The organism is Streptomyces ziwulingensis (genome assembly GCF_039542605.1).
GTDB classification, from domain to species: domain Bacteria; phylum Actinomycetota; class Actinomycetes; order Streptomycetales; family Streptomycetaceae; genus Streptomyces; species Streptomyces ziwulingensis.
Genome location: NZ_BAABIG010000080.1, coordinates 57,672 through 155,763, shown reverse-complemented (window position 1 = coordinate 155,763; position 98,092 = coordinate 57,672). Strand labels below are relative to the sequence as shown.

General features: G+C 72.1%; 77 protein-coding genes and 1 tRNA gene (1 of these 78 running past the window's edge). 56 read left to right on the top strand and 22 right to left on the bottom strand.

The window, feature by feature from the left end; all coding sequences use genetic code 11:
- The first annotated feature begins 149 nt into the window (after positions 1-149).
- Positions 150-812 (top strand): DegT/DnrJ/EryC1/StrS family aminotransferase, encoded by a 663-nt coding sequence (locus ABEB00_RS31110; protein ID WP_345624002.1) that lies wholly within the window; start codon positions 150-152, stop codon positions 810-812.
- Positions 813-887: 75 nt separating this feature from the next.
- A tRNA-Thr gene (locus ABEB00_RS31105) sits at positions 888-960 on the top strand.
- A 62-nt stretch (positions 961-1,022) separates the two neighbouring features.
- Here the strand turns inward: ABEB00_RS31105 and ABEB00_RS31100 are convergent.
- Positions 1,023-3,776, bottom strand: coding sequence for a SpoIIE family protein phosphatase (locus tag ABEB00_RS31100; protein ID WP_345623995.1), 2,754 nt, complete (start codon positions 3,774-3,776; stop codon positions 1,023-1,025).
- 404 nt (positions 3,777-4,180) lie between these two features.
- Between ABEB00_RS31100 and ABEB00_RS31095 the strand changes: the two genes are divergently transcribed.
- The 10 genes from ABEB00_RS31095 (at position 4,181) to ABEB00_RS31050 (ending at position 19,441) form a co-directional block, all read left to right on the top strand.
- On the top strand, positions 4,181-9,667 hold the full coding sequence (locus ABEB00_RS31095) for a HAMP domain-containing protein (protein ID WP_345623994.1): 5,487 nt from the start codon (positions 4,181-4,183) through the stop codon (positions 9,665-9,667).
- Between the two features lie 322 nt (positions 9,668-9,989).
- Positions 9,990-10,664 carry a response regulator gene (locus ABEB00_RS31090; RefSeq protein ID WP_345623992.1) on the top strand — a complete coding sequence of 225 codons (675 nt, stop codon included), beginning with the start codon at positions 9,990-9,992 and terminating at the stop codon, positions 10,662-10,664.
- 240 nt (positions 10,665-10,904) lie between these two features.
- Positions 10,905-13,637, top strand: a complete 2,733-nt coding sequence (locus ABEB00_RS31085; protein WP_345623990.1) for a DNA translocase FtsK — start codon at positions 10,905-10,907, stop codon at positions 13,635-13,637.
- A gap of 266 nt (positions 13,638-13,903) precedes the next feature.
- Entirely contained in the window at positions 13,904-14,749 is an 846-nt protein-coding gene (locus tag ABEB00_RS31080) for a helix-turn-helix domain-containing protein (RefSeq protein ID WP_345623988.1), read from the top strand.
- Between the two features lie 169 nt (positions 14,750-14,918).
- Positions 14,919-16,391: a 30S ribosomal protein S12 methylthiotransferase RimO gene (gene rimO / locus ABEB00_RS31075; protein WP_345623987.1), complete on the top strand. Its 1,473-nt coding sequence runs from the start codon at positions 14,919-14,921 to the stop codon at positions 16,389-16,391.
- Complete coding sequence (pgsA, locus tag ABEB00_RS31070) at positions 16,388-17,326, top strand: CDP-diacylglycerol--glycerol-3-phosphate 3-phosphatidyltransferase (protein WP_345623985.1); 939 nt, start codon at positions 16,388-16,390, stop codon at positions 17,324-17,326. Before rimO ends, pgsA begins: the two co-directional genes overlap by 4 nt.
- Positions 17,323-17,868 carry a CinA family protein gene (locus tag ABEB00_RS31065; protein WP_345623983.1) on the top strand — a complete coding sequence of 182 codons (546 nt, stop codon included), beginning with the start codon at positions 17,323-17,325 and terminating at the stop codon, positions 17,866-17,868. The genes pgsA and ABEB00_RS31065 overlap by 4 nt, the downstream gene beginning before the upstream one ends.
- Positions 17,869-17,977: 109 nt before the next feature.
- The gene (locus ABEB00_RS31060; protein WP_345623981.1) at positions 17,978-18,358 is read left to right on the top strand and encodes a helix-turn-helix domain-containing protein; all 381 of its coding nucleotides are present in this window, start codon (positions 17,978-17,980) and stop codon (positions 18,356-18,358) included.
- 278 nt (positions 18,359-18,636) lie between these two features.
- The gene (locus ABEB00_RS31055) at positions 18,637-19,107 is read left to right on the top strand and encodes a Dps family protein (RefSeq protein WP_345623980.1); all 471 of its coding nucleotides are present in this window, start codon (positions 18,637-18,639) and stop codon (positions 19,105-19,107) included.
- A 46-nt stretch (positions 19,108-19,153) separates the two neighbouring features.
- A complete protein-coding gene (locus ABEB00_RS31050; RefSeq protein ID WP_345623979.1) occupies positions 19,154-19,441 on the top strand; it encodes a hypothetical protein in 288 nt (95 codons plus the stop codon).
- Here ABEB00_RS31050 and ABEB00_RS31045 read toward each other — a convergent pair.
- Together ABEB00_RS31045 and ABEB00_RS31040 are read right to left on the bottom strand one after the other, a co-directional pair.
- On the bottom strand, positions 19,438-20,340 hold the full coding sequence (locus ABEB00_RS31045) for an Fpg/Nei family DNA glycosylase (RefSeq protein ID WP_345623978.1): 903 nt from the start codon (positions 20,338-20,340) through the stop codon (positions 19,438-19,440). The two genes, ABEB00_RS31050 and ABEB00_RS31045, sit on opposite strands and share 4 nt — an antisense overlap.
- Before the next feature lie 43 nt (positions 20,341-20,383).
- Complete coding sequence (locus ABEB00_RS31040; RefSeq protein ID WP_345623977.1) at positions 20,384-25,381, bottom strand: ATP-dependent helicase; 4,998 nt, start codon at positions 25,379-25,381, stop codon at positions 20,384-20,386.
- Positions 25,382-25,625: 244 nt separating this feature from the next.
- Here ABEB00_RS31040 and ABEB00_RS31035 point away from each other — a divergent pair, with 244 nt between their 5' ends.
- From ABEB00_RS31035 to ABEB00_RS31015, 5 genes are all read left to right on the top strand, one after another.
- Positions 25,626-25,820, top strand: a complete 195-nt coding sequence (locus ABEB00_RS31035; protein WP_345623975.1) for a DUF3046 domain-containing protein — start codon at positions 25,626-25,628, stop codon at positions 25,818-25,820.
- A 185-nt stretch (positions 25,821-26,005) separates the two neighbouring features.
- Positions 26,006-27,238 carry an AI-2E family transporter gene (locus ABEB00_RS31030; protein ID WP_345623974.1) on the top strand — a complete coding sequence of 411 codons (1,233 nt, stop codon included), beginning with the start codon at positions 26,006-26,008 and terminating at the stop codon, positions 27,236-27,238.
- A 310-nt stretch (positions 27,239-27,548) separates the two neighbouring features.
- Entirely contained in the window at positions 27,549-28,673 is a 1,125-nt protein-coding gene (gene recA, locus ABEB00_RS31025) for a recombinase RecA (RefSeq protein WP_345623973.1), read from the top strand.
- A 3-nt stretch (positions 28,674-28,676) separates the two neighbouring features.
- Positions 28,677-29,633, top strand: coding sequence for a recombination regulator RecX (recX, locus tag ABEB00_RS31020; protein ID WP_345623971.1), 957 nt, complete (start codon positions 28,677-28,679; stop codon positions 29,631-29,633).
- Positions 29,634-30,051: 418 nt separating this feature from the next.
- On the top strand, positions 30,052-30,954 hold the full coding sequence (locus tag ABEB00_RS31015) for a sugar ABC transporter substrate-binding protein (RefSeq protein ID WP_425586597.1): 903 nt from the start codon (positions 30,052-30,054) through the stop codon (positions 30,952-30,954).
- A gap of 62 nt (positions 30,955-31,016) precedes the next feature.
- Here the strand turns inward: ABEB00_RS31015 and ABEB00_RS31010 are convergent, their stop codons facing one another.
- From ABEB00_RS31010 to ABEB00_RS30975, 8 genes are all read right to left on the bottom strand, one after another.
- Positions 31,017-31,436, bottom strand: a complete 420-nt coding sequence (locus ABEB00_RS31010; protein WP_425586596.1) for a rhodanese-like domain-containing protein — start codon at positions 31,434-31,436, stop codon at positions 31,017-31,019.
- On the bottom strand, positions 31,433-32,053 hold the full coding sequence (locus ABEB00_RS31005; protein WP_345623970.1) for a cupin domain-containing protein: 621 nt from the start codon (positions 32,051-32,053) through the stop codon (positions 31,433-31,435). Before ABEB00_RS31005 ends, ABEB00_RS31010 begins: the two co-directional genes overlap by 4 nt.
- Positions 32,054-32,130: 77 nt before the next feature.
- Positions 32,131-32,178 (bottom strand): hypothetical protein, encoded by a 48-nt coding sequence (locus ABEB00_RS36150; protein ID WP_311314449.1) that lies wholly within the window; start codon positions 32,176-32,178, stop codon positions 32,131-32,133.
- Between the two features lie 174 nt (positions 32,179-32,352).
- The gene (locus ABEB00_RS30995) at positions 32,353-33,981 is read right to left on the bottom strand and encodes an FAD-dependent monooxygenase (protein ID WP_345623969.1); all 1,629 of its coding nucleotides are present in this window, start codon (positions 33,979-33,981) and stop codon (positions 32,353-32,355) included.
- Between the two features lie 222 nt (positions 33,982-34,203).
- Positions 34,204-35,097 (bottom strand): amino acid ABC transporter permease, encoded by an 894-nt coding sequence (locus ABEB00_RS30990; protein ID WP_345623967.1) that lies wholly within the window; start codon positions 35,095-35,097, stop codon positions 34,204-34,206.
- Positions 35,094-35,762, bottom strand: coding sequence for an amino acid ABC transporter permease (locus ABEB00_RS30985; protein WP_345623965.1), 669 nt, complete (start codon positions 35,760-35,762; stop codon positions 35,094-35,096). The genes ABEB00_RS30990 and ABEB00_RS30985 overlap by 4 nt, the downstream gene beginning before the upstream one ends.
- Positions 35,763-35,846: 84 nt before the next feature.
- The gene (locus ABEB00_RS30980) at positions 35,847-36,683 is read right to left on the bottom strand and encodes a glutamate ABC transporter substrate-binding protein (RefSeq protein WP_345623964.1); all 837 of its coding nucleotides are present in this window, start codon (positions 36,681-36,683) and stop codon (positions 35,847-35,849) included.
- A gap of 88 nt (positions 36,684-36,771) precedes the next feature.
- A complete protein-coding gene (locus tag ABEB00_RS30975; RefSeq protein ID WP_345623962.1) occupies positions 36,772-37,548 on the bottom strand; it encodes an amino acid ABC transporter ATP-binding protein in 777 nt (258 codons plus the stop codon).
- A gap of 284 nt (positions 37,549-37,832) precedes the next feature.
- Between ABEB00_RS30975 and ABEB00_RS30970 the strand changes: the two genes are divergently transcribed.
- A complete protein-coding gene (locus tag ABEB00_RS30970; RefSeq protein ID WP_345623961.1) occupies positions 37,833-38,519 on the top strand; it encodes a response regulator transcription factor in 687 nt (228 codons plus the stop codon).
- Between the two features lie 9 nt (positions 38,520-38,528).
- Entirely contained in the window at positions 38,529-39,950 is a 1,422-nt protein-coding gene (locus tag ABEB00_RS30965) for a HAMP domain-containing sensor histidine kinase (RefSeq protein ID WP_345623960.1), read from the top strand.
- On the opposite strand, the gene ABEB00_RS30960 is transcribed toward ABEB00_RS30965, so the two are convergent.
- The 3 genes from ABEB00_RS30960 to ABEB00_RS30950 form a co-directional block, all read right to left on the bottom strand.
- A complete protein-coding gene (locus ABEB00_RS30960; RefSeq protein WP_345623959.1) occupies positions 39,929-40,924 on the bottom strand; it encodes a TAXI family TRAP transporter solute-binding subunit in 996 nt (331 codons plus the stop codon). The genes ABEB00_RS30965 and ABEB00_RS30960 overlap by 22 nt on opposite strands.
- Before the next feature lie 265 nt (positions 40,925-41,189).
- Complete coding sequence (locus tag ABEB00_RS30955; RefSeq protein WP_345623958.1) at positions 41,190-42,428, bottom strand: cation:proton antiporter; 1,239 nt, start codon at positions 42,426-42,428, stop codon at positions 41,190-41,192.
- Positions 42,429-42,432: 4 nt separating this feature from the next.
- Positions 42,433-42,918, bottom strand: coding sequence for a cation:proton antiporter regulatory subunit (locus ABEB00_RS30950; protein WP_345623957.1), 486 nt, complete (start codon positions 42,916-42,918; stop codon positions 42,433-42,435).
- Between the two features lie 113 nt (positions 42,919-43,031).
- Between ABEB00_RS30950 and ABEB00_RS30945 the strand changes: the two genes are divergently transcribed.
- The 4 genes from ABEB00_RS30945 to ABEB00_RS30930 all read left to right on the top strand — a co-directional run bounded on the left by ABEB00_RS30945 (position 43,032) and on the right by ABEB00_RS30930 (position 47,102).
- On the top strand, positions 43,032-44,075 hold the full coding sequence (locus ABEB00_RS30945) for a HAMP domain-containing sensor histidine kinase (RefSeq protein WP_345623956.1): 1,044 nt from the start codon (positions 43,032-43,034) through the stop codon (positions 44,073-44,075).
- On the top strand, positions 44,075-44,734 hold the full coding sequence (locus tag ABEB00_RS30940; RefSeq protein WP_345623954.1) for a response regulator: 660 nt from the start codon (positions 44,075-44,077) through the stop codon (positions 44,732-44,734). The genes ABEB00_RS30945 and ABEB00_RS30940 overlap by 1 nt, the downstream gene beginning before the upstream one ends.
- A gap of 87 nt (positions 44,735-44,821) precedes the next feature.
- Positions 44,822-46,339, top strand: coding sequence for a tRNA (N6-isopentenyl adenosine(37)-C2)-methylthiotransferase MiaB (gene miaB, locus ABEB00_RS30935; RefSeq protein ID WP_345623953.1), 1,518 nt, complete (start codon positions 44,822-44,824; stop codon positions 46,337-46,339).
- Between the two features lie 28 nt (positions 46,340-46,367).
- Positions 46,368-47,102 carry a class III extradiol dioxygenase subunit B-like domain-containing protein gene (locus ABEB00_RS30930; protein ID WP_345623952.1) on the top strand — a complete coding sequence of 245 codons (735 nt, stop codon included), beginning with the start codon at positions 46,368-46,370 and terminating at the stop codon, positions 47,100-47,102.
- A gap of 90 nt (positions 47,103-47,192) precedes the next feature.
- Here the strand turns inward: ABEB00_RS30930 and ABEB00_RS30925 are convergent, their stop codons facing one another.
- Together ABEB00_RS30925 and ABEB00_RS30920 are read right to left on the bottom strand one after the other, a co-directional pair.
- The gene (locus ABEB00_RS30925; protein WP_345623951.1) at positions 47,193-47,477 is read right to left on the bottom strand and encodes an antitoxin; all 285 of its coding nucleotides are present in this window, start codon (positions 47,475-47,477) and stop codon (positions 47,193-47,195) included.
- Positions 47,478-47,499: 22 nt separating this feature from the next.
- Positions 47,500-47,799: a hypothetical protein gene (locus ABEB00_RS30920; protein WP_345623949.1), complete on the bottom strand. Its 300-nt coding sequence runs from the start codon at positions 47,797-47,799 to the stop codon at positions 47,500-47,502.
- 183 nt (positions 47,800-47,982) lie between these two features.
- Here ABEB00_RS30920 and miaA point away from each other — a divergent pair, with 183 nt between their 5' ends.
- The 6 genes from miaA to hflX all read left to right on the top strand — a co-directional run bounded on the left by miaA (position 47,983) and on the right by hflX (position 56,414).
- A complete protein-coding gene (miaA, locus tag ABEB00_RS30915) occupies positions 47,983-48,921 on the top strand; it encodes a tRNA (adenosine(37)-N6)-dimethylallyltransferase MiaA (protein ID WP_345623948.1) in 939 nt (312 codons plus the stop codon).
- A gap of 108 nt (positions 48,922-49,029) precedes the next feature.
- Positions 49,030-49,536, top strand: coding sequence for a hypothetical protein (locus tag ABEB00_RS30910; RefSeq protein ID WP_345623998.1), 507 nt, complete (start codon positions 49,030-49,032; stop codon positions 49,534-49,536).
- A gap of 122 nt (positions 49,537-49,658) precedes the next feature.
- Positions 49,659-50,552 (top strand): diaminopimelate epimerase, encoded by an 894-nt coding sequence (dapF, locus tag ABEB00_RS30905; protein ID WP_345623946.1) that lies wholly within the window; start codon positions 49,659-49,661, stop codon positions 50,550-50,552.
- A gap of 216 nt (positions 50,553-50,768) precedes the next feature.
- Positions 50,769-53,009 carry a RelA/SpoT family protein gene (locus ABEB00_RS30900; RefSeq protein WP_345623945.1) on the top strand — a complete coding sequence of 747 codons (2,241 nt, stop codon included), beginning with the start codon at positions 50,769-50,771 and terminating at the stop codon, positions 53,007-53,009.
- A 162-nt stretch (positions 53,010-53,171) separates the two neighbouring features.
- A complete protein-coding gene (locus tag ABEB00_RS30895; RefSeq protein WP_345623943.1) occupies positions 53,172-54,743 on the top strand; it encodes a M1 family metallopeptidase in 1,572 nt (523 codons plus the stop codon).
- 183 nt (positions 54,744-54,926) lie between these two features.
- Complete coding sequence (hflX, locus tag ABEB00_RS30890; protein ID WP_345623942.1) at positions 54,927-56,414, top strand: GTPase HflX; 1,488 nt, start codon at positions 54,927-54,929, stop codon at positions 56,412-56,414.
- Between the two features lie 96 nt (positions 56,415-56,510).
- Here the strand turns inward: hflX and ABEB00_RS30885 are convergent, their stop codons facing one another.
- Positions 56,511-57,740: a trypsin-like serine peptidase gene (locus ABEB00_RS30885; RefSeq protein ID WP_345623941.1), complete on the bottom strand. Its 1,230-nt coding sequence runs from the start codon at positions 57,738-57,740 to the stop codon at positions 56,511-56,513.
- Positions 57,741-58,248: 508 nt separating this feature from the next.
- Between ABEB00_RS30885 and ABEB00_RS30880 the strand changes: the two genes are divergently transcribed.
- The 3 genes from ABEB00_RS30880 (at position 58,249) to ABEB00_RS30870 (ending at position 63,161) form a co-directional block, all read left to right on the top strand.
- Positions 58,249-60,114 carry an IucA/IucC family protein gene (locus ABEB00_RS30880; protein ID WP_345623940.1) on the top strand — a complete coding sequence of 622 codons (1,866 nt, stop codon included), beginning with the start codon at positions 58,249-58,251 and terminating at the stop codon, positions 60,112-60,114.
- Positions 60,115-60,287: 173 nt separating this feature from the next.
- Entirely contained in the window at positions 60,288-60,995 is a 708-nt protein-coding gene (locus ABEB00_RS30875; RefSeq protein WP_425586599.1) for a GNAT family N-acetyltransferase, read from the top strand.
- A 189-nt stretch (positions 60,996-61,184) separates the two neighbouring features.
- Positions 61,185-63,161, top strand: coding sequence for an ATP-dependent DNA helicase (locus ABEB00_RS30870; protein ID WP_345623939.1), 1,977 nt, complete (start codon positions 61,185-61,187; stop codon positions 63,159-63,161).
- Between the two features lie 215 nt (positions 63,162-63,376).
- Here the strand turns inward: ABEB00_RS30870 and lexA are convergent, their stop codons facing one another.
- On the bottom strand, positions 63,377-64,156 hold the full coding sequence (gene lexA / locus ABEB00_RS30865) for a transcriptional repressor LexA (protein WP_345623937.1): 780 nt from the start codon (positions 64,154-64,156) through the stop codon (positions 63,377-63,379).
- A gap of 710 nt (positions 64,157-64,866) precedes the next feature.
- On the opposite strand from lexA, the gene nrdR reads away from it, so the two are divergent.
- Both nrdR and ABEB00_RS30855 read left to right on the top strand, forming a co-directional pair.
- Positions 64,867-65,424, top strand: coding sequence for a transcriptional regulator NrdR (gene nrdR, locus ABEB00_RS30860; RefSeq protein ID WP_345623936.1), 558 nt, complete (start codon positions 64,867-64,869; stop codon positions 65,422-65,424).
- Positions 65,425-65,584: 160 nt separating this feature from the next.
- On the top strand, positions 65,585-68,482 hold the full coding sequence (locus ABEB00_RS30855; protein WP_345623935.1) for a vitamin B12-dependent ribonucleotide reductase: 2,898 nt from the start codon (positions 65,585-65,587) through the stop codon (positions 68,480-68,482).
- A gap of 109 nt (positions 68,483-68,591) precedes the next feature.
- Here ABEB00_RS30855 and ABEB00_RS30850 read toward each other — a convergent pair whose 3' ends face one another.
- The gene (locus ABEB00_RS30850; protein WP_345623934.1) at positions 68,592-69,125 is read right to left on the bottom strand and encodes a TerD family protein; all 534 of its coding nucleotides are present in this window, start codon (positions 69,123-69,125) and stop codon (positions 68,592-68,594) included.
- A 157-nt stretch (positions 69,126-69,282) separates the two neighbouring features.
- On the opposite strand from ABEB00_RS30850, the gene ABEB00_RS30845 reads away from it, so the two are divergent.
- The 3 genes from ABEB00_RS30845 to ABEB00_RS30835 all read left to right on the top strand — a co-directional run bounded on the left by ABEB00_RS30845 (position 69,283) and on the right by ABEB00_RS30835 (position 71,545).
- Complete coding sequence (locus ABEB00_RS30845) at positions 69,283-69,888, top strand: YdbC family protein (protein ID WP_345623933.1); 606 nt, start codon at positions 69,283-69,285, stop codon at positions 69,886-69,888.
- A 62-nt stretch (positions 69,889-69,950) separates the two neighbouring features.
- Positions 69,951-70,610, top strand: a complete 660-nt coding sequence (locus tag ABEB00_RS30840; RefSeq protein ID WP_345623932.1) for a histidine phosphatase family protein — start codon at positions 69,951-69,953, stop codon at positions 70,608-70,610.
- Between the two features lie 14 nt (positions 70,611-70,624).
- Positions 70,625-71,545: an ADP-ribosylglycohydrolase family protein gene (locus tag ABEB00_RS30835; protein WP_345623930.1), complete on the top strand. Its 921-nt coding sequence runs from the start codon at positions 70,625-70,627 to the stop codon at positions 71,543-71,545.
- A 378-nt stretch (positions 71,546-71,923) separates the two neighbouring features.
- Here ABEB00_RS30835 and ABEB00_RS30830 read toward each other — a convergent pair whose 3' ends face one another.
- Entirely contained in the window at positions 71,924-73,471 is a 1,548-nt protein-coding gene (locus ABEB00_RS30830; protein WP_345623928.1) for an MFS transporter, read from the bottom strand.
- A 223-nt stretch (positions 73,472-73,694) separates the two neighbouring features.
- Between ABEB00_RS30830 and ABEB00_RS30825 the strand changes: the two genes are divergently transcribed.
- From ABEB00_RS30825 to ABEB00_RS30815, 3 genes are all read left to right on the top strand, one after another.
- Positions 73,695-74,348, top strand: coding sequence for a TetR/AcrR family transcriptional regulator (locus ABEB00_RS30825; protein WP_345623927.1), 654 nt, complete (start codon positions 73,695-73,697; stop codon positions 74,346-74,348).
- A gap of 50 nt (positions 74,349-74,398) precedes the next feature.
- On the top strand, positions 74,399-75,100 hold the full coding sequence (locus tag ABEB00_RS30820) for a ribonuclease HII (RefSeq protein WP_345623926.1): 702 nt from the start codon (positions 74,399-74,401) through the stop codon (positions 75,098-75,100).
- Positions 75,101-75,168: 68 nt separating this feature from the next.
- Positions 75,169-75,798, top strand: coding sequence for a hypothetical protein (locus tag ABEB00_RS30815; protein WP_345623925.1), 630 nt, complete (start codon positions 75,169-75,171; stop codon positions 75,796-75,798).
- 162 nt (positions 75,799-75,960) lie between these two features.
- On the opposite strand, the gene ABEB00_RS30810 is transcribed toward ABEB00_RS30815, so the two are convergent.
- Positions 75,961-76,575 (bottom strand): hypothetical protein, encoded by a 615-nt coding sequence (locus ABEB00_RS30810; RefSeq protein WP_345623924.1) that lies wholly within the window; start codon positions 76,573-76,575, stop codon positions 75,961-75,963.
- A 288-nt stretch (positions 76,576-76,863) separates the two neighbouring features.
- On the opposite strand from ABEB00_RS30810, the gene ABEB00_RS30805 reads away from it, so the two are divergent.
- Positions 76,864-79,023 carry a RecQ family ATP-dependent DNA helicase gene (locus tag ABEB00_RS30805; RefSeq protein ID WP_345623923.1) on the top strand — a complete coding sequence of 720 codons (2,160 nt, stop codon included), beginning with the start codon at positions 76,864-76,866 and terminating at the stop codon, positions 79,021-79,023.
- Positions 79,024-79,066: 43 nt separating this feature from the next.
- Here the strand turns inward: ABEB00_RS30805 and ABEB00_RS30800 are convergent, their stop codons facing one another.
- Entirely contained in the window at positions 79,067-80,086 is a 1,020-nt protein-coding gene (locus tag ABEB00_RS30800; RefSeq protein ID WP_345623922.1) for an ABC transporter permease subunit, read from the bottom strand.
- A 934-nt stretch (positions 80,087-81,020) separates the two neighbouring features.
- On the opposite strand from ABEB00_RS30800, the gene ABEB00_RS30795 reads away from it, so the two are divergent.
- From ABEB00_RS30795 to ABEB00_RS30725, 15 genes are all read left to right on the top strand, one after another.
- Positions 81,021-82,157, top strand: coding sequence for an LLM class flavin-dependent oxidoreductase (locus ABEB00_RS30795; RefSeq protein ID WP_345623921.1), 1,137 nt, complete (start codon positions 81,021-81,023; stop codon positions 82,155-82,157).
- Positions 82,154-82,693 (top strand): GNAT family N-acetyltransferase, encoded by a 540-nt coding sequence (locus tag ABEB00_RS30790; RefSeq protein WP_345623920.1) that lies wholly within the window; start codon positions 82,154-82,156, stop codon positions 82,691-82,693. The genes ABEB00_RS30795 and ABEB00_RS30790 overlap by 4 nt, the downstream gene beginning before the upstream one ends.
- Positions 82,690-83,670: an ABC transporter substrate-binding protein gene (locus ABEB00_RS30785; RefSeq protein WP_345623919.1), complete on the top strand. Its 981-nt coding sequence runs from the start codon at positions 82,690-82,692 to the stop codon at positions 83,668-83,670. Before ABEB00_RS30790 ends, ABEB00_RS30785 begins: the two co-directional genes overlap by 4 nt.
- A 20-nt stretch (positions 83,671-83,690) precedes the next feature.
- On the top strand, positions 83,691-84,650 hold the full coding sequence (locus ABEB00_RS30780; RefSeq protein WP_425586598.1) for an amino acid ABC transporter permease: 960 nt from the start codon (positions 83,691-83,693) through the stop codon (positions 84,648-84,650).
- The gene (locus ABEB00_RS30775; protein WP_345623917.1) at positions 84,647-85,411 is read left to right on the top strand and encodes an amino acid ABC transporter ATP-binding protein; all 765 of its coding nucleotides are present in this window, start codon (positions 84,647-84,649) and stop codon (positions 85,409-85,411) included. The genes ABEB00_RS30780 and ABEB00_RS30775 overlap by 4 nt, the downstream gene beginning before the upstream one ends.
- Before the next feature lie 35 nt (positions 85,412-85,446).
- A complete protein-coding gene (locus tag ABEB00_RS30770; RefSeq protein WP_345623915.1) occupies positions 85,447-86,457 on the top strand; it encodes an ABC transporter substrate-binding protein in 1,011 nt (336 codons plus the stop codon).
- Between the two features lie 82 nt (positions 86,458-86,539).
- Positions 86,540-87,103, top strand: a complete 564-nt coding sequence (ssuE, locus tag ABEB00_RS30765; RefSeq protein WP_345623914.1) for an NADPH-dependent FMN reductase — start codon at positions 86,540-86,542, stop codon at positions 87,101-87,103.
- 61 nt (positions 87,104-87,164) lie between these two features.
- Positions 87,165-88,388: an LLM class flavin-dependent oxidoreductase gene (locus ABEB00_RS30760; RefSeq protein ID WP_345623912.1), complete on the top strand. Its 1,224-nt coding sequence runs from the start codon at positions 87,165-87,167 to the stop codon at positions 88,386-88,388.
- Positions 88,389-88,421: 33 nt separating this feature from the next.
- On the top strand, positions 88,422-89,624 hold the full coding sequence (locus tag ABEB00_RS30755; protein ID WP_345623911.1) for an LLM class flavin-dependent oxidoreductase: 1,203 nt from the start codon (positions 88,422-88,424) through the stop codon (positions 89,622-89,624).
- Positions 89,625-89,644: 20 nt separating this feature from the next.
- A complete protein-coding gene (locus ABEB00_RS30750) occupies positions 89,645-91,144 on the top strand; it encodes an NtaA/DmoA family FMN-dependent monooxygenase (RefSeq protein WP_345623909.1) in 1,500 nt (499 codons plus the stop codon).
- Entirely contained in the window at positions 91,141-92,355 is a 1,215-nt protein-coding gene (locus tag ABEB00_RS30745; RefSeq protein ID WP_345623908.1) for an LLM class flavin-dependent oxidoreductase, read from the top strand. Before ABEB00_RS30750 ends, ABEB00_RS30745 begins: the two co-directional genes overlap by 4 nt.
- Positions 92,356-92,371: 16 nt before the next feature.
- A complete protein-coding gene (locus ABEB00_RS30740; RefSeq protein WP_345623906.1) occupies positions 92,372-93,499 on the top strand; it encodes an MsnO8 family LLM class oxidoreductase in 1,128 nt (375 codons plus the stop codon).
- A gap of 75 nt (positions 93,500-93,574) precedes the next feature.
- Positions 93,575-95,134, top strand: coding sequence for a DUF4192 domain-containing protein (locus ABEB00_RS30735; RefSeq protein ID WP_345623904.1), 1,560 nt, complete (start codon positions 93,575-93,577; stop codon positions 95,132-95,134).
- Between the two features lie 632 nt (positions 95,135-95,766).
- Positions 95,767-97,740, top strand: a complete 1,974-nt coding sequence (locus ABEB00_RS30730) for a glycogen debranching N-terminal domain-containing protein (protein WP_345623902.1) — start codon at positions 95,767-95,769, stop codon at positions 97,738-97,740.
- Positions 97,741-97,871: 131 nt separating this feature from the next.
- A protein-coding gene (locus tag ABEB00_RS30725) for an NUDIX hydrolase (RefSeq protein ID WP_345623900.1) crosses the window boundary here: on the top strand, positions 97,872-98,092 show its beginning. The gene runs 538 nt beyond the window's last position; 221 of the gene's 759 nt are visible here — the first part of the coding sequence; it begins with the start codon at positions 97,872-97,874; the stop codon falls past the right edge of the window.

Below are 98,092 nucleotides of genomic sequence, written 5' to 3'. Positions count from 1 at the left end.
GGGGGACCCTGTGGGAGAGTAGGACGCCGCCGAACAATCATTCAAAGGGCTGGACCCGGAACTTCTGTTCCGGGTCCAGCCCTTTTTTGTTGTCCGTCACTTGGCGTTCACGTTCCGCGCCCACCATCGGCGTCATGGGTACTGCAGCAATGCTCAGGGCCGCAGGTGTCGGAGTCGGTGACGAGGTCATCGTGCCGGCCTTCGGGAACGTGGAGGTCGCCGCGGCGGTCGCGATGGCCGGTGCGCTGCCGGTCTTCGCGGACATAGACCCGGTGACCTACTGCCTCGATCCGTCGGCGGTCGAGGCCGCCGTCGGGCCGCGGACAGCCGCCGTCGTCGCCGTACACCGGTTCGGGCGGCCGGCCGACATGCGGCGACTGCTCGGGATCGGGGAGCGGCACGGACTGTTGGTGCTGCAAGAAGGCGAAACCGGGGCGCCGCACGACGAGATAGCACAGCGCAGGCAGCGAGCCGCGTACCTCGACGCCAAGCTCCGCGGGGTGCGCGCACCCGACGACGGCGACGGGCACACCTACCAGCAGTACGTGGTGCGGGTGCCCGGGAACGGGCGGCCGGACCGGGACGCCTTCGCCCGCGCCGTGCGCGGCCGCGGCGTCGACTGCCGGGTGCCGGTGAAGACCCCCGTGCACCGGCTGCCCGAGTTCCGCCGCTGCGTGACGCTGCCGGAGACCGAACGCGCCGCCGACCAGACGCTGGCGCTGCCGGTCGACGCCGCGCTCACCAAACGGGACATGCAGCGGATCGTGTCCGCGTGCAACTCGCTCGGAGGACTGCTCCAGCCCGCCTTCTGAGGCGGTTGGGAGCACGGGCCCCTTCGGGGTACTATTTCTCTCGTCGCCGCGAGGGAAACCTCGCAAAAGCGTGAGGCCCCCATAGCTCAGTCGGCAGAGCGTCTCCATGGTAAGGAGAAGGTCAACGGTTCGATTCCGTTTGGGGGCTCTGACAGAAAGGCCCCGCCCTGTTTCCCAGGGCGGGGCCTTTCGCGTTTCCCGGTGAGGCCGTCAGTCCTTCTGGGGCTCCGGGACCCGCATCGCCAGAATCGCCATGTCGTCGGAGGGCGCGTCCGACGCGAAACGCTCCACCGCGCGCATGATGCGGGCCGCCACCGCGCCGGCCGTCAGGCCGGTACAGGTCGTGAGGACGTCGGCGAGACCGTCGTCACCCAGCATGCGCGTGCCCTCGCGGCGCTCGGTGACGCCGTCCGTGACGCAGAGCAGGACATCCCCGGGATCGAGGGTGACCGTCTCCTCGTACAGCTCCAGGTCCTCGATGACGCCCAGGAGTGGCTGGGGCTCGGCGGCCGGTTCGACCGTGCCGTCCTGGCGCAGCCGCAAGGGGAGCGGATGACCGGCGCAGACCACCTTCAGTTCCGCGCTGCCGTCCTCCCGCGGGCGCAGCTCGCCGTACAGGAGGGTCAGGAAGCGGCTTCGGGCGCCCTCGTCGAGGATGGCGGAGTTGAGACGCTCCAGGACCGCGGGGCCGCTGAGTCCCTCGCGGGCCAGCAGGCGCAGGGCGTGCCGGGCCAGGCCCGTGACGGCCGCCGCGTTCGGGCCCGTACCGCAGACGTCGCCGATGGCGAAACCGTAGGCGCCGTCGCTGATGGGGAAGAGGTCGTAGAAGTCGCCGCCGACCTCGTTGCCCTCGCCGGCGGCGCGGTAGATGACCTCGACCTCGACGCCGTCGATCAAAGGCAGCTCCGGCGGCAGGAGGCTGCGCTGGAGGGCCTGGCTGATGGCCGTGCGCTCCGAGTACAGCCGGGCGTTGTCCAAGGCCAGGGCGGCGCGTCGGGAGAGGTCCTCGGCCAGCTCCAGGATCTCCTGGCGGAAGTGGTCGTCGGTGGGTTTACCGAGCGTCAGCATGCCGATCACGCGGTTGCGGGCAACCAGCGGGAGGACCACCGTCTCGCCGCCGACCGCCGCGGCCGTGGCGAGAGTCGGGCCGATCCCGGGGGTGACCTGACGGGTGTGGCTGCCGTTCAGGCCGAGGCTGCGCATCGAGGTGCGCAGCGCGGCCTGATGGGCCACCTCGGCCGGGGCCGACCAGACCCGGGCGCCCGGGGTCGGTACCGGATCGGGCGGATCCACCTTGGAGAGGAGGGACTTGATGCCGTCGATGAGGTCCTCGTCCTCGTGCAGGACATAGGAGAGGTAGGGCTCGGACGCCTGGTCGGCGATGGTGTAGACGGCGCACCAGGTGGCCAGCGTGGGGACCGTCATCTGAGCCATCAGGGCCAGCGTCTGGTCCCGGTCCAGGGTGCCCGCCAGCAGGTCCGATGCCTCCACCAGGAAGCTCAGCGAACCGCGGCGCAGCCGCTCCAGCTCGCCCAGGCGGGCCGACTCCACGGCCAGGGCGATCCGGTCGGCGGCGAACTGCAGGCGCAGCGCCTCCTCGTTGGAGTAGCGGCCCGCCCCCTCCGCGGCGACACCCAGGGAGCCGGTGAGGCGGCCCTCCACCTTGAGCGGGACGGTGACGACCGAGCGCATGCCCGTGCCGTTGAGGAGGGGGACGGCGCCCGGGACGGCCAGCAGGTCGTCGTGGACGGCGGGCATGCGGGCCGAGCCGTAACGGCCGGGACCGGCCTCCACGGGGACCCGGGCGAAGCGCTGGCGGGCGGAGGGCAGGCCGGTGGAGGCGCGCACCTCCAGCTCCGTCTCGTCGTCCGTGGCCAGGAGGAGGAAGGCGGCGTCGCCGTCGAGCATGTCGCGGGCCCGCTCGACCGTGCGCTGCAGCAGGCCGTCCAGGTCGTCCGGGGCGGGAGAGCCGATGAAGACCTCGAAGGGGTCGGCGCTCTGGCCGCCCTCCGAGGTGGCGCCCGTGTCGGCGGGAACGCGCAACGGGGTCTGCAGCACCGCCCGTTCGTGGTCGCGGACCAGGAGGCAGACCGTGGAGGGCTCGCCGCCGGTGTCGCGGACCCGCAGGTGGGAGGCGTAGACGGGCAGGACGCGGCCGTTGGCGCCGCGGATGCCGTAGCTGCCCTCCCAGCGGGAGAGGCGCAGGGCCTCGACGATGCCGGTGCTGGTGCCGGGGGTGTGCGGCCAGGCGGCGAGGTCGGTGAGCGGTTTGCCGGTGACCTGCTCGGCCGGGTAGCCGAAGAGTTCCTCGGCGTCCTCGTTCCAGGCGGTGATCGCGCCGGTGCGGTCGATCTGGACGACGGCCACCCGGACGCGGCCGTCCGCGAGCGGCAGGAGGTGGGCCGGGAGCGCGGGGCCGGCCGCGCGGGTGCCGACCGGGCGCTCGGGCAGGTTGAGTTGGAACCAGACCGTCTTGTGCGTCGGCGTGTACTCGACGCCCCAGCGGTCGGCCAGGGCCGCGCAGAGCTGGAGGCCGCGGCCGCCCTCCCGGTCGGGGCTGCCCATGTCGACGGCCGGGCCCTGGAGCGGAACCTCGCGCTCCGGGTAGTGGTCGGAGACCTCGATGCGTACGCCCTCGGTGCTGCGGAGGCAGACGACGTCGGCGGCGGTACCGGCGTGCACCACGGCGTTGGTGACGAGTTCGCTGGTCAGTACGACGGCGTCGTCGACGATGTCGGCGTGGCCCCAGCCCTGGAGGGTGTCCCGGACGAAGGACCGGGCGCCGGCGACCGATCGCCCGACGGGCTCGAAGCTGGCGGCCGCACGCGCGGTGGTCACAGAACTCCTCGTCCCTTTTTCTGCCTGCCCGGCCGGGTCGGCGCTCGGCTCCTGCCGCTGCTGCGGCAGACCGCCCGTCGGCTGAGGGTCCGGGGGAGGTCCCCCGGGGATCAGTCCGGTGGTCATCTGTCCGGCCGCCCCTTCGATGCCCGCTCGTCTCGTGCCACCGCCCAGGCCGGACGGACCGGCGTGGCTGGACAGCCGCTTGCAAGGTTACTTACCTTCGCCGTCCTGGCGGATGCCGGTCCGCAGTGTTTACGTCCGGAGGGTGTGCGGACGATGTGCGAAGCTGCCGAACTGTTATGGCCTGGTTCGGCCGGGGTGAAACACTGGGCAAGCTTCCGGTGAAGGTCCGGGCGGGCCGAGTGTCGACTGCGTACGACGGGCAGCAGCCCTGGAGGCGGTCCGGCGGACCGGCGGACCGGATCGGGAAGTGCGCGGCAGCACAGGAAGTACGCGGCAGTAACCGGTACGCCGAGAGGTAGTGGCCGGACACGGCAGTATCGGTCGACCCCTGCGGGAGGGACACAGTGGAGTCTGGCGCAGCGACGCGGGCCACGAAGACGCGCGCGAAAAGCGGACAGTCCCCGGACGGCCGGGGCAAGGGGCGGGGTGGTACCACCGCTGTGGACGCGGCTGCCCTGGACCGACTGCTGGTGGCACTGGTCTCGATGCGGGACGGGAACTTCCGCAAGCGCCTCACGGTCTCCGGGGACGGCGTGATGTCGGAGATCGCGGCGGTCTTCAACGAGGTGGCCGACCGCAATCTGCACCTCACGGGTGAGCTGGCGCGGGTGCGGCGCATGGTCGGGCGGGAGGGCAAGCTCACCGAGCGGCTGGAGACGGGGACCTGTGAGGGTTCCTGGGCGGCGGCGGTCGATCACTCCAACGCGCTCGTGGACGATCTGGTGCGGCCGGTCTCCGAGGTCGGCCGGGTCCTGTCGGCGGTGGCGGAGGGCGACCTGTCCCCGCGGATGGAGCTGCGGACGCAGGTGCCGGAGGGGGTCGGGCAGCCGCTGCGGGGCGAGTTCCTGAAGGTCGGGCGGACGGTGAACAATCTGGTCGACCAGTTGTCGACGTTCACCGACGAGGTCACCCGGGTGGCGAGCGAGGTGGGTACCGAGGGCAAGCTGGGCGGGCAGGCGCGGGTGCGCGGGATGTCCGGTTCGTGGAAGGACCTCACGGACTCGGTCAACACCATGGCGTACCGGCTGACGGCCCAGGTGCGGGACATCGCGCTGGTGACGACGGCGGTGGCCAAGGGCGATCTCTCCCGGAAGGTCACCGTGCACGTGGCCGGGGAGATGCTGGAACTGAAGAACACCGTCAACACGATGGTCGACCAGCTCTCCGCGTTCTCCTCGGAGGTCACGCGGGTCGCGCGGGAGGTGGGCACCGAGGGGGCGCTGGGCGGGCAGGCCCGGGTGCCGGGGGTGGCCGGCGTGTGGAAGGAGCTGACCGACTCGGTCAACACGATGGCCGGGAACCTGACCGCCCAGGTGCGCGGGATCGCCGAGGTGACGACGGCGGTCGCCAACGGTGATCTGTCGCGGAAGGTGACGGTGCCGGCCCGCGGCGAGGTCGCGCAGCTCGCCGAGACGATCAACCAGATGACCGAGACGCTGCGGATCTTCGCGGACGAGGTCACCCGGGTGGCGAACGAGGTCGGTGCCGAGGGACAGCTCGGCGGCCAGGCGAACGTGCCGGGTGCGGCGGGGACCTGGAAGGACCTGACCGACTCGGTGAACACCGTGTTCCGGAACCTGACCACGCAGGTGCGGGACATCGCGGCGGTGACGACGGCGGTGGCCAACGGTGACCTGTCGCAGAAGGTCACGGTGGACGTGGCCGGCGAGATGCTGGAGCTGAAGAACACGGTCAACACGATGGTGGACCAGCTCTCCTCGTTCGGTGCCGAGGTCACCCGGGTGGCGCGCGAGGTCGGTGTCGAGGGTGAGCTGGGCGGCCAGGCGCAGGTGCCGGGCGCCGCGGGGACCTGGAAGGACCTGACCGACTCGGTCAACACGGCCTTCAGGAACCTGACCGGGCAGGTGCGCAACATCGCCCAGGTGACGACGGCGGTGGCCAACGGCGATCTGTCGCAGAAGGTCACGGTGGACGTCTCCGGCGAGATGCTCCAACTGAAGAACACCGTGAACACCATGGTGGACCAGTTGTCGAGCTTCGCCGACCAGGTGACCCGGATGGCCCGGGACGTGGGCACGGAGGGCCGGCTCGGCGGGCAGGCGCGGGTGGACGGCGTCTCGGGCACGTGGAAGGAACTGACCGACTCCGTCAACTTCATGGCGGGAAACCTGACGTCCCAGGTGCGGCAGATCGCCCAGGTGACGACGGCGGTGGCCCGCGGTGACCTGTCGCAGAAGATCGACGTGGACGCGCGCGGGGAGATCCTGGAGCTGAAGAACACCATCAACACGATGGTGGACCAGCTCTCCTCGTTCGCCGAGCAGGTGACCCGGGTCGCCCGCGAGGTGGGCACGGAGGGCCGGCTCGGCGGCCAGGCCCAGGTGCCCGGCGTCGCCGGCGTGTGGCGCGACCTGACCGACTCGGTGAACGGCATGGCCGGAAACCTCACCGCCCAGGTGCGCAACATCGCGCAGGTCGCGACCGCGGTGGCCCGCGGTGACCTCTCCCAGAAGATCGACGTGGACGCGCGCGGAGAGATCCTGGAGCTGAAGAACACGCTGAACACGATGGTGGACCAGCTCTCGTCGTTCGCCGAGCAGGTGACCCGGGTGGCCCGTGAGGTGGGTACGGAGGGCATCCTCGGCGGGCAGGCCGAGGTGCAGGGCGTCTCCGGCACCTGGAAGGACCTCACCCAGTCCGTGAACGGCATGGCGAACAACCTGACCATGCAGGTGCGCAACATCGCCGAGGTCACGACGGCGGTCGCCAAGGGCGATCTGTCGAAGAAGATCACGGTCGACGCCAAGGGCGAGATCCTCGAACTGGTCACCACCGTGAACACGATGGTCGACCAGCTCTCGTCGTTCGCCGAGCAGGTCACGCGGGTGGCCCGCGAGGTGGGCACCGAGGGCATCCTGGGCGGCCAGGCCAACGTGCCCGGCGTGGTGGGCATCTGGAAGGACCTCAACGACAACGTCAACCTGATGGCGAAGAACCTGACCGTCCAGGTGCGGAACATCTCCCAGGTGGCCGCGGCCGTCGCCAACGGTGACCTGACGCGGACGGTGACGATCGAGGCGCGCGGCGAGGTCGCGCAGCTCGCCGACACCTTCAACACCATGGTGCGTACCCTGCGGTCCTTCGCCGACCAGGTCACCAAGGTGGCCCGCGAGGTCGGCACCGACGGCATCCTCGGCGGTCAGGCGCAGGTCCCGGGGGTGGCCGGCACCTGGAAGGACCTCACCGAGTCGGTGAACCAGATGGCGTCCAACCTGACCGGTCAGGTGCGCAACATCGCCATGGTCACCACCGCCATCGCCAAGGGTGATCTGACCAAGAAGATCGACATCGACGCGCGCGGCGAGATCCTGGAGCTGAAGACGACCATCAACACGATGGTGGACCAGCTCTCCTCGTTCGCCGAGGAGGTCACCCGGGTGGCCCGCGAGGTGGGCACGGAGGGGCAGCTCGGCGGTCAGGCGCGGGTGCGGGACGTGGACGGCACCTGGCGGGACCTGACCGAGTCGGTGAACGAGATGGCCGGGAACCTGACCCGGCAGGTGCGGGCGATCGCACGCGTGGCGACCGCGGTGACGCGCGGCGACCTGAACCTGAAGATCGACGTGGACGCCTCGGGGGAGATCTCCGAGCTGCAGGACTACATCAACAAGATGATCGCCAACCTGCGCGACACCACGATCGCCAACAAGGAGCAGGACTGGCTCAAGGGCAACCTCGCCCGGATCTCCGCGCTGATGCAGGGCCGGCGCGACCTCCAGGACGTGGCCTCGCTGATCATGAGCGAGCTGACTCCGGTGGTCTCCGCGCAGCACGGCGCGTTCTTCCTGACCAGGCCGCTCGCCGACGGCAAGGAGTCGGCACACTCGCGGGAGGACCAGTACGAACTGCGCATGCTGGGCTCGTACGGCTACTCGATGGGGTCGATGCCGACCTCGTTCCGGCCGGGGGAGGCGCTGGTCGGGACGGCCGCGCAGGAGAAGCGCACGATCCTGGTGGAGAACGCGCCCAGCGGCTATCTGAAGATCTCCTCCGGGCTCGGCGAGGCGCCGCCCGCGCAGGTGATCGTGTTGCCGGTGCTCTTCGAGGGGAAGGTGCTCGGGGTCATCGAACTGGCCTCCTTCACCCCGTTCACGCAGATCCAGCGGGACTTCCTCAACCAGATCGCCGAGATGATCGCGACCAGCGTCAACACCATCTCGGTCAACACCAAGACCGAGGTGCTGCTGAAGCAGTCGCAGGAGCTGACCGAGCAGCTCAGGGACCGGTCGGAGGAGTTGGAGCAGCGGCAGAAGGCGCTCCAGGCGTCCAACGCCGAACTGGAGGAGAAGGCCGAGCTGCTGGCCCAGCAGAACCGTGACATCGAGGTGAAGAACACCGAGATCGAGGAGGCGCGGCAGGTCCTGGAGGAGCGTGCCGAGCAGCTCGCGGTGTCGATGCGCTACAAGAGCGAGTTCCTCGCCAACATGTCGCACGAGCTGCGTACGCCGCTGAACTCGCTGCTGATCCTGGCCAAGTTGCTCGCCGACAACGCCGAGGGGAACCTCTCCCCGAAGCAGGTGGAGTTCGCCGAGACCATCCACGGGGCCGGGTCCGACCTGCTCCAGCTCATCAACGACATCCTGGACCTGTCGAAGGTCGAGGCGGGCAAGATGGACGTCTCGCCGACGCGTATCGCGCTGGTCCAGCTCGTGGACTACGTGGAGGCCACCTTCCGGCCGCTGACCGCGGAGAAGGGGCTGGACCTGTCGGTGCGGGTCTCGCCGGAGCTGCCCGCCACCCTCCACACCGACGAGCAGCGGCTGCTCCAGGTGCTGCGCAACCTGCTGTCGAACGCGGTGAAGTTCACCGACTCCGGTTCGGTCGAGCTGGTGATCCGGCCCGCGCGGGACGACGTCCCGAACCGGATCCGCGAGCAGTTGCTGGAGGCCGGTTCGCTGACCGAACCGGGCGGCGAGCTGATCGCCTTCTCGGTGACCGACACCGGGATCGGGATCGCGGCCGGCAAGATGAGGGTGATCTTCGAGGCGTTCAAGCAGGCCGACGGCACCACCAGCCGCAAGTACGGCGGTACGGGCCTCGGGCTGTCGATCTCGCGGGAGATCGCCCAGTTGCTCGGCGGAGAGATCTACGCGCAGAGCGAGCCGGGGCGCGGCTCGACGTTCACGCTCTACCTGCCGCTGCGCCTGAACGAGCTGCCGTCGCAGGGCTATCAGCAGCCGGTGGCCGCGCTGGAGGCGGGCGACCCGATGGGGTCCGCACCGGCCGAGCCCGGTCTCGACGAGCGGGCCGAGGTCCGGGCGCAGCGGCCGGCCGAGGCGAAGCCGTACCAGGAGACGCAGGACGGCTCCGCGACGCTGTTCCGGCGCCGCCGCAGGGCCCTGCCGGAGGTCGAGTCGCGGCCGGCGCCGCAGGAGTCGTGGCAGACCGCGGCGGAGCAGGAGCCGGCGCCGCGGTCCTTCCGCGGGGTCCGGTTCGGCGGCGAGAAGGTGCTGATCGTCGACGACGACATCCGCAACGTGTTCGCGCTCACCAGCGTGCTGGAGCAGCACGGTCTGTCGGTGCTCTACGCCGAGAACGGGCGGGAGGGCATCGAGGTGCTGGAGCAGCACGAGGACGTGGCGGTCGTCCTGATGGACATCATGATGCCGGAGATGGACGGGTACGCGACGACGACGGCGATCCGCCGGATGCCCCAGTTCGCGGGGCTGCCCATCGTCGCGCTGACCGCCAAGGCGATGAAGGGCGACCGGGAGAAGGCGCTCGAGTCCGGTGCCTCGGACTACGTGACCAAGCCGGTCGACCCCGATCACCTGCTGACGGTGATGGACCAGTGGATGCGGGGGGCGTAGGCGTCGGCTTCCGGCGGGCGTGCGAAGGTGGTGTGGACGAGCGTGACGGAACCTTCGGGGTCCGCGCCGAGTTGCCGGCCCGGTGTGCCCGGGGCCGTGTACAAGTGCGGGAAACGGGGAACCTTCTGGTCCCCCGCCGCGTTTCCGCTACGTGCACAGTGACATCACGGTGACAGGGTGTGGCGACAGGCGGGGTGCGGCTACGATGACCGGCACGAGGACGGGCGGCGCAAGGGAGTCGCCTTCCGGGGCGGCACCCGCCGGTGCTTCCCCAGGTCCTGCGGACAGGGGAGGCCCCAAGCCGGGGCGAGGAGGGCGGGCCATGGTGCAGAAGGCCAAGATCCTCCTGGTCGATGACCGGCCGGAGAATCTGCTGGCGCTGGAGGCGATCCTCTCGGCGCTCGATCAGACGCTGGTGCGGGCATCGTCCGGGGAGGAAGCGCTCAAGGCGCTGCTCACGGACGACTTCGCGGTCATTCTGCTGGACGTCCAGATGCCGGGAATGGACGGTTTCGAGACCGCCGCGCACATCAAGCGGCGGGAGCGGACCCGGGACATCCCCATCATCTTCCTCACCGCGATCAACCACGGACCGCACCACACCTTCCGCGGTTACGCGGCGGGCGCGGTGGACTACATCTCCAAGCCGTTCGACCCCTGGGTGCTGCGCGCCAAGGTCTCCGTCTTCGTCGAGCTGTACATGAAGAACTGTCAGCTCCGGGAGCAGGCGTCGCTGCTGCGGCTCCAGTTGGAGGGCTCGGGCGGCCGGGCCGCCGGCGACGAGACCAAGGAGTCGGCGGGGCTGCTCGCCGAACTGTCGGCGCGACTGGCGGCCGTCGAGGAGCAGGCCGAGGCACTGTCCAAGCAGCTCAGCGACGAGTCGACGGACGCCGCCGCGGTGGCCACGGCGGCGCACCTGGAGCGCAAGCTGACCGGGCTGCGGCGCGCCCTGGACGCGCTGGAGCCGGGCTCCGACGGTCAGAGCGCGGCCAACTGACACCCCGTGGGCGGGATGTCGTATCCGCCCGTGGTGTCCGCCCCGCCGGGACGCGCGCGGGCTGTGACCGGCGGTCCCGCGGCGCCCTGCGCGCGTGCATCCGGGTCGGCTTCGGTGGCGCGAGCGCCGTTTTCCGGAGCTTCGGCACGGGCGAGGCGAAAGCTCTGGGACGGGCGACACGAACGGGTGAAGCGGTAGGCACAGGTGTCCGTCGCCGTCTCCACCGGTAATCTCCCACCTATGGCCTCACGTCCCTCCGCAGCCAAGAAGCAGCCCGCGAAGAAGGTGGCTCCCGCGAAGGCTCCGGCGAGGAAGGCCGTGGCGAAGAAGGCACCGCCGAGGAAGGCGCCGCCCGCCAGGAAGGCGGTGGCGAAAAGGCCCGCGCCCCGGCCGGCGGTGAGCCCCACCGGGGGCGTACTCCGCCTCGTACGCGCCGTCTGGCTGGGCCTGGCGCACGCCGTCGGCGCCGTGTTCCGCGGCATAGGGCAGGGCGCCAGGAACCTCGACCCGGCCCACCGCAAGGACGGCGTCGCCCTGCTGCTGCTCGCCATGGCCCTGATCGTCGCCGCCGGCACCTGGGCCGACCTCAAGGGCCCCGTCGGCGACCTGGTCGAGATCCTGGTCACCGGCGCCTTCGGCCGGCTCGACCTGCTGGTGCCGATCCTGCTCGGCGCCGTCGCGGTGCGCTTCATCCGCCACCCGGAGCAACCCGAGGCCAACGGGCGGATCGTCATCGGCCTCTCCGCGCTCGTCATCGGCGTGCTCGGCCAGGTCCACATCGCCTGCGGCTCGCCCGCGCGGGACCACGGCATGCAGGCCATACGGGACGTCGGCGGCCTCATCGGCTGGGCCGCGGCGACCCCGCTGTCGTACACGATGACCGATGTGCTGGCGGTGCCGCTCCTGGTGCTGCTCACCGTCTTCGGCCTGCTCGTGGTCACCGCCACGCCCGTCAACGCCATCCCGCAGCGGCTGCGGCTGCTCGGGGTGCGGCTCGGACTGGTCAGCGATCCCGAACCGCTGGAGACGTTCGACGACGAGCGCTACGACGAGCAGTGGCGCGAGGCGCTGCCCGCGCGCCCCCGCAGGCGCGGCGGGCCCGCCGTCGAGGCGTACGACCCCGAGGACGCCGAGCAGGAGGCGCTCACCCGGCGCCGTGGCCGCCCCCGGCGGTCCGCCGCGCCGCAGCCCGGCATGGACCGCCCCAGGGACGCCGTGGACGTCGCCGCCGCGGCCGCCGCCGCGCTCGACGGCGCGGTGCTGCACGGGATGCCCCCGTCGCCGCTGGTCGCCGACCTCACTCAGGGCGTGAGCGCGGGGGACCGGGAGTCGACGACCCCGACGCCGGTGCCGGCGGCGCGGCCCCAGCCGGGCAGACTCAAGCAGGAACGGCTCGTCGAGGACCGCACGAAACCGGCCGTGCCCGACCTCACCAAGACCCCGCTGCCCCAGGAGCGCGAGCTGCCGCCGCGCGCCGAGCAGCTCCAGCTCTCCGGCGACATCACCTACTCCCTGCCGGCGCTCGACCTCCTCACGCGCGGGGGACCGGGCAAGGCGCGCAGTGCCGCCAACGACGCCATAGTGGAGTCGCTGACCACCGTCTTCACCGAGTTCAAGGTCGACGCCCGGGTCACCGGCTTCACGCGCGGGCCGACGGTCACGCGGTACGAGGTGGAACTCGGCCCCGCCGTGAAGGTCGAGCGGATCACCGCGCTGACCAAGAACATCGCGTACGCCGTCGCCAGCCCGGACGTGCGGATCATCAGCCCGATCCCCGGCAAGTCCGCGGTCGGCATCGAGATCCCCAACACCGACCGGGAGATGGTCAACCTCGGTGACGTGCTCCGGCTCGCGGAGTCCGCGGAGGACGACGACCCGATGCTGGTCGCCTTCGGCAAGGACGTCGAGGGCGGCTACGTCATGCACTCGCTGGCGAAGATGCCGCACATGCTGGTCGCCGGCGCCACCGGCTCCGGCAAGTCGTCCTGCATCAACTGCCTCATCACCTCGATCATGATGCGGGCGACGCCCGAGGACGTCCGGATGATCCTGGTCGACCCCAAGCGGGTCGAGCTGACCGCCTACGAGGGCATCCCGCACCTGATCACGCCGATCATCACCAACCCCAAGCGGGCCGCCGAGGCGCTGCAGTGGGTCGTACGGGAGATGGACCTCCGCTACGACGACCTCGCCGCCTACGGCTACCGGCACATCGACGACTTCAACCGCGCTGTGCGCGAGGGCAGGGCCAAGCCGCCCGAGGGCAGTGAGCGCGAGCTGCAGCCGTACCCGTATCTGCTGGTGATCGTGGACGAGCTGGCCGACCTGATGATGGTGGCGCCCCGGGACGTCGAGGACTCCATCGTGCGCATCACGCAGCTCGCGCGCGCGGCCGGCATCCACCTGGTGCTCGCCACCCAGCGGCCCTCGGTCGACGTCGTCACCGGCCTGATCAAGGCGAACGTGCCCTCACGGCTCGCCTTCGCCACCTCCTCGCTCGCCGACTCCCGGGTCATCCTCGACCAGCCGGGAGCGGAGAAGCTGATCGGCAAGGGCGACGGGCTGATGCTGCCGATGGGCGCCAACAAGCCGACGCGTATGCAGGGCGCCTTCGTGACCGAGGAGGAGGTCGCGGTCGTCGTCCAGCACTGCAAGGATCAGATGGCGCCGGTCTTCCGGGACGACGTCACCGTCGGCACCAAGCAGAAGAAGGAGATCGACGAGGACATCGGCGACGACCTCGACCTGCTGTGCCAGGCGGCCGAACTGGTCGTCTCCACGCAGTTCGGCTCCACCTCGATGCTCCAGCGCAAACTGCGCGTCGGCTTCGCCAAGGCGGGGCGGCTGATGGACCTCATGGAGTCGCGGAACATCGTCGGACCCAGCGAGGGCTCGAAGGCGCGTGACGTTCTTGTGAAACCTGACGAACTGGACGGAGTGCTGGCCGTGATCCGGGGGGAGTCTGAAGGGTAGGGAACCGGGTACGACGACCGCCGGCCGGACCGGATGCGACAACCGGGCAACCGGAAACCGTCGTGACGCTTCCGTGAGCGATCACCGGGCAACCGTTTCCCCTCGGCGCACGTCAAGTTGAGGACAGCGAAGAACAGCAGTTCCGCCATGGGCCCGCAGGCCATTCCGATGGCGTAAAGGTCCCACCGCCCGGTTGCCCCACCCGTTCGCACCCCCCCTAGACTGAACGTCCAGCACAGGCGGCTAAACGCTCGAAAGGCGCCCCCGTGTCCATCGGCAATTCCCCTGAAGACGAGCGTCCGTTCGAAGACGTGTCGGAAGACGTTTCTGAGGAAGCCCGCCCCTCCATCGGTCGTACTCTGCGGCAGGCGCGGATCGCCGCCGGGAAGACCGTCGACGACATCAGCAGCGCCACCCGGGTCCGTATCGCCATCGTGCACGCCATCGAGTCCGACGACTTCGCCCCCTGCGGCGGTGACGTCTACGCCCGAGGACACATCCGCACCCTGGCCAGGGCCGTCGAACTCGACCCCGCCCCGCTGATCGAGCAGTACGACGCCGGACACGGCGGGCGCCCCTCCCCGACCCCGGCCGCACCCATGTTCGAGGCGGAGCGCATCCGGCCCGAGCGGCGCGGGCCGAACTGGACCGCCGCCATGGTCGCCGCGATCGTCGCGGTGATCGGCTTCGTCGGCTTCACCATGGTCAACGGCGGGGACGACGGAGGGTCCGACGCCACCGTGGCCGAGGGGTCCACCCCGGCCGCGAGCAAGTCCGCCCCCGCCAAGGACAAGAAGCCCGCCGACCCCAAGCCCGACCCGACCGAAAGCGCCATCGCCGCGGCCCCGCAGGACAAGGTGACCGTGCAGGTCAACGCCACCGACGGCCGTAGCTGGATCTCCGCCAAGGACCACAACGGCGCGCTGCTCTTCGACGGGCTGCTCGACCAGGGCGACACCAAGACCTTCCAGGACGACGAGAAGGTCGACCTCGTCCTCGGTGACGCCGGGTCGATCCAGCTCCACGTCAACGGCAAGAAGATCGAGGACGAGTTCCAGCCGGGATCGGTCGAGCGGCTGACGTACACGAAGGGCGATCCCGTGGTCGGCTGAGGCCCGCCGGGAGTTCGGCCGAGCCGGCTCGGACGAGTGTTCCGGGTGGGCTCCGGGCGGGCCACGGGTGGGGCGTCGGGGACCGGAGTGGCCCGACGGGACGGGGCCGGCCGGGATCGGGCAACCCCGTCGACTCGGGCTGTCGGCGGGACGAAGTAGTCTTGAGCCCATGCCTGAACGCCGTACCGTCGCACTGGTCACCCTTGGCTGCGCCCGTAACGAGGTGGACTCGGAGGAGCTCGCAGGCCGTCTGGAGGCGGACGGCTGGCAGCTCGTGCAGGATGCCGAGGACGCCGACGTCGCCGTGGTGAACACGTGCGGCTTCGTGGAGGCCGCCAAGAAGGACTCCGTCGACGCCCTGCTGGAGGCGAACGACCTCAAGGGCCATGGCAGAACCCAGGCCGTGGTGGCGGTGGGCTGCATGGCCGAGCGGTACGGCAAGGAACTGGCCGAGGCGCTCCCCGAGGCCGACGGCGTGCTCGGTTTCGACGACTACTCCGACATCTCCGACCGGCTCCAGACGATCCTCAACGGCGGCATCCACGCCGCGCACACCCCGCGCGACCGGCGCAAGCTGCTGCCGATCAGCCCTGCCGAGCGGCAGGAGGCGGGCGCCGCCGTCGCGCTCCCCGGCCACGGCCCGACCGATCTCCCCGAGGGGCTCGCTCCGGCCTCGGGTCCCCGGGCACCGCTCCGCCGCCGCCTGGACGGTTCCCCGGTGGCCTCGGTGAAGCTCGCCTCCGGCTGCGACCGGCGCTGCACCTTCTGCGCCATCCCCTCCTTCCGCGGCTCCTTCATCTCGCGCCGCCCGAGCGACGTGCTGAACGAGACCCGGTGGCTGGCCGAGCAGGGCGTCAAGGAGATCATGCTGGTCTCCGAGAACAACACCTCCTACGGCAAGGACCTCGGCGACATCCGCCTGCTGGAGTCCCTGCTGCCGGAGCTGGCCGAGGTCGACGGCCTGGAGCGGGTCCGCGTCAGCTACCTCCAGCCGGCCGAGATGCGCCCCGGACTGATCGACGTCCTCACCTCGACGCCCAAGGTCGCCCCGTACTTCGACCTGTCCTTCCAGCACTCCGCGCCCGACGTGCTGCGCGCGATGCGCCGCTTCGGCGACACCGACCGCTTCCTGGAACTGCTCGACACCATCCGGAGCAAGGCGCCCCAGGCGGGCGTGCGCTCCAACTTCATCGTGGGCTTCCCCGGTGAGTCCGAGGCCGACCTCGCCGAGCTGGAGCGCTTCCTGAACCACGCGCGGCTGGATGCCATCGGCGTCTTCGGGTACTCCGACGAGGAAGGCACCGAGGCGGCCGGCTACGACCGCAAGCTGGACGAGGACGTGGTCGCCGAGCGGCTGGCCCGGGTCGCCCGGCTGGCCGAGGAACTCGTCTCGCAGCGCGCCGAGGAGCGCGTCGGCGAGTCCGTGCACGTGCTCGTGGAGTCCGTGGACGAGGCGGAGGGTGTGTTCGGCCGGGCCCTGCACCAGGCCCCCGAGACGGACGGCCAGGTGCTGCTCACGAGCGGCGAAGGTCTGACTGTCGGTCGTATGGTCGAGGCGAAGGTGATCGGTACGGAAGGTGTCGACCTGGTGGCCGAGCCGCTCGACGGCTCGCTCGTGTGGACCGAGGAGGCGGGCAGATGACCGGAGCACCGGCGTCCGCGGCGGGCGGCCCCTCCGGCGCGCGGCGGGCCGGGCCGCCTACGGCACCGGGTTCCGGGCCGGGTGCGGGACCGGATGTGGTGCCGGGCGCGGGGGAGCGTGCGGACCGGGTACGGCAGGCCGAGCGGGTGCGGCGTGCGGAGCGGGTCGAGCGGGCGGACGTGAGCGACGGCGACGTCGCGCGGGTCGCCTCCGGGGTCCGGGACGGGGACCGGAACCGGGGTGGGGACGGGAAAAGGGACGGGGACCGGAACAGGGGCGGGGGCGGGGAAGCCGCCGGGCGGGGTGCGGTGCCGCGTGGCGGGAAGATCACCGCTGCCGCCGTCAACCAGGCCAGTGTCTGGAACGTCGCCAACCTTCTGACGATGCTGCGGCTGATCCTGGTGCCGGCGTTCGTCGCGCTGATGCTCGGCAACGGCGGGCACGACCCGGCGTGGCGCTCGTTCGCCTGGGCGTCCTTCGCCGTCGCCATGATCACCGACCTCTTCGACGGCCACCTGGCACGCACCTACAACCTCGTCACCGACTTCGGGAAGATCGCCGACCCCATCGCCGACAAGGCGATCATGGGGGCGGCGCTGATCTGTCTCTCCGCCCTTGACGATCTGCCGTGGTGGGTGACGGCCGTGATCCTCGGCCGGGAGATCGGCATCACCCTGATGCGTTTCCTGGTCATCCGGTACGGCGTCATCCCGGCCAGCCGCGGCGGCAAGCTCAAGACCCTCACCCAGGGAGTGGCCGTCGGCATGTACGTGCTGGCGCTCACCGGGCCCCTGGCGACCCTGAGGTTCTGGGTGATGGCCGTGGCCGTCGTCCTGACCGTGGCGAGCGGGCTGGACTACGTGAAACAGGCCATTGTGCTGCGCAGAGAGGGAATCGCCGAACGCCGGGCGGCGCTGAGAGGGACGGACGCTTGAGCGCCGAGGCGACCGAGGTGGTGAGACTACTGACGGTGAGGGGCCAGACCCTCGCCGTCGCCGAGTCGCTGACCGGCGGCCTGGTCGCCGCCGACCTCACCTCGGTCCCCGGGGCCTCCAAGGTGTTCCGGGGGTCGGTGACGGCGTACGCCACCGCGCTCAAGCATGAGCTGCTCGGTGTCGACGCCGCCCTGCTGGCGTCGCGAGGAGCGGTGGACCCGCAGGTCGCGGCCGAGATGTCGGCCGGTGTACGGGGCGCGCTGGGCGCGGACTGGGGCATCGCCACGACCGGCGTCGCCGGCCCGGAGCCCCAGGACGGACAACCCGTCGGGACGGTCTTCGTGGCGGTCCGCGGGCCGTCCGGGACGGCCACCGGTTCTGCCTCTGGCGGAAAAGTGCAGGCCCTGCGGTTGAACGGTGACCGTACGGAAATCCGTAGGGAGAGTGTACGGAGCGTACTCGCGCTGCTCCTCGGGGAGCTGGCGGGCGAACAGACCGGGAATGAGCGGGCACAGGATACGGAACAGAACGGGGGGTTTTGATGTTTGCAGCCCTGAGTGAACACGACATCGCTCCCCGCACGGCCGCGGCGCGAGGCGGTACGGTGGGGCGTGAAGGATGCGGCTACGCGGTCCGAGGAGGGAGCCACCGATGATTCTGCTCCGTCGCCTGCTGGGTGACGTGCTGCGTCGGCAGCGCCAGCGCCAGGGCCGTACTCTGCGCGAAGTCTCCTCGTCCGCCCGAGTCTCACTCGGCTATCTCTCCGAGGTGGAGCGGGGGCAGAAGGAGGCTTCTTCAGAGCTGCTCTCCGCCATCTGCGACGCGCTGGACGTACGGATGTCCGAGCTGATGCGGGAAGTGAGCGACGAACTCGCCCTCGCCGAGCTGGCCCAGTCCGCTGCGGCCACCCCCGGCGGAACCGTTCCCACACCGGTCCGTCCGATGCTGGGTTCCGTGTCGGTGGCCGGTGTGCCACCGGAACGGGTGACGATCAAGGCGCCTGCCGAAGCGGTGGACGTCGTCGCCGCCTGAGTGACGCCATTCGCGTGGGTACGTTCGCGTGCGCCGTTCGCGTGGGTATGAGGCCCCGGCCGGGGCTGCTCCGGGACTCGGAGCGGCGTGGTCGGGGTTTCCGCATGTTCGGGGGTGTCCTGGGGCGTCCGGGGGGGGCCGGGGAGGGCCGGGGAGGGCGTCCGAGGGGGGTGGGTGTGGCGGGTGGTCGGGGTGGTGCGCGTGGTGTGCGTTTGCCGGTGCCGGGTGGTGCGGTCATCGTGGAGGGACATGACGGGGGGCAGCCGACGGAGGTGCGGATGTACGTCGTGAAGAGCCCGTTGTCCGACGCGAACCTGAAGACCGTGTCCGAGGCGCTGCAGGGCGCCCTCGTCGATCTGGTGGACCTGGCGCTGGTGGCCAAGCAGATCCACTGGAACGTCGTCGGACCCCGGTTCCGGTCCGTGCACCTGCAGCTCGACGAGGTCGTGGCCACCGCGCGCGCCCACTCCGACACCGTGGCCGAGCGGGCCGCCGCCTTGGGCGTCCCGCCCGACGGACGCGCCGCGACCGTCGCGGTCGGCAGCGGCATCGGCATCACGCCGGAGGGCTGGGTCGACGACTCGGCCGCGGTGGGATCGATCGTGGAGGCGCTGGGCGCCGTGATCACGCGGATGCGGGAGCGGATCGCGGCCACCGGTGATCCTGATCCGGTCACCCAGGACACCTTCATCCAGGTCACGGCCGATCTTGAGAAGCAGCACTGGATGTTCCAGGCCGAGAACGGGTGAGCCGGGTCCTCCCGGGGGACACGCCGCGGGCCGGAGGTGACGGGCCGTGCCGGGGCGGATAGCGCGCCGGGGGGCCGTGCTGGGGCTCGGCGTGGTGTGGTGGATCGCCGTGCTGCGGCTGGCGCTGGCTCCGGAGGGGGCCGGAGCGCTGGAGGGGGCCGTGGCGAGCGGCGGGTGGGGGCTGAGCCTGCTGCCGGTGCACTGCGTGGCGAGGGAGCGGGCGGCGGGCGCGCTCGCGAGTGGGCGGTGGCGGCGGGCGTGGCGCGGGAGCGGCCCCGAGGGAGCGTCTCCGCGTGCGCCGGGCCGGCACGTCTCCGGGGCCGTGGAGCCCTAACGGACCGTGCGGGGGCGGTGATGGCCTCCGGTGGGTGCGGTGGTGGGCGGGACGGGGCCCTGCTGACAGGCCGGGCACCAGTACGTGAGGCGGTCGCCGGTGCCGTCGCCCTGGTCGGCCACGCGGATCGGCGTGCCGCAGCGCAGACAGGGGCGGGGCGCGCGGCCGTACACGAACAGGTCGGGGCCTCTGCGTCCGGTGGTGGTGCGGCCGCTGGGGGTGCGGGCCGTGGCGTCGCGGCCCGGTCCGCTGCGGCCGGTGGTGTTACGGGTCGGGCGGTCGCGGTTGGCCTCCAGGAGCCGCTTGGCGAGCGCGGGAAGCGCGGCCGCGCGGTCGGCGGGCAGGTCGCCCACGGGGAGCCATGGGGTGAGGCCGAGGAGGAAGCAGAGCTCGCACTTGTACACGTTGCCGATGCCGGCCAGGTTGCGCTGGTCGAGCAGGGCCTCGCCGAGGGGGCGGGAGGGGGCCGCCAGAAGGTTCGACAGGGCTCGTTCGGGATCCCAGTCAGGGCCCAGCAGATCCGGTCCGAGGTGCCCGACGGCGCGGTCCTCGTCGTCGGTGCGCAACAGCTCCACGACCGGCAGGCGGTAGCCGACGGCGGTGCGGTCGGCGGTGCCGAGGATCACGCGGATCTGGTGGGAGGGGCCGCCGGTCCAGCGCGCGCCCGGCGCGAACACCTTCCAGGAGCCGTCCATCCGGAGGTGGGTGTGCAGGGTCAGGCCGCCCTCGATCCGGGTGAGCAGGTGCTTCCCCCGCGGGGTGACGTCCAGGACCGTACGGCCGGTGAGGTCCACGGTGGCGTACTGGGGGACGCGGAAGTCGGTGAGGGTGAGCACCTGACCGGCGAGGGCGGCGTGCAGCCGTTTCGTGGCCTGCCAGACCGTGTCTCCTTCGGGCATGGGTCAAGAGTGGCACGCGCGGGGGCCCGGGCGCTCGGGCGCCTCACGCGCGCAGCCGCAGTCCGCGCGGTGTGGCGATGAAGCCGGCCGTCTCCAGGAGCGTGCCGAAGGGGGAGGTGAGGGCGGAGGCGCCGTTGACGCGTTCCACCGTGACCGTGCCGAGGGAACCCGCGCGTGCGGCCGCGGCGAGCGCCTCGGCGGCCGCTCGCAGTCGGGGGTCGTCGGCGGCCGGCTCGTCGGGCTGGGCGGGCCAGGCCAGGACTGTCCTGCCGCCGCGCTCCATGTAGAGCACCAACTCCCCGTCGAGCAGCACCACCAGGGAGCCCGCTTTGCGGCCGGGTTTGTGCCCGGCGCCGGTCGGTGGCTCGGGCCACGCGAGGGCCGCCCCGTAGGCGTTCGCCGGGTCGGCCGCGGCGAGGACGACGGCTCGTGAGGCGGCGGAGGGGCGGTCGCGGTGGCGGGGGCGGCCGGAGCCGTACGCGCTTCGGCCGGGTCCGCCGCGCTGGAAACCGTCGCCGGCGGGGGCGCCGGAGCGAGGGCCGCCGGCGCCCAGGGAGCCGAAGCCCTGGGGATCGACGTGGTCGCCCGGTGAGAACGGGAAGTCGAGGGCGCCGGTGGTGGACGAACCGGCCGGGGCGGCCGGGATGACAGGGGCGGCGAACTCGGTGTCGAGGGCGGGGAAGGAACCTGGAGGAAAGCCGTCGGCGGAAGTCCGGGCCGCCCAGGGGTCGTCGGAGCCGGAGCCGGAGCCGGAGCCGGTTCCGGAGCTGGACCCGGCGCCGGGGCCCGGGAGGCTCTCGCCGCGTTCGCGGGCGTTGGCCGCCGCGCGGAGGCGGTCCACGGCGCCGTCCATCGCGAACTGTGCCGCGCCCAGACCCTCCACCACATAGCCGCGGCGGGCCTGACCGGTCTCCTCGAACGCCGACAGGACGCGGTACACCGCGGAGAAGCCGCCCTCGACGCCCTCCGCGGCGACGGCGCCCCGGGTCACCACCCCGTGCCGGTCCAGGAGCGTACGGGCCAGGGCGTGGGCCCGTACCGTGGCGTCACCCTCCCGGGCGGGCAGCAGGGACCAGCGGCCGGCGACGGTCGGTGGCCCCGCACGGGAGGCGGAGCGGGCCGCGGCCGTGAGCGAGCCGTAACGCCCGCGGGGCACCGCGCGCTTGGCGCGGTGCGCGGTGGAGCCGGCGGTGCGGCCCGAGCCCAGGTAGGAGCGCAGGGGGGTGAGCGTGTCGTTGGTCAGCAGCCCCGACCAGGCCAGCTCCCACAGGGCGTCCGCCAGTTGCGGGTCGGTCGCCGCGGGGTGGGTGGTGGCGCGGACCTGGTCGGCGATCTGACGGAAGAAGAGCCCGTAGCCGCCGGAGAGGGTGTCCAGGACCGCCTGGTGGAGGGCGGTCGTCTCCAGGGGGTGCGGGGGCGGCAGGAGCAGCGGGGCCGCGTCCGCGAGGTAGAGGGAGAGCCAGCCGTCCTTGCCGGGGAGGGAGCCCGCCCCCGCCCACACCACCTCTCCGGCGGCGGTCAGCTCGTCGAGCATGGCCGGGGTGTAGTTCGCCACGCGTGTGGGCAGGACCAGCCTCTCCAGGGCGGAGGCGGGTACCGACGCGCCCTGCAGTTGCTCGACGGCGCGCACCAGACCGTCGACGCCGCGCAGCGCGTGGCCCTTGCCGATGTGCTGCCACTGGGGCAGGAACTGGGCGAGGGCGGCCGGGGACACCGGTTCCAGTTCGTGCCGCAGTGCGGCCAGGGAGCGGCGGCGCAACCGTCGCAGCACCGTCGCGTCGCACCACTCCTGGCCGATCCCGGCGGGATGGAACTCGCCCTGCACGACCCGGCCCGCCGCCGCGAGCCGTTGCAGGGCGCCCTCGGTGACGGCCACGCCCAGACCGAAGCGGGCGGCGGCGGTGGCCGAGGTGAACGGGCCGTGGGTGCGGCCGTAGCGGGCCAGGAGATCGCCGAGCGGGTCCTTGACCGGTTCGGTGAAGGCTTCCGGGACTCCGACGGGCAGCGCCGTGCCCAGCGCGTCACGGAGTCTGCCCGCGTCCTCGATCGCCGCCCAGTGGTCGGCGCCGGAGATCCGGACCCTGATCGCACGGCGGGCGCGGGCCAGCTCCTCGGCCCACTGCGGTTCGGCGCCCCGCTCGGCCAGCTCGGCGTCGGTCAGCGGACCGAGCAGCCGCAGGACGTCCGCGATCCCCTCCATGTCCTTGACCCGGCGGTCCTCGGTGAGCCACTGCAGCTCGCGCTCCAGCTCGGTCAGCACCTCGGCGTCGAGCAGCTCGCGCAGCTCCGCCTGGCCCAGCAGCTCGGCCAGCAGCCGGGAGTCGAGCGACAGGGCGGCGGCGCGGCGCTCGGCGAGCGGCGAGTCACCCTCGTAGAGGAACTGGGCCACGTAGCCGAAGAGCAGGGAACGGGCGAACGGGGACGGCTCCGGGGTGGTGACCTCCACCAGGCGGACCCGGCGCGCCTCCAGATCCCCCATCAGCTCGACGAGACCGGGAACGTCGAAGACGTCCTGGAGGCATTCACGGACCGCTTCCAGCACGATCGGGAACGAGCCGAACTCGCTCGCCACCTCCAGCAACTGGGAGGCGCGCTGGCGCTGCTGCCACAACGGGGTGCGTCTGCCGGGGCTGCGGCGCGGCAGCAGCAGCGCACGGGCCGCGCACTCCCGGAACCGGGACGCGAACAGGGCCGAGCCGCCCACCTGGTCGGTGACCACCTGCTCGACCTCGCCCTTGTCGAAGACGACGTCGCCCGCGCCGATCGGAGCCTTGTCCGCGTCGTACTCGGTACCGGACTTCGCCGGTTCCCGGTCGAGCAGGTCCAGGCCCATCAGGTCGGCGTCCGGCAGCCGGAGCACGATGCCGTCGTCGGCGTGCATGACCTGCGCGTCCATGCCGTACCGCTCGGACAGCCGGGCGGCGAGGGCCAGCGCCCAGGGGGCGTGCACCTGTGCGCCGAAGGGGGAGTGGACCACCACCCGCCAGTCGCCCAGCTCGTCGCGGAAGCGCTCCACGACGATGGTGCGGTCGTCCGGGATGTGGCCCGCCGCCTCCCGCTGTTCGTCGAGGTAGGCCAGTACGTTGTCCGCGGCCCAGGTGTCCAGGCCGGCGGCGCGGAGCCGCAGCCGGGCGGCGTCCTTGGACAGGGCGCCGACCTCGCGCAGGAAGGCGCCGAGCGCGCGGCCCAGCTCCAGGGGGCGGCCGAGCTGGTCGCCCTTCCAGAACGGGAGCCGGCCCGGGACGCCGGGCGCGGGGGAGACCAGGACGCGGTCGCGCGTGATGTCCTCGATGCGCCAGGAGCTGGTGCCGAGCGTGAAGACGTCCCCCACGCGTGACTCGTACACCATCTCCTCGTCCAGTTCGCCGACCCGGCCGCCGCCCTTCTTGGGATCGGCTCCGGCCAGGAAGACGCCGAACAGGCCGCGGTCGGGGATCGTGCCGCCCGAGGTGACGGCGAGGCGCTGCGCGCCCGGACGGCCGGTGACCGTGCCGGCGACGCGGTCCCACACCACGCGTGGGCGCAGCTCGGCGAAGGCGTCGGACGGGTAGCGGCCCGCCAGCATGTCCAGGACGGCGGTGAACGCCGACTCCGGGAGCGAGGCGAACGGGGCGGCGCGGCGGACCGTGGTGAGCAGGTCGTCGACCTGCCAGGTGTCCAGGGCGGTCATGGCCACGAGCTGCTGGGCGAGGACGTCCAGCGGGTTGGCGGGGACCTTCAGGGATTCGATGGCGCCGGTGCGCATCCGTTCGGTGACCACGGCGGCCTGGACGAGGTCGCCGCGGTACTTCGGGAAGACCACGCCGGTGGAGACCGCGCCGACCTGGTGGCCGGCGCGTCCGACGCGCTGGAGGCCGGAGGCCACGGAGGGCGGTGACTCCACCTGGATGACGAGGTCGACCGCGCCCATGTCGATGCCCAGCTCCAGGCTGGAGGTGGCGACCACGGCGGGCAGCCGGCCCGCCTTGAGGTCCTCCTCGACCAGGGCGCGCTGCTCCTTGGAGACCGAGCCGTGGTGGGCGCGGGCGATCACGGCCGGGGCGCCCTGGGCGGCCCCCGAACCGCCCATCAGCTCGGCCGGGGAGTGGTGTTCGTCCAGGGGCTCGCCCGTCGCCCGTTCGTACGCGATCTCGTTGAGCCTGTTGCACAGGCGTTCGGCCAGGCGGCGGGAGTTGGCGAAGACGATCGTCGAGCGGTGGGACTGGACCAGGTCGGTGATCCGCTCCTCGACGTGCGGCCAGATCGACGGGCGTTCCGCACCCTCGTTGCCGTCGGCCACGGGGGAGCCGCCCAGCTCGCCGAGGTCCTCGACCGGGACGACGACGGAGAGGTCGAACTCCTTGCCGGAGGCCGGCTGGACCACCTCCGCCTTGCGCCGGGGGGAGAGATAGCGGGCGATCTCGTCGACGGGGCGGACCGTCGCGGAGAGGCCGATGCGGCGCGCGGGCCGGGGCAGCAGCTCGTCCAGCCGCTCCAGGGAGAGCGCCAGATGGGCTCCGCGCTTGGTGCCGGCGACCGCGTGCACCTCGTCGAGGATCACCGTCTCCACGCCGGTCAGCGCGTCACGCGTGGCGGACGTCAGCATCAGGAAGAGGGACTCGGGCGTGGTGATCAGGATGTCCGGCGGGCGGATGGAGAGCGCGCGGCGTTCGGCCGGCGGGGTGTCGCCGGAGCGGATGCCGACCTTGATCTCGGGCTCGGGCAGGCCGAGGCGGACCGACTCCTGGCGGATGCCGGTCAGGGGGCTGCGGAGGTTGCGCTCCACGTCGACCGCGAGGGCCTTGAGGGGGGAGACGTAGAGGACGCGGCAGCGCTTCCTGGGGTCGGCGGGCGGGGGTGAGGAGGCGAGTTGGTCCAGGGCCGCGAGGAAGGCGGCCAGGGTCTTTCCGGAGCCGGTGGGGGCGACCACCAGGACGTCCGAGCCCTCGCCGATCGCCTTCCACGCACCGGCCTGGGCGGCGGTGGGCGCGGAGAAGGCTCCCGTGAACCAGCCGCGGGTCGCGGGGGAGAAGCCGTCCAGGGCTCGGTTGGCGCTGACCATGCGTCCATCCTGCACCCCGGCACTGACAATCGGCCTGAGCCGGTGCCGCCGGCCGGACACCGCCGCCCCCGGCGGCCACGGGGGAGCGCCGAGGGCGGCGGGGGGAGTGCGGAAGCTCCGGTTACGGCCACGCGTCAGACCGTGGGGCGGAGAGCGGAGAGCGGAGAGCGGGGAGTGGAGAGCGGAGAGCGGTCCGGGCAGGCCGGCCGCTCGGGCCCGTACCCGCGGGCGGGATACTGGGGGCATGCGGTTGACGGTCTTCTGGCAGCGGATGGCGGATCACTTCGGTCCCGGCTACGCCGGCACCTTCGCACGTGATCATGTGATGGCGGAACTCGGTGGACGTACGGTGCAGGAGGCACTGGACGCCGGCTGGGACGCGAAGGAAGTGTGGCGCGTGGTCTGCGCGGTCATGAACGTGCCGCAGGAACAGCGCTGACCGGTCACGAAGATCGTTTACCGGCCACGAAGTTCACAGGCCGGCGTCCGGCTGTCGGTGGCGTGGGCGAGACTGGGGCGGTGGCATCCACTGACGAATCCGGGCAGCCAGCCCCGCACGTATCCCCGTCCGGCCCGACACCGCCCACCGGGCCGGCGGCGCGCGATGCGGCCGGGGCCGGCCGCATGCCGCGCTGGCTGCCCCGCGCCATGGTGCTCGCCCTCGCGCTCTACGCCGTGTTCCAGCTCGGGAGCTGGGCCTTCCACCAGCTCACCGCCCTACTGATCAACATCCTCATCGCGTTCTTCCTGTCCCTGGCCGTCGAGCCCGCGGTGAGCTGGATGGCCGCGCGCGGGATGCGCCGGGGCTTCGCCACCTTCCTCGTCTTCATCGGCGTGCTGATCGCCGCGGCGGGCTTCGTCACGCTGCTCGGCTCCATGCTCGCGGGCCAGATCATCAAGATGGTCGAGGACTTCCCGCAGTACCTCGACTCCGTCATCAACTGGATCAACGCCCACTTCCACACCGAACTGCGCCGGGTGGACATCCAGGAGGGACTGCTGCGCTCCGACTGGCTGCGCAACTACGTGCAGAACAGCGCCACCGGCGTCCTGGACGTGTCCGCCCAGGTCCTCGGCGGGCTCTTCACGCTGCTGACGATCGGGCTGTTCTCCTTCTACTTCGCCGCCGACGGCCCACGGCTGCGGCGCGCGCTCTGTTCGGTCCTGCCGCCCGCCCGGCAGGCCGAGGTGCTGCGCGCGTGGGAGATCGCCGTGGACAAGACCGGCGGCTACCTCTACTCACGCGGCCTGATGGCGCTGATCTCCGGTGTGGCCCACTACATCCTCCTGGAGATCCTGGAGGTGCCCTACGCGCCCGCGCTCGCGGTGTGGGTGGGGCTGGTGTCGCAGTTCATCCCCACCATCGGCACGTATCTCGCGGGCGCCCTGCCGATGCTGATCGCCTTCACGGTCGACCCCTGGTACGCGTTGTGGGTACTGATCTTCGTGGTGGTCTACCAGCAGTTCGAGAACTACGTGCTGCAGCCCAAGCTGACCTCCAAGACCGTCGACATCCACCCCGCGGTCGCCTTCGGTTCGGTCATCGTGGGCACCGCCCTCCTCGGCGCCGTCGGCGCCCTGATCGCCATCCCCGCGGTCGCCACGCTCCAGGCTTTCCTGGGCGCGTACGTCAAGCGGTACGACGTCACGGACGATCCCCGTGTCCAGGGGCACCGGGACCGGCCCCGGGACCGGGACGGCGGGCCGGCTCCCTTCGGACGTGTGCGTGACCTCTGGGCCCGGAGACCGGAGCGGCACGGGTCCGCGGGGTCCGCGGGGTCTGCGGAGGCCGGGGCAGCCGGAGCGGCAGGAGCGGCCGGGGATGGGCGGGAGAAGGGCTCGGGCGGACCGGCCTGAGCGCGGCCCGGGGTGGCCCGAGTCGGCCCCGGGCTGGTCCGCCGCCGGCCCGGGGCCGTCGTGCCGTGCGAGCGCCCGCCCGGCCGCGGACGTAGCGTCGGAAGTGCCGGGTGGTGCGCTTGACACAAAAATCGAACATCCATTCTTATGGAGGTTCCGGCAAGCCCGAGGGCCGGGCGATTCGGCCGAGTCTGGGTGGATACGCACCCTGGTTATCCACAGGCCGGACCCGTGTCGGGACCCATTGTCAGTGGCAGGCGTTAGCGTTTTTGACGTGAAGCGATCGACTCAAGCAAATCGGGTGGAACCCATGGCAGGTACCGACCGCGAGAAGGCCCTGGAGGCCGCTCTCGCACAGATTGAACGGCAATTCGGCAAGGGCGCGGTCATGCGCATGGGCGAGCGGCCCAACGAGCCCATCGAGGTCATCCCGACCGGGTCCACCGCGCTCGACGTGGCCCTCGGCGTCGGCGGGCTGCCGCGCGGCCGCGTGGTGGAGGTCTACGGCCCCGAGTCCTCCGGCAAGACGACCCTGACCCTGCACGCCGTGGCGAACGCCCAGAAGGCCGGTGGCCAGGTCGCCTTCGTGGACGCGGAGCACGCCCTCGACCCCGAGTACGCGAGGAAGCTCGGCGTCGACATCGACAACCTGATCCTCTCCCAGCCGGACAACGGCGAGCAGGCCCTGGAAATCGTGGACATGCTGATCCGCTCCGGCGCCCTCGACCTCATCGTCATCGACTCCGTCGCCGCGCTCGTGCCGCGCGCGGAGATCGAGGGCGAGATGGGCGACAGCCACGTCGGCCTCCAGGCCCGGCTGATGAGCCAGGCCCTGCGGAAGATCACCAGCGCGCTCAACCAGTCCAAGACCACCGCCATCTTCATCAACCAGCTCCGCGAGAAGATCGGCGTGATGTTCGGCTCCCCGGAGACCACGACCGGTGGCCGCGCCCTGAAGTTCTACGCCTCCGTGCGCATCGACATCCGGCGCATCGAGACGCTGAAGGACGGCACGGAGGCGGTCGGCAACCGCACCCGTTGCAAGGTCGTCAAGAACAAGGTCGCGCCCCCCTTCAAGCAGGCCGAGTTCGACATCCTCTACGGCCACGGCATCAGCCGCGAGGGCGGCCTGATCGACATGGGCGTGGAGAACGGCTTCGTCCGCAAGGCCGGTGCCTGGTACACGTACGAGGGTGACCAACTCGGACAGGGCAAGGAGAACGCCCGCAACTTCCTGAAGGACAACCCCGACCTCGCCAACGAGATCGAGAAGAAGATCAAGGAGAAGCTGGGCGTCGGAGTGCGCCCCGAAGCGCCGGCCACCGAGCCGGGCGCGGACGCCGCGGTCACTTCCGCTCCGGCCGACGCGGCCGCGACGGTGCCCGCCCCCGCGGCCAAGGCCACCAAGTCCAAGGCCACGACCGCCAAGAGCTGACCCGTGACACGACGAACCGACTGGTCCGAGTACGCCTCCCCGGACCTTCCCGCGCGGGAACACCGGCGGAGCGGACCGGACGACAAGGGCTCCGCCGGGGCGGGCGGCGGCGGATACGAAGGTGGCCTCGCCGGGCCGGGTGACGGCTTCGGCCCGGCGGACGCCGCCTCGTACCCGCGTCACTCGCGTCACCTCTCGCCGCCGTACGACCCCTCGCCCCCGTACGGCATGGAGAAGCCGTACGACATCGAGGCGCCGTACGGGGACGCGCCGGGGGACGGTCCCGAGCACGGCAGTGGTCCGCGTGGCGAGGGCAGAGGGCGTCGCGGCGGCGGCCGGTCCCGGGGCATCGGCGGGTCCGGCGGATCTCGCGGGCGTCGTGGACGCGACCGCGACGACCCGCCGGAAGAAGACGGAGGTGCCGCTTCCTCGTCGAGGGCCGAGAAGGTGGAGCCTCCGCGGGACCCGGTCGAGCAGGCACGGGCGCTCTGCCTGCGCCTGCTCACCGGGACCCCGCGCACCCGCAAGCAACTCGCCGACGCCCTGCGCAAGAAGGAGATCCCGGACGAGGCCGCGGAGGAGGTGCTGTCCCGGTTCGAAGAGGTCGGCCTGATCAACGACAGCGCCTTCGCGGAGGCCTGGGTGGAATCCCGGCACCACGGCCGCGGGCTGGCCCGCCGCGCGCTCGCCAGGGAACTGCGGACCAAGGGCGTCGACTCCACCCTCATCGACGAGGCCGTCTCCCAGCTCGACTCCGAGCAGGAGGAGGAGACCGCGCGCGAGCTGGTGGCCCGGAAACTGCGCTCCACCCGCGGGCTCGATCGTGACAAGAGGCTGCGCCGGCTCGCGGGCATGCTGGCCCGCAAGGGCTACTCCCAGGGAATGGCGCTCAAGGTGGTCCGGCAGGCGCTGGAGGAGGAGGGGGAGGACACCGAGTTCCTGGGTGACGAGACCTTCTGAAACCCGCGGTCACCGCGCGCGCCGCCGAACCGGCCACTCGGCCGAACCGGCCCCCTGATCCGCGCACGATTACCTTGCGCTCCCGGAAGGGTGCGTCCTTCTCACGCGGCTGTACCGTCTGCTGCCGTCACGCGGGTGTCCGATCCGTGACACCTCGTGCATGTGCCGCCTCTGGAGACCCCGTCGGCGGGCTGAACCCGCACGGAGTCCTCGCCACGTCCAGAAAGGCGGCCCCGCCATGCCCTCCACCACGCCTCCCTGCCCTGTAACCCCGGCCTCACCTGCCGCCCCTGCCTCCCCTGTATCCCTTTCTGTTCCAAGCTGCCCCTCTCGTCCTTCCCGTCCCTCCCGCCTCGCCCCTCCCTCCCGCCCTTCTCGTAGAGCGCTTCTAGCCCTTCTGTTCAGTACCGGGCTGCTGGTGAGTGGGTGCGGCACGTTCTCCGACTCGGACGCGGGGGCCGCCGTGGACGGGCGGCTCACCCTCGGGTTCGTCAACGGAGGGGGCAGCCAGTTCCACACCTGTCTCCAGCGGACCGTGGAGACCGCGGCCAAGAACAACTTCGCCACGCTGGTGACGGCCAACTCCCACCAGGACGCCGGGACGGAACTGGCCAACATCGAGCACATGATCGCGCGCCAGGTCGACGCGATCATCCTGCAGACCGTCAGCACGGACGCCCTGGAGAAGGACATCGCCAAGGCCAGAAGCGCGGGCATACCCGTCTTCCTGACCTCCGTGAGCACCGACCCGTCCGACATCCTCGGAGCCGTCGTCGTAGACCTGGAGGCGGTCGGCCGGCTGGACGCCCAGTGGATCGCTCGCGACGCGGACGGCCGCCAGGTGCGGGTCGGTGTGATCGCGGGCGCGCCCGGTGCCGCCTCCGACCTGCTGGTCGGCGGCTTCACCGCGGCGCTCCCCGCTCGCGCGAAGGTGGTCGCGACGGAGCCCGGCATGTTCGACGCGGCCAAGGCGCGCAAGGCCGCCGCCGGGATGATCCAGGACCACCCGGACCTGGACTACGCCTTCGTCGCCAACGAGCAGATGGCCTTCGCAGCCCGGAAGGCGTTCGACGCGGCCGGCGCCGGCCGGGTGAAGATCGTGACGGTGAACGGCACCGACGAGGCCCTGGTCGCGCTCAAGGACGGACGGTTCGCCGCGACGGTCTCCAACTCGGCCGGTGAGACCGGCGAACTGGCCGTCAGGAACACCATCGAGCTGCTGCGCGGCCGGAAGGCGGAGAAGATCGCCAAGACCCCGATCCGGCTGATCACCAAGGGCACCGCGGACACGGCGCCGTTCTACTGCGAATCAGCACTCTGATCCACCGCGAATCCGCACTCTGACCGCGCGCCCGGGGGACGGACAGCCCCCGGGCGCGCGCGTCACCGTGAGCCTTCGGCGGACACCGGCAGACCCGCCGCGCGCCACGCCTGGAATCCGCCGACCAGATCGGTGGCCCGGCGCAGCCCCAGGCGGTGCAGGGACTCCGCGGCCAGGCTGGAGGCGTACCCCTCGTTGCAGACGACGACGACCCGTATCCCGTGGCCGGTGGCCTCCGGGAGGCGGTGGCTGCCCCGGGGGTCCAGCCGCCACTCCAGTTCGTTCCGCTCGATCACCAGGGCACCGGGGATCACCCCGTCCCGCTCGCGCAGTGCCGCGTACCGGATGTCCACCAGGAGCGCCTGACCGGCCTCGGCGGCCTCGTGCGCCTCCTGCGGCTCGATCCTCCGGTAGCCGGCCCGTACCCGTTCGAGGAGGTCGTCGATGCCGACGGGGTCGCTCGCTGCCAGTCCGTCGCTCACTGCCAGTCCTCGGGGCGCTCGACCTGCTCCAGGCGCAGGATCGGTCCGCTGCGGCTGTAGCGGCGGATCCGCGGCAGCGGCGGATAGTAGGCGTGCACCGAGACGGCGTGCCGGTCGGCGGACTCGTTGAGCACCTCGTGCACATGGTGCCGTCCGAAGGCGCGGCCCTGCCCGGTGGCCAGCCGGCGTTCCCGGTCCACGCCGTCGGTCAGCTCCAGGGTCCGCCAGCCGTCGGTGGGCAGCCGGGCGGCGAGGGCGTGCTCCTTGAGTTCGCCCGCCGCGGTCACGAAGGCGCCCACCGAGTCCGCGTGGTCGTGCCAGCCGGTACCCGAGCCGGGCGGCCAGCCGATCAGCCACGCCTCGCTGCCGCCGGGCCCCTCCAGCCGCACCCAGGTACGGCCCTCCGGATCGAGCGGCAGCGAGGCGATGAGGTCGGCGTCGGCGGCGGCCCGCCGCGCGAAGGCGAGCAGCTCGGCCTGGGTCGGCGCGGCGACACCGGACTTCGCGGCGACACCGGACTTCGCGGCGACACCGGACTTCGCGGGGTCACCGGACGCGGCGGGGACAGCGGCGGAGGAGGCGGGAGGGGACGCGGGGGAGGGGGCAGAGACAGACATGGCTACCGTCCTGGAGGAGTTCGCGGAAGCGCGCGGCGCAACGCGAGAGGCGCGGCGCGCGAAAAGAGGGGGCGAAGTCAGCAGGACGGACGACAGACGCAACCCGCATAGCGGAGGAGGTCCATATGGACCCTCCGCCACAGGCGCACATCGGTGTCGGTCATGGCCCGGAGTAGACCATGACCGCCACGGCCGGTCAACCGACTGTCACCATGTGGACAAAACGGTGACGGTCAGTCGCCTCAGCGGGAAGACAACGGGAAGACAACGGGAAGACAGCGGGAAGCCGGCGGGAATTCTCAGCGGGAACCGGCCGCCGCCCCGCTCCCGGACCTCGCCGTCCCGGCTCCCGCCGTCGGCGCGGGACCGCCCAGCGCCGCCTCGGCAGCCGTGTAGAGGTCGGCCGGGCGCACCCCGTTCAGCGCCGTGACCAGGTGACCGTCGGGCCGCACCAGCAGGACGGTGTGCGCGCCGGCCCCCGGATACCCCTCGGCCACCAGCAGCTCGGCGCGGTACGGCAGCGCGGTCACCGCCGCGGCCAGCCGGGGCATGACGCCGGCCGTCACCCAGTGCTTGCGCTCCCACACACCGGTACCCGGCGCGATCAGCACCACCAGGAGCGCCCCCCGCCCGAGCCGGTCGTGCAACGGGACGAAGCTGCCGTCCTCCGCCGTGACCTGCACGTCCGTGACCAGGGCTCCGGGGGGCGTCGCGACGGGCGTCTCCCCGTCGAGGTGTTCGGGCGCGAGCGGCGAATCGGCGTACGCCCCCGGCGCGCCGAGTGCTCCGCGCCCCAAGTGACCCTCCGTGAGGAGCGCGTCGTGGCCGCGGGCCGCGCCGGGGACGTAACCGCGCAGGCCCCCGCCGCCGCGCAGCAGGGGCAGCGCCTGGTCGGCGGCGCGCAGCCGGGCGGCGATCACCGCGCGCCGCTCCGCCTGATAACTGTCGAGCAGTGCCTCGTACGGGCCGCCGTGCCAGGCCAGGCCCAGTTTCCAGGCGAGGTTGTCGGCGTCCCGCAACCCCTCGACCAGTCCCTGCGTGCCCAGCGCGCCGAGCAGGTGGGCCGCGTCCCCGGCGAGGAAGACGCGGCCGACGCGCCAGCGCCGGGCCAGGCGGTGGTGGACGGTGTGGACGCCGGTGTCGAGCAGCTCGTACGCCGGGGTGTCCCCGCCGTTCCAGCCGGCCAGGGTCTCGCGGACCCGGTCGACCAGCAGTTCCGGCGTCACCAGGTCCTTGCCCGGCGGCAGCAGCCAGTCCAGGCGCCACACGCCGTCCGGCAGGGGGCGGCCGGTGATCTCTCCCGCCGACGGCCCCGACGTACGCCAGGGCGGTGACCGGTGGAGCAACGCTTCTTCACTCCAGGGAAGCTCGGTGCGCAGGGCGGCCACCGCGTGCCGTTCCACCGCCGTGCGGCCGGGGAAGCGGATGTCCTGGAGCTTGCGCACGGTCGAGCGGGGGCCGTCGCAGCCGACCAGGTAACTGCCGCGCCACCAGGTGCCCCTGGGGCCGCGGGTGTGGGCGGTGACGCCGGAGGACTCCTGTTCGATGCCGTCCAGGCGGCTGTCCGCGGCGATCTTCACCAGCGACTCGCGGGCCAGGGCGGCGCGCAGCGTGCCGGTCAGGACGTGCTGGGCGAGGTGCAGCGGGCCGGGCCCGGAGTCGTCGTCGAACGTGATGTCGCGCATCACCTGCCTGCGCCGCATCGACCGCCAACCGGCCCAACGGAAACCTGCCCGCGAGAGCGGGGCGCCGGTGAGCCGTTCGAGCAGGGCGACGGCGTCCTCGGGCAGGACGACGGTACGCGCGAGGCGCGGTTCGTCCTTGCCCGGACCCTCGTCGAGGACGACGCAGGGCACCTCCTGGCGCGCCAGACAGAGGGCGAGCGTGAGGCCGACGGGCCCCGCTCCGACGATGATCACCGGGTCCACGGCGCGGCGCTCCCTGCCTGCGGCGACGTCCTGGGGGACCCAGGTGAACAGGGAGGTGGAGCAGGGTGCGCGATCACAGAACGTATGCAACCCATTGCCGCTGCTTGCGTCAAGTGACGGAGGCAGTGGCGGACCGCGCCACTGCCTCCGTGCGGGTCGTACGAGTTGACCGAGTGTCGGTCCGGGCCGGGTGAACGGCCCGTTCCGCGTCGGCCGGGGGGATCACATCCCGCCGGCCCCGGTGCCCGCCGTGCCCGCCACCTGAGCGTCGTTCGCGCCCAGCACCGCGCCGGACGACTTCTTGGCCCTGCGCAGCCGCTGCTCCAGCCAGCCGGCGAAGGTCGTCAGCGCGAAGTTGAGCGCGATGTAGATCACCGCCACCACCGTGAAGGAGGCGATGACGTTGGCGCCGTAGTAGCCGCTCATCGTGTTGGCCGAGGCCAGCAGCTCCGGGAAGGTGAGGACGGCGCCGCCGAGCGCGGTGTCCTTCAGGATCACGACGAGCTGGCTGACGATGGCCGGCAGCATCGTGGTGACCGCCTGCGGCAGCAGGATCAGCCGCATGAGCTGGCCCTTGCGCAGCCCCACCGCCATCGCCGCCTCGGACTGGCCCTTGGGCAGCGCCAGGATGCCCGCCCGGACGATCTCCGCGAGGACGGAGGCGTTGTAGAGCACCAGGCCCGTGACGACGGCGTACAGCGGACGGTCCTGGGTGCTGACGTCCGTGTACTCGGAGAACAGCGCGAGACCGAAGATCATCAGGACCAGGACCGGGATGGCCCGGAAGAACTCGACCACGACCCCGACCGGGATGCGCACCCAGGCGTGGTCGGAGAGCCGGGCGATGCCGAGCACGGCACCGAGCGGCAGGGCGATGACCATCGCGAGGGCGGCGGCCTTCAGGGTGTTCTGCAGACCGGGCCAGATGTACGTCGACCAGGGCTCGGTACCGGTGAAGAACATCTCCCACTTGGCCCAGTCGAGCTGCTCCTTCTCGTCCAGGACCTGGTACACCCACCACAGCAGGGCGAGCAGCACGACCGTGAAGACGACCGTGAGCAGGACGTTGCGCCGCTTGGCGCGCGGGCCCTGGGCGTCGTAGAGAACGGAGCTCATCGCTTCACCGCCACCTTCTTGCCCACCCAGCCGAGGATCAGGCCGGTCGGCAGCGTCAGAACCACGAACCCGAACGCGATGACCGCGGAGATCAGCAGCAGTTGGGCCTCGTTCTCGATCATCTCCTTCATCACCAGCGCCGCCTCGGTGACACCGATGGCGGCGGCCACCGTGGTGTTCTTGGTGAGCGCGATCAGCACGTTCGCCAGGGGGACGACGGAGGAGCGGAACGCCTGGGGCAGTACGACGAGGCGCAGCACCTGTCCGAAGCTGAGGCCGATGGCGCGGGCCGCCTCCGCCTGGCCGACCGGCACGGTGTTGATGCCGGACCGCAGCGCCTCGCAGACGAAGGCCGAGGTGTAGAGGATCAGGCCGAGGACCGCGAGCCGGAAGTTCAGCGCCTCGAAGTCCTCCCCGGCGCCGAGGGAGATGTTGAGGGTCTGGTAGAGGCCCAGGGACGCGAACAGGATGATCACGGTGAGCGGGATGTTCCGCACGGTGTTCACGTACGTCGTCCCGATCCCGCGCATCAGCGGCACCGGGCCGACGCGCATGGCGGCCAGCACAGTGCCCCAGATCAGGGAGCCGACGGCGGCGAGCAGGGCGAGCTGCACCGTCGTCCAGAAGGCTCCCAGCAGGTCGTAGTCTGCAAGAAAGTCGAACACGATCTCCCGCGCTTTCGCGTGTAGGGATGCCCGCCCCGATGCGCCGCCCCTCACCCGGGACGGCGCACCCTGTCAGGCGTTGCCTCAGCTCTTGATGTCGCCGATCTTCGGCGCGGGCTCGTTCTTGTAGCCGGCCGGGCCGAGGTTGGCGTCCACGGCCTTCTGCCAGGCGCCGTCGGAGACCATGGCCTCGATCGCGTCGTTGATCTTCGTCTTGAGGTCGCTGCCCTTCTTGACGCCGATGCCGTAGTTCTCGTTGGTCATCTTGAAGCCGCCGAGCTTGAACTTGCCCTTGAACTGGGACTGGGCGGCGTAACCGGCGAGGATCGAGTCGTCCGTGGTCAGCGCGTCGATGGCCTTGGTCTGCACACCGGTGAGGCAGGCGGAGTAGGTCGGGTACTGCTGGAGCTGGGCCTTGGGCGCCAGCTTGTCCTTGACGTTCTGCGCGGAGGTCGAACCGGTGACCGAACACAGCTTCTTGCTGTTGAGGTCCTCCGGCGCCTTGATCGAGGAGTCGTCGGTGCGGATCAGCACGTCCTGGTGGGCGAGCAGGTACGGGCCGGCGAAGTCGACCTTCTCCTCGCGCTCCGGGGTGATCGAGTAGGTGGCGGCGATGAAGTCGACGTCACCGCGCTGGAGCATCGTCTCGCGGTCGGCGCTCTTCGACTCGGTCCACTCGATCTGGTCCTCGGTGTAGCCGAGCTTCTTCGCGACGTACTTGGCGACGTCCACGTCGAAGCCCGCGTAGCCCTGCGGGGTCTTCTGGCCGAGGCCCGGCTGGTCGAACTTGATGCCGATCTTGATCTTGTCGCCGCCGCCGGAGGAGCCGCTGTCGTCGCTGTCGTCACCACCGCAGGCGGTGGCGGTCAGGGCGAGGGCGAGTACGGCGGCCGAGGCGGCGGAGACCTTGCGGAGCTTCATGGTGGACATCCTTTGGCTGTGATCGGACGATCAGAGGTGGGCCGGCGGCAGCGGGTGACGCGGGCCGGCGGGGTGCGCCGGACCGGCGTCAGTGGTGCAGGATCTTCGACAGGAAGTCCTTGGCGCGGTCGCTGCGCGGGTTGCTGAAGAACTGGTCCGGCGCGGCCTCCTCGACGATCCGGCCGTCGGCCATGAAGACCACGCGGTTGGCCGCCGACCGGGCGAAGCCCATCTCGTGCGTGACGACGATCATGGTCATGCCGTCCCGGGCGAGCTGCTGCATGACTTCCAGGACCTCGTTGATCATCTCCGGGTCGAGCGCCGATGTCGGCTCGTCGAAGAGCATGACCTTCGGATCCATGGCCAGCGCCCGCGCGATCGCGACCCGCTGCTGCTGACCGCCGGAGAGCTGCGCGGGGTACTTGTCCGCCTGCTGCCCGACGCCCACCCGGTCCAGCAGGGCGCGGGCGTTCTCCTCGGCCTTCTTCTTCTCGGCCTTGCGGACCTTGACCTGTCCGAGGGTCACGTTCTCCAGCACGGTCTTGTGCGAGAAGAGGTTGAAGGACTGGAAGACCATGCCGACGTCGGCCCGCAGCCGGGCCAGTTCCTTGCCCTCCTGGGGCAGCGGCTTGCCGTCGATCGTGATCTCGCCCGAGTCAGTGGTCTCCAGGCGGTTGATGGTGCGGCACAGGGTGGACTTGCCGGACCCGGAGGGTCCGATGACCACGACGACCTCGCCGCGGGCGATCGTCAGGTCGATGTCCTGGAGCACGTGCAAAGCGCCGAAGTGCTTGTTGACGTTCTTCAGGACAACCAGGTCGCCGGTCGCGGCCTGGTCTTCCTTGGCCACCGATACTTCGGTCATCGCTTGCGGGCTCCGTCCTCCTCGGTTCTGGAGGACAGTAGTGACCGCACCCGACCTGCGTCTCCACATCTGAGGTGAATCTGAGCATCACGATCCGATAGCAATCGGACACAGCTCGTAGCAGGGGTGCGGAGGCCGCGTATCGGCCGGATAACTTCGAGTGCTCCGCAACCGGAACCCCCTTGACGCCGTCCCTCTTCATCAGCGTGACTGCACGGGGTGCACGCGCGTGCACGATTCCTATCGATGCCGGCCGTACGGCGGATGAACCGGAGGGGGCCAGGGTGAGACTGCTGCTCGTCGAGGACGACAATCATGTGGCCGCCGCGCTCTCCGCGGTCCTGGCCAGGCACGGATTCGACGTCACGCACGCCCGCAACGGCGAGGAGGCGCTGCGCGCGCTGGTCCCCGAGAGCGACGGCTTCGGGGTCGTCCTGCTCGACCTGGGCCTGCCCGACCAGGACGGCTACGAGGTCTGCGGCAAGATCCGCAAGCGCACCGCCACCCCGGTGATCATGGTGACCGCCCGCTCCGACGTCCGCTCCCGCATCCACGGCCTCAACCTCGGCGCCGACGACTACGTGGTCAAGCCGTACGACACCGGAGAACTGCTCGCCCGTATCCACGCCGTCAGCCGGCGCACCGTCCACGAGGAGGCGCCGGGGTCCGCCGACACCGTGCTGCGTCTCGGCCCCGTCCACATCGAACTGCCGACCCGCCAGGTCAGCGTGGACGGCACGGTCGTCCCGCTGACCCGCAAGGAGTTCGACCTGCTCGCCCTGCTCGCGCAGCGCCCCGGCGTGGTCTTCCGCCGCGAGCAGATCATCAGCGAGGTCTGGCGCACGAGCTGGGAGGGGACCGGCCGCACCCTGGAGGTGCACGTCGCGTCCCTGCGGGCCAAGCTGCGCCTGCCCACGCTGATCGAGACCGTACGGGGCGTCGGCTACCGCCTCGTCGCCCCCGCCGGGTAGCGGTCCCGGGTGCGCTCCCGTCTCCTTCCCCTGCTCATCATCCTGATGGCGGCCGTGCTGCTCGCCTTCGGCGTCCCGCTCGCGGTCAGCCTCGCCGGGGCCGAGCAGCAGCGGACCGTCGTCGACCGCATCGACGACACGGCCCGCTTCGCGTCGCTCGCCCAGTTCGTCGGCGACGCCCCCGAAGGCTCCCGCACCACCCCCACCGAGCGCCTGGCGACCCTGCGCTCCGAACTGATCAGCTACTACGAGGTCTACGGCATCCGGGCGGCCGTCTTCTACACCAGTCACATCCCCATGGCCAACGCTCCGACGACCTGGTTCCTCCCCCAGCGGGGCGAGGTGCGGGACGCCTTCGACGAGGCGCTGCTCAGCCGCCGCAGCCACGACCCCCAGCAGGTGTGGCCGTGGGAACGCGGCCGGCTGGTGGTCGCTTCGCCGGTCATCCGGGACGGGGACGTCGTCGCGGTCGTCGTCACCGACTCGCCGACCGGCCCGATGCGGTCACGGACGCTGCACGGCTGGCTGGTCATCGGGGCCGGCGAGATCGCCGCGATGCTGCTGGCCGTCGGCGCCGCCCTGCGGCTGACCGGCTGGGTGCTCACCCCCGTACGCGTCCTGGACGCCACCACCCACGACATCGCCACCGGCCGGCTGAAGTCCCGCGTCGCCCCGGCCGGCGGCCCCCCGGAACTCCAGCGGCTGGCCCGGTCGTTCAACGAGATGGCGGACAACGTCGAGGACGTCCTGGAGCAGCAGCGCGCCTTCGTCGCCGACGCCTCCCACCAACTGCGCAACCCGCTGGCCGCGCTGCTGCTGCGGATCGAGCTGCTCGCGCTGGAACTGCCGGAGGGCAACGCGGAGATCGCCTCGGTGCAGACCGAGGGCAAGCGACTGGCACACGTCCTGGACGACCTGCTCGACCTCGCGCTGGCCGAGCACACCCAGGCCGACCTGAGCGTCACCGACATCGGGGCGCTGACCGCGGAACGGGTCGCGGCCTGGTCGCCGACCGCCGACGCCCAAGGGGTGGGCCTGGTGGGCGACTGCCCGCCGACCACGGCCTGGGCGGACCCGGTGGCGCTCTCCAGCGCCCTGGACGCGGTCATCGACAACGCGCTGAAGTTCACCCCGGCGGGGGAGACCGTGCGGGTCGAGGTCGGCTCCCACGGCGCGGTGTCGACCGTCGTCGTCGCCGACCGCGGCCCCGGCCTCACCGACGAGGAACTGGCCCGCGTCGGCGACCGCTTCTGGCGCAGCGCACACCACCAGAACATCAAGGGCTCCGGCCTCGGCCTCTCCATCTGCCGGGCGCTGCTCGCCGCGGGCGGCGGCACCCTCGTCCACGAGCACCACGAGCCGCACGGCCTCAAGGTGACGGTCACCGTGCCCAGGACGGCGGGCGTCCCTCAGAGCTTGACGGACGCGTAGTACCGCCGGGCCCCCTCGTGCAGTCGCAGCGGATCGGTGTAGATCGCCGTGCGCAGGTCGACCAACTGGGCGGAGTGCACGTCCGCCCCGATGCCGTCCCGGCTCTCGATCACCGTCCGGGTCAGCCACTCGGTGAGCCGGGGATCCATGTCGTCCCGGGTCATCAGCAGGTTGGCCACCGCCATCGTCGGCACCACGGAGCCGTTCTGGACCGTGGGATAGGCCGTCTCCGGCATGTTCGTGGGGCGGTAGTAACGGGTCGCGCCGCCCTGCTCGTGCAGCTCGGTGACGAGCGTCTGGTCGATCGGCACGAACCGGAAGGGCGAGGTCCCCGCGATCCGCTCCAGTCCTTCCGTCGGCAGCCCGCCCGACCAGAAGAACGCGTCGAGACCGTGTCCGAGTTCCCTCGGCCCGGTGTCGATGCCGTTGGCCGCGGGCGTGATGTCCGCGCGCGGGTCGATGTCCGCGGCGCGCAGCACCCGTTCGGCGATCAGCCGCACACCCGAGTCGGGCAACCCGATGGCCACCCGCTTGCCCCGCAGGTCGGCCACGGTACGGATCTCCGAGTCGACGGGCACCACGAGCTGCACGTAGTCGTCGTACAGCCGGGCCACCCCGCGCAGCCGGCCGGCCCCGGGCCGCTCCTGGAGCTCGTACGTCTCCACCGCGTCCGCCGCCGCGATGGTGAAGTCGGCCCGGCCGCTCGCCACCTCCTCGACGTTCTCCTGCGACCCGGCGCTGGTCCGCAGCTCCACCTTCAGCCCCGGCATGTCCCGGCGCAGCTCGGTGCGGAGCAGCTCGCCGTACTTCTGATAGACCCCCGCGCGGGTGCCCGTGCTGAAGGTGATCGTCCCCCGGGGAGGGTCCTCGCCCAGCGGCAGCAGCCACCACACCAGCAGGCCGAGCACGACGGCACCGGCCGCGGCGCCCGTCAGGGCCCGGCGCCTGCCGATACGGGAGGAGAGCGTGGACATGCGCGCGATCCTGCCAGCCCGTACCGGAGCTGACCAGGGCCGGGCCCGGCCGTCCGGGACAGCGGGACGGCCGGGCCCGGCCGTCCGGGACAGCGGGGCGCGTGCCCCACGCGTGCCTCACCTGTTTCCCCACGCGTGCGCACGCGTGGGGCTCACCCGTGCCGCACCCGTTCCCCACGCGTGCCGCACCCGTTCCCCACGCGTGCGGCGCGCCCAGGTTCGCGGCCTCCGGCCTCCGGCCCCCACCCTCGGCCCCCGGTCCGCCTCAGTCGCCGACCGACGCCTCCGCGTTCGCCGTCGCCTGCGGCGCGTCCTCGGGCGCGTCGGGGCGGCGGCGGTTCCGGTCGCCGCGGCGCCGGGAGATCCGGGTCGCCACGGACTCGGTGTAGCGGGCGGTGAGCGGACCGACGACGACCAGGATCAGGACGTACGCCGTCGCGAGCGGTCCGAGCGACGGCTCGATGCCGGCCGTGACCGCGAGCCCCGCGATGACGATGGAGAACTCGCCGCGCGCCACCAGCGCGCCGCCCGCCCGCCAGCGGCCCTTGACCGAGATGCCGGACCTCCGGGCCGCCCAGTAGCCGGTGGCGATCTTCGTCCCCGCGGTGACGACGGCCAGCGCGAGGGCGGGCAGCAGCACCGGCGGGATGGACGCCGGGTCGGTGTGCAGCCCGAAGAAGACGAAGAAGACCGCGGCGAACAGGTCCCTGAGCGGGCTCAGCAGCGTGTGCGCGCCTTCCGCGACCTCACCGGAGAGGGCGATGCCGACCAGGAACGCGCCGACCGCGGCCGACACCTGGAGCTGCTGGGCCACGCCCGCCACCAGGATCGTCAGGCCCAGCACGACCAGCAGCAGCTTCTCCGGGTCGTCGCTGGAGACGAACCGGGAGATCACCCGCCCGTAGCGCACCGCCACGAACAGCACCAGACCGGCCGCGCCCAGCGCGATGGCCAGGGTGATGCTGCCGGTCATCAGGCCCGCCCCGGCCACCAGCGCGGTGACGATCGGCAGGTAGACCGCCATCGCCAGGTCCTCCAGGACCAGCACGCTCAGGATCACGGGGGTCTCGCGGTTGCCCACCCGGCCGAGATCGCCGAGCACCTTCGCGATGACGCCGGACGACGAGATCCAGGTGACGCCCGCCAGGACGACGGCGGCCACCGGGCCCCAGCCCAGCAGCAGCGCCGCCAGCGCGCCCGGCAGCGCGTTGAGCGCGCAGTCGACGAGGCCGGCCGGATAGTGCGACTTGAGGTTGGTGACGAGATCGCCGGCCGTGTACTCGAGGCCCAGCATCAGCAGCAGCAGGATGACGCCGATCTCGGCGCCGGCCGCGACGAACTCCTCACTGGCGCCGAGCGGCAGCAGGCCGCCCTCACCGAAGGCGAGACCGGCCAGCAGGTACAGCGGTATGGGGGAGAGCCGGAACCGGCCGGCGAACCGGCCGAGCAGGCCGAGACCCAGGATGATGGAACCGAACTCGATCAGCAGAACCGCGGAGTGCACCGGCTCACTCCCGACCGAGTATCGCCGCGGCGGCGTCGACGCCCTCACGCGTGCCGATGACGATCAGGGTGTCACCGCCCGCCAGCCGGAAGTCCGGCGCGGGCGAGGGGATCGCCTCCGCCCGGCGCAGCACCGCCACGACGGACGCGCCCGTGTCCGTGCGCATCCTGGTCTCGCCGAGCACCCGGCCGTTCCAGCGCGAGGTCGCGGAGACCTCGATCCGCTCGGCGACCAGGCCGAGATCGGTGGTGTACAGCAGGCTGGCGCTGTGGTGGGAGGGCTTGAGCGCGTCGATCAGCGCGCCCGCCTCCGAGCCGGTCAGCTTCAGGGACTGGGCGCAGGAGTCGGGGTCGTCGGACCGGTACACGTTCACCGTGCGGGCACCGTCGCGGTGCGCCACCACCGAGAGCTGGCGGTGTTCCCGGGTCTCCAGGTCGTACTGCACCCCGATACCCGGCAGCGGCGTCGCCCTCAGGCGTGGAGCGGACACGAGTCTTCCCCTCATTCGTCCAACGTGTTTCGTCCTACGTGTGCGGTGCGCGCCGCAGGTCAGTGACGTGGGCGCGGCGTCGCCATGCTGCCATCCGCGCGTACCGTGGCGATATGGGTGCCATGACGGATATCCGCGACCGGCCGAGGAAGGGAAGGTTGCCCCGGGCCGAGTCGTGCGGGCAATCCGGAGAGGACGGGAAGAGACCGGTGTCGCTGTTCTGGCGGATCTTCTCGCTCAACGCCGTGGGCCTGGTCGCGGCCACCGCCCTGCTGCTCGGGCCGGTCACCGTCTCCACCCCGGTCCTGCCGCACGAGGCGCTGATCCTGCTGGCCGGGCTCGTCGCGCTGCTGGCCGGCAACGCGGTCGTCCTGCGGCTCGGCCTCACCCCGCTGCGCCGCCTCGGCCGGGCCATGGCCACCGCCGACCTGCTGCGACCGGGGGCCCGCCCCGAGGTCGCCGGCCCCTCCGAGGCCGCCGAGCTGATCGCGACGTACAACACGATGCTCGACCGGCTCCAGGCCGAACGTGCCGCCGGGGCGGCCCGCGCGCTGCACGCCCAGGAGCGCGAGCGTCACCGCGTCGCCCGGGAACTCCACGACGAGGTCGGGCAGACCCTCACCGCCGTCCTCCTCCAGCTCAAGCGGGTCGCGGACCAGGTGCCGGGGGAACTGCGCGCGGAGGTGACCCTCTCCCAGGAGGCCACCCGGGCCGGGCTCGACGAGATCCGCCGCATCGCGCGCCGGCTGCGCCCCGGTGTCCTGGAGGAACTGGGCCTGGCCAGTGCCCTGCGCGCGCTCGCCACCGAGTTCGACCACCACGGGCTGGCCGTCCGCCACGACGTCCCCGGGGACCTGCCCCCGCTCACCCCGGAGGCGGAACTCGTGCTCTACCGGGTGGCCCAGGAGGGCCTGACCAACACCGCCCGGCACTCCTCTGCCGACCACGCCGGGATCACCCTGCGCAAGCTGCCCGGCGCCGTGGAACTCCTCGTCCGCGACAACGGCACCGGCGTCGGCGACGCCCCCGAGGGCGCCGGCATCAGCGGCATGCGGGAACGGGCCCTGCTGCTGGGAGCCGGCCTCTCGGTGGCACCCGGCCCCGACGGAGGCACCGACGTACGCCTGCGGGTACCCACCGCGACCGGAGGCCGCTGATGCCCGCGGCACCGCCCATCCGCGTCCTGCTCGCCGACGACCACACCCTCGTACGGCGCGGGGTGCGGCTGATCCTGGACGGCGAACCGGATCTGGAGGTGGTCGCCGAGGCCGGTGACGGCGCCGAGGCGGTCGCGGCGGCCCGCGCGACCGAGGCCGACCTCGCCGTCCTCGACGTCGCCATGCCCCGTATGACCGGCCTCCAGGCGGCCCGCGAACTCTCCCGCCGCCTGCCCGCCCTGCGCATCCTCATCCTGACGATGTACGACAACGAGCAGTACTTCTTCGAGGCGCTCAAGGCCGGGGCCTGCGGGTACGTCCTCAAATCCGTCGCCGACCGCGACCTGGTCGAGGCGTGCCGGGCCGCCGTGCGCGACGAGCCCTTCATCTACCCGGGCGCCGAGCGCGCCCTGGTCCGCGCCTACCTCGACCGCCTGCACCGCGGCGACGGCCTGCCCGAGCGGCCGATCACCGAACGCGAGGAGGAGATCCTCAAGCTCGTCGCCGAGGGCCACACCTCCAAGGAGATCGGCGAACTGCTCTTCATCAGCGCCAAGACCGTCGAACGCCACCGCGCCAACCTGCTGCAGAAGCTCGGCGTCCGCGACCGCCTGGAACTGACCCGGTACGCGATCCGGGCCGGCCTCATCGAGCCGTGACACCCCACCGAACCGCTGTGACCAGCGGTTGTCCGGGTTGTCCACAGGCGGCACGGCCACCGCCCGCGACCGCCTACCCTTGATGCCATGAGCAGCATCGACCGGAGCCAGTCCGTGGGCGGCACCCGCACATACGAGGTACGCACCTACGGGTGCCAGATGAACGTCCACGACTCCGAGCGATTGTCCGGCCTGCTGGAGGGCGCCGGTTACGTCCGCGCCCCCGAGGGCTCCGACGGCGACGCGGACGTCGTCGTGTTCAACACCTGCGCCGTGCGCGAGAACGCCGACAACAAGCTGTACGGCAACCTCGGCCGTCTCGCCCCCAGGAAGGTGAGCCGCCCCGGCATGCAGATCGCGGTCGGCGGCTGCCTGGCCCAGAAGGACCGCGACACCATCGTGAAGCGCGCCCCCTGGGTGGACGTCGTCTTCGGCACCCACAACATCGGCAAGCTGCCGGTGCTGCTGGAGCGCGCCCGCGTGCAGGAGGAGGCGCAGGTCGAGATCGCCGAGTCCCTGGAGGCGTTCCCCTCCACCCTGCCCACCCGGCGCGAGAGTGCCTACGCGGCCTGGGTCTCGATCTCCGTCGGCTGCAACAACACCTGCACGTTCTGCATCGTCCCCGCGCTGCGCGGCAAGGAGAAGGACCGTCGGCCCGGTGACATCCTCGCCGAGGTCGAGGCCCTGGTCGCCGAGGGCGTCAGCGAGATCACCCTGCTCGGGCAGAACGTCAACGCGTACGGCGCGGACATCGGCGACCGCGAGGCGTTCAGCAAGCTGCTGCGGGCCTGCGGGAAGATCGACGGCCTGGAGCGGGTCCGCTTCACCTCCCCGCACCCGCGCGACTTCACCGACGACGTCATCGCCGCCATGGCCGAGACGCCGAACGTGATGCCGCAGCTCCACATGCCGCTCCAGTCCGGCTCCGACCCGGTCCTGAAGGCGATGCGCCGCTCCTACCGCCAGGAGCGCTTCCTCGGCATCATCGAGAAGGTGCGGGCCGCCATTCCGCACGCGGCGATCACCACCGACATCATCGTGGGCTTCCCCGGCGAGACCGAGGAGGACTTCGAGCAGACCCTGCACACCCTCCGCGAGGCCCGCTTCGCGCAGGCGTACACCTTCCAGTACTCCAAGCGCCCCGGCACCCCGGCCGCCGAGATGGACGGCCAGATCCCCAAGAGCGTCGTCCAGGAGCGCTACGAGCGTCTCGTCGCCCTCCAGGAGGAGATCTCCTGGGACGAGAACAAGAAGCAGGTCGGCCGCACCCTGGAGCTGATGGTCGCCGAGGGCGAGGGCCGCAAGGACGGCGCCACCCGCCGCCTCTCCGGCCGCGCCCCCGACAACCGCCTCGTCCACTTCACCAAGCCGGACCAGGAGGTCCGCCCCGGTGACGTGGTGACGGTCGAGATCACCTACGCCGCCCCGCACCACCTCCTCGCCGAGGGTGAGGTGCTGCAGGTGCGCCGCACGCGCGCCGGTGACGCCTGGGAGAAGCGCAACGCCGCCGAACCGGCCAAGCCCGCCGGTGTGCTGCTGGGCCTGCCGAAGGTCGGCGTGCCCGCCCCGCTGCCGGTCGCGGCGAGCGGCTGCGGCTGCGACTGACCGCCCGGCCGGGGCTACGCTGCCGATCATGCTTGTCGCCGCCGCTGTCTGCCCCTGTCCGCCGCTCCTGGTTCCCGAGGTCGCCGCCGGGGCCGCCCCCGAGCTGGCCGCCGCGCGCGCCGCCTGCGCGGACGCGCTCGGGGTGCTCGCCGCCGCCCGGCCCGACCGGCTCGTGGTCGTCGGCCCGCTGGAGAGCGAAGGGTCACGGACGTACCCGTCCGGAGCGCGGGGCACGTTCTGCGGCTTCGGCGTACCCGTCGACGTGTGCCTCGGCGCGGACACCGGAGCGGGGGCCCGAGCCGAGGGCGCCGGGGCCGGGGCGGAGCTGCCGTACGGGCTCGCCGTCGGTGCCTGGCTGCTTCAGCGCACGCAGTGGGCGGTCGCCCCGGTCGAGGGCCTCGGCGTGGGGGACGGCCTCACCGCCGAGCGCTGCGCGGCGCTCGGGCGCGGCCTCACCGAGGACGCCGGCCGGGTGGCGATGCTCGTTCTGGGCGACGCGAGCGCCTGCCGCACGCTCAAGGCCCCCGGCTACCTCGACGAGCGGGCCGCCCCCTTCGACGCGGAGATCGGGCGGGCGCTGGGCGCGGCCGACCTGACCGCCCTGCACGCGCTGGACGCGGAACTGGCCCGGGAGCTGAAGGTGTCCGGACGCGCCCCTTGGCAGACGCTCGCGGGCGCGGCGGACGGCGCCGGACTCGGCGGCACGCTGCTGTACGAGGACGCGCCCTACGGAGTCGGTTACGTGGTGGCCGCCTGGTCATAGGTGGTGGCGCCGGGCACAGGTACGACGGCGGACGGCGGCGGAGCACGCCCGCTCCGCCGCCGTCCGCCGTCGTACCGGGCGCCGCCCCGGTCAGCCGGCCGGGGGCACCGGGCCGGACGGCGGGGTGCTGCCCGGCGTGCCGCCGCCGGGACCGGAACCGGGGCCCTCCTGGTGCGCGAGACGGTCCATGGCGTCCTTGGCCTTGCCCGTACCGGTCTGGATCCGGTCGCTGTACTTGCCCTTGGTCTTCTCGTCGACGGTCTTCGCCGCCCGGTCGAGTCCGTGCTGGATCTTGTCCCCGTGCTGCTGCGCGAGGTCCGAGACCTTGCCTTTCGCCGGGCCGAGCTTGGCCTTCAAGTTGTCCAGGAGACCCATGGTCCACCTTCCTCGCGGGCGGTTACCTGCGGGCGCCCTCGCCGGCCTCGTTGTCGACGGCTTCCCCGGCGGACTGCTGCTTGGGGATCTCGACAGCGTCGGACTCGGCGCCACCGGCGGCTTCCGCCGCCGTCGGCTCCACGGTCTCCCCGGCCCCGTCCGGCTTCCGCACCGGCGCCGGCTCCCCGGCCCGGGTCCCGGCCTCGGCGGCCGCCGCGTCGGCCGGCGCCTCGGCGGTCTTCGCCTCGACAGCCGGGGCCTCGGCGCCCCGAGTTTCCTCCGTGGTCTTCGACCTCCGAAGAAGCCGTGCAAAAACGCCCATATCAACTCCATAACCGTACTCGTGCGGGCCAGTTCCCGCGTCGCCCGGTGCGTCCGTCTGCGCGACCCGGGCCGCCGTCTCCGTGCTCCGGAGACGGGAACCTCGCAACGGGCAACGACCCCGCGAGCGCGACGTCACGCAACCCGTTCGAGAGCGCGTCCGGAGGTTTGCGAGACTGGGGCGGTGAGCAGCGCACCTTCCGCCCCCCGCGTCATCGCCGTCGTCGGACCGACCGCGGCCGGAAAATCCGATCTGGCCGTCTTCCTGGCCCAGCGGCTCGGCGGCGAGGTCGTCAACGCCGATTCCATGCAGCTCTACCGCGGGATGGACATCGGCACCGCCAAGCTGACGCCCGAGGAGCGCGCGGGGGTCCCGCACCACCTCCTGGACATCTGGGACGTGACCGTCGCCGCCTCCGTGGCCGAGTACCAGCGGCTCGCGCGGGAGCGGATCGACGCCCTGCTGGCAGCGGGCCGCCGGCCGGTCCTCGTCGGCGGCTCCGGCCTCTACGTGCGCGGGGCCGTCGACAAGATGGAGTTCCCCGGCACCGACCCCGAGGTCAGGGCCCGGCTGGAGGAGGAACTCGCACTGCGTGGCTCCGGGGCGCTGCACGCCCGCCTGACCGCGCTGGACCCGGCGGCCGGGCGGGCCATCCTGCCCGGCAACGGCCGCCGTATCGTCCGCGCCCTGGAGGTGATCGAGATCACCGGCAAACCCTTCACCGCCAACCTCCCCGGCCACGACTCGGTCTACGACACCGTGCAGATCGGCGTCGACGTGGCCCGCCCGGAACTGGACGACCGCATCGCGCGCCGCGTCGACCGCATGTGGGAGGCCGGGCTCGTCGAAGAAGTCAGCGCACTCCAGGCGCAGGGGTTGCGCGAGGGGCGTACGGCGTCGCGCGCGCTCGGCTACCAGCAGGTGCTCGCCGCGCTCGCCGGCGAGTGCACTCTCCAGGAGGCCCGGGACGAGACCGTCCGCGCCACCAAACGCTTCGCGCGCCGTCAGGATTCGTGGTTCAGGCGGGATCCGCGGGTGCACTGGTTGAGTGGGGCCGCGGCGGATCTGAGGGAACTTCCGGGGCTCGCGTTGTCGTTGGTCGAACGACCGGTTACAGCCTGATCACGTCATGGCATCGGGACGCCCCGGCCGTCATCGCGGCCTCCGGGGGCGTGCCATCATCGAGCTTCGATCGACCAAGTGGAGTCCAAGTGGGGAGGGCGCGTGGCGATGGAGGCCGGCCCTCGCGACACCGTGCCCAGTACCGGGCACGACGCTGTCGGACGCGGTGAAGCGGAATCCGCCGGAGACCGTCTGAGCCCGGACGGACCCGACGAGACGCGCGGCGGTGTGACGGCCGACGGACCCGAGCCCGGCGAGCTGTACCTGGCCGGCGAAGAGGTCGAGGTCGAGCTGCGCCCGCAGCGCCGGCTCCGCCTGTGGCAGCTCGCGCCCATCGTCTGCCTGGCCGCGGTCGGCTCCCTGATGTTCGCCTTCCCGCTCGCCTTCGACTTCGGCGACAGCGGCGCGGTGATCGCCATGCTGGGGCTGCTGATCTGCTCCTGCGCGGCCGGCTGGGGCATGATGGCCGCCCGCCGGGTGGGCCACACCTGGCCCGGCCTGCCCCCGCGCGGCTCCGGCCGCCGCCCCGACTGGCGGGTGGTCCTCGGCTACGTCGTGGTGGTCGCCGCGGTGATCGTCCTGGCCGTGTGGCGCGTGGCGCGCCTGCGCGGCTGACCCGCCCGCCCCCCATCCGCCGCGGCAGCCTGTGCGCGCCCCCCGTCCGTCGCGGCGGCCCGCGCGGCTCGTACCCCTCCCGCCGGACCGGCCGCGCCGCGCCGACCCCGTACGATCGAGGAATGAGCACGCGGATCGCCTTCCTCAAGGGTCACGGGACCGAGAACGACTTCGTGATCGTGCCGGACCCGGAGAACGCCGTCGACCTGCCGCCCGCCGCCGTCGCCGCCCTGTGCGACCGCCGCGCGGGCATCGGCGGTGACGGACTGCTGCACGTCGTGCGGTCCGCCGCGCACCCCGAGGCCCGCCACCTGGCGGCCGAGGCCGAGTGGTTCATGGACTACCGCAACGGCGACGGCTCGATCGCCGAGATGTGCGGCAACGGCGTGCGGGTCTTCGCGCGCTACCTCCAGCACGCCGGGTACGCGACCGAGGGCGACCTCGCCGTCGCCACCCGCGGCGGCGTGAAGAGCGTCCACCTCGCCAAGGCCGCATCGCACGCCGGTTCCGCCGCGGGCGACATCACCGTCGGCATGGGCCGGGCGGTGCTTCCCGAGGGGGACGTCACGGTGAGCGTGGGCGAGCGCGACTGGCCCGCGCGGAACGTGAACATGGGCAACCCGCACGCCGTCGCCTTCGTGGCCGACCTCGCGCACGCCGGCGACCTGCGCTCCCCGCCGCCGTTCCAGCCGGCCGCCGCCTACCCGGACGGCGTCAACGTCGAGTTCGTCGCCGACCGCGGCCCCGGGCACGTGGCGATGCGCGTGCACGAGCGCGGCGTCGGCGAGACCCGCTCGTGCGGCACGGGCGCCTGCGCCGTCGCCGTCGCCGCCGCCCGCCGGGACGGCGCCGACCCGGCCGTGACCGGGGCCCCGGCGACGTACCGGGTCGACCTGCCGGGCGGCACGCTCGTGATCACCGAGCGGCCCGACGGCGAGATCGAGATGACCGGCCCCGCGGTGATCGTCGCCGAGGGGGAGATCGACGCGGAGTGGCTGGCAGGTGCCGCCGGGTGAGCCCGGGTCCGGCCTTCGACACTCCGCACGGAAACGTAAACCTGGCGAGCATCCCTCGAATGGGTGATCCGTTTCACGCTCGACGAGAGGCGGTCAGGCGTACGTGATGGGCTCGATAGCATCAAGCACCGGCCCGGACGGAGGATTGACACCGCCCCCCGAGCGGTGTCCGCCTCGGCGCGCCCCGTCCACCGGTCCACGCAGCCGGAGGTGCCCATGAACGCGGAGGCCGCGAAACCAGCGAGCCCAGGTCCCGTGCCGCCCGCGACCGCCGTCGCCGTCACGCCGACAGCGCCCCGCCGCAAGGCCCGCCCCCGGCTCGATCTGCGCCGTCTCGGCCGGGCCGCGCTGCTCGGCCCCGCCGCCCGCGACCGGCTGCCCGACGCCATCGGCCACGTCGTGGAGGCGCACCGCGCCCACTATCCCGACGCCGCCATCGACTCCCTGCGCCGCGCCTATGTGCTGGCCGAGTCCTCGCACCGCGGCCAGACGCGCAAGAGCGGCGAGCCCTACATCACCCACCCGCTCGCGGTCACCCTCATCCTCGCCGAACTCGGCGCCGAGACCACGACGCTGACCGCCTCCCTCCTGCACGACACCGTCGAGGACACCGACGTCACCCTCGGCCAGGTCGGGAAGGAGTTCGGCGAGGAGGTCCGCTACCTCGTCGACGGCGTGACCAAGCTGGAGAAGGTCGACTACGGCGCCGCCGCCGAACCCGAGACCTTCCGCAAGATGCTCGTCGCCACCGGCAACGACGTCCGGGTGATGTCGATCAAACTCGCCGACCGGCTGCACAACATGCGCACTCTCGGCGTCATGCGCCAGGAGAAGCAGGAACGCATCGCCAAGGTGACCCGGGACGTCCTCATCCCGCTCGCCGAACGGCTCGGCGTCCAGGCGCTCAAGACCGAGCTGGAGGACCTCGTCTTCGCGGTCCTGCACCGCGAGGAGTACCGGCACACCCAGGAGCTGATCACCGAGAACGCCGCCCGCGCGGACGACCCGCTCGACCGGGCCGCCGACCAGGTGCGCGCCGTGCTCCGCGAGGCCGACATCCCCGCGGAGGTCCTGATCCGGCCCCGCCACCTCGTCTCGCTGCACCGCGCGGGCCGCAAACGGGGCCGGCTGCGCGGCGCCGACTTCGGCCGCCTGCTGGTCCTGGTGCAGGAGGACGCCGACTGTTACGCCGTCCTCGGCGAGCTGCACACCTGTATGACGCCCGTGGTCTCGGAGTTCAAGGACTTCATCGCCGTTCCCAAGTTCAACCTGTACCAGTCGCTGCACACCGCCGTGGCCCGCGAGGACGACGGCCAGGTCGTCGAGGTCCTCATCCGCACCCACCAGATGCACAAGGTCGCCGAGGCGGGAGTGGTCGCCCTCGGCAACCCCTACGCGGCCCCCGAGGAGCAGTCCGCGGGCGACGGCGAGCGCGTCGACCCCACCCGCCCCGGCTGGCTCTCCCGCCTCCTCGACTGGCAGCGGGCCGCCCCCGACCCCGACACCTTCTGGTCGACCCTGCGCGAGGACCTGGCCCAGGACCGCGAGATCACCGTCTTCCGGCCGGACGGCGGCAGCCTGGGCCTGCCCGAGGGCGCCACCTGCGTGGACGCCGCGTACGCGCAGTACGGCGAGGACGCGCACGCCGCCATCGGCGCCCGCGTCAACGGCCGGCTGGCCACCCTGAGCACCGTCCTGCGCGACGGCGACACGGTGCAGCTCCTGATGGGGCAGGACCCCGCCTCCGAGCCCTCCCGGGAGTGGCTGGAGCACGCCCACACCCCGGGTGCCCGGATCGCCATCCAGCGCTGGCTCACCGCCCACCCGGACCACGACGACACCCTGCGGGACGAGCGGCGGGGCGACACCACGCGTGCGGACGACTCCGTACGCGGCGGCACCCGGGACGGGAACGCCGGCGGGGACGGGAGCGGTGCCGGCCCGTCCGCCGACGCACGGCTGGTGGAACACCGCACCACCGAGGCGGCCACCGGCTCCTGGGCCGCCGCCGCCGTCCTCGTCGACCCGCCCGGCGCCACCGTACGGCTGGCCGGCTGCTGCACCCCCGTACCGCCCGACGAGGTCACCGGTTTCGCCGTGCGCGGGGGAGTGGTGACCGTGCACCGCGCTCAGTGCCCGGTGGTGGACCGCATGAAGAGCGCGGGGCGTACGGAGGTCGGGGTGCGCTGGGGCGACACCGCCGGGTGCCGGGTCACGCTCTTCGCCGAGTCGTTCGTCCGTCCGCATCTGCTGGCCGATCTCACCGAGGCGATGGCCTCGGAGGGCGCCGAGATCGTCTCCGCGACCGTCGAACCCCCGGACCGGCAGCGCGTCCGCCACACGTACACCGTGGAGCTGCCGGACGCCGCGCACCTGCCCACCCTCATGCGCGCCATGCGGAACGTGGCCGGCGTGTACGACGTGAACCGCGCGCAGCCGCAGACGTCCGGCGGCTGAGCCGGTCACGGGAGGGCGCGGACGTTCGGGCGGGCCGGGCGCGGAACGGTTCGGGTGCGCCGGGCGCGGGACCCGTTCGGGTGCGCCGGGCCTGGGACCCGTTCGGGTGCGCCGGGCGCGCGCCGCCGCCGTCGCGCCCGCGCCCGCTGATAGCCGTGGGGCATGCCGCACACCCCCCGCACTCCTCACCCCCCGACCTCCCGCCCGCGGGCGAGGCCGCGGCGGCTGCGGGCAGCCGCGCTGCTCGCCCCGGCCGTCTCCGTCTGCCTGATCGCCGCGAGCGCCCCGCCGTCCCCGCTGGGCGTCGGCGACCGCCTCTTCCCGCACCTGGGGAATCCGGGTTACGACGTGGCGGCGTACGACCTGTCGTTCACCTACTCCGGCAGCAACACGAAGCCGCTCCGGGCCGTCACCACGATCGACGCCAGGATCACGGCCGACCTGGACCGGATCAACCTGGACTTCGCCCACGGCACCGTCGACTCCGTGACGGTGGACGGCGAGCCGGCCGCGTTCACCACCGCGGGAGAGGACCTGGTCGTCACGCCGGCGGACCCGCTGGACGAGGACGACCGGACCCGGATCACCGTGCGGCACACCAGCGATCCCGCCTCCCCAGAGGGACGCGAGGGCGGCTGGGTGCGCACCGCGGACGGCCTCGTCATGGCCAACCAGGCCGACGCCGCCCACCTGGTCTTCCCGTGCAACGACCACCCCTCCGACAAGGCGTACTTCACCTTCCGGATCACCGCGCCCGACGGTCACACGGTCGTCGCGAGCGGCCTCCCCGCCGACCGGGCCGACCGGGCCGACCGGGCCGACCGGGCCGACCAGGACGGCCGGGCCGACGGTGCGACCACCTGGACGTACCGCACCCGGCACCCCATGGCCACCGAACTCGCCCAGGTCTCCCTCGGCCGGACCACGGTCCTGCGCCGCACCGGCCCGCACGGACTCCCCGTGCGCGACGTCGTGCCCACGCGGTACCGCGAGGCCGTCGAACCCTGGCTGGAGAAGACTTCCGGCCACATCTCCTGGATGGAGCGCAAGGTCGGCCCCTACCCGTTCGAGACGTACGGCCTGCTGATGGCCGACGCCGACACCGGCTTCGCACTGGAGACCCAGACGCTCTCCCTCTTCGAGCGGAGACTGTTCACCGAGCCCGCGTACCCGGAGTGGTACGTCGAGACGATCATGGTGCACGAGCTGGCCCACCAGTGGTTCGGCGACAGCGTGAGCCCCCGCACCTGGTCCGACCTGTGGCTCAACGAGGGCCACGCCACCTGGTACGAGGCCCTCTACGCCGAGGAGAAGGCCGACAAGCCCCTCGCGGCGCGGATGAAGGCCGCCTACGGCGCCTCCGACCGCTGGCGCGCCACCGGCGGACCGCCCGCCGAGCCCAAGGTGCCCGAGCCCGGCCGCAGGACCGGCATCTTCCGGCCCAACGTCTACGACGGCTCCGCGCTGGTGCTCTACGCGCTGCGCCAGGAGATCGGCCGCCCGGCCTTCGAGTACCTGGAGCGGATCTGGGTGACCCGCCACAAGGACGGCGTGGCGTCCACCAGCGACTTCATCCGGCTCGCCGCCGAGGTGAGCGGCCGTGACCTGGACGGCTTCTTCCAGGCGTGGCTGTACGGGGAGAAGACGCCGCCGATGCCGGGCCACCCGGACTGGAAGCCCACGAGGACGGACGCCGAACCCGCGCCCGGTTCCACACCGGCCCCGAACCAGTGACCCACGGGTACTGAACCGGTGGCGCCCGGGTAATAAGCCAGTGACGAGACGCCTCGTACCGTGCGACCATTTTCCGGTCGGCGCGGCGCGGGCACGGGAATCCTCCGGAGGGCTCACGCGTTGTGACTGATGACGCGGGAACCGCGTCGCGCGGTATCCGTTTCCCGGACAGTAAAGGATCCAATGACCTCCTCCTCTTCTTCCCAGGACACCAAACGCCTCGCGCAGAGCCACCCCGAGGGTCTTCGGGCCGATGCCCTGATGGAAGAGGACGTCGCCCGGAACCACCCCGCGGACGGAGGGTGGGACGGCGACCAGTTCGACCGCTCCGAGCGCGCGGCCCTGCGCCGCGTCGTGGGTCTCTCCACCGAACTGGAGGACGTCACCGAGGTCGAGTACCGCCAGCTCCGCCTGGAGCGGGTCGTCCTCGTCGGCGTCTGGACCACGGGAACGGCCCGGGACACGGAGAACTCCCTCGCCGAGCTGGCGGCCCTCGCGGAGACCGCGGGCGCCCTCGTGCTCGACGGCGTGGTCCAGCGCCGTGACAAGCCGGACGCCGCCACGTACATCGGCTCCGGCAAGGCCGAGGAGCTGCGCGACATCGTCGCCGAGACCGGCGCGGACACCGTCATCTGCGACGGTGAGCTGAGCCCCGGCCAGCTCATCCAGCTCGAAGACGTCGTCAAGGTCAAGGTCATCGACCGGACCGCCCTGATCCTGGACATCTTCGCCCAGCACGCCAAGTCCCGGGAGGGCAAGGCGCAGGTCGCGCTCGCGCAGATGCAGTACATGCTGCCGAGGCTGCGCGGCTGGGGCCAGTCGCTGTCCCGGCAGATGGGTGGTGGCCGCGGCGGCCTGGCGACCCGCGGTCCCGGTGAGACCAAGATCGAGACGGACCGGCGCCGCATCCGCGAGAAGATGGCGAAGATGCGCCGGGAGATCGCGGAGATGAAGACCGGCCGCGAGATCAAGCGCCAGGAGCGCCGGCGCAACAAGGTGCCTTCGGTCGCCATCGCCGGTTACACCAACGCCGGCAAGTCCTCCCTGCTCAACCGCCTCACCGGCGCGGGCGTACTGGTCGAGAACTCGCTGTTCGCGACCCTCGACCCGACCGTGCGCCGGGCCGAGACACCGAGCGGGCGGCTGTACACCCTGGCCGACACCGTCGGTTTCGTCCGGCACCTGCCGCACCACCTGGTCGAGGCGTTCCGCTCCACCATGGAGGAGGTCGGCGACTCCGACCTGATCCTGCACGTGGTGGACGGCTCGCACCCGGTCCCGGAGGAGCAGCTCGCCGCCGTACGCGAGGTGATCAGGGACGTCGGCGCCATCGACGTACCCGAGCTGGTCGTGATCAACAAGGCCGACCTGGCCGATCCGGAGGTCCTCCAGCGGCTGCTGCGGGTCGAGAAGCACTCGATCGCCGTCTCCGCCCGCACGGGCCTCGGCATCGACGAACTTCTCGCCCTGATCGACCACGAGCTGCCCCGCCCGTCGGTCGAGATCGAGGCGCTCGTCCCGTACACGCACGGCAAGCTGGTCGCGCGCGCCCACGACGAGGGCGAGGTGCTCTCCGAGGAGCACACCCCCGAGGGCACCCTGCTCAAGGTGCGGGTCCACGAGGAACTCGCGGCGGAACTCACGCCGTACGTCCCCGCCCCGCTCGGCTGACCGCGGTGAACGCCCGAGGGCCCGTCTCCGGCCGGAGACGGGCCCTCGGGCCGCAGATGCCGGTCCAGCCGGTCCTGCCCGCCTTGCCGCTCGGCGTCACTGACCGGCGAACTTCTCACTGACCGAGTCGTAGACATCCTTGGCCACCTCGCCCAGCCGGGGACCGGCCAGCCAGCCCGCCGAGACCGGGCCGATCGAGGTGTTGGACACCAGCGCCGGTTCACCGTCCGGACCCGCCGCGATCCAGCCGCCGCCGGACGAACCACCGGTCATGGTGCAGCCGATGCGGTACATCGTCGGGTCGGCCTTGTCGAGCGACAGCCGGCCCGGCTCGTCCTCGCACCGGTACAGCTTCTGACCGTCGTACGGTGCGCCGGCCGGGTAGCCGATCGCCTCGATCCCCTTCACCTTGGGCACCGCGGGCGCGTTGAAGTCCACCGGCAGCGCCGCGCCGACCGTCTCCTCCAGCGACTTGCCGCCGGTGCCCTCCTCCGGCGTCACATGGATGACGGCGAAGTCGTACGAGGCGCCGTCGCCGCCCGTCGCGCCGCCCTGCGCGATCCACTGGTCCGAGGTCTGCGCCCCGTCTCCCCACCAGACACCGTAGGGAGCGATCTGCTCCCTCGTGGCGGTCTCCAGCGCCGTGTTCGACATCCCCGCGTCGTTGTACGACGGCACGAACGCGATGTTGCGGTACCAGCCGCCGTCCTTGCCCGCGTGCACACAGTGGCCGGCCGTCCACACCAGGTTGGACTTGCCGGGGTTGGCCGGGTCCTCGACCACGGTCGCGGAGCAGACCATCGAGCCCTCGGGGGAGTCGAAGAGCAGCTTGCCCGCCGTGGCCGCGCTGTCGTGGTACTTGGGTGCCAGGGCCGCCGCCTCGACCGGCCGGGGCTCCGGGTCGGTGACGCCCTGGTCACCGGAGAGGTCGTTCTCGGTGACCTCCTGGTCCGGCTCCTCGGCCTCCCGCATACGGTCGGGGTCCCACAAATCCTCGATGATCGGGTTGACGAAGTCCTGCGCCTCGCGCAGCCAGTCGTCCTTGTCCCAGTCCTTCCAGGCGCCGTCCCGCCACTTGTCGACGTCGATCCCGTGTTCCCTGAGCTTGTCCTTGAGGTGGTCCGGGATCTTGATGCCGCCGGTGCCGTCGGCCGCCGCGGAGGCCGAGGCGTTGGCGTCGTCACCCGCCTCGGCACCCCCCGAGTCGCAGGCGGTGGCGGTGAGGACCAGCGCCGACACCAGCGCGATCGCGGCCGGTACGGCGGAGGTCCGACGCCGCCCGCCCCCTCGTCCGCGAGTGGTGAACGACGGCCGTATGGATCGCATGGTGTGCACTCCCCCTGCTGTGAACGTGCGTGGTGCCGGTGCCACGACCTCACCCGTACGGTGCCGGGTTCGGCCGGCCTGAGGCGGTCCTGGAACGGCATCACACACTATGCGCTCGCTGTGGGGGACTTCCCACGGAACGGCAACGGTTACGTCACGGCAAGGATCTTGAGGAAGCCCGTAACCCGTCGAACGGCCGGAGGTTGGTAGCGGTGGCGTTCAAGGACAGGGAGCCGTGGCCGGCTCCGCGTACGGGGAGCCGACGGCCGAGAGGACGTGGCCCCGCGCGGCGTGGCCGCCCGTCACCCCTCGCCCCTCGACGTGCCGCACCCGCATCACATCCCCTCATCAAGGACCGACCGTGCGCGACCTCCCCCCACCTGCACTTCCCCTTCATGAACTCTCCCCCTGTGAACTCCCCCCGCATGGAGATGCCGTCCCCTCGCCGCCACCGGGTCTCACCGAGACGCGCGCGGCGCGCGAGACGCGTCCCGAGGAAGCCGGGACCGTGCCGCGGCAGCAGCGAACGGACGCGTACGCCGGGCAGGTCGCCCGGACCCGCCGCGGCCGGCCCGCGCCCGGGGCCGCCGACGCGGCCGCGCAGGCCGCCGCCGCGGAGAACCTGCTGCGCTGCTGGGCCCGCGAGACCGATGCCCCCGCCCCGGCCGACGGTCTCCTCCGCATCCCCCTGCCCGCCAGCGGGACGGCCCTGGTCGTTCCGGTACGTCACTGGTCGCCGACCGGATGGCACCGTTTCGGCGCGCCGAGGCTGGCGGACGCGCCCGAACCGGCCCCGCCGGCGGACGCGGTGACCGTCGCTGCGCTCCTCGCCCGGGAGTCGCCCGCCGGCCCGGACCACGCGGGCACCGACCTCGTCGCCCGGGTCGCCGACTCCGTCCGGCGCACCGGGGCCTTCATCCGCGACCGCCGGGACAGGCCCGCAGGCCCACACGATCTCTTCCTCACCGCCGAACAGTCCCTCGTCCTGGGCCACCCCTTGCACCCGGCCCCGAAGAGCCGCGAGGGGCTCTCCGAGACCGAGGGACGCCTGTACTCGCCCGAGTCGCGCGGCTCCTTCGCCCTGCACTGGATGGCTGTCTCCCCGTCGGTGCTCGCGACCGACTCCGCCTGGACCGAGCGCGGGCGACCCGTCCCGGCTCACCGGCTCACCGGACGGCTCGGCCCGGCGAGCGACTCGCTGCCGGACGGTTACGCCCTGCTCCCGCTGCACCCGTGGCAGGCTCGCGAGCTGCGTCACCGGCCGGCGACCGAGGCCCTGTTGGACGCCGGCCTGCTGCGCGACCTCGGCACCCGCGGCAGCCCCTGGTACCCCACCTCCTCTCTCCGCACCGTCCACCGCACAGCCGCCCCGGCCATGCTCAAACTCTCCCTGGGCCTGCACATCACCAACAGCCGTCGCGAGAACCTCCGCAAGGAACTCCACCGCGGTGTCGAGGTCCACCGACTCCTGCGCGGTGGCCTCGCCGGGCAGTGGCGGGCCGCCCACCCCGGGTTCGACATCGTCCGCGACCCCGCCTGGCTGGCCGTCGACGGGCCGGACGGAGAGCCCCTGCGGGGACTCGACGTCCTCATCCGGCACAACCCCTTCCTCCCCTCGGACGACGTCTCCTGCGTCGCCGCGCTGGTGGCGCCCCGGCCTCGCGTGCCGGGGGCGGACGCCGCACCCGCCGGCCCCCGGTCCCACCCGCCGGGGGAGGGCAGCGCGGGCGACGGCGCCTGGCTCGCCGCCCCCTCGCGGTCGCGCCTGGCCGAGACCGTCACGCGCCTTGCCGAGCGGACCGGACGGCCGTGCGAGGCCGTCGCCGTGGAGTGGTTCCTCCGCTACCTCGAACAGGTCGTGCGACCCGTGCTCTGGCTGGACGGCGAAGCGGGGATCGCCCTGGAGGCACACCAGCAGAACACCCTCGTCCTCCTGGATTCCGACGGCTGGCCGGCAGGCGGCCGCTACCGCGACAACCAGGGTTACTACTTCCGCGAATCCCGGCGGGACGAGCTGGCCGCCCGGCTGCCCGGCATCGGCGTCCTCAGCGACACGTTCGTCTCCGACGAGATCGCCGACGAGCGGTTCGCCTACTACCTCGCCGTCAACAACGTGTTCGGTCTCGTCGGCGCTTTCGGTTCCCAGCGCCTCGCCGACGAGCACCTCCTGCTCGGCGCCCTCCGCCGCTTTCTCGGCGCGGCGGCCGGCGGACCGCGTCGGCTGTGCGGCGGGCTGCCGGCCAGGCTGCTCGACTCACCCACCCTGCGCTGCAAAGCCAACCTGCTGACCCGGCTGCACGGCCTCGACGAACTCGTCGGACCCGTCGACACCCAGTCCGTCTACGTCACCATCACCAACCCCCTCCACCGCTGATCCGCCCGGCCCGAGGACGCCCGACGACGCCCGACGACGCCCGACGACGCCCGACGACGCCCGACGACGCCCGAGGACGCCCGAGGACCTGCCGGTGCCGGCTCCGATTCACCCCGGACACCCTGGACACCCAGCCCATCGAGCCGATCCGGCCCATCGAGCCGATCCGGCCGATCCGGCCCACCCGCCCATCTCGACCTCCGGAGCGGAGCGAATACGTGCCTTCCACTTCCACGGGCATCCATGTGGTCCATGGCGGAACCGCCCCGGAGGCGCCGCACCCCGGGCGGCCGGCGGCGCGAACCGGTGACGATCCGCTGGACGGCGTCGCAAGCTGGGGCCCCACCGTCACGCCCGTAGGTGTGTTCCGCCTCGTTCCCGTTCGGGTGGAACAGGATCTGCCGCTGCTCAGCCGCTGGATGAACGACGCAGCGGTCGCCAGGTGGTGGGCACTGACCGGACCGCGGAGCGTGACCGAGGAACATGTCCGCGCCCAGCTCGACGGCGACGGGAGCAGCGTCCCGTGCCTGGGGGTGCTGGACGGCGTCCCGATGAGCTACTGGGAGGTCTACCGGGCCGATCTCGACCCACTGGCGCTGCACTGTCCGGTCCTGCCGCACGACACCGGTCTCCATCTCCTCATCGGCGCGGCCGGCGACCGCGGCCGCGGGCTCGGTGGCACCTTGCTCCGGGCCGTGGCCGACCTGGTCCTGGACCGCAGACCCGGATGCGCCCGCGTCCTCGCGGAGCCCGACCTCCGCAACACCCCGTCGGTCGCCGCCTTCCTCGACGCCGGCTTCCGGTACTCGGTCGAGATCGCCCTGCCGGACAAGCCCGCCGCCCTCATGATCCGTGACCGCTCCCTCCGCGCCCTGCTGTAGAGCAGCACCGCCGCGACACCATCACTCCCACTCCCGGTACGCCGCCCGCGCCGCTCGCACGGCCCTCACCACCCCCCTCACCACCTCCCGCACCACCTCTCGCACTCCCTCCCGCGCTCCCTCCCGACCGAGTCCGAAGCCCCGGTCCCGGCTCCGAGTGTCAGTCCCGGGCCGTAGGGTGGTCGGGCTATGACGAAGCCCTCACTCCCCGAACTCCTGCATGCTGCCGTCACCGCCGTCGGCGGCACGGAGCGTCCCGGCCAGGTGGCCATGGCCGAAGCCGTCACGGAGGCGATCGACGACGGTTCCCACCTGTTGGTCCAGGCCGGCACCGGCACCGGCAAGTCGCTGGGTTACCTGGTGCCCGCGCTGGCCCACGGGGAGCGAGTGGTCGTCGCGACCGCGACGCTCGCCCTGCAGCGCCAGCTCGTGGAGCGCGACCTGCCGCGCACGGTGGACGCGCTGCACCCGCTGCTGCGCCGCCGCCCGGAGTTCGCGATGCTCAAGGGCAGATCGAACTACCTGTGTCTGCACCGACTCCACGAGGGCGTCCCGCAGGACGAGGAGGAGGGCCTCTTCGACCAGTTCGAGGCCGCCGCCCCCACCAGCAGACTGGGGCAGGACCTCCTGCGGATGAAGGACTGGGCGGACGAGACGGAGACCGGCGACCGCGACGACCTCACGCCCGGTGTCTCGGACCGGGCCTGGGCGCAGATCTCGGTGTCGTCCCGGGAGTGCCTGGGCGCCTCGAAGTGCGCGTACGGCGCCGAGTGCTTCGCCGAGATGGCCCGTGAGCGGGCCAAGCTCGCCGAGGTCGTGGTCACCAATCACGCGCTGCTCGCCATCGACGCCATCGAAGGCGCTCCGGTTCTCCCGCAGCACGAGGTGCTGATCGTCGACGAGGCGCACGAGCTGGTCTCCCGGGTCACCGGCGTCGCCACCGGCGAACTCACCCCCGGCCAGGTCAACCGCTCGGTACGCCGGGCCGCGAAGCTCGCCAACGAGAAGGCCGCCGATCAGTTGCAGACGGCCGCGGAGGGCTTCGAGCGGATCATGGAGCTGGCCCTGCCCGGCCGTCTGGAGGAGATTCCGGAGGACCTCGGCTACGCGCTGGCGGCCCTGCGCGACGCCTGCCGGACGGTGATCTCGGCCATCGGCGCGACCCGCGACAAGTCCGTATCGGACGAGGACGCGGTCCGTAAGCAGGCGCTCGCCTCCGTGGAGAACGTCCACGACGTGGCGGAGCGCCTGGTGAACGGCTCCGAGTGGGATGTCGTCTGGTACGAGCGGCACGACCGCTTCGGCGCCTCCCTGCGTGTCGCACCCATGTCGGTGTCCGGGCTGCTGAGGGAGAAGCTGTTCACCGACCGCTCGGTCGTCCTCACCTCGGCGACCCTGAAGCTCGGCGGCGACTTCAACGGAGTCGGTGCCTCCCTGGGGCTGTCCCCGGAAGGCACGGAGGGCGACGACGTCCCCCGGTGGAAGGGCATCGACGTCGGCTCGCCGTTCGACTACGGCAGGCAGGGCATCCTCTACGTCGCCAAGCACCTGGCGCGCCCCGCCCGGGACGGCGACCGCTCCGACATGCTCAACGAACTCACGGAGCTGATCCAGGCCGCCGGGGGCCGGACCCTGGGCCTCTTCTCGTCCATGCGGGCGGCCCAGCTCGCGGCCGAGGACCTGCGCTCCCGCATCCCCGAGTACCCGATCCTCCTCCAGGGCGAGGAGACGCTCGGTGAGCTGATCAAGAATTTCGCCGCCGACCCGAAGACCTGTCTGTTCGGCACCCTCTCCCTCTGGCAGGGGGTCGACGTCCCCGGGACCGGCTGCCAGCTCGTCGTCATGGACAAGATCCCGTTCCCGCGCCCCGACGACCCGCTGATGAGCGCCCGCCAGAAGGCGGTGGAGGAGGCCGGCGGCAACGGCTTCATGGCGGTCGCCGCCACGCATGCCGCACTGCTGATGGCCCAGGGCGCCGGCCGGCTCATCAGGGCGTCCGGCGACCGCGGGGTGGTCGCGGTACTCGACCCGCGACTGGCCACGGCCCGCTACGGCAGCTATCTGAAGGCGTCACTGCCCGACTTCTGGTACACCACCGACCGCAATCAGGTGCGGAAGTCGCTGGCCGCCATCGACGAGGTGGCGAAACAGACGGAGGCGGAGTGAGCGCGGGGTGGCCTGTCGCGGCGCCGTGACAGGCCACCCCAGGCGCGCGCAGGCCACCCCGCGCGGGCGGGCCGCCCCATGCGCGGGCAGGCCGCCCGTGGCCCGCAGGGCCGGCCGGCGGGACCCGCACAGCACAGGGCCCCGGAACCGGCGCAGGGGTCCCGGGGCCCGGTCAGGGCGGCGGGGGCCTTCTCAGGTTCCGCCCGCCGATGTGCTCAGATGCGGCGAAGGACGGCCACCACCTTGCCGAGGATGGTCGCGTCGTCGCCGGGGATCGGCTCGTAGGCCGAGTTGTGCGGGAGGAGCCAGACGTGCCCGTCCTCGCGCTTGAAGCGCTTGACGGTGGCCTCGCCGTCGAGCATCGCGGCCACGATGTCGCCGTTCTCCGCGACGGGCTGGCGGCGGACCGTGACCCAGTCGCCGTCGCAGATGGCGGCTTCGATCATCGAGTCGCCCACGACCTTCAGGACGAACAGCTCACCGTCGCCGACAAGCTGCCGGGGCAGCGGGAAGACGTCCTCGACGGACTCCTCGGCGAGGATCGGGCCACCGGCGGCGATACGCCCCACCAGCGGGACGTACGAGGCGGCCGGCTTGCCCGCCGTGTCGGTGGGCTGCACGGAGGCGGCCTGGTCGGAGCCGCGCACCTCGTACGCGCGCGGGCGGTGCGGGTCCCGGCGCAGGAAGCCCTTGCGTTCCAGGGCCATCAGTTGGTGCGCGACGGAGGACGTGCTGGAGAGGCCGACGGCTTGGCCGATCTCCCGCATCGACGGCGGGTAGCCGCGACGCTGCACTGAATCCCGGATGACCTCGATCACCCGGCGTTGGCGGTCGGTCAGTCCGGAGCTGTCCGCCCGGATACCTGGAGGTCGGCCCGGCAGCGAGCGCTTATGTCCCTCAGGGTTCGTGGCTTCGTTCATCGCATGCACCGGCTCGAGTCGGCCCTGGGGGCGCTCCTGGGCAGTGATGGCGGCACTGTCTGCGGTGGTGGTCACGTCGGCCCCTCTCGATGGTCTCCCTGCTGGACAACGGTAGTTGCTTTCGAAAGGTTGCGCCAAACACACGTTCGAGTGAAAAAGCGCAGTTTGTCTGACGTGATCATGTGTCTGGGTGTATGGCCTAGGGGGGAGGTCGACGGACAAAAGGGCCCATTGTTGTACCCTTCGTCGCCGGGTGACCGTCTGTGGTGCGTCGCCAGTCTGCCACCCGGCCTCCCGCTCCGCCGGGGGAGGTCCTCATCTCTGCGGGAGCCCCACGTCCCCTTCGCGCGGTGACCACCGTATCTCCGCACGAGGCGGGAGGGGGTGGCTCCGCGTGACCACGGGCCGTGTCGCTTCGCGAAGGCACACGGGCGCCGGGCGCCGCGCGGGTGCGTACCGCCTGCCGTGCGGCGGTCCGGTCCGGCTTCCGCGCGTGGGTGTGCCCGGGGGAAACCGGGCCTGTGTGGCGGCGCGCGCGGGGCCTGCCCGTCTTCGCCGGGGCGAAGGGGCCTCGGGGGTGTGCGCACTCGCGGTCGCGACACGCGTGACGGCTCGGATGTGTCAGCCGATCCCCATATCTAGTGGTTGGATTGGATCAGTGGCCCACAAGTTGTGGTCCCCCGGGTCTGCGGGCCCGTGGCGATCGCCTATGCTGGGGGCTGCTTCGAGGGGCCTGTGAGGTCCTTCGAGGTCACTGAGTCTGCTGTGAGGAGGGTTCGGAGTACATGCACTGCCCCTTCTGCAGGCACCCCGACAGCCGGGTCGTCGACAGCCGGACGACCGACGACGGTACGTCGATCCGCAGGCGCCGCCAGTGTCCCGACTGCTCCCGCCGGTTCACGACCGTGGAGACTTGCTCACTCATGGTGATCAAGCGGTCCGGAGTCACCGAACCGTTCAGCCGAACCAAGATCATCAATGGGGTGCGCAAGGCGTGCCAGGGACGGCCGGTCACCGAGGACGCGCTCGCCCAGCTCGGGCAGCGGGTCGAGGAGGCGGTCCGGGCCACCGGGAGCGCCGAGCTGACCACCCACGACGTGGGGCTGGCCATACTCGGTCCGCTGCAGGAACTGGACCTCGTCGCCTATCTGCGGTTCGCCTCGGTCTACCGGGCGTTCAACTCGCTCGAGGACTTCGAGTCCGCGATCGCGGAACTGAGGGAACAGACGGAGCGGCCCGGCGGGAACGGCGACGACGCCGACGCCGACTCGGGGAGCCAAGAGGACGGCCGCGGGGCCGACGGGACGGCGCAGGTCCCCGAACCCGCAGGCGCCGCCGACTGACCGGCGGCCGGTCCCGGGGCAGCGAGCGGGTCCGGTCGGCGGGCGGCGAAGAAGACCTGTTGCGGGCGGCGCGTGAAATGCCCGCAACACCAGACAGAACACCGTGCCACGGGAACATCGTGGCACTTCAGGGCGTTTTCGCCCGTACCAGGGAGGCGGCATGACAGAGACGGCGAGCGGTCCGGCACGGAGTTCCCGCGCCAAGGGCACGAAGGCGAACAAGGGGCTCCAGGTCGAACGCATCCACACCACCCCGGGGGTGCACCCCTACGACGAGGTGGCCTGGGAGCGTCGTGACGTCGTCATGACCAACTGGCGCGACGGCTCGATCAACTTCGAGCAGCGCGGCGTGGAGTTCCCCGACTTCTGGTCGGTGAACGCGGTCAACATCGTCACCAGCAAGTACTTCCGGGGTGCCGTCGGCACTCCGCAGCGCGAGACCGGTCTCAGGCAACTGATCGACCGCATCGTGAAGACGTACCGGAAGGCCGGCGAGGACCACAGGTACTTCGCCTCGCCCGCCGACGCGGAGATCTTCGAGCACGAGCTGGCCTACGCGCTCCTGCACCAGATCTTCAGCTTCAACAGCCCCGTCTGGTTCAACGTGGGCACCCCCCAGCCGCAGCAGGTCTCGGCCTGCTTCATCCTGTCGGTCGACGACTCCATGGAGTCCATCCTCGACTGGTACAAGGAAGAGGGGATGATCTTCAAGGGCGGCTCCGGTGCCGGCCTGAACCTCTCCCGCATCCGCTCCTCCAAGGAGCTGCTCTCCTCCGGCGGCAACGCCTCCGGCCCCGTCTCCTTCATGCGCGGCGCCGACGCCTCCGCCGGAACCATCAAGTCCGGCGGCGCCACCCGGCGCGCGGCCAAGATGGTCATCCTCGACGTCGACCACCCCGACATCGAGAACTTCATCCAGACCAAGGTCTCGGAGGAGGAGAAGATCCGCGCCCTGCGCGACGCGGGCTTCGACATGGACCTGGGCGGCGACGACATCACGTCCGTCCAGTACCAGAACGCCAACAACTCGGTCCGCGTGAACGACGAGTTCATGAAGGCGGTCGAGCAGGGCGGCAAGTTCGGCCTGCGCGCCCGGATGACCGGCGAGGTCATCGAGGAGGTCGAGGCCAAGAGCCTCTTCCGCAAGATGGCCGAGGCCGCCTGGGCCTGCGCCGACCCCGGCATCCAGTACGACGACACCATCAACGCCTGGCACACCTGCCCGGAGTCCGGCCGGATCAACGGCTCGAACCCGTGCAGCGAGTACATGCACCTGGACAACACCTCGTGCAACCTCGCCTCGCTGAACCTGATGAAGTTCCTCAAGGACGACGGCAAGGGCACCCAGTCCTTCGACGCCGAGCGCTTCGCCAAGGTCGTCGAGCTGGTCATCACCGCGATGGACATCTCCATCTGCTTCGCCGACTTCCCCACCCAGAAGATCGGCGAGAACACCCGCGCCTTCCGCCAGCTCGGCATCGGCTACGCCAACCTCGGCGCCCTGCTGATGGCGACCGGCCACGCCTACGACTCCGACGGCGGCCGCGCCCTCGCCGGTGCCATCACCTCCCTGATGACCGGCACCTCCTACCGGCGTTCGGCGGAGCTGGCCTCGGTGGTCGGCGCGTACGACGGCTACGCCCGCAACGAGCAGCCGCACCTGCGCGTCATGAAGCAGCACGCCGACGCCAACGCGGTGGCCGTCCGCGTGGACGACCTGGACACCCCGATCTGGGCCGCCGCCACGGAGGCCTGGCAGGACGTACTGCGCCTCGGTGAGAAGAACGGTTTCCGTAACTCCCAGGCGTCGGTGATCGCCCCGACCGGCACCATCGGTCTGGCGATGTCCTGCGACACCACCGGCCTGGAGCCCGACCTCGCCCTGGTCAAGTTCAAGAAGCTGGTCGGCGGCGGCTCGATGCAGATCGTCAACGGCACCGTCCCGCAGGCCCTGCGGCGCCTGGGCTACCAGGAGGAGCAGATCGAGGCGATCGTCGCCCACATCGCCGAGAACGGCAATGTGATCGACGCCCCCGGCCTGAAGCCCGAGCACTACGAGGTCTTCGACTGCGCCATGGGCGAGCGTTCCATCTCCGCGATGGGACACGTCCGCATGATGGCCGCGATCCAGCCGTGGATCTCCGGCGCCCTCTCCAAGACGGTCAACCTGCCGGAGACGGCGACCGTCGAGGACGTCGAGGAGGTCTACTTCGAGGCGTGGAAGATGGGCGTCAAGGCGCTCGCCATCTACCGCGACAACTGCAAGGTCGGCCAGCCCCTCTCCGCGAAGACCAAGGAGAAGCCGGCGGCGGACGCGGTCACCGAGAAGACCGAGGCGACCATCCGCGAGACGGTCGAGAAGGTCGTCGAGTACCGCCCGGTCCGCAAGCGCCTCCCGAAGGGACGTCCCGGCATCACCACGTCCTTCACCGTCGGTGGCGCCGAGGGCTACATGACGGCCAACTCCTACCCGGACGACGGCCTCGGCGAGGTCTTCCTGAAGATGTCCAAGCAGGGCTCGACCCTCGCGGGCATGATGGACGCCTTCTCCATCGCGGTCTCCGTCGGCCTCCAGTACGGCGTGCCGCTGGAGACGTACGTCTCGAAGTTCACCAACATGCGCTTCGAGCCGGCCGGTATGACGGACGACCCGGACGTGCGGATGGCGCAGTCGATCGTCGACTACATCTTCCGCCGCCTGGCGCTGGACTTCCTGCCCTTCGAGACGCGCTCCGCGCTCGGCATCCACTCCGCCGACGAGCGTCAGCGTCACCTGGAGACGGGGTCGTACGAGCCGTCCGAGGAAGAGGTCGACGTCGAGGGCCTGGCCCAGTCGGCGCCGATGGTCCAGGAGCTGAAGGCGGTCGCCACGCCGCAGGTGGAGACCGAGGCGGTCAAGCCCGCTCCGCGGCAGGCGCACACCAGCGCCGAGCTGGTGGAGATGCAGCTCGGCATCCAGGCCGACGCTCCGCTCTGCTTCTCCTGCGGCACGAAGATGCAGCGGGCCGGTTCCTGCTACATCTGCGAGGGCTGCGGTTCGACCAGCGGTTGCAGCTAACCGGTGGGCCCCGCGCGTGACGCGTAGGGGCACCTGAGTAAGGGGCGTCGACCATGGTCGGCGCCCCTTACTCATGCGTACGTGTGCCGTATCCGCATCTCGCCTGCCCTCAGGGCCTGCGCACCGACCCCATGGAGCTGGTGAAGGCCGCGGGGTCGCCCTCGTGGCCGTGGATTCCGGGACGGAACTCCCAGGCTCCCGTCTCGTCCCGGACGAACTCCGCCACCGTCGCGGCCGTGGCACCCAGAACGCCGCCGAAGTCGTCCGAGGCGAGGTCGGTGTACCCCTCACGGATACGGAGGCCCGGATTGGCCACACCGACGAAGGTCTGCCGCCCCGCGCGCTGCTGTATGACGACACCGACGATCACGCGCGCGTACCGGCTGTCGAGCCGTTCCAGCTCCAGCGTCATGACCTCGTCGAAGCCGAAGCCCTTGCCGTCCTGGCTGTCCCGGTTGAGATAGATGGTGCCGTCGGGGGAGCGGCTGTCGAAGTGCACCACATAGGAGGGATCGCCGTACGGATCGCCGGCCACGTAGGTCGCCGCGACCACATCCAGATCGGTGGGTGGTTCACCCGCCGGATTCGGGTCCCACCTCAGGGCGACCTCGACCTTGCGGATCCCCTTGTTGAGGCCGTTCACTCGCTTCCCCTTCCCGGTTGCCCGTCCTGCCCGTCCACCCCAACTGCCGAGGGACGGCGGCCGATTGTCCATCCTGCCATGCGCGCGGCCGGGTATGCGGTGGACCGGTCCGCCGGAGAGTGACCGGGGCCACGTTCCATGGCCGTACCATGGCGCGGTGCTGGTCAAGTGGATTCGCTGCACCGTGGTGGACCGTCGCGGGTTCGAGCGGGGGCAGCGGAAGTGGGCGGGGCTTCTGGGAGAGCCGGGATTTCGCGGACAGGGCGGGGGCTGGAGCCGGGGGCGCCCGGACGTGGCGCACGTCTTCACGTTCTGGGAGAGCCGTGCCTTCTACGACTCCTTCATGGCGCGCTCCCACGACCGGCTCGCCGCTACCCAGTCCGGCACCTTCAAGGACGCCCGGGCCAGGCTCTTCGACCACCGCTTCGACGTGAAGACCGGCTTCGAACCCCGGTTCACGGACGCCGATCTGCTGCGCGTGGCGCTCTGCCGGGTCCGCGAGGAGCGGGCGGAGCACTTTGCCCTCATGCAGGAGAAGGTGTGGAACCCCGCCATGGCCGGGTCGCCGGGCATGATCCGCGGTCTGTTCGGAGAGGCACCCGGGAGCGAGTTCATGGTGCTGTCGATGTGGCGGGCCGCCGCCGAGCACGGCAAGTACCGCACCGAGCGGGTGGAACGCCTCGCGCTGCGTGCCCAGACGGAAGCCGACGTCGCCGCGCTCACGGGGGCCATAGTGGAGATGGAACCGGCCTGGACCGTGTGATCTACGCCGTATGGAGCCCGCCCGAGTGTTCGACGCCGCCCGACCCGATCTAGGGTCTTGGCATGGTACGACCACGGCGCATCGTCCTTGTCCGGCACGGCGAGTCGACGGGCAACCTCGACGACTCCGTGTACGAGCGGGAGCCCGACCACGCGCTGGCCCTGACCGCGCCGGGGTGGCAGCAGGCCGAGGAGGCGGGGAAGCGGCTGCGTGAACTGTTCGGCCGTGAGCAGGTCAGTGTGTACGTCTCCCCCTACCGCCGGACCCACGAGACCCTCCGCGGCTTCCACCTCGACCCCGAGCTGATCAGGGTGCGTGAGGAGCCCCGGCTGCGCGAGCAGGACTGGGGCAACTGGCAGGACCGCGAGGACGTGCGCCTGCAGAAGGCGTACCGGGACGCCTACGGGCACTTCTTCTACCGCTTCGCCCAGGGGGAGTCCGGCGCCGACGTGTACGACCGGGTCGGGAATTTCCTGGAGAGCCTGTTCCGCAGCTTCGAGGCCCCCGACCATCCGCCGAACGTCCTGCTGGTCACGCACGGCCTGGCCATGCGCCTGTTCTGCATGCGGTGGTTCCACTGGACGGTCGCGGAGTTCGAGTCGCTGTCCAACCCGGGGAACGGCGAGATACGCATGCTCGTTCTCGATGCGGACGACAAGTACCGGCTTGACCGCCCGTTCGACCGCTGGCGTGATCCGGAACCGTACGGAATCACCGGATAGAGAGTGGCAGTGCGATGACCGCTCACTCCTCCCCCGACGGGCGCCTGAGCCGCGCCCTGGCCTGTCTGCGCGGACTGTCGGTGGGTGACGCGCTGGGCTCGCAGTTCTTCCTGCCCGGGAACCACCCGCTGCTGAAGCGGGGCGAGGTGCCGGCCGGGCCCTGGCGGTGGACCGACGACACCGAGATGGCGTGCTCCGTCGTCGCCGTTCTCGCCGTCCACCAGCGCGTCGACCAGGACGCGCTGGCCGCCTCCTTCGCCGCGCACCACGACTCCGACCGGGGGTACGGCCGCGCGGTCGACCGGCTGCTGCGGCTGATCCGGGAAGGCGGTGACTGGCGTGCGGCGGCCGCCGCCCTTTTCGACGGCCGGGGGTCCTGGGGCAACGGCGCCGCGATGCGCATCGCCCCGCTGGGTGCCTGGTACGCGGACGATCCCGAGCAGGCCACGCACCAGGCGGAGATCTCCGCCTACCCCACCCACCAGCACCGCGAGGCCGTGGTGGGCGCCATGGCCGTCGCCGCTGCCGCCGCGCTGGCCGCCGCCCCGGACGGACCGCCCGCCGCCGACGCCCTCCTGGACGGGGTGATCTCGCTGGTACCGAAGAAGAGCGCGGTCGGCGCGGGGCTGCGGCGCGCCCGGGACATGCTCGACTACGACGACGCCGCCACGGTGGCGGCGGTGCTGGGCTGCGGCCGGCGTACGACCGCTCACGACACCGTCCCTTTCGCGCTCTGGTCGGCCGCTCGGGCGCTCGGGGACTATGAGCGGGGTTTCTGGACCACCGCCCGGGTCGGCGGAGACATGGACACCATCTGTGCCATCGCGGGCGGAGTGATCGCCTCCGGGCCGGCGGGGGTCCCGCCGGCCGTGTGGGTGGAGCGGACGGAGGCGCTGCCGGAGTGGGCGGCGCCGCCGGTCGGCCTGCCCGGCTGACCGCGTGGGCGATCGCGCACGGAGGTGAGTCGGGGTGGCTCAGAACCGGCGAAGGAAAACTCTCTGTGCGTACATCGCGCGGATTGGGAACTCTGCGTAACTGTCTCGTCGTTGTCCCGGCAACTGCTGTGCGAGGTGTGAGGTCTCGGACGGCTGGACCGCCGGACGGCATGAGGGGGTGGCATGGAGAGTCTGTCGAGCACACCGCTGAGCAGTCCGCTGGGCGCTTTGCCTCGTGTCCTTGCAAGGGTGACCTGGGTGACCTGGGTGACCCGGTCAGCTCGGGTGGCCCGGATGCCGGCGGGCCGGCCGGGAAGAAGCCGACAGGCTCTCATGGGGCCTGTCGGCCCGTCCCGGCCGACCCGCGGTGCCGTCCGGTCAGCCGATTCCCGGTCCGGCCGATCCGGAGAGGGCCTCCAGGTCGCTCTTGCGCACCCGGACCAGCAGCCACGCCGTGACCAGGGCGAGGACGGCCATCGCGGCGGCCGGGACGAACGCCGCGGAGATGCCCTGTGCCAGCACCTCGTGCCCCCAGGGCGCGGGCAGTTGATGCGTCCTGGCGAACTCGGCCTGCTGCTCCGGAGAGCCGTTGGTGAGGAAGTCCGGCAGTTGCTTCTCCGCCTCGTCCTTGCTGGCCGTGCCGAACACCGTCGTCAGGATCGCCAGGCCCAGCGAGCCGCCGACCTGCTGCATCGCGTTGAGCAGGCCGGAGGCGGCGCCGGCCTCGTGCGGGGCGACGCCGGAGACCGCGGTGAGCGTGAGCGTGACGAAGTTCAGCCCCATGCCGAAACCGAAGACGAGCATGGGACCCAGCACCCCTCCGACGTAGGAGCTGTCGGAGGTGATGAGGGCCTGCCAGGCGAGGCCGATCGCCGCGAGCGCCGAGCCGACCAGCATGAACGGCTTGGGGCCGAACACGGGCAGAAAACGCTGCGACAGACCGGCGCCGAGCGCGATCACCACGGTGACCGGCAGGAACGCGAGGCCGGCGTCGATCGGACTGTAGCCCAGCACGTTCTGCACGAAGAGGACGATGTAGAAGAACATGCCGAACATCGCCGCGGCCAGGCTCAGCATGATCACGTAGCTGCCGGACCGGTTGCGGTCGGCGAACATCCGCAGCGGTGTGATCGGTTCCTTGGCCCGGGACTCGACGAGCGCGAAGGCGAGCAGCAGGACGACCGCCGCGACGAAGGACGCGATGGTCAGACTGTCCCGCCACCCCGAGTCAGCCGCCCTGATGAAGCCGTACACGAGGGAGGCCATGCCCGTCGTCGAGGTCACCGCGCCGGCGATGTCGAAGCGGCCGGAGTGCCGTTCGGACTCGCTGATGTACAGCGGGGTGAGCACAGCGATCAGCAGGCCGATCGGCACGTTGACGAAGAGCACCCAGCGCCAGTCGAGCCACTCGGTGAGCATGCCGCCCGCCAGCAGGCCGATGGCCCCGCCGCCCGCGGAGACGGCCGCGAAGACGCCGAAGGCACGGTTGCGCTCCGGCCCCTCGGGAAATGTCGTGGTGATGAGGGCGAGCGAGGTCGGCGAGGCGATGGCGCCGCCCATGCCCTGGAGGGCTCGCGCGGCCAGCAACTGCCACGGTTCCTGGGCGAAGCCGCCGAGCAGCGAGGCGAAGGTGAAGAGCAGGATGCCGGTGATGAAGACCCGGCGCCGGCCCAGGATGTCACCGGCTCGGCCGCCGAGGAGCAGCAGGCCGCCGAAGGTGAGCGTGTACGAGCTGACGACCCAGGTGAGGTCGGTGGTGCTGAACTCGAGCGCGTTCTGGATGTGCGGAAGAGCGATGTTCACAATCGTCGCGTCGAGTACCACCATGAGTTGGCAGGCCGCGATGACGGTGAGCGCGATGCCTGGGTGCCCGCCCCGACGGGCCGTCCCCGGCTTCTGGTCGCGAATCAACGGAGAGGTGGTCACAAGAGGTCCCCCACGAGTGCGTAGTGAACGCTCGCGTTCACTGTCTCGGCAACGGTAGTGAATCCACGACAGTGAACGCAACCGTTCTCTTTCTTCGGCGTAGCGTTTCCCGTCGCCATGTCCCCCGCGTCCCCGTGTCCCCGCGTCCGCCCGTCCCTGTCCGTGACCCGCCCCCGTCCCGATCCCTTGATCTCCGCTTCCCTCTCCCCCTGGAGGCATCCGAATGGCCACTTCGCGCCCTGGGGCCGCCGCCCCCGCTCAGGCGGCCTCGCGCCGACGCGGACCGGTGCTCGAACGAGCGATCCTCGACGCCGCGTTGGACCAGCTCGGCACGGTCGGCTGGAACGGCCTGACGATGGAGGGCGTGGCGGCCGGCGCCCAGACCGGCAAGGCGGCCGTCTACCGGCGCTGGTCGTCCAAGGAGGATCTCGTCGCGGACGCGCTGCGGTCCGGACTGCCGCGGTTTGACACGGTCCCCGATCTCGGGAGCGTCCGGGAGGATCTCCTCGCCCTGTGTCTGCGGGCCCGGGAGGCGATGTTCTCCCGATCCGGTTCCGCTTTGCGATCGGTCATTCACGAATGCGACAGCGCGCAGGTCGAGCGTTTCCACAGCGTGATTTTCGAAGGTGTCATCGAGCCGACCATAAGAATGCTGAAGGAGGTGGTGTGTCGCGGAATCGACCGCGCCGAAGTGCGCCCCGACGCGGCGAACAGTTACGTCTTCGATGCCGTCCCGGCGATGATGATGTACCGCTCAAAGGTATGCGGGTGCGAATGGGAGGGTGGTGACATCGAGGAGATGGTCGACCAGCTCATGGTCCCGCTGCTGCGCCCGGACGTCAGGGAAGCGGCGGCCGGAGCACCTGAGCGGGCCTGAGGGAACCGGGGTGTCGGCGACGGTTCGGGGCGGCGTACGCTGAGGGCGCCATGCCGTACGAACCACCTACCCACACCGTCGAGCGCTCCCTTCGCGCCACGACCGGGGCCAAGATCATTGCCGGTGTCGACGAGGTGGGCCGCGGTGCGTGGGCCGGCCCCGTCACCGTCTGCGCGGCGGTCACCGGACTGCGCCGGCCCCCCCTGGGACTCACCGACTCCAAGCTGCTGACCGTGAAGCGGCGCACCGAACTGGACGAGATACTGCGGACCTGGGTCACGTCGTACGCCCTGGGGCATGCCTCGCCGGAGGAGATCGACGAGCGGGGGATGACCGCCGCGCTGCGGCTCGCGGCGGTACGCGCCCTCGGCGCCCTGCCGGTCCGCCCCGACGCGGTCATCCTCGACGGCAAGCACGACTACCTCGGAACGCCCTGGCGCGTCCGGACCGTGATCAAGGGCGACCAGTCCTGCGTGGCGGTCGCGGCGGCCTCGGTGATCGCCAAGGTCCACCGCGACAAAATGATGGCCGAACTGGGTATCGACCATGCAGACTTCGCCTTCGCGGACAACGCCGGGTATCCGTCGCCCGTGCACAAGGCCGCACTGGCGGAGCGGGGCCCCACCCCGTACCACCGATTGTCGTGGGCGTATCTTGATGCGCTGCCCCAGTGGCGGCACCTCAAGAAGGCCCGCAGTTGGGCGGAGGAGAAGGTTCCGGAGATCGAGGGCCAGCTCGGCTTCGATTTCTGACACCTTCATCCGTACATATGTGCCACCCGCTGGTGCGAGTCGCACCGACGTTTGATAAACATCAGCTCATGCCTCTCCCTCCCGAGGAGCCTCAGATTCACGAGAGTGCCCAGGGTCCCCGCGCCACCCCGGCCAGTGGCCGTACCGCGCCGACCCCCCGTCCCGTACCCGGCCCCCGTCCCGCGGCTCCGCCGCGCCCGGGGCGTCCCGGCCCGCACCGTCCCGCAGCTCCGACGCAGCGCGCGCCGCACGACGCGGCCGCCAAGCCCGGACCGCCGGCCCCCGCGGCTCCTGCCGCCGCCTCGGCCACCCCGCAGATCCAGATGATCCCCGCCTCCGCCGAAGGCGCGCTCGACGCCGCCGAAGGAGCCGTGGACCTGCTTCTGGACGCGGGCCGTCCCCCCGGTGAGGTGCTGGTGCTCACCACCGGCGACCCGCACCCGTGGGCCAGTCACGAACTGTCCTTCGGTGAGACCGCCTACTGGGCGCAGCACGACGCCGGTGACGACGTCTTCTACGCGGACGCCGCCACCGCGGACCGTGCGGCCTCGCGGCCCGTGGTCGTGGTAGCGGTCAACGGCGGTCCCGAGACCGCCACCGCCGCCGCCCTGTCCCTGGCGCAAGCCCGGGCCGGTGCCCTGCTGATCGTCTGCGGCGACCCGCAGCGGGTCAACTCGCTGCTGGGCGCGGGCGTCTGAGTCCCCTGCGTCACACCCGGCCCGCGCCGGGGGTGACGCGGGGACCTCGTCCGGAGTGCGCGTGGGCGTACCTGCCGCGGCGGACAGTCTTCGTGGCTGATCGTCCCGACGGCCGGACATAGCCGAGGGCGGTCGTCGTGCGGGTGCTGTCGCGTGCGCGGGTCAGCGGGCCGCCGCGCGGCGCAGTACGTCCGAGGCGACCCCGCCCGTGCGCGGCGGCGGCAGCGGCGTCTCCGACGTGGCGAACGGCTCCGGCGTCGACAGCGTATTCGGGCGGCGGCCGCCCCGTCCCTCGCCGAGGACCTGCCAGCCGTCCCGGGTCAGCGTGATGTAGGAGCCGCAGCGCAGCCCGTGCAGGGTGCAGGCGTCCCGCAGCCCCCACATCCACGCGCCGTCCTCCTCCGTCCAACGCGCGTCGCCGTCGCGGCAGTAGAGCAGCACGGCGGTACGTACCGGGGTGCGGCGGCGCAGATCGTGCGGGATGACGCGGCGGAGCTGGGCCAGCAGCACGTTGCGGAACATCCAGCCGTCCGGCGGGGCCGAGCGGGCGGTGAACGAGGCGCTCGCGCGCAGCCGTTCGTCCGGGTCCAGCACCGCCACGATCGCGGTGCCCGGCTCGGGGCGGTGGCGTGAGTGCAGCCCGCTCACGATCTCCCGGGGACTGCGCAGCAGCGGAATGCCCGCCGCGGCCCACTCCACCGGTTCGAGCACGCGAGTGCCGGACGCGGCGGACGTCGACAGTGAGGCCGCTGAGGACGGAGCGAATCCGAAGGTCACGTTCCTCCCTTCGGCTACGCGCCCGTGCTGCGGGCAGGGACGGATGAGGGCGAGTCCACCGCGATGAAGCCCAGCCGGAACACGGAGGAGCCGTGCGGGGAGCGGACTCCGATTCTCGCTGTCGAACTGGGTTGCGGCAACGAGCAAATGATACCGCCGACCGTTATCGGATGATGGGTTCGTTATCTGCCTACCCCGAGAGGCCGCAGGTGACGCGCGGGAGAGCGGAGTCGGCCGTCACACTGCGTGAGGTGGCCGATCCGTGTCGCCATCGGGTTGCATGGGGGCATGGACGATCTGGAGCTGCGCGCCGAAGCCGATGCCCTTCTCGCGGAACTCGTCGGTGCCCCGGGCGGGACGGCGCGGCTGCGGGAGGACCAGTGGCAGGCGGTGGCGGCGCTGGTCGAGGAGCACCGGCGCGCCCTCGTGGTGCAGCGCACCGGCTGGGGCAAGTCGGCGGTGTACTTCGTCGCCACGGCGCTGCTGCGCCGACGCGGGGCAGGCCCCACGGTGATCGTCTCCCCGCTGCTGGCGCTGATGCGCAACCAGGTCGAGGCGGCGGCGCGGGCCGGCATCCGGGCGCGGACCATCAACTCGGCCAACCCCGAGGAATGGGACACCATCCACGACGAGGTCGAACGCGGCGAGACCGACGTGCTCCTCGTCAGCCCCGAGCGGCTCAACTCGGTGGACTTCCGTGAGCAGGTGCTGCCCGGCCTGACGGCCACCACCGGCCTGCTCGTGGTCGACGAGGCGCACTGCATCTCCGACTGGGGTCACGACTTCCGCCCGGACTACCGGCGGCTGCGGGCGATGCTGGCCAAGCTGCCCGCGGACGTGCCGGTGCTGGCCACCACCGCGACGGCCAACGCGCGGGTCACCGCGGACGTGGCCGAGCAGCTCGGTACCGGGGCCGGCGAGGCGCTGGTGCTGCGCGGCCCGCTGGAGCGCGAGAGCCTGCGGCTGGGCGTGGTCCGGCTGCCCGACGCCGCGCACCGCCTGGGCTGGCTCGCCGAGCACCTGGACGAGCTGCCGGGCTCCGGCATCATCTACGCGCTCACCGTGGCCGCGGCCGAGGAGGCCACCGCCTTCCTGCGGCAGCGCGGCTTCCCGGTGGCCTCGTACACCGGCCGCACGGAGAACGCCGACCGGCTCCAGGCCGAGTCCGACCTGCTGGGAAACCAGGTCAAGGCGCTGGTGGCGACGTCGGCGCTCGGCATGGGCTTCGACAAGCCGGACCTGGGTTTCGTCGTGCACCTCGGCTCGCCGTCCTCGCCGATCGCCTACTACCAGCAGGTCGGCCGCGCGGGGCGCGGGGTCGAGCACGCCGATGTGCTGCTGCTGCCCGGCAAGGAGGACGAGGCGATCTGGCGCTACTTCGCCGACACCGCCTTCCCGCCCGAGGCACAGGTCCGCCAGACCCTCTCCGCCCTCGCCGGGGCGGGCCGGCCGCTGTCCGTACCGGCGCTGGAGGCCTCGGTCGACCTGCGGCGCACCCGGCTGGAGACCATGCTCAAGGTGCTCGACGTCGACGGTGCCGTGCAGCGGGTCAAGGGCGGCTGGATCGCCACCGGCGAACCGTGGGCGTACGACGCCGAGCGGTACGAGTGGGTGGCGCGGCAGCGCGCGGCCGAGCAGCAGGCGATGCGCGACTACGTCGGTACGTCCGGATGCCGCATGGAGTTCCTGCGCCGGCAACTGGACGACGAGGGCGCGGCCCCCTGCGGCCGCTGCGACAACTGCGCCGGGTCCTGGGCCGACACCTCCGTGTCGCCGGAGACGCTGACCGGGGCGGCGAAGGAGCTGGACCGGCCGGGCGTGGAGATCGAGCCCCGGCGGATGTGGCCCACGGGCATGCCCGCGCTCGGCATCGACCTCAAGGGCCGCATCCCGGCCGGTGAGCAGTGCGCCACCGGGCGGGCCCTGGGACGGCTCTCGGACATCGGCTGGGGCAACCGGCTGCGCCCGCTGCTGGCCGAGAACGCGCCCGACACCCCCGTCCCCGACGACGTCCTGCGGGCCGCCGTGGACGTCCTCGCCGACTGGGCACGCTCCCCGGGCGGCTGGGCGGCGGGCACCCCGGACCACTCCGCCCGGCCGGTCGGCGTGGTCGCCGTACCGTCCCTGACCCGGCCGCGACTGGTCGATTCCCTCGCCCAGGGGATCGCGACCGTCGGCCGCATGCCCTTCCTGGGGGCGCTGACGTACACCGGGCCGGAAGGCGCGCACGCGGCCCGGCGCAGCAACTCCGCCCAGCGCCTGCGGACGCTGTCCGACGCCTTCGCGGTCTCCGGAGAGCTGGCCGCCGCGCTGGCCGCCACGCCCGGCCCGGTCCTGCTCGTGGACGACCTGACCGAATCCGGCTGGACCCTCGCGGTCGCCGCCCGGCTGCTCCGCCGGGCCGGTGCGGAGCAGGTGCTTCCGCTGGTCCTGGCCGCGGCGGGCTGAGCCCGGCCCCGGCCGCGCACCTGTCGCCGTCCGCCGCCGTCCCTCACCCCCGTGCCCGCAGCGCGGACACCCGGAACCGGAACCTCTGCAACGGCGTGGGCGGCAGGGTGCGGGCGGCGCCACGCGCGTAGTGACGTTCGACGTAGAACTGCCCGGCGCTCAACAGCGTCGTGACGGCGATGTACCAGACGGTCGCCACCAGCAGCAGCGGGATGACCTGGTACGTCTGGTTGTAGACCAACTGCACCGAGTACAGCAGGTCGTGCACGGCCAGCACACTGACGATGCTGGTGCCCTTCAACGTGCCGATCAGCATGTTTCCCGCCGTCGGGACGATGGAGCGCATCGCCTGCGGAACGACGATCCGGCGCAGCGTGCGGCGGCGGCCGATACCGAGGGCCTGGGCGGCCTCGGTCTGGCCCGGTTCCACGGAGAGGATGCCGCCGCGCACCACCTCGGCGGCGTAGGCGGCCTCGTGGAGGGTCAGGCCGATGACGGCGGTCAGCGTGGGACCGAGCAGGTTCACCGTCTTGACGCTGACGAACTCGGGGCCGAAGGGGATGCCCAGGCCGAGCGTCGGGTACAGCGCCCCGATGTTGAACCAGAACAGCAACTGCACCAGCAGCGGGGTGGACCGGAAGATCCACACGTATCCCCAGCTCAGCGTGCGCAGCACCGGATTGGCGGAGAGGCGCATCACCGCCAGCGGAATGCCGAGCAGAAAGCCCAGCACCATCACCACACCGGTCAGCCAGAGGGTGAGCAGCAGGCCGTCGAGGACCGCGGCGGTGGTGAAGTACCGGCCCACCACGTCCCATTGGAAGGCGTGGTTGCGGACGACCGAGTTCACCACCAGGGCGAAAACCAGCAGGGCGCCGGCCGCGGTCAGCCACCGGCCCGGGTGCCGGCGCGGCACGATCGGCGGGGGTTCGTCGCCGGTGTCGAGGGGCAGGCCGCCCGGGTCCGGGCGGCGCGGGACCCGAGCGCCGGTTTCGACGGGCGGAACCGACTGGGCGGGGCCGGTGGCGGGGGAGGGACCGGCGATGTCGGACGGCGAAGCCATCGGGAGGATCTCCAGGGGGAGGGACGCGCGGGCGTCGCGACGACCACCCGGCGGCGCACGCGCGGGGATCGCACGCGGGCTCGGCACGGGCGGGGGGCGGTGGCTGGATCCGGTGTCGTCACGCTCGCCGCGTCCCTCAACGCGGCCGGTGCGGCTGCCGCACAGGGCGGAGCCCGACCGGTACCGATCGTACGTAGCGCACGCCCGGAGGTGTCAACCACGCGTGCGCACTTGATCGGTGCTGATGACCGATGACCGATGACCGAAGGTTGCCGTTCGGCTGCCGATGGTCGACGTCCGGCTGCCGGTGGCCGGCGCCCGCGGAGCGCACCGTCCAGTATGCGGCGCACGGTTGACGAGAGGCCGGATCTGCTGCTCAATTAGTCGCATGAATGCCGGACAGCACCTGGTCACCCGTGGCCACATCGACTTCGGTCGGGTGTGGTCCGCGGCGTGTTGCGCCTGACGCGGCAGCGGGCCGTCTGACCGGCCCTTCCCTCCCTCGGTGATCCCGTCGATCCCGTCGCGGGCCGAGTTCCTCCCTTCGCGCCACCCCCGTACCTCTGCGCGGCACCCGCGCTGAACCCACGTACGGACCGGTTCCGCGAGTCCTGACACGCGCTGCCGCCGCGCTCTTCCCCCGAGGCCCCCGCCCCGGCGTCGTCACACCTTCGCCGTCCCTGCCCCCTTGTCGTCCGCCCCCTTCCGCGCCCCCGAAGCACCACGCACTCCGAAGCTCCACGTACCGCGACGCACCACGCCACATACCGCGAGACACCACATACCGCGAAGCGCCACGCACACCGCAGCACCACGCACACCGCAGCACCACGCACCCGAAGCGCCGTCGTATCCGGCCGCGCCGAGGGCGGCTCCGCCGTGCCCGGCCGCCGCCCCGACGCGGCCCACCGGACTTGAGGAAAGGCCCGCTCCCATGCCAGTGGAGTTCCTTGGCATCGCCGCCACCCACGACGGCTCCGAGACCACGCCGCGCTCCGGCGCCGCCTTCGACAAGGAGTACACGCTCCGGCTCGCCCGGGCCCACGAGGACCACGGCTGGGACCGTGTGCTCTTCGCCTACGGGTCCGGATCACCGGACCCGGCCCCGGCCGCCGCCTACCTCGCGAGCAAACTGGACCGCCTCGGCATCCTGCTCGCCCACCGGCCCAACGTCTCGTACCCGACCTTCGCCGCGAAGACCTTCGCCACCCTGGACCGGATCAGCGACGGCCGGCTGACCGTGCACTTCATCACCGGCGGCAACGACCACGAGCAGGGCCGCGAGGGCGACGTGCTCACCAAGGACGAGCGCTACGCCCGCACCCTGGAGTACATCAGGATCGTCAAGAAGATCTGGACGACCCACGAGCCCTTCGACCACGAGGGGGAGCACTACCGCTTCCACGACTTCGTCAGCGACGTCTTCCCGGTCCAGCAGCCGCGGCCGGGGGTGTCGTTCGGCGGTTCGTCGCCCGCCGCGTACGCCGCCGGCGGCGCCGAGGCCGACATCTACTGCCTCTGGGGCGAACCCCTGGAGAAGACCGCCGAGCAGATCGAGGCGGTGAAGGCCGCCGCGCGCGCCGCCGGCCGCACCGACGTGCCCCGCATCCAGGCCGCGTTCCGCCCGATCATCGCCCCGACCGAGGAACTGGCCTGGGAGAAGGCCCACCGCACGGTCGGTGCCATCAAGGCCCGCAGGGCGCGCGGCGAAGCCGTCACCAAACGCCACAACGGGCCGGACCAGCCGCAGAACACCGGGTCGCAGCGGCTCGTCGCCATCGCCGAGGCGGGGGAGCGCTACGACCGCGCCCTGTGGACGCCGACCGCCGCCGCGACCGGGGGCGCGGGCAACTCCAACGCCCTGGTCGGCACCCCGGAGACGGTCGCCCGGGCCCTGCTCGACTACTACGACCTCGGCGTCGACATCCTCTCCGCCCGCGGTTACGACCTGCTGGACGACGCCATCGACTTCGGGCGGTACGTCATTCCGCTCGTCCGCGAGGAGGTCGCCAAGCGCGACGCCGAGCGGTCGGCACGCGGTCCGCAGACCCTGACGGCGGTGACCGGATGACGTCCGTCGCGCCCCGGCCGCCGTCCGCCGGCGAACTGACAGTCGTTCAGGTCCCGGTGTCCGACCCCCGGGTGCGGCCCCTGCTGCGCGAACTCGGCGACGAGTACTCCCGCCGCTACGGCGGGGACGCGCACGCCGAGCTGGCCCGCTACCCCGACGAGGAGTTCAGCGCCTCGCACGGCGGCGCGCTGCTCCTGCTCCTCGAAGGGGGCGCGCCGGTCGCCGGCGGCGCCTTCCGCCGGTACGACGCCGGGGAGACGGCCGAGCTGAAACGGATCTGGACGCACTCCGACCACCGGCGGCGCGGCCTGGCCCGGCGCGTCGTCGCCGAACTGGAGCACGAGGCGTCGGCCCGCGGCTACCGGCGGATCTACCTCACCACCGGCCCGCGCCAGCCCGAGGCCCGCGGCCTGTACCTGACCACCGGTTACACACCGCTGTTCGACACCGAGGCCGACCCGGAGACCATCGGCCCGCTGCCGTTCGAGAAACACCTCCCCCGCACACTCCGTCCCGGAAAGGCGGCCACCCTGTGAACGTCCGTGGCCTGCCCCCGCGTTCCCGCCGGCGCGTACGAGCGCGCGTCGCCGCCCTCGCACTGCTGCCCGCCCTCGCGCTGACCGCCTGCGGCTCCGGTGACCCTTCCGGTACGGCACCGGCGGGCGCCCAGGCGTCACCGGCCCCGACCGACGACCCGGTCGCCGCCGTACGCGAGGTGGGCTCCGTCGCCGCCCTGCTGCCGGCCGGCGTACGCGAGTCCGGCACCCTGCGGGTCGGCGCCGCCACCGGCGCCCCGCCCGGGGCGTACTACCCGAACGGGCAGGACAAGCCCCCCGTCGGCCAGGACATCGACCTCGCCGACGCCGTGGCCAAGGTCCTCGGCGTGAGGCTGGAGCGGCAGGACGCCTCCTTCGAGACGATCCTCCCGGCCCTCGGCAGCGGCAAGTACGACTTCGGCACCGGCAACTTCGGCGTCACCGCCGAACGCCTGAAGACCATCGACTTCGTCACCTACATCAACGACGGCCAGGGTTTCGCGGTGAAAAAGGGCGACACCACCCTCAAGTCCAAGGTCACCGACCTCACCCAACTGTGCGGGCTGACCATCGGGACCGGCGCCGGCACCACCTTCGAGGCGACCCTCGAAGCGCGGAAGTCCGTGTGCGCCGAGGCGGGCGAGAAGCCGTACGACGTGAAGGTCTACTCAGAGAACGGGGCCGTCCTCACCGCGCTCCAGCAGGGCCGGATCAACGTGATCATGTCGACCATCAACGGCCTGCGTCACCAGGCGTCGCAGCCCGCCTCGGGAACCGCCTTCCTCGGCGAGTACCAACGCCTGGACGTCGGTTTCGCCTTCAAGAAGGGGTCCCCGCTCACCAAGGCGTTCCGGGCCGCCGTCGACGAGCTGATCGAGGACGGCACGTACGCCCGGATCCTGACGAAGTGGGGAACCTCCGCCTCCGCGATCGAGTCCTCGCGGATCAACCCGCCCGAGCACACCCGAGCACAGTGACGAGCAACAGGCCCACCACGATGCCCCTCTCCACCGGCCCCACCACCGGCCCCGCCGCCCCGGCGACGGGCCCCTCGGCGCCACCCGGCGCGGACGCCTCCCTCCGGATCGTCCCCGCGCGTCATCGCGCCCGCTGGGTGGCCGCCGTCGCCGTGCTCGTCCTGGTCGCCCAGTTCACGCACGGGCTGGCCACCAACCCGGTCTGGGAATGGGGCGTCTTCGCCGACTACGTCCTCTCCGAGACGGTCGTGCGGGCGGTCGGGGTGAGCCTCCAGCTCACCGTCTACGCCACGGTGCTGGGCTTCCTCCTGGGGACCGTCCTGGCCTTCATGCGACTGTCGCGCAGCCCGGTCCTGTCGACCGTGGCCTGGACCTACATCTGGATCTTCCGGTCCATCCCGATGATCGTCCAGCTCGTGTTCTGGTTCAACCTCAGCGCGCTCTACCGCGAACTGGGCGTCGGCATCCCCTTCGGGCCGGTGTTCTGGTCCGTCGACAGCAACACCCTGATCGGCACCATCGGCGCCGCCGTCATCGGTCTCTCGCTCCACCAGGCCGCCTACTGCGCCGAGATCGTCCGCGGCGGGGTGCTCGCCGTCGACCACGGGCAGTTGGAGGCCGCCGCCGCACTGGGCATCCCCCGGCTGCGCCAGATCCGCCGGATCGTGCTGCCGCAGGCCATGCGCGCCATCCTGCCCACGGCGGGCAACGAGATCATCGGCCTGCTCAAGGGCACCTCGGTGGTCTACGTCATGGCCATCGGCGAGCTGTTCTACCAGGTGCAGGTCATCTACGGCCGCAACGGCCGGGTGATCCCGCTGCTGCTGGTCGCCACCGCCTGGTACGTCGTCCTCACCTCGCTGCTGTCGATCGCCCAGTACTACGTGGAACGCCGGTACGCCCGGGGCGCCGACCGCACCCCACCGCCCACCCCGCTCCAGCGTGTCCGGCGCCTGGTGACGAAGGAGAGCAGCTCATGAGTGCCGTCATGGTCGACGTCCACGGCGTCCACAAGAGCTTCGGCGCGCTGGAAGTACTGCGCGGCGTCGACCTCCAGGTCCGCGCCGGCGAGGTCACCGTCGTCCTCGGCCCGTCCGGCTCGGGAAAGTCCACCCTGCTGCGCACCATCAACCACCTGGAGAAGGTCGACCGCGGCTGGATCTCCATCGACGGGGAGCTGATCGGCTACCGCCGCTCCGGCGGCAAACTGCACGAACTCAAGGAGAAGGAGGTCCTGAAACAGCGCACCCACATCGGGTTCGTGTTCCAGAACTTCAACCTCTTCCCGCACCTGACCGTGGTGGAGAACCTCGTCGAGGCTCCCCTCTCCGCGCTGCGCCGCCCCCGCAAGGAGGCCGAGGAGACCGCCCGCCGGCTGCTGGAGCGGGTCGGCCTCGCCGACAAGGCCCAGGCGTACCCGCGGCAGTTGTCCGGCGGACAGCAGCAGCGGGTGGCCATCGCCCGCGCCCTCGCCCTGGAACCGAAGGTGCTGCTCTTCGACGAGCCCACCTCCGCGCTCGACCCGGAACTGGTCGGCGAGGTCCTCGACGTCATCCGGGACCTGGCCCGCACCGGCACCACCATGATCGTCGTGTCCCACGAGATCGGCTTCGCCCGCGAAGTGGCCGACACGGTGGTGTTCATGGACGGCGGTGCCGTCGTGGAGCAGGGGCCGCCCGCGGCCGTACTGGACGCGCCGCGGCACGAGCGCACCCGCGCCTTCCTCTCCAAGGTCCTCTGACCCACCCCTCCCGTCCACCGGCAAGGAGCCCGACCATGACCGCCCCCACCATCCCCGCCGTCCCCGCCGCTGCGATCGTCCGCCGCTCCGCCGCGGCCGCGTTCGCACTGGCCGCCGTGCTCGTCCTCGGCGCCTGCGGCGACCCCTCCGAGGGTGGTACCGCCGAGATCGCGGCCGCTTCCGGCGACAAGACGAAGATAAACCTGAGCCCGGACCAGAACCGCGTCACCACCGAGAAGGTGGCGTCCATCGCCGCCCAGGTGCCGGAGCGGATCCGCAAGAGAGGGACCTTGGAGGTCGTCGCCTCGTCCACCTCCGCCGCGCCGCTGGGTTTCTTCGCCACCGACAACAAGACCGTCATCGGTGTCGAGCCCGACATCGCCTCCCTGGTCGCCGATGTGCTGGGCCTGAAGCTGCACATCAACACGGTCTCCTGGGAGAACATCTTCGTCGGCCTGGACAGCGCCAAGTACGACGTCGGCTTCAGCAACATCACCGTCACCGAGGAGCGCAAGGAGAAGTACGACTTCGCCACCTACCGCCAGGACAACCTGGGCTTCGAGGCGAAGAAGGGCAGCGGCTTCGAGTTCACCGGGAACGCCGCCGACCTCGCGGGCCTGACCGTCGCCGTGAGCAGCGGCACCAACCAGGAGAAGCTCCTCGTCGACTGGAACGAGGAGAACGAGAAGGCCGGCCGCGAACCGATCGACATCAAGTACTACCAGACCGAGAGCGACACCTACCTCGCCCTCCAGTCCGGCCGCGTCGACGTCTACCTCGGCCCCAACCCCTCCGCCGCCTACCACGCGGCCACCAGCGGCAAGACCGAGGTCGTCGGTACGTACTCCGGTGCCGGCGCGACCCTCCAGGGACTCATCGCGGCCACCACCAAGAAGGACAGCGGGCTGGCCGAGCCGCTCGCCGACGCGCTCGACGAGGTCATCGACAACGGCACGTACGGCAAGGTGCTCAAGCGCTGGGGCCTGAGCGACGAGGCCGTCGAGAAGTCGGAGATCAACCCGCCCGGCCTGCCCAAGACCGACTAGAGCCGGCGCCGGACCGCCGTACGCCGGAGTACGGCGGTCCCGCACCGGCACACCGCACACCACAGCTCCCGAAGGGTCCGCCATGGCCACCGTCCTGTCCGTCTCCGGAAGCCCCTCCGCCACCTCCCGCACCGCGCGCCTCCTGCGCCACCTCGACGCGCGGCTCATCGCCCAGGGACACGAGGTGACCCCCCTCGACGTGCGCGACATCCCCGCCGAGGCGCTGCTGCACGCCGACTTCGGGCACCCCGTGATCACCGAGGTGACCGGGCTCTTCGCCCGCGCGGACGGTGTCGTGATCGGCACGCCCGTCTACAAGGCGGCCTACTCCGGTCTGCTGAAGTCGCTGCTGGACCTGCTGCCGCAGTACGCCCTGACCGGCAAGACGGTGCTGCCGCTGGCGACCGGCGGGACCACGGCCCACGTCCTGGCCATCGACTACGCCCTGCGCCCGGTGCTCAGTTCCATGGGCGCCGGACACATCGTCCAGGGCTGGTTCACCCTCGACAAGGACATCACGGTGGGCGACGACGGTCTGCTCGCCGTCGCGCCGGCGGCGGCCGAGGCGCTCGTCCAGGTCGTCGACCACTTCTCCGCGGCGCTCGGCAGGACCGCCCCGCTCGCGGCGGCCGGCCGAGCGGCGTGACCCGACCCACCAGCGGCTGATCCACCGGCCGAGCCACCGGCACCGAGAGGAACGAGCCGACGTGAACCTCACCTTCCACTGGTTCCTGCCCACCAACGGCGACAGCCGCCATGTCGTCGGCGGCGGCCACGGCACTCCCGTGACCGCACCCGGAGGCGACCGGCCGCCGCACGTCCGCTACCTGACCCAGGTCGCCCGCGCCGCCGAGGACCTCGGCTTCACCGGCGTGCTGACCCCCACCGGCGCGTGGTGCGAGGACGCCTGGCTGACCACCGCGATGATCAGCCAGCACACCGAGCGGCTGAAGTTCCTGGTCGCCTTCCGGCCCGGTTTCGTCTCCCCGACCCTCGCCGCCCAGATGTCGGCCACCTTCCAGCGGCAGACCGGCGGCCGGCTGCTGCTCAACGTGGTCACGGGCGGGGAGAGCAAGGAGCAGCGCGCCTACGGTGACTTCCTCGACAAGGACGCCCGTTACGCCCGTACGGACGAGTTCCTCCAGGTCGTGCGCGGGTTGTGGGAGGACGACGGTCCGGTGAGCCTGGCGGGGGAGCACCTGAGGGTCGAGGACGCCCGGCTCAGCCGGTTGCCCGACCCGGTGCCGGAGATCTACTTCGGCGGTTCCTCGCCCGCCGCCGGCCATGTCGCCGCCCGGCACGCGGACGTCTACCTCACCTGGGGCGAGCCGCCGGCCGCCGTCGCCGAGAAGATCGCCTGGATCCGGACGCTCGCCCAGCGGCAGGGGCGGAACATCCGCTTCGGCATCCGCCTCCACGTCATCACCCGTGACACCGCGGCGCAGGCGTGGGCCGAGGCCCAGCGGCTCCTCGACGGCTTCGACCCCGAGACCGTCGCCTCCGTCCAGGCCGGGCTGGCGCGCAGCGAGTCCGAGGGGCAGCAGCGGATGCTCGCGCTGCACGGAGGGGGCGGGAACCGGGACGGGCTGGAGATCCACCCCAACCTGTGGGCCGGCATCGGCCTGGTGCGCGGCGGCGCCGGCACGGCGCTGGTCGGCAGCCACCCGGAGGTGGCCGAGCGGATCGCCGAGTACCACCGGCTCGGCATCGACGAGTTCGTCCTCTCCGGCTATCCGCACCTGGAGGAGGCCTACTGGTTCGGGGAGAACGTCCTGCCGCGGCTCGCCGCGCAGGGGCTGTGGGGGAGGGGCACGGGAACCTCCACCCCCGAGCCCGCACCCCCCGAAGCTCCCCCGCCCCCCGACCTCCGCTCCTCAAGCCCCACCTCCACTCCCGCCCTGCTCACCGCCGCGCCCCCACAGGGCCGGTGACCACTCACGGACGATCAGGAAGGCACCGCTCTCGTGTCCGTATCTCCCCCTCTTCATCTCGCCGTGGCGCTGGACGGCACCGGCTGGCACCCCGCCGCGTGGCGCGAGCCGGGCGCACGGCCGCAGGATCTGTTCACCGCCCGCCACTGGGCCGGCCTGGTGGCGGAGGCCGAACAGGGCCTGCTGGACTTCGTCACCTTCGAGGACGGGCTCGGCCGGCAGAGCACGGACCCGGTCGCGCAGGACGACCGCACCGACCAGGTGCGGGGCCGGCTCGACGCGGTGCTCCTCGCCGCCCGGATCGCCCCGCTGACCCGGCACATCGGACTGGTACCGACCGCGATCGTCACCCACACCGAGCCGTTCCACCTCTCCAAGGCGATCGCCACCCTGGACTACGTCAGCGCGGGCCGCGCGGGCCTGCGCGTGCAGGTGTCGGCCCGGCCGGACGTGGCCGCGCACTTCGGGCGCCGTACGTTCCCGAGCGTCGGCCCGGAGGACCTGGAGACCCGGGCCGGGCGGGAGCTGGTCGCCGACCTGTTCGAGGAGGCCGCCGACCACGTCGAGGTGATCCGTCGGCTCTGGGACAGTTGGGAGGACGACGCGGAGATCCGCGACGCCGCCACCGGACGCTTCATCGACCGCGACAAACTGCACTACATCGACTTCCACGGCCGGCACTTCAGCGTCAAGGGCCCCTCCATCACTCCTCGTCCGCCCCAGGGCCAGCCCGTCGTCAGCGCCCTCGGCCACCGGAGCGTGCCGTACCGCCTGATCGGCACCTCGGCCGACATCGGCTACGTCACCCCGCACGACACCGACCAGGCCCACGCGATCGTCGCCGAGATCCGCGCGGCCCAGGCCGCGGCGGGCCGGGCCGAGGGGCCGCTGCACGTCTTCGGTGACCTGCTGGTCTTCCTGGACGACGAACCCGCCGCGGCCCGGGACCGCAGGGCCCGCCTGGACGACCTCGCGGGCGAGACACTCACCAGCGACGCCGAGATCTTCACGGGGACCCCCGCGCAACTGGCCGACCTGCTGCTGGAGCGGCGCCGGGCCGGCCTGACCGGCTTCCGGCTGCGCCCGGCGGTGACCGGCCACGACCTGGAGCGGATCACCCGGGGGCTGGTCCCCGAACTCCAGCGCCGCGACGCCTTCCGGCGCGCCTACGAGGCGGACACCCTGCGTGGCCTCCTCGGACTCGCCCGCCCCGCCAACCGCTACGCCGCCGCCTGAGGCGCAAGGAGTCGTACGACATGACCACGCCACACCCGAACGGCCCGGCGGCCCCGGGCGACCCGGCCCGGGGCAAGGCCCTTGGCGACCCGGCCACGGGCAAACCCCTGAAGCAGATCCATCTCGCGGCCCACTTCCCGGGCGTCAACAACACCACCGTGTGGAGCGACCCCAGGGCCGGCAGCCACATCGAGTTCAGCTCGTTCGCGCACTTCGCCCGGACCGCCGAACGCGCCAAGTTCGACTTCCTGTTCCTCGCCGAGGGACTGCGGCTGCGCGAACAGGGCGGCCAGATCTACGACCTGGACGTGGTCGGCCGCCCCGACACGTTCACCGTCCTGTCCGCGCTCGCCGCCGTCACCGAGCACCTCGGCCTGACCGGCACCATCAACTCCACCTTCAACGAGCCGTACGAGGTGGCCCGCCAGTTCGCCTCCCTCGACCACCTGTCGGGCGGGCGCGCCGCCTGGAACGTCGTGACCTCCTGGGACGCCTTCACCGGCGAGAACTTCCGGCGCGGCGGCTTCCTCCCCCAGGAGGAACGCTACTCACGGGCCGAGGAGTTCCTGGCCACGGCCAACGAACTCTTCGACTCCTGGCCCGGCGACGAGATCGTCGCCGACCAGGAGAGCGGGGTGTTCCTCCGGGACGCGAAGGCCGGCTCCTTCGCCCACAGCGGCCGGCACTTCGACATCCACGGGCGGTTCGACGTACCGCGCTCCCCACAGGGACGGCCGGTGATCTTCCAGGCCGGTGACTCCGAGGAGGGCCGCGAGTTCGCCGCCGCGAGCGCCGACGCCATCTTCAGCCGGTACGCCACCCTGGAGGGCGGACAGTCCTTCTACACGGATGTGAAGAACCGCCTCGCCAAGTACGGCCGCCGCCCCGACGAACTGCTCATCCTGCCCGCCGCCGGCTTCGTCCTCGCCGACACGGACACCGAGGCCGAGGAACTCGCCAAGGAGATCCGCCGGCAGCAGGTCAGCGGCGCCACCGCCCTCAAACACCTGGAGTTCGTCTGGAACCGGGACCTGTCCGGCTACGACCCGGACGGCCCGCTGCCCGACATCGACCCGGACGTGGGGGAGCACCACGTCGCCCGCGGCCGGGCCCAGGTGCGGATGTACCGCGACCCGCTGGCCACCGCCCGCGAGTGGCGCGCCCTCGCCGAGGCCAACGACTGGTCCATCCGCGACCTGGTCATCGAGACCGGCAACCGGCAGAGCTTCGTCGGCTCCCCGGAGACCGTCGCCCGCACCCTCGACGCCTACGTCCAGGCCGACGCGAGCGACGGCTTCATCCTGGTTCCGCACCTCACCCCGACCGGCCTCGACGACTTCGCCGACAAGGTCGTACCGCTGCTCCAGGAACGCGGGGTGTTCCGGCACGACTACACGGGCACCACCCTCCGCGACCACCTCGGCCTGGCGCACCCCGACTCGCGCTCCGGCTCCCGCCCCGGCTTCCGTCCCGACGCCCACGCGGTGCCGGTGCCGGAGGAACGGCGGGCGGTCTCGTGAAGTTCCTGGCCATCACCCTCATCGTGCACGCGCCGGACCCGGTGACCGGTGTGCGGAAGCCGACGCGGGAACGTTTCCGCGAAGTGATCGACAACGCCCTGCTCGCCGAGGAGCTGGGCTTCGACGGCTTCGGAGTAGGCGAACGCCACGAGCGGCCGTTCATCTCCTCCTCGCCTCCGGTCGTCCTGAGCCACATCGCCGCCCTGACCTCGCGCATCCGGCTGTTCACCGCCGTCACCACGCTCAGCCTGCTCGACCCGGTACGCGCGTACGAGGACTACGCCACCCTCGACCACCTCTCCGGGGGCCGGCTCGACCTGATCATCGGCAAGGGCAACGGCACCGCCCAGCGCGAGCTGTTCCAGGTCACCCCCGAGGACCAGTGGGAGCGCAACGCCGAGAGCTATGAGCTGTTCCGCCGGATCTGGCGCGAGGACAAGGTGACCGCCGCCCCGCGCTTCCGTCCCGCGCTGACCGAAGCGGAGGTGTGGCCCAGGCCGTACCAGCGGCCCGTACGGGTCTGGCACGGCAGCGCGACCAGCAGGGAGTCGGTCGACCTCGCCGCCCGCTACGGCGACCCGCTCTTCTCCGCCAACGTCACTCATCCCATCGAGCCGTACGCCGAACTCGTCCGCCACTACCGGGAGCGGTGGGAGCACTACGGTCACGACCCGGCCCGCGCCGTCGTCGGCGCGGGGACGGCCGGTTTCTACGCGGCCCGCACCTCCCAGGAGGCGATCGCCGCGTACCGACCGGTGTTCGAGGGCAACCTCGCGTTCCAGAGACGGCTGGGCATCGAGCCGGTCTTCCCGACCCTGGAGGACTTCGTCGAGCGCAGTTCCGCGCTGGTCGGCAGCCCCCAGCAGGTGATCGAGAAGGTGCACCGCTACCACGCGCGGTTCGGGCACAGCGTGCTCCATCTGCACGCCGACGCGAGCGGCCTCCCGGCGGACCGCCACCGGGCCTCGCTCGAACTCTTCCAGTCCGACATCGCGCCGGTGCTGCGGCGCGAGATCCCGGATCCGCCGTTCCCCTGGGCTCCGGTGGGGACGGAGGACGACGGAACCGGAACGGGGGCCGGGGCCGGGGCCGGTCGTGATCCGCACCCCGAGCCCGCGTCCGGGCCGGTTTCCGGGCCTGGGCCAGATCTCGCGTCCGTGGCCGATTCCGAGGCCGTCCCCGCCACTTCGTCCACGCCCACCGACCGCTGAGGAGAAACACGCGACCATGTCCGGCACACCTCTCGGGGTTCTCGACCTCGTCCCGGTTCCGTCCGGTGCCACCGCCGCCCAGGCGCTGCGCAACTCTCTCGACCTGGCCAGGCAGACCGAGCGTCACGGCTACGCGCGCTACTGGTTCGCCGAGCACCACCTCAACCCGGGGGTGGCCGGAACCTCCCCCGCCGTCCTGCTGGCACTGACCGCCGCCGCGACCTCCACGATCCGGATCGGATCCGGGGCCGTACTGCTCGGTCACCGCACCGCGCTGTCGACCGTGGAGGAGTTCGGGCTGATCGACGCCCTGCATCCCGGGCGCCTCGACCTGGGGCTCGGCCGCTCGGGCGGAAAGCCCTCGAAACCCGCGGCGACCCCCGGCCCGGCCACCACCCCCGTCGTCGACGGAAAGGCCCCCAACGGTCTGAGCATCCCGCCGCGGTTCTCCCCGCAGCACCTGCTCAAGTCCCCCCGTTTCCAGCTCCAGCAGCGGCTGCTGCACCAGCCCGGCGCCGGCCCCCAGGACTACGGCGAGCAGATCGACGACATCCTCGCGCTGCTGCGCGGCGACTACCGCTCGGCGGACGGCGTCGAAGCACACGCCGTCCCCGGCGAGGGCGCCGAGGTGGAGGTGTGGATCCTCGGCAGCAGCGGCGGGCAGAGCGCCGACGTCGCCGGCCGCAACGGGCTGCCCTTCGCGGCGAACTACCACGTCAGCCCGGCCACCGTGCTGGAGGCGGCGGAGGGCTACCGGGCCGCGTTCCAGCCGTCCGACCACCTGGACAAGCCCTACGTCAGTGTCTCCGCCGACGTCGTCGTCGCCGAGGACGACGAGACCGCGCGCGAACTGGCCACCGGATACGCCCTGTGGGTCCGCAGCATCCGCACGGGTGAGGGCGCGATCCCGTTCCCGACCCCGGAGCAGGCCCGCGCCCACGAGTGGAGCGAAGCGGACCGGACACTCGTCGCCGATCGCGTCGACACCCAGTTCGTCGGCTCCCCGGGCCGAGTCGCCGACCAGCTCGAACGGCTGCAGGAGGCCACCGGGGCGGACGAGTTGCTCATCACCACCATCACCCACGATCACGCCGACCGGGTGCGTTCGTACCAGCTCCTCGCGGAGGAGTGGCGGCGCCGGTGAGGCTGGTGATGTGTCCCTGACCGGACTTATCCACAGGGCCAAGCGGAGTTTCGCGATCTGCGAGATCGTCGGGTCATGACGAACCACAGCGAAACGAACGGGTCCTTCGACAACGCGGAAAACGCCGACATCGGCGGATACGAACGACCTGAGCCTCACCGGTCCGCGCGGTCCGCGCGGATCACCGAGGCCGCCGTGACCGCCGCGTCCGCCGGCACGTCGGAGGCCGCCGGGGGTGCCGAGGCCGCCGGGGCCGCCGGGGCCGCGTACGACGGTCACGGTGACGAGCAGCGGATCACCCTGCGCAGCCCGGCGGAACTGGCCGACGCCCTGCCCTACCTGCTCGGTTACCGCCCCGAGGACAGCATCGTCCTGGCCGCCCTGCACGACCGGTCCGGCCGCGGCCGGTTCGGCGGCCGGGCCCGCCTGGGCATCCCCGCCCACGCGGACGACTGGGACGCCGCGGCCCGGCAACTGGTGCACGGTCTGATCACCGGCAGCGAGCGCAGGGGCGGCCGGCCCGAGCAGATGGTCGCCTACCTCTGCCAGGAGCCGGCGCCGGGCGAGACCGGCCGCGAGGTGATGACCCGACTGCGACCGCTGGCCCAGAAGCTGCGCCTGGAGTGCGGAGCCCTCGACGTACCCGTGGTCGAGGCGCTGTGCCTGTCCGGAGGACGCTTCTGGTCGTACTGCTGCGACGACGAGTCGTGCTGCCCGGCCGGGGGCCTGCCGGTGGGCCCGCCGGGTACGTCGGTGCTGGCCGCCGCCGCGACGTACGCGGGCATTCAGGTGCGCGGCACGCTGCGCGAGTTGCGCTCCAGGCTGCTCCCCCGGGAGGACTCCGCCGCCCGCGCGCAGGAGGCCGCGCTCGACGCGGCCAGCGGGGAACTGGTCTCCCGGATCCTCGACGACACCGGCCGCGCGGACGTGGCCGCGCAGACCGTCGCACTGGCGGAGCGCGTCATGGGGCGCCTGGCCGAGGCACCGCCCGCGGCCGACCCCCGACGCGCCGACGGCCACGACGACGGACTGCTGGCGCACGACGAGGCCGCGCGGCTGCTCCTCGGACTCCAGGACCGCACGACACGGGACCGCGCGGCGCAGTGGATGGAGGGCGAGGACTCCGGCCCCGCCCTCCGGCTCTGGCGCGCGCTGGCCCGCCGCTGCGTAGGGTCGTACGGCGAATACGCCGCCGCGCCGCTCACCCTGGCGGGCTGGGTCGCCTGGTCCACCGGTGACGAACTCGAAGCGCGGGAGGCGCTGGCGATGGCGTTGGGCGCGGACTCCGAGTACCTGTTCGCCCGCCTCCTCCACCAGGCGTGCAACGAGGGCCTCGACCCCGAGTCGATCCGGCGCTGTCTGCGCGGGGAGAGCGGAGGCCGCACCCCTTCGGCCGACGCGGCTCCGGCCGTCTCTTCCACAGCCGTCTCGTCCACGGCAGTCTCGCCCACGGCCCCGGCGTCCAGCCGGCACCGGCGCCCACCGCGCACGCCGAAGGGCACCGGCCGTCCGGAGAGCGGGCCCGCCGGGCGGAGCCGTGCGGCGCGCTCGCGGCCCTCGGGGAGGGCCGCCGGTGTCCGGAAGAAGGCCTGTCCGGGCGGACGGGACGCCGAGGGGCCGGCGAACAGGGAGTAGCCGGAACCGGGGTGAGGCGGCGTCGCCCGTTCACCGCTTCCCCTGCGGCGTCCGGGGGACGGGCGTGACCCGGAGCGCGTCCGCCCCGTTCCCTTGTGTGGCGGAACGCCCGCACGAACCGTACCGCCACACCGCACCGCCGCGCCCGCACCGCCCCGCCCACACCGCCCCGCCCCGTCCACACCGGTTCGCGACCCCACATCTGCCCCAGCGCACCAACCGTCGCGCCGGAGCCCGACCACCAGCGCCGCACCTGCCCGAGGCGTATCGAGCGCAGAGGAAGTCCTCGCATGCACCAGCCGATCCAGTCCTCCTCCTCCGCTTCCCCCGCCACCGGTTCCGCGTCCCTCGCCGCCAGTACGGCTGCCCCCGCCTCGGGCGGGAGCAGCAGCCCCAGCCCGTCCGCGAGCGGTGCGGCGTCGCCACCGAGTCCGCTGGAGGCTCCGAACCACCTTGCCCCCTCGGGCCCCTTCGACCGGCCGGGCCAGAACGACAGCCGCAGCCGCAGCCGCGAACGTGACCGCGACCGTGGCCGAGGGCACGGCCAGGGAGCCGACTTGCCGACGAGCCGACTTGGTTCCGTCGCTGTGCCGGCTCCGGTGGCACGGGCGACGTCACGGTCGATTCCCCGGGTGGCGCCCCGGAGAGCCGCCGGACCGGGCGGCCTCCCGCCCACTCATGTGACCCTGATCTGCGTCGCCCTCCCCGGACTGGCCATCTCCACCGACCAGGGCCAGTTGACGGGACGCGGACTGGAAGGGTTCTACCGCGGGGGCCGACGCCTCCTCTCCCGGTGCGGACTTCTCGTCGCCGGACGCGAACCCGTACCGGTGCAGGCACGCATGACCGCTGCCGACCGGGCCCGTTTCGTGGGAACGGTCCGGTCCTCCTCGCCGCCCGGACCGGACCCGGACATCATGGTCGAGCGGATCCGCCACGCGGACGGCACGGAACGGATCACGCTGCGCAACTGGGGACCGCGGCCCCTGCGCCTGCCGGTCGAGGTGGCCCTCGGGACGGACCTGGCCGACCTCGGGGCGATCGCCGCCGGCGCCACGGGCCCCGACCTGCCCGCCACGGTGCACGACTCCGGTCTGCGCTGGTCGTGTTCCGCCGGCACCTCGTCTGTCGCGGCCGTTCCACCCCCTGCGGAGGCACTGGCCTCGGCGGGACTGCTGCGCTGGGAGTTCGATCTGGCACCGGGCGAGAGCAGGCGCCTGGAACTGCGGGTACGGCCGGACGGCGCGGGTCCGCTACGGGCCGTCGGACACGCCGCGACCAGCCCGCTGGCACCCTCGCGGGCGACCGGCGACGAGCCCGGCGTACCCGCGCTCTGGCGGACGGGCATCGAGGATCTGCGGGCCCTCCTCCTGCGCGACCCCGGTCACCCGGCGGACATCCACCTGGCGGCCGGGGCGCCGTGGCGCTGCGGCCTGGCCCCTGCCGAGTCCCTCGTCGCCGCCCGCATGACGCTCCCCCTCGGCACGCGTCTGGCCGTCGGCACCCTGCGCACCCTCGCCCGCACCCAGACCCCCGGCACCGGCCCTCGCTCGGGCATGATCCCCGGGCCACGACGGGACGCGGGCCCGCACCTGCCGCCCACCTGCACCGGCACCGAGGCCACCCTGCTCTTCCCGGTGCTCCTGGCCGAGGCCCGCCGCTGGGGGCTGCCCGAATCCGACACGGACGAGCTGCTGCCGACCGCCGAGCACTGTCTGGCCTGGCTGCGCGCCACCGTCGGAGACGGCACCTACGTGCCCGACCCGCACCCGGACGGCCCCGTGCGCTGCGAGACCCAGGCCCACGCCCACCGGGCCGCCCTGCTCGGCGCCGACCTGCTCGACGCCTGCAACAGGCCCGGGGGCCCCGCACTGCGCGAGTGGGCGGGGCGACTGCGCGCCGCCTTCCAGCGGGACTTCTGGCTGGACGACCCGAGCGGAGGCCGGCCCGCCGCGGCCACCACCCGGGACGGACGCCCCGTACCGCACCTCGGTTGCGCCGCCGCCCACCTCCTCGACACCGGCTTGCTGGGCGGCGGCGCCCACGCCCCTGGCCTGCTGGACAGCGTGCGCACCGAGCAACTCGCCCGGCTGCTCGGCGCCCCGGCCATGGACTGCGGCTGGGGACTGCGCGGGCTCGGCGCGAAGGAGCCCGGGTACAACCCGTTCGGCCACCGCGCCGGCGCGGTACGGGTGCACGAGACGGCTGTCGCCGTGGCCGGGCTGGCCGCCGCCGGTCACGAGAGGGAGGCCGGTTCCCTGGCCCGGGGCACCCTGGCCGCGGCCGGCGCCTTCGGCCACCGGCTGCCCGAGATGTACGCGGGGGAGCAGCGCACGGAGGGCGGCGCCCCCCTCGCGCACCCGGCCGCCTGCCGTCCCGCCGCCACCGCCGCGGCCGCCGGCGTCCTGCTGCTCACCTCGCTCGTGGGAATCCGCCCCGACGCCCCCGCCGGGACGGTCACCCTGCGCCCGCTGCGCGAAGCCCCCCTCGGTGAACTCGGACTCACCGGGCTGCGGGTGGCGGGCGCGCCCTTCTCCGTGCGGGTCAGCCGACTCGGCCTGGCCATGGTCGAGGAGGCGGCCGACGGACTGCAGCTAGGGGTGTGACCTGGCCTGAGACGATGCCCGACGACAACCGGGAGCAGACGGTGGGACTACTCGCGCACACCAGTGGACCCGCTACGGGCGCACCCCGCGAAGGGCGTGTTTATCGTCAGGGAGACGACTATGATCGCGGCATGTCCTACGACCCGTCAGCTTTCCCGCCCTTCGCCGTCACCGTGGACCTGGTCGTGCTGACCGTGCGCAGTCATGCCCTGTGCTCGCTGGCGGTACGCAGGGGCGAACCGCCGTTCCAGGGGCGCTGGGCCCTCCCCGGCGGTTTCGTGCGGGAGGACGAGGACCTCGCGCAGGCCGCGGCGCGCGAACTGGCCGAGGAGACGGGACTGCGCGTCCACGA

What these genes read in the sequence shown, in the direction of transcription:
- ABEB00_RS31110 (WP_345624002.1), top strand. Translation starts at nt 150, where the DNA reads ATGCTCAGGGCCGCAGGTGTCGGAGTCGGTGACGAGGTCATCGTGCCG.
- ABEB00_RS31100 (WP_345623995.1), bottom strand. Translation starts at nt 3,776, where the DNA reads ATGACCACCGGACTGATCCCCGGGGGACCTCCCCCGGACCCTCAGCCG.
- ABEB00_RS31090 (WP_345623992.1), top strand. Translation starts at nt 9,990, where the DNA reads ATGGTGCAGAAGGCCAAGATCCTCCTGGTCGATGACCGGCCGGAGAAT.
- ABEB00_RS31085 (WP_345623990.1), top strand. Translation starts at nt 10,905, where the DNA reads ATGGCCTCACGTCCCTCCGCAGCCAAGAAGCAGCCCGCGAAGAAGGTG.
- rimO (WP_345623987.1), top strand. Translation starts at nt 14,919, where the DNA reads ATGCCTGAACGCCGTACCGTCGCACTGGTCACCCTTGGCTGCGCCCGT.
- pgsA (WP_345623985.1), top strand. Translation starts at nt 16,388, where the DNA reads ATGACCGGAGCACCGGCGTCCGCGGCGGGCGGCCCCTCCGGCGCGCGG.
- ABEB00_RS31060 (WP_345623981.1), top strand. Translation starts at nt 17,978, where the DNA reads ATGATTCTGCTCCGTCGCCTGCTGGGTGACGTGCTGCGTCGGCAGCGC.
- ABEB00_RS31055 (WP_345623980.1), top strand. Translation starts at nt 18,637, where the DNA reads ATGTACGTCGTGAAGAGCCCGTTGTCCGACGCGAACCTGAAGACCGTG.
- ABEB00_RS31045 (WP_345623978.1), bottom strand. Translation starts at nt 20,340, where the DNA reads ATGCCCGAAGGAGACACGGTCTGGCAGGCCACGAAACGGCTGCACGCC.
- ABEB00_RS31040 (WP_345623977.1), bottom strand. Translation starts at nt 25,381, where the DNA reads ATGGTCAGCGCCAACCGAGCCCTGGACGGCTTCTCCCCCGCGACCCGC.
- ABEB00_RS31035 (WP_345623975.1), top strand. Translation starts at nt 25,626, where the DNA reads ATGCGGTTGACGGTCTTCTGGCAGCGGATGGCGGATCACTTCGGTCCC.
- ABEB00_RS31030 (WP_345623974.1), top strand. Translation starts at nt 26,006, where the DNA reads ATGCCGCGCTGGCTGCCCCGCGCCATGGTGCTCGCCCTCGCGCTCTAC.
- recA (WP_345623973.1), top strand. Translation starts at nt 27,549, where the DNA reads ATGGCAGGTACCGACCGCGAGAAGGCCCTGGAGGCCGCTCTCGCACAG.
- ABEB00_RS31005 (WP_345623970.1), bottom strand. Translation starts at nt 32,053, where the DNA reads ATGTCTGTCTCTGCCCCCTCCCCCGCGTCCCCTCCCGCCTCCTCCGCC.
- ABEB00_RS30990 (WP_345623967.1), bottom strand. Translation starts at nt 35,097, where the DNA reads ATGAGCTCCGTTCTCTACGACGCCCAGGGCCCGCGCGCCAAGCGGCGC.
- ABEB00_RS30980 (WP_345623964.1), bottom strand. Translation starts at nt 36,683, where the DNA reads ATGAAGCTCCGCAAGGTCTCCGCCGCCTCGGCCGCCGTACTCGCCCTC.
- ABEB00_RS30975 (WP_345623962.1), bottom strand. Translation starts at nt 37,548, where the DNA reads ATGACCGAAGTATCGGTGGCCAAGGAAGACCAGGCCGCGACCGGCGAC.
- ABEB00_RS30960 (WP_345623959.1), bottom strand. Translation starts at nt 40,924, where the DNA reads ATGTCCACGCTCTCCTCCCGTATCGGCAGGCGCCGGGCCCTGACGGGC.
- ABEB00_RS30945 (WP_345623956.1), top strand. Translation starts at nt 43,032, where the DNA reads ATGGGTGCCATGACGGATATCCGCGACCGGCCGAGGAAGGGAAGGTTG.
- ABEB00_RS30940 (WP_345623954.1), top strand. Translation starts at nt 44,075, where the DNA reads ATGCCCGCGGCACCGCCCATCCGCGTCCTGCTCGCCGACGACCACACC.
- miaB (WP_345623953.1), top strand. Translation starts at nt 44,822, where the DNA reads ATGAGCAGCATCGACCGGAGCCAGTCCGTGGGCGGCACCCGCACATAC.
- ABEB00_RS30930 (WP_345623952.1), top strand. Translation starts at nt 46,368, where the DNA reads ATGCTTGTCGCCGCCGCTGTCTGCCCCTGTCCGCCGCTCCTGGTTCCC.
- ABEB00_RS30925 (WP_345623951.1), bottom strand. Translation starts at nt 47,477, where the DNA reads ATGGGTCTCCTGGACAACTTGAAGGCCAAGCTCGGCCCGGCGAAAGGC.
- ABEB00_RS30920 (WP_345623949.1), bottom strand. Translation starts at nt 47,799, where the DNA reads ATGGGCGTTTTTGCACGGCTTCTTCGGAGGTCGAAGACCACGGAGGAA.
- ABEB00_RS30910 (WP_345623998.1), top strand. Translation starts at nt 49,030, where the DNA reads ATGGAGGCCGGCCCTCGCGACACCGTGCCCAGTACCGGGCACGACGCT.
- dapF (WP_345623946.1), top strand. Translation starts at nt 49,659, where the DNA reads ATGAGCACGCGGATCGCCTTCCTCAAGGGTCACGGGACCGAGAACGAC.
- ABEB00_RS30900 (WP_345623945.1), top strand. Translation starts at nt 50,769, where the DNA reads ATGAACGCGGAGGCCGCGAAACCAGCGAGCCCAGGTCCCGTGCCGCCC.
- ABEB00_RS30895 (WP_345623943.1), top strand. Translation starts at nt 53,172, where the DNA reads ATGCCGCACACCCCCCGCACTCCTCACCCCCCGACCTCCCGCCCGCGG.
- hflX (WP_345623942.1), top strand. Translation starts at nt 54,927, where the DNA reads ATGACCTCCTCCTCTTCTTCCCAGGACACCAAACGCCTCGCGCAGAGC.
- ABEB00_RS30885 (WP_345623941.1), bottom strand. Translation starts at nt 57,740, where the DNA reads ATGCGATCCATACGGCCGTCGTTCACCACTCGCGGACGAGGGGGCGGG.
- ABEB00_RS30870 (WP_345623939.1), top strand. Translation starts at nt 61,185, where the DNA reads ATGACGAAGCCCTCACTCCCCGAACTCCTGCATGCTGCCGTCACCGCC.
- nrdR (WP_345623936.1), top strand. Translation starts at nt 64,867, where the DNA reads ATGCACTGCCCCTTCTGCAGGCACCCCGACAGCCGGGTCGTCGACAGC.
- ABEB00_RS30855 (WP_345623935.1), top strand. Translation starts at nt 65,585, where the DNA reads ATGACAGAGACGGCGAGCGGTCCGGCACGGAGTTCCCGCGCCAAGGGC.
- ABEB00_RS30840 (WP_345623932.1), top strand. Translation starts at nt 69,951, where the DNA reads ATGGTACGACCACGGCGCATCGTCCTTGTCCGGCACGGCGAGTCGACG.
- ABEB00_RS30835 (WP_345623930.1), top strand. Translation starts at nt 70,625, where the DNA reads ATGACCGCTCACTCCTCCCCCGACGGGCGCCTGAGCCGCGCCCTGGCC.
- ABEB00_RS30825 (WP_345623927.1), top strand. Translation starts at nt 73,695, where the DNA reads ATGGCCACTTCGCGCCCTGGGGCCGCCGCCCCCGCTCAGGCGGCCTCG.
- ABEB00_RS30820 (WP_345623926.1), top strand. Translation starts at nt 74,399, where the DNA reads ATGCCGTACGAACCACCTACCCACACCGTCGAGCGCTCCCTTCGCGCC.
- ABEB00_RS30815 (WP_345623925.1), top strand. Translation starts at nt 75,169, where the DNA reads ATGCCTCTCCCTCCCGAGGAGCCTCAGATTCACGAGAGTGCCCAGGGT.
- ABEB00_RS30805 (WP_345623923.1), top strand. Translation starts at nt 76,864, where the DNA reads ATGGACGATCTGGAGCTGCGCGCCGAAGCCGATGCCCTTCTCGCGGAA.
- ABEB00_RS30800 (WP_345623922.1), bottom strand. Translation starts at nt 80,086, where the DNA reads ATGGCTTCGCCGTCCGACATCGCCGGTCCCTCCCCCGCCACCGGCCCC.
- ABEB00_RS30795 (WP_345623921.1), top strand. Translation starts at nt 81,021, where the DNA reads ATGCCAGTGGAGTTCCTTGGCATCGCCGCCACCCACGACGGCTCCGAG.
- ABEB00_RS30790 (WP_345623920.1), top strand. Translation starts at nt 82,154, where the DNA reads ATGACGTCCGTCGCGCCCCGGCCGCCGTCCGCCGGCGAACTGACAGTC.
- ABEB00_RS30780 (WP_425586598.1), top strand. Translation starts at nt 83,691, where the DNA reads ATGCCCCTCTCCACCGGCCCCACCACCGGCCCCGCCGCCCCGGCGACG.
- ABEB00_RS30775 (WP_345623917.1), top strand. Translation starts at nt 84,647, where the DNA reads ATGAGTGCCGTCATGGTCGACGTCCACGGCGTCCACAAGAGCTTCGGC.
- ABEB00_RS30770 (WP_345623915.1), top strand. Translation starts at nt 85,447, where the DNA reads ATGACCGCCCCCACCATCCCCGCCGTCCCCGCCGCTGCGATCGTCCGC.
- ssuE (WP_345623914.1), top strand. Translation starts at nt 86,540, where the DNA reads ATGGCCACCGTCCTGTCCGTCTCCGGAAGCCCCTCCGCCACCTCCCGC.
- ABEB00_RS30750 (WP_345623909.1), top strand. Translation starts at nt 89,645, where the DNA reads ATGACCACGCCACACCCGAACGGCCCGGCGGCCCCGGGCGACCCGGCC.
- ABEB00_RS30740 (WP_345623906.1), top strand. Translation starts at nt 92,372, where the DNA reads ATGTCCGGCACACCTCTCGGGGTTCTCGACCTCGTCCCGGTTCCGTCC.
- ABEB00_RS30735 (WP_345623904.1), top strand. Translation starts at nt 93,575, where the DNA reads ATGACGAACCACAGCGAAACGAACGGGTCCTTCGACAACGCGGAAAAC.